At 52.9% G+C, this 115,343-nt stretch carries 91 protein-coding genes and 1 tRNA gene (2 of these 92 running past the window's edge); 47 read left to right on the top strand and 45 right to left on the bottom strand.

Annotated features, from left to right (window positions below):
* From FHI25_RS02225 to FHI25_RS02200, 6 genes are all read right to left on the bottom strand, one after another.
* On the bottom strand, positions 1–336 hold the beginning of the coding sequence (locus FHI25_RS02225; RefSeq protein WP_282597570.1) for an aminotransferase class III-fold pyridoxal phosphate-dependent enzyme. 1,038 nt of this gene lie to the left of the window's left edge; 336 of the gene's 1,374 nt are visible here — the first part of the coding sequence; the start codon lies at positions 334–336; its stop codon lies off the left edge, out of view.
* Positions 337–425: 89 nt separating this feature from the next.
* Positions 426–1,100 (bottom strand): RraA family protein, encoded by a 675-nt coding sequence (locus tag FHI25_RS02220; RefSeq protein WP_210514645.1) that lies wholly within the window; start codon positions 1,098–1,100, stop codon positions 426–428.
* Between the two features lie 14 nt (positions 1,101–1,114).
* Positions 1,115–2,404 carry a TRAP transporter large permease gene (locus FHI25_RS02215; protein ID WP_210514642.1) on the bottom strand — a complete coding sequence of 430 codons (1,290 nt, stop codon included), beginning with the start codon at positions 2,402–2,404 and terminating at the stop codon, positions 1,115–1,117.
* A gap of 5 nt (positions 2,405–2,409) precedes the next feature.
* Entirely contained in the window at positions 2,410–2,976 is a 567-nt protein-coding gene (locus FHI25_RS02210) for a TRAP transporter small permease subunit (RefSeq protein ID WP_210514639.1), read from the bottom strand.
* A gap of 15 nt (positions 2,977–2,991) precedes the next feature.
* A complete protein-coding gene (locus FHI25_RS02205; RefSeq protein ID WP_210514638.1) occupies positions 2,992–3,987 on the bottom strand; it encodes a TRAP transporter substrate-binding protein in 996 nt (331 codons plus the stop codon).
* A gap of 282 nt (positions 3,988–4,269) precedes the next feature.
* Positions 4,270–5,088, bottom strand: a complete 819-nt coding sequence (locus FHI25_RS02200; protein WP_210514635.1) for a carbon-nitrogen hydrolase family protein — start codon at positions 5,086–5,088, stop codon at positions 4,270–4,272.
* 262 nt (positions 5,089–5,350) lie between these two features.
* On the opposite strand from FHI25_RS02200, the gene FHI25_RS02195 reads away from it, so the two are divergent.
* On the top strand, positions 5,351–6,304 hold the full coding sequence (locus FHI25_RS02195) for a LysR family transcriptional regulator (RefSeq protein WP_210514632.1): 954 nt from the start codon (positions 5,351–5,353) through the stop codon (positions 6,302–6,304).
* A gap of 148 nt (positions 6,305–6,452) precedes the next feature.
* Here FHI25_RS02195 and FHI25_RS02190 read toward each other — a convergent pair whose 3' ends face one another.
* Positions 6,453–7,349, bottom strand: coding sequence for a branched-chain amino acid aminotransferase (locus FHI25_RS02190; protein ID WP_064787378.1), 897 nt, complete (start codon positions 7,347–7,349; stop codon positions 6,453–6,455).
* Between the two features lie 113 nt (positions 7,350–7,462).
* Between FHI25_RS02190 and FHI25_RS02185 the strand changes: the two genes are divergently transcribed.
* The 3 genes from FHI25_RS02185 to FHI25_RS02175 all read left to right on the top strand — a co-directional run bounded on the left by FHI25_RS02185 (position 7,463) and on the right by FHI25_RS02175 (position 10,191).
* A complete protein-coding gene (locus tag FHI25_RS02185) occupies positions 7,463–7,978 on the top strand; it encodes a MarR family transcriptional regulator (protein ID WP_008889456.1) in 516 nt (171 codons plus the stop codon).
* A gap of 104 nt (positions 7,979–8,082) precedes the next feature.
* A complete protein-coding gene (locus tag FHI25_RS02180) occupies positions 8,083–8,811 on the top strand; it encodes a response regulator (protein WP_210514629.1) in 729 nt (242 codons plus the stop codon).
* 45 nt (positions 8,812–8,856) lie between these two features.
* The gene (locus FHI25_RS02175; protein WP_231959610.1) at positions 8,857–10,191 is read left to right on the top strand and encodes an ATP-binding protein; all 1,335 of its coding nucleotides are present in this window, start codon (positions 8,857–8,859) and stop codon (positions 10,189–10,191) included.
* Between the two features lie 70 nt (positions 10,192–10,261).
* Here FHI25_RS02175 and FHI25_RS02170 read toward each other — a convergent pair whose 3' ends face one another.
* Complete coding sequence (locus tag FHI25_RS02170) at positions 10,262–10,957, bottom strand: nitroreductase family protein (RefSeq protein ID WP_210514625.1); 696 nt, start codon at positions 10,955–10,957, stop codon at positions 10,262–10,264.
* Between the two features lie 433 nt (positions 10,958–11,390).
* On the opposite strand from FHI25_RS02170, the gene FHI25_RS02165 reads away from it, so the two are divergent.
* From FHI25_RS02165 to FHI25_RS02155, 3 genes are all read left to right on the top strand, one after another.
* Positions 11,391–12,167, top strand: a complete 777-nt coding sequence (locus FHI25_RS02165; protein ID WP_063088712.1) for a ferredoxin--NADP reductase — start codon at positions 11,391–11,393, stop codon at positions 12,165–12,167.
* A gap of 223 nt (positions 12,168–12,390) precedes the next feature.
* Positions 12,391–13,881, top strand: a complete 1,491-nt coding sequence (locus FHI25_RS02160; RefSeq protein WP_210514622.1) for a PAS domain-containing methyl-accepting chemotaxis protein — start codon at positions 12,391–12,393, stop codon at positions 13,879–13,881.
* 225 nt (positions 13,882–14,106) lie between these two features.
* Positions 14,107–15,459 (top strand): PAS domain S-box protein, encoded by a 1,353-nt coding sequence (locus tag FHI25_RS02155; protein ID WP_210514619.1) that lies wholly within the window; start codon positions 14,107–14,109, stop codon positions 15,457–15,459.
* Between the two features lie 74 nt (positions 15,460–15,533).
* On the opposite strand, the gene FHI25_RS02150 is transcribed toward FHI25_RS02155, so the two are convergent.
* The 6 genes from FHI25_RS02150 to FHI25_RS02125 form a co-directional block, all read right to left on the bottom strand.
* Entirely contained in the window at positions 15,534–15,881 is a 348-nt protein-coding gene (locus FHI25_RS02150) for a tRNA-binding protein (RefSeq protein ID WP_210514615.1), read from the bottom strand.
* 190 nt (positions 15,882–16,071) lie between these two features.
* Positions 16,072–16,524, bottom strand: coding sequence for a TIGR01841 family phasin (gene phaP, locus FHI25_RS02145; protein WP_063088716.1), 453 nt, complete (start codon positions 16,522–16,524; stop codon positions 16,072–16,074).
* 197 nt (positions 16,525–16,721) lie between these two features.
* A complete protein-coding gene (locus FHI25_RS02140; RefSeq protein ID WP_210514612.1) occupies positions 16,722–17,438 on the bottom strand; it encodes a TetR family transcriptional regulator in 717 nt (238 codons plus the stop codon).
* Positions 17,439–17,480: 42 nt separating this feature from the next.
* Positions 17,481–18,296, bottom strand: coding sequence for a pyrroline-5-carboxylate reductase (proC, locus tag FHI25_RS02135; RefSeq protein WP_210514610.1), 816 nt, complete (start codon positions 18,294–18,296; stop codon positions 17,481–17,483).
* 233 nt (positions 18,297–18,529) lie between these two features.
* Complete coding sequence (locus FHI25_RS02130; RefSeq protein ID WP_246878860.1) at positions 18,530–19,036, bottom strand: YbjN domain-containing protein; 507 nt, start codon at positions 19,034–19,036, stop codon at positions 18,530–18,532.
* 259 nt (positions 19,037–19,295) lie between these two features.
* Complete coding sequence (locus FHI25_RS02125) at positions 19,296–19,622, bottom strand: accessory factor UbiK family protein (RefSeq protein WP_064787372.1); 327 nt, start codon at positions 19,620–19,622, stop codon at positions 19,296–19,298.
* 210 nt (positions 19,623–19,832) lie between these two features.
* On the opposite strand from FHI25_RS02125, the gene rfaD reads away from it, so the two are divergent.
* From rfaD to FHI25_RS02075, 10 genes are all read left to right on the top strand, one after another.
* Complete coding sequence (gene rfaD / locus FHI25_RS02120; protein ID WP_210514607.1) at positions 19,833–20,819, top strand: ADP-glyceromanno-heptose 6-epimerase; 987 nt, start codon at positions 19,833–19,835, stop codon at positions 20,817–20,819.
* Between the two features lie 114 nt (positions 20,820–20,933).
* Positions 20,934–21,767 (top strand): prolipoprotein diacylglyceryl transferase, encoded by an 834-nt coding sequence (gene lgt / locus FHI25_RS02115; RefSeq protein ID WP_210514604.1) that lies wholly within the window; start codon positions 20,934–20,936, stop codon positions 21,765–21,767.
* 2 nt (positions 21,768–21,769) lie between these two features.
* Complete coding sequence (locus FHI25_RS02110) at positions 21,770–22,897, top strand: class I SAM-dependent methyltransferase (RefSeq protein WP_210514601.1); 1,128 nt, start codon at positions 21,770–21,772, stop codon at positions 22,895–22,897.
* 43 nt (positions 22,898–22,940) lie between these two features.
* Positions 22,941–23,771 (top strand): peptidoglycan editing factor PgeF, encoded by an 831-nt coding sequence (gene pgeF / locus FHI25_RS02105; protein WP_210514598.1) that lies wholly within the window; start codon positions 22,941–22,943, stop codon positions 23,769–23,771.
* A gap of 103 nt (positions 23,772–23,874) precedes the next feature.
* A complete protein-coding gene (locus FHI25_RS02100; RefSeq protein WP_210514595.1) occupies positions 23,875–24,888 on the top strand; it encodes a hypothetical protein in 1,014 nt (337 codons plus the stop codon).
* Between the two features lie 315 nt (positions 24,889–25,203).
* Positions 25,204–26,136: a ribose-phosphate pyrophosphokinase gene (locus FHI25_RS02095; protein WP_063088722.1), complete on the top strand. Its 933-nt coding sequence runs from the start codon at positions 25,204–25,206 to the stop codon at positions 26,134–26,136.
* Positions 26,137–26,259: 123 nt separating this feature from the next.
* Positions 26,260–26,889 carry a 50S ribosomal protein L25/general stress protein Ctc gene (locus tag FHI25_RS02090; RefSeq protein WP_064787368.1) on the top strand — a complete coding sequence of 210 codons (630 nt, stop codon included), beginning with the start codon at positions 26,260–26,262 and terminating at the stop codon, positions 26,887–26,889.
* 15 nt (positions 26,890–26,904) lie between these two features.
* Positions 26,905–27,708 (top strand): aminoacyl-tRNA hydrolase, encoded by an 804-nt coding sequence (gene pth / locus FHI25_RS02085; protein ID WP_210514592.1) that lies wholly within the window; start codon positions 26,905–26,907, stop codon positions 27,706–27,708.
* A gap of 64 nt (positions 27,709–27,772) precedes the next feature.
* A complete protein-coding gene (ychF, locus tag FHI25_RS02080; protein ID WP_063088725.1) occupies positions 27,773–28,876 on the top strand; it encodes a redox-regulated ATPase YchF in 1,104 nt (367 codons plus the stop codon).
* A gap of 143 nt (positions 28,877–29,019) precedes the next feature.
* On the top strand, positions 29,020–29,757 hold the full coding sequence (locus FHI25_RS02075) for a GMP synthase (protein ID WP_210514589.1): 738 nt from the start codon (positions 29,020–29,022) through the stop codon (positions 29,755–29,757).
* A 9-nt stretch (positions 29,758–29,766) separates the two neighbouring features.
* Here FHI25_RS02075 and FHI25_RS02070 read toward each other — a convergent pair whose 3' ends face one another.
* Genes FHI25_RS02070 through FHI25_RS02055 form a run of 4 tightly spaced genes read right to left on the bottom strand, consistent with a single transcriptional unit; the run spans position 29,767 to position 33,303 of the window.
* A complete protein-coding gene (locus FHI25_RS02070; RefSeq protein WP_210514586.1) occupies positions 29,767–30,279 on the bottom strand; it encodes a DUF2478 domain-containing protein in 513 nt (170 codons plus the stop codon).
* Between the two features lie 3 nt (positions 30,280–30,282).
* Positions 30,283–31,323 carry a zinc-dependent alcohol dehydrogenase family protein gene (locus FHI25_RS02065; protein ID WP_210514583.1) on the bottom strand — a complete coding sequence of 347 codons (1,041 nt, stop codon included), beginning with the start codon at positions 31,321–31,323 and terminating at the stop codon, positions 30,283–30,285.
* A gap of 36 nt (positions 31,324–31,359) precedes the next feature.
* Entirely contained in the window at positions 31,360–32,325 is a 966-nt protein-coding gene (locus FHI25_RS02060; protein ID WP_120224358.1) for a rhomboid family intramembrane serine protease, read from the bottom strand.
* A gap of 54 nt (positions 32,326–32,379) precedes the next feature.
* Positions 32,380–33,303, bottom strand: coding sequence for a LysR substrate-binding domain-containing protein (locus FHI25_RS02055; RefSeq protein WP_064787363.1), 924 nt, complete (start codon positions 33,301–33,303; stop codon positions 32,380–32,382).
* Between the two features lie 165 nt (positions 33,304–33,468).
* Between FHI25_RS02055 and FHI25_RS02050 the strand changes: the two genes are divergently transcribed.
* Together FHI25_RS02050 and FHI25_RS02045 are read left to right on the top strand one after the other, a co-directional pair.
* The gene (locus FHI25_RS02050; protein ID WP_008889483.1) at positions 33,469–33,996 is read left to right on the top strand and encodes a peroxiredoxin; all 528 of its coding nucleotides are present in this window, start codon (positions 33,469–33,471) and stop codon (positions 33,994–33,996) included.
* Positions 33,997–34,177: 181 nt separating this feature from the next.
* Positions 34,178–34,714, top strand: coding sequence for a carboxymuconolactone decarboxylase family protein (locus FHI25_RS02045; RefSeq protein WP_008889484.1), 537 nt, complete (start codon positions 34,178–34,180; stop codon positions 34,712–34,714).
* 81 nt (positions 34,715–34,795) lie between these two features.
* On the opposite strand, the gene FHI25_RS02040 is transcribed toward FHI25_RS02045, so the two are convergent.
* The 3 genes from FHI25_RS02040 to FHI25_RS02030 form a co-directional block, all read right to left on the bottom strand.
* A complete protein-coding gene (locus FHI25_RS02040; RefSeq protein ID WP_210514580.1) occupies positions 34,796–36,298 on the bottom strand; it encodes a tripartite tricarboxylate transporter permease in 1,503 nt (500 codons plus the stop codon).
* Positions 36,299–36,308: 10 nt separating this feature from the next.
* The gene (locus FHI25_RS02035; RefSeq protein ID WP_064787359.1) at positions 36,309–36,749 is read right to left on the bottom strand and encodes a tripartite tricarboxylate transporter TctB family protein; all 441 of its coding nucleotides are present in this window, start codon (positions 36,747–36,749) and stop codon (positions 36,309–36,311) included.
* Between the two features lie 78 nt (positions 36,750–36,827).
* Positions 36,828–37,793 carry a tripartite tricarboxylate transporter substrate-binding protein gene (locus FHI25_RS02030; RefSeq protein WP_210514577.1) on the bottom strand — a complete coding sequence of 322 codons (966 nt, stop codon included), beginning with the start codon at positions 37,791–37,793 and terminating at the stop codon, positions 36,828–36,830.
* Positions 37,794–37,977: 184 nt separating this feature from the next.
* Between FHI25_RS02030 and FHI25_RS02025 the strand changes: the two genes are divergently transcribed.
* From FHI25_RS02025 to FHI25_RS02015, 3 genes are read left to right on the top strand one after another with little or no spacing between them, the layout of a single operon-like run.
* Positions 37,978–38,649 (top strand): response regulator transcription factor, encoded by a 672-nt coding sequence (locus tag FHI25_RS02025; protein ID WP_064787357.1) that lies wholly within the window; start codon positions 37,978–37,980, stop codon positions 38,647–38,649.
* A gap of 43 nt (positions 38,650–38,692) precedes the next feature.
* Entirely contained in the window at positions 38,693–40,036 is a 1,344-nt protein-coding gene (locus FHI25_RS02020; RefSeq protein WP_210514573.1) for a sensor histidine kinase, read from the top strand.
* Positions 40,033–41,115, top strand: a complete 1,083-nt coding sequence (locus tag FHI25_RS02015) for an ABC transporter substrate-binding protein (RefSeq protein WP_210514570.1) — start codon at positions 40,033–40,035, stop codon at positions 41,113–41,115. The genes FHI25_RS02020 and FHI25_RS02015 overlap by 4 nt, the downstream gene beginning before the upstream one ends.
* A 38-nt stretch (positions 41,116–41,153) precedes the next feature.
* Here FHI25_RS02015 and FHI25_RS02010 read toward each other — a convergent pair whose 3' ends face one another.
* Positions 41,154–41,960, bottom strand: coding sequence for an alpha/beta hydrolase (locus FHI25_RS02010; RefSeq protein WP_210514566.1), 807 nt, complete (start codon positions 41,958–41,960; stop codon positions 41,154–41,156).
* A 154-nt stretch (positions 41,961–42,114) separates the two neighbouring features.
* On the bottom strand, positions 42,115–43,317 hold the full coding sequence (locus FHI25_RS02005; protein WP_210514563.1) for an aspartate transaminase: 1,203 nt from the start codon (positions 43,315–43,317) through the stop codon (positions 42,115–42,117).
* 327 nt (positions 43,318–43,644) lie between these two features.
* Between FHI25_RS02005 and uvrB the strand changes: the two genes are divergently transcribed.
* Both uvrB and FHI25_RS01995 read left to right on the top strand, forming a co-directional pair.
* A complete protein-coding gene (gene uvrB, locus FHI25_RS02000; protein ID WP_210514560.1) occupies positions 43,645–45,780 on the top strand; it encodes an excinuclease ABC subunit UvrB in 2,136 nt (711 codons plus the stop codon).
* 112 nt (positions 45,781–45,892) lie between these two features.
* The gene (locus tag FHI25_RS01995; RefSeq protein WP_210514556.1) at positions 45,893–46,663 is read left to right on the top strand and encodes a transporter substrate-binding domain-containing protein; all 771 of its coding nucleotides are present in this window, start codon (positions 45,893–45,895) and stop codon (positions 46,661–46,663) included.
* A gap of 75 nt (positions 46,664–46,738) precedes the next feature.
* On the opposite strand, the gene msrP is transcribed toward FHI25_RS01995, so the two are convergent.
* Positions 46,739–47,707 (bottom strand): protein-methionine-sulfoxide reductase catalytic subunit MsrP, encoded by a 969-nt coding sequence (msrP, locus tag FHI25_RS01990; protein ID WP_210514553.1) that lies wholly within the window; start codon positions 47,705–47,707, stop codon positions 46,739–46,741.
* Between the two features lie 225 nt (positions 47,708–47,932).
* Here msrP and FHI25_RS01985 point away from each other — a divergent pair, with 225 nt between their 5' ends.
* From FHI25_RS01985 to FHI25_RS01955, 7 genes are all read left to right on the top strand, one after another.
* Positions 47,933–48,838 carry a LysR family transcriptional regulator gene (locus tag FHI25_RS01985; RefSeq protein ID WP_210514550.1) on the top strand — a complete coding sequence of 302 codons (906 nt, stop codon included), beginning with the start codon at positions 47,933–47,935 and terminating at the stop codon, positions 48,836–48,838.
* A 77-nt stretch (positions 48,839–48,915) separates the two neighbouring features.
* Positions 48,916–49,752 carry a putative hydro-lyase gene (locus FHI25_RS01980; RefSeq protein ID WP_210514547.1) on the top strand — a complete coding sequence of 279 codons (837 nt, stop codon included), beginning with the start codon at positions 48,916–48,918 and terminating at the stop codon, positions 49,750–49,752.
* Between the two features lie 54 nt (positions 49,753–49,806).
* Complete coding sequence (locus FHI25_RS01975; protein WP_210514544.1) at positions 49,807–50,859, top strand: TRAP transporter substrate-binding protein; 1,053 nt, start codon at positions 49,807–49,809, stop codon at positions 50,857–50,859.
* A gap of 28 nt (positions 50,860–50,887) precedes the next feature.
* The gene (locus tag FHI25_RS01970) at positions 50,888–51,436 is read left to right on the top strand and encodes a TRAP transporter small permease (protein ID WP_210514542.1); all 549 of its coding nucleotides are present in this window, start codon (positions 50,888–50,890) and stop codon (positions 51,434–51,436) included.
* The gene (locus FHI25_RS01965) at positions 51,433–52,713 is read left to right on the top strand and encodes a TRAP transporter large permease (protein WP_120224370.1); all 1,281 of its coding nucleotides are present in this window, start codon (positions 51,433–51,435) and stop codon (positions 52,711–52,713) included. The genes FHI25_RS01970 and FHI25_RS01965 overlap by 4 nt, the downstream gene beginning before the upstream one ends.
* A 128-nt stretch (positions 52,714–52,841) precedes the next feature.
* Complete coding sequence (locus tag FHI25_RS01960; protein ID WP_210514539.1) at positions 52,842–53,525, top strand: DUF2848 domain-containing protein; 684 nt, start codon at positions 52,842–52,844, stop codon at positions 53,523–53,525.
* A gap of 46 nt (positions 53,526–53,571) precedes the next feature.
* Positions 53,572–54,846, top strand: coding sequence for an amidase family protein (locus tag FHI25_RS01955; RefSeq protein ID WP_210514536.1), 1,275 nt, complete (start codon positions 53,572–53,574; stop codon positions 54,844–54,846).
* A 50-nt stretch (positions 54,847–54,896) separates the two neighbouring features.
* Here the strand turns inward: FHI25_RS01955 and FHI25_RS01950 are convergent, their stop codons facing one another.
* Both FHI25_RS01950 and FHI25_RS01945 read right to left on the bottom strand, forming a co-directional pair.
* Entirely contained in the window at positions 54,897–55,862 is a 966-nt protein-coding gene (locus FHI25_RS01950; protein WP_210514533.1) for a PDR/VanB family oxidoreductase, read from the bottom strand.
* A gap of 133 nt (positions 55,863–55,995) precedes the next feature.
* Positions 55,996–56,718, bottom strand: a complete 723-nt coding sequence (locus tag FHI25_RS01945) for a GntR family transcriptional regulator (RefSeq protein WP_040822962.1) — start codon at positions 56,716–56,718, stop codon at positions 55,996–55,998.
* Positions 56,719–56,893: 175 nt separating this feature from the next.
* On the opposite strand from FHI25_RS01945, the gene FHI25_RS01940 reads away from it, so the two are divergent.
* Together FHI25_RS01940 and FHI25_RS01935 are read left to right on the top strand one after the other, a co-directional pair.
* A complete protein-coding gene (locus FHI25_RS01940) occupies positions 56,894–57,910 on the top strand; it encodes an aromatic ring-hydroxylating dioxygenase subunit alpha (RefSeq protein ID WP_210514531.1) in 1,017 nt (338 codons plus the stop codon).
* A gap of 152 nt (positions 57,911–58,062) precedes the next feature.
* Complete coding sequence (locus FHI25_RS01935; protein ID WP_210514528.1) at positions 58,063–59,097, top strand: TRAP transporter substrate-binding protein; 1,035 nt, start codon at positions 58,063–58,065, stop codon at positions 59,095–59,097.
* Between the two features lie 148 nt (positions 59,098–59,245).
* Here FHI25_RS01935 and FHI25_RS01930 read toward each other — a convergent pair whose 3' ends face one another.
* The 4 genes from FHI25_RS01930 to trxB form a co-directional block, all read right to left on the bottom strand.
* Positions 59,246–59,716: a Dps family protein gene (locus FHI25_RS01930; RefSeq protein ID WP_210514525.1), complete on the bottom strand. Its 471-nt coding sequence runs from the start codon at positions 59,714–59,716 to the stop codon at positions 59,246–59,248.
* A gap of 887 nt (positions 59,717–60,603) precedes the next feature.
* Positions 60,604–61,992 carry an adenylate/guanylate cyclase domain-containing protein gene (locus FHI25_RS01925; protein ID WP_210514522.1) on the bottom strand — a complete coding sequence of 463 codons (1,389 nt, stop codon included), beginning with the start codon at positions 61,990–61,992 and terminating at the stop codon, positions 60,604–60,606.
* 920 nt (positions 61,993–62,912) lie between these two features.
* The gene (locus FHI25_RS01920; RefSeq protein WP_064787343.1) at positions 62,913–63,845 is read right to left on the bottom strand and encodes a LysR family transcriptional regulator; all 933 of its coding nucleotides are present in this window, start codon (positions 63,843–63,845) and stop codon (positions 62,913–62,915) included.
* Between the two features lie 311 nt (positions 63,846–64,156).
* Positions 64,157–65,107 carry a thioredoxin-disulfide reductase gene (gene trxB, locus FHI25_RS01915; protein WP_210514519.1) on the bottom strand — a complete coding sequence of 317 codons (951 nt, stop codon included), beginning with the start codon at positions 65,105–65,107 and terminating at the stop codon, positions 64,157–64,159.
* Between the two features lie 345 nt (positions 65,108–65,452).
* On the opposite strand from trxB, the gene FHI25_RS01910 reads away from it, so the two are divergent.
* Entirely contained in the window at positions 65,453–65,938 is a 486-nt protein-coding gene (locus tag FHI25_RS01910) for an Lrp/AsnC family transcriptional regulator (RefSeq protein ID WP_008889517.1), read from the top strand.
* A gap of 76 nt (positions 65,939–66,014) precedes the next feature.
* Here the strand turns inward: FHI25_RS01910 and FHI25_RS01905 are convergent, their stop codons facing one another.
* From FHI25_RS01905 to carA, 6 genes are all read right to left on the bottom strand, one after another.
* Complete coding sequence (locus FHI25_RS01905) at positions 66,015–67,784, bottom strand: M48 family metallopeptidase (protein WP_210514516.1); 1,770 nt, start codon at positions 67,782–67,784, stop codon at positions 66,015–66,017.
* Positions 67,781–68,218, bottom strand: coding sequence for a hypothetical protein (locus FHI25_RS01900; RefSeq protein ID WP_210514512.1), 438 nt, complete (start codon positions 68,216–68,218; stop codon positions 67,781–67,783). Before FHI25_RS01900 ends, FHI25_RS01905 begins: the two co-directional genes overlap by 4 nt.
* Positions 68,211–69,722, bottom strand: coding sequence for a CHASE2 domain-containing protein (locus FHI25_RS01895; protein WP_210514510.1), 1,512 nt, complete (start codon positions 69,720–69,722; stop codon positions 68,211–68,213). The genes FHI25_RS01900 and FHI25_RS01895 overlap by 8 nt, the downstream gene beginning before the upstream one ends.
* Positions 69,723–70,003: 281 nt before the next feature.
* Complete coding sequence (gene greA / locus FHI25_RS01890; protein WP_008889520.1) at positions 70,004–70,477, bottom strand: transcription elongation factor GreA; 474 nt, start codon at positions 70,475–70,477, stop codon at positions 70,004–70,006.
* 103 nt (positions 70,478–70,580) lie between these two features.
* Positions 70,581–73,823, bottom strand: a complete 3,243-nt coding sequence (gene carB / locus FHI25_RS01885; protein ID WP_210514508.1) for a carbamoyl-phosphate synthase large subunit — start codon at positions 73,821–73,823, stop codon at positions 70,581–70,583.
* A gap of 96 nt (positions 73,824–73,919) precedes the next feature.
* Complete coding sequence (carA, locus tag FHI25_RS01880) at positions 73,920–75,086, bottom strand: glutamine-hydrolyzing carbamoyl-phosphate synthase small subunit (protein WP_210514506.1); 1,167 nt, start codon at positions 75,084–75,086, stop codon at positions 73,920–73,922.
* A 367-nt stretch (positions 75,087–75,453) separates the two neighbouring features.
* Between carA and FHI25_RS01875 the strand changes: the two genes are divergently transcribed.
* From FHI25_RS01875 to FHI25_RS01830, 10 genes are all read left to right on the top strand, one after another.
* Complete coding sequence (locus tag FHI25_RS01875) at positions 75,454–75,909, top strand: GatB/YqeY domain-containing protein (RefSeq protein WP_008889523.1); 456 nt, start codon at positions 75,454–75,456, stop codon at positions 75,907–75,909.
* A 160-nt stretch (positions 75,910–76,069) separates the two neighbouring features.
* A complete protein-coding gene (dnaG, locus tag FHI25_RS01870; RefSeq protein WP_210514504.1) occupies positions 76,070–77,959 on the top strand; it encodes a DNA primase in 1,890 nt (629 codons plus the stop codon).
* 116 nt (positions 77,960–78,075) lie between these two features.
* Positions 78,076–80,157 (top strand): RNA polymerase sigma factor RpoD, encoded by a 2,082-nt coding sequence (gene rpoD, locus FHI25_RS01865; protein ID WP_210514502.1) that lies wholly within the window; start codon positions 78,076–78,078, stop codon positions 80,155–80,157.
* Positions 80,158–80,263: 106 nt separating this feature from the next.
* Positions 80,264–80,340 (top strand) — tRNA-Ile (locus FHI25_RS01860).
* Between the two features lie 969 nt (positions 80,341–81,309).
* The gene (locus tag FHI25_RS01855) at positions 81,310–81,831 is read left to right on the top strand and encodes a TnsA endonuclease N-terminal domain-containing protein (protein WP_210514500.1); all 522 of its coding nucleotides are present in this window, start codon (positions 81,310–81,312) and stop codon (positions 81,829–81,831) included.
* Complete coding sequence (locus FHI25_RS01850) at positions 81,828–83,918, top strand: Mu transposase C-terminal domain-containing protein (protein ID WP_210514498.1); 2,091 nt, start codon at positions 81,828–81,830, stop codon at positions 83,916–83,918. The genes FHI25_RS01855 and FHI25_RS01850 overlap by 4 nt, the downstream gene beginning before the upstream one ends.
* A complete protein-coding gene (locus FHI25_RS01845) occupies positions 83,875–84,861 on the top strand; it encodes a TniB family NTP-binding protein (protein ID WP_210514496.1) in 987 nt (328 codons plus the stop codon). Before FHI25_RS01850 ends, FHI25_RS01845 begins: the two co-directional genes overlap by 44 nt.
* Positions 84,862–85,384: 523 nt before the next feature.
* Entirely contained in the window at positions 85,385–86,401 is a 1,017-nt protein-coding gene (locus tag FHI25_RS01840; protein WP_246878859.1) for a hypothetical protein, read from the top strand.
* A gap of 174 nt (positions 86,402–86,575) precedes the next feature.
* Complete coding sequence (locus FHI25_RS01835) at positions 86,576–88,054, top strand: Fic family protein (protein WP_210514492.1); 1,479 nt, start codon at positions 86,576–86,578, stop codon at positions 88,052–88,054.
* Positions 88,055–88,714: 660 nt separating this feature from the next.
* Complete coding sequence (locus FHI25_RS01830) at positions 88,715–89,137, top strand: hypothetical protein (protein ID WP_210514490.1); 423 nt, start codon at positions 88,715–88,717, stop codon at positions 89,135–89,137.
* Between the two features lie 112 nt (positions 89,138–89,249).
* Here the strand turns inward: FHI25_RS01830 and FHI25_RS01825 are convergent, their stop codons facing one another.
* From FHI25_RS01825 to FHI25_RS01800, 6 genes are all read right to left on the bottom strand, one after another.
* Positions 89,250–91,214 carry an AAA family ATPase gene (locus FHI25_RS01825; RefSeq protein ID WP_210514488.1) on the bottom strand — a complete coding sequence of 655 codons (1,965 nt, stop codon included), beginning with the start codon at positions 91,212–91,214 and terminating at the stop codon, positions 89,250–89,252.
* Between the two features lie 5 nt (positions 91,215–91,219).
* A complete protein-coding gene (locus FHI25_RS01820) occupies positions 91,220–96,784 on the bottom strand; it encodes a DEAD/DEAH box helicase (RefSeq protein WP_210514486.1) in 5,565 nt (1,854 codons plus the stop codon).
* 29 nt (positions 96,785–96,813) lie between these two features.
* Positions 96,814–97,887, bottom strand: coding sequence for a hypothetical protein (locus tag FHI25_RS01815; RefSeq protein WP_210514483.1), 1,074 nt, complete (start codon positions 97,885–97,887; stop codon positions 96,814–96,816).
* Complete coding sequence (locus FHI25_RS01810; RefSeq protein WP_210514481.1) at positions 97,884–100,742, bottom strand: hypothetical protein; 2,859 nt, start codon at positions 100,740–100,742, stop codon at positions 97,884–97,886. Before FHI25_RS01810 ends, FHI25_RS01815 begins: the two co-directional genes overlap by 4 nt.
* Positions 100,743–100,750: 8 nt before the next feature.
* On the bottom strand, positions 100,751–101,992 hold the full coding sequence (locus FHI25_RS01805) for a Druantia anti-phage system protein DruA (RefSeq protein ID WP_210514479.1): 1,242 nt from the start codon (positions 101,990–101,992) through the stop codon (positions 100,751–100,753).
* Positions 101,993–102,526: 534 nt separating this feature from the next.
* Positions 102,527–103,576, bottom strand: a complete 1,050-nt coding sequence (locus FHI25_RS01800; protein ID WP_210514477.1) for a hypothetical protein — start codon at positions 103,574–103,576, stop codon at positions 102,527–102,529.
* An 840-nt stretch (positions 103,577–104,416) separates the two neighbouring features.
* Here FHI25_RS01800 and FHI25_RS01795 point away from each other — a divergent pair.
* Positions 104,417–109,618, top strand: a complete 5,202-nt coding sequence (locus FHI25_RS01795; RefSeq protein WP_210514475.1) for an ATP-binding protein — start codon at positions 104,417–104,419, stop codon at positions 109,616–109,618.
* A 738-nt stretch (positions 109,619–110,356) separates the two neighbouring features.
* Entirely contained in the window at positions 110,357–111,175 is an 819-nt protein-coding gene (locus FHI25_RS01790) for a DUF418 domain-containing protein (protein ID WP_210514473.1), read from the top strand.
* A gap of 82 nt (positions 111,176–111,257) precedes the next feature.
* Here the strand turns inward: FHI25_RS01790 and FHI25_RS01785 are convergent, their stop codons facing one another.
* Genes FHI25_RS01785 through FHI25_RS01775 form a run of 3 tightly spaced genes read right to left on the bottom strand, consistent with a single transcriptional unit; the run spans position 111,258 to position 114,891 of the window.
* On the bottom strand, positions 111,258–112,454 hold the full coding sequence (locus FHI25_RS01785; protein ID WP_210514471.1) for an aminotransferase class I/II-fold pyridoxal phosphate-dependent enzyme: 1,197 nt from the start codon (positions 112,452–112,454) through the stop codon (positions 111,258–111,260).
* Complete coding sequence (locus FHI25_RS01780) at positions 112,451–113,809, bottom strand: MATE family efflux transporter (RefSeq protein ID WP_210514469.1); 1,359 nt, start codon at positions 113,807–113,809, stop codon at positions 112,451–112,453. The genes FHI25_RS01785 and FHI25_RS01780 overlap by 4 nt, the downstream gene beginning before the upstream one ends.
* Positions 113,809–114,891 (bottom strand): GNAT family N-acetyltransferase, encoded by a 1,083-nt coding sequence (locus tag FHI25_RS01775; RefSeq protein WP_210514468.1) that lies wholly within the window; start codon positions 114,889–114,891, stop codon positions 113,809–113,811. The genes FHI25_RS01780 and FHI25_RS01775 overlap by 1 nt, the downstream gene beginning before the upstream one ends.
* Positions 114,892–115,209: 318 nt before the next feature.
* Between FHI25_RS01775 and FHI25_RS01770 the strand changes: the two genes are divergently transcribed.
* Positions 115,210–115,343, top strand: the beginning of a protein-coding gene (locus FHI25_RS01770; RefSeq protein ID WP_210514465.1) for an amino acid adenylation domain-containing protein. 2,476 nt of this gene lie beyond the right edge of the window; only the first 134 of its 2,610 coding nucleotides appear in the window; it begins with the start codon at positions 115,210–115,212; its stop codon lies off the right edge, out of view.

Here is a 115,343-nt window from a genome sequence, read left to right as displayed (position 1 = left end):
GACACGGCTCATGCCCGGCATCTTCGAAATCAGTCTTTCGGAAAACAACGCCGCCGGAACAGACCCAACCGATTGGGCGAAATAGTTCAGTTTCACCAATTGATCACGGACAGCATCGGCAATGGATTCACGGCCATACCCGACATTGACTGTCCATACGCCGCCAGAAACCGCGTCAAGATACTCACGTCCCGCGGCATCCCAAATGCGCATGCCCTTACCTTCGACAATGATCTTGGGATCATTGGTTTCAAGCGGTTTATGTTGCGTCAGGTGGTGCCATACATGGGCGCGATCAGCCTCGATCACACCCGATAGATCATTTTCGTTCGCCATCAAAACCATCCGCTGACCTCAAAGACAAAAATATACCGGAAATGAACCCGCGCCCCACCATGGCGGCGCGGGTGTTACCTATTGATGCGTCAGGCGATCTTGCTGTTGACCATCTCCGAGGCACCTGAAAGTAGCCCAAGATGGGTACCGGCAGAAACCTTTGCTTCGCTGATACGGCCTTTGTTGGTCTTGTCTTCGCCAATTTCAATGACTTCATCAAGATCGTCGGGCGCGATGAACAGCACACCGCAATCATCTGCAAGAACGGCATAGCCCGGAAGAACCGCAGCCCCGCCAATGCTGACAGGCACGTTGAAACCACCACCGGTATTGTAAAGGCGGGTGGTGACCGGCGATGCACCGCGTGACCACATCGGGAAATCCTGTTCTTCGATTTCGAGGGTGTCGGTGTGTGGGCCGTCAACGCAGCCGCCATCAAGTTTCATCATCGCGGCCATGCGGGTAACCCCGCCGCCCCAGCACGCATATTTGCTGTCGCCCAGGCGATCCACAGCCAGGAAGTAACCCGGCCCGACCTGGCTTAGGCAATGATGAAGAAGGGTCGAATCAAGGCCGGGAGTTGCAAGGGTGCAAACCGTTGATGCAATGGTTTTACCACGCAATACCGGCGAGATCGCAGGGGCAGCGAAGCCATAATGATAAAAGTGCCCGATTGTTGCGGTTTCCAGCTTCGCCAAGCGGTCCAACTTGTCCTGCGGGATTTTCGCGGGCATCGGGTTCATTTTATAGACGAGGTTGCTCATCGTAGCTCCATAAATCAGTTGGTATTCGGGCCAAGCACCAGATCCGGAAGGAACGTGGAGAAACCAGGCACAAAGGTGACGAGAATTAGAACAAGAATCAGTGGGATCAGCAGTGGCAGGATAGCCATGGTGACCTTTTCAATCCGCACGCGCCCGACCTCGGACACGATATAAAGGCCGATACCCATAGGCGGGGTTGCAATGCCGATCAGAAGGCCAAGCTGGATGATGATGCCGAAATGAACGCGATCAATTCCGTAGGCATCAATAACCGGCAACAGGGTCGGCACCAGGATCAGTTTGGCGGGCACACCTTCGACGACACATCCAACGATGATGATGAAGACCAAAAGCAGACCCAGGAAGATGTTCTTGCTTTCGGTCAGCGAGAACATCTGACCAGCAAGTTTTTGCGGTGTTTGGTCAATCGCCAACAGCCATCCCATCGCAATCGAAAACGAGATAATGATCATGATGACAGCAGTCATCGATGCCGTTTCGCGCAGCGCCTGGGCCAGTTTTTTCAATGACAGTTCACGATACCAGAACCCCAAAATCGTGCAGTAAATGCAGGCCAGAACCCCCGCCTCGGTCGCTGTCACGAAACCGAACATGATCGAACCAAGGATGATGCCTGGTGCAACCAGTGCCAGAAAACCATGACGGCCGGTTGAGGCAACTTCACGAACGGTTGCCCGTTTTTGCGATGGGAAATCGGTGAAATGGGACATGATGCGGACGTAAATCATCAAGGACAGCCCGACAACAAGCCCGGGGACAAGCCCGGCAAGGAACATCCGTTCAATTGATTGCTGTGCAAGGAACGCATACAGCACCAAACCGATGGATGGCGGGATAAGGGGGCCAATCACCGACGAGGCCACTGTAATTGCCGCGGCGAAATCGGTTTTATATCCGCTTTCGCGCATGGCCTTGATTTCAATCGCGCCAAGCCCGGCACAGTCGGCAACTGCGGCACCGGAAATGCCGGCAAAGATCATCGAGCTCAGGATGTTGACCTGGGCAAGCCCCCCTCTGAGGTGACCAACCAGGGAATTGGCAAAGGCAAAAATACGTTCCGTAACCCCGGTGACGTTCATCAGGTTGCCAGCCATGATAAAGAACGGAACAGCCGTTAAGGACGCCTTGTTGACCCCCTCAAGCATCTGTTGGGGCAGGATTTGCAACGCGTTGGAAAAATCGGATGTCAAAAAGGTAATGAGTGTTGCTGAACCGATTGAAATAGAGATCGGCACACGCAGAAGGATGAGCACCAAAAAGGAGCCGAACAGGATATATGCCATCTGGCTCAATCCTCCATGTGAATTTCAGGGGCGCGCTCGGGAATGCCCATGATCATCTTGGCAAGATCAACCAGCGCACTAAGAGCGATCAAAGCGGCAGACGCGAAAAGCGGCACATAAAGCGATATGCGGGGAATTTCGTCGAAACCGGGCAAGATGGCCCCCTCGACATAACCGCGTGCACTGGCAATGACTTGCGGCATCAACGCGCACAATGTAACGCACAGCGCGATGGCACAAAGGTTTGCGATTAATCGGGTGCAGATCATTCCCCATTTGCCAAGCAAATGGGCTAGAAACTCAATCTGGACGTCCATCTGACGAACAAAAATCGCGAAAAAGCCAAAGAATGATAGCCATACAAAGAAGACCATTGTCCAAGGCCAGATCCAGGTGGCAGACCAGCCAAAAGGCCGTGCGATAATGGTCGTTGCCGTCAAGCCGAGCATGACGAGCAGACAGGCATTGCTAAGCCACAGGAAAACACCGCCTAACCGCCAGGTCAGACCGTCAATCCGATGGAGAGCGCGCCCGAAGGCGCGGTCGTTGGGCATATCATTGTGTGGGGACATGCGTGTTGGCTTCCGTTACTCGGAACGTGCAGCTTCAACCGCATCAATGAAGCCATCCGGCAGTTCGCCCGTTGATGCCATTTCTGCGTAGAAGCTTTTCATCGACTGAACGAATGGAGCGGTATCAAGTTCGACATAGGTCGCGCCACTGGCAACCATGTCATCGATGCTCTGCTGGGCCACTTCGTTCATGATATCGCGTGAATAGTCGCCAGCCTCGTTATAGGCTTTCAACAAACCGGCTTTGGTTGCCTCATCAAGTGCCTCATAGGCGTCGACATTCATCATGAAGCCGATGGACTGCCAGTATTCATCAGTACGCCCGATATACGGGGCAACTTCGTTAAAACGCATGGACTGAACCAGGGCAATCGGCGAGTTCACTGCCTGAACGATATCTTTCTGGATCGACTGATACACTTCGGTCCAGGGCAGGGTGATTACTTCGGCGCCAAGGTGTTCCCAGCTTGCAATCGCAAGCTTGTTCGGATGCATGCGAAGCTTCAGGCGATCAATATCTTTAAGGCCGTTGACCGGGGTGTTGGAGACGATGACGCGGAACGGGCCGCGCAGAACGCGGGTCGGGCTGCCAAGCGGCGCGACACCTGCGGCATCCTCAACCTTCGCAAACCAGCTCTTGACCAGATCACTGTCCATGAAGCGGGCCCAGTGATCAAAATCATCGAACATGAACGGGGCAGCTGTCCAAACCAGTTCCGGTGCCCATTTTTTCATATAGCCGAAACCTTCGGCATAGATATTGATGATGCCCATCTGAAGCTGTTCAAGAACCGCATCTTCTTTGCCCAACTGTTCATTGGGATAGACTTCGATGGTCAAATTTCCATCGGTATACTTTTCGGTCAGATCAGCAAATTTCTGGAAGACTTTGCCTTCCGGGCTGTCAGCCGGCATTTTTGACGTCATACGCCAACTATCTGCCATCGCGCTGCCGCTGCTCATTGCCAGCGTGATCATCGCTGCGGTCACAAGATTAGAGATTTTTCCCATAACGTGAATTCCCTCTGTGCATTAGGTGATATTGGTTCGAAGGAAGCCCTCCCTGAGGGGCCGAAAACTTTTCTGAGGATACCGAGGTTCCTCATGTTTTTATTGGGATGCCCTGTGTTGCAAACACGGTGCGTGCTTGCGACGAACGGGTGTTTATCAAAGTGCTGTGTTGTGCGTGTCGTGGAGAGCAGGACTGATGGTCTGATCGCGCTCTAAGCGCGGACGATGCTGTCCTGTTGGGGACTGTTACCCATTAGGACAGCACGCCAGGATGACTAAAAATCAGCAGCTCAGGCGACGGTGGTTTGCAACCGGGATCAGGTTCTGCACACGCTGATTTTGCGCTTTATCGAGCGTCGCTGTGATATATCCTTCACCGTCAGACGCTTGTGCGACAAGCATGCCCCACGGGTCTGCGACCAGCGAATGGCCATAACATGCGCGTTTTTCGCCGTTGGTCACCGTCATGCCAGTCTGGCCACAGGCGGCGAAATATGCTGCAGTTTCGATTGCGCGTGCACGTGCCAGAACTTCCCAATGATCCTTGCCGGTTTGCAGGGTAAATGCGGCGGGAAGCACGATCAGGTCACAGCCCTTTTTCTGCAAGGCGATGAACAGTTCGGCAAAACGAATGTCATAACAAATGCCGCAGCCGACAGTGAAACCGTCGACGTCATAGGTCACGACATCTTCACCGGGCATGACGCTATCGGACTCGCGATAGACAAGGCCATCAGGGGTATCAACATCAAACAGGTGGATTTTGCGGTATTCGGCAATTTCCTTGCCGGTACGATCAAAAACAAAGGTCGTGTTAAAAACGCGGTCCTCGCCTTCAATACGTTCCATAACCGAACCAGCATGAACAAATACGCCATGTTCGCGGGCGAAATCCTGTGCGAATTTATACGCAACGCCGCCCTTCTTTTCGGCCATGGTGCGTTTTTCGTCGTTGGTCAGACCGTAAACGTCGAAATATTCCGGCAATACGATCAGATCAGGTTTGTCTGCTGCAACGGCAGCTTCCATGATCTTTTTCGTGCGGGCGAGGTTGGCGGTCCGGTCGGATTGCGGATTGGTTTGGATAAGGCTGATCTTCACTGTGGGGCTTCTCCAGAATGATCATTTTGGTGACGATCTGTATTAGGCGATTGGTGGCGCCAGGGGACAGCATCTGCATTTCATCAGGACCAGTACGCTGCGAGATGGGGTGTGATCGTTAAAGATCGCATTGGTGGTGCGCTCTACAGCTTGGCTCCTGAGGAAAATGATGCAGCGCTACGAAGAGCAGCGCAAAACAAAATTTCTTTTAGGCCTGATAAAGTTTGTTTATGAATATGGTTGGTAATGACAGTGAGGATACATGCTCAACTTTAAGCAGCTAGAGGCACTTTATTGGCTTCGCGAACTTCAAAGTTTTGGCAAGGCGGCCAAGCGTCTTCATGTTACACAGCCAGCCGTATCTGCCCGTATTGCATCCCTTGAAAGTCAGATCGGCCAACAGCTTTTTGAACGGCGACATTCTTCGATCCGTTTGACGCGCATTGGCGAAGAAATTGCCGATCACGCCGAGAAAATCGTCAATGCGCAATACGCGCTGCTCGACAATATTCGCCGCAATGAAAAAAGCGTCCTGCGCATCGGGATGATCAGTCCGGTTTCGTTTACCTGGGGGCACGATTTGCTGGTTCGGCTCAGGGATATGGACACAGAGGTCGCGGTCGAATTCTTTGTCGCCCCGAGTGCGCATCTCGAACGTGAACTGGATGCAGGCTCAATTGATCTGGCATTCGTCACACGCGATAGCAGACAGCCGCCCGGCACTTCGGATCTGGTGTTGTCTTATGATCTTGGGTGGGTTGGGGCACCGGAACTTGTTCGCGATCTGAAACAACCCCTGTCGGCCGCAGAGCTGACCAAACAGGCATTGATCATGTATCCTCAGACCTCACCGCTCTATTCGCCGGTGCATGACATCCTGATCCATCCAAAGGCATCTTATGGCATGCGCCATCAGGCAACGTCTTTGCCGGCCATTATTGAAATGTTGCGATTTGGGTACGGATTTTCCGTCGTATCACTGGCGGTCGTTGAAAAGGAACTTCAGACCGGGCAACTGGTGCAAATCAAAAGCGAGGTCGAATTCAATCCGTTAATTGTCCATTGTCTTTCACAGTCCGGTCATTCCCGGCGACCGGTCAAAGTGGCCATCGAGGCCGCCCGCCAGGCCGCCTATGACTATGTTCAGGCCAAAACCCGGTATATCCGGATCGCGCCGGATGCGACCGTGGGGCGCGACACCGAAATGTCGGGTTAGGCGCAGACGATCCCGATCGAAACTGCTCTAATCCTCATACAATTGATTTTGGGCTGTTGGCGATTTCACGGACAAAGAAAAAGCCCGATCCAAAAGGACCGGGCTTTATTCATCGAAATTGAATAATCGATCTGATTATTCAAAAAAATCATTCGGCGGCAACGGCGGTATTTTCGCCGCGCACCAGCGCCATGTAATCTTCCATCATGGTCTTGCAGACCTGACCCGGGGTGAAGCTATATTGACCGATTTCCGCCACTGGCGTGACCTCGGCCGCAGTACCCGTCAGGAAGCATTCTTCAAAACCTTCCATTTCCTCTGGCATGATCGCGCGCTCGATAACCTCGTAACCGCGCGCCTTGGCAAGGCCAATCACGGTGCGGCGGGTAATGCCGTCAAGGAAGCAATCAGGCTTCGGCGTATGGATCTGACCGTCCTTGATAAAGAACACGTTGGCACCGGTCGCCTCGGCAACCTGACCACGGTAATCCAGCATCAGGGCGTCGGCATAACCTTTGCGTTCTGCCTCGTGCTTGGAAAGCGTGCAGATCATGTAAAGACCGGCAGCCTTGGCATTGGTCGGTGCAGTGTTCGGGGCCGGGCGGGCCCATTTCGACAGATCAAGGCGAATGCCTTTCAGGCGCTCTTCCGGCTTGAAATAGCTTGGCCATTCCCAGCAGGCGATAGCGACATTGATGCGTGTGGTCTGGGCCGAAACGCCCATCATTTCGCTGCCGCGCCAGGCGATACGGCGGATATAGCCATCGGTAATGTCGTTGGCCGCCAGCGTTTCGATGACGGCGTCATCGAGTTCCGCGGCGCTGTAGGGAATTTTCATGTCCAGGATTTCGCCGGACTTGATCAGGCGTTCGCCATGCTCGGCCAGCTTGAAGACCTTGCCGTTATAGGAGCGTTCGCCCTCAAAAACCGCACTCCCGTAATGGACAGCGTGGCTCAGCACATGCAAAGTGCTTTCACGCCATGGTTTAAGTTCGCCATTATACCAGATATAACCATCACGGTTATCAAAGGTCGGAGCTGTCATTTGCCAAATTCCATTTCAAGAACGTTCCTGGACGTAACTTTATGTCCTTATTTGTCTGGTCGGGGTAACATTCATAGATTAATGTGTCAATATAACTGACATAACGGATAAGCATGGCAGATATCTCTACACGCAAGGTCAACCCTCTTTTCCTGAGGGAAGAAGAGCTTAGACAAGGCATTGAATTGCTGTTCTATGCCTACCGTGATTTCACCGAAGTCGCGGACCAGATGCTTGCGCAATATAATTTTGGTCGCGCCCACCATCGGGTCATCTATTTCGTCAGCCGAAACCCCGGTATTACGGTCAGTGACTTGCTGTCGATTCTCAAGATCACCAAGCAGTCCTTGTCGCGCGTGCTGGGTCAATTGGTGCGCGAAGGTTTCATCGAACAAAAGACCGGTGTGCAGGACCGGCGGCAGCGTTTGCTGACCCTGACTGAAAAGGGCGAGGCGCTTGAACGCGAACTGACTGAACAGCAACGAGCCCTGATCGCGGCGGCCTATCGCGAGGCCGGGGCAGAATCCGTCGAGGGGTTCCGCAAGGTCATGATGGGCATGATGGATGAAAAGGACCGCAAACGGTTCGAGGATGATGGCCCCGGGGGCCTGCGCCGCCGTGCCGGGTGAGGCGGGTATCAGATCCGTCATAATTTTGACGTCGTCATGCTTACGCTTTTGAAAGAATTTGCAGCCAAATTGTTCTCCAGCGATCCTGAACCCAGGGAAATCAGATGACCGGTGCTGATCAGCCACATGTTCTTGTGGTCGATGATGATGACCGTTTGCGTGACCTTCTTACCCGCTATCTGGGTGAGAACGGCTTTAACGTATCTGCCGCACGTGACGCTGCGACTGCGCGTGCCAGTCTTGCGGGATTGCAGTTTGATCTGATCGTGCTGGACGTTCTGATGCCCGGCGAAAAGGGCGTTGATCTGGCGCGCAGCCTACGCGAAAGCGGATCAAAGGTTCCGATCCTTCTGCTTACCGCACTGTCGGAGACAGAAGACCGCATCGCCGGTCTCGAAGCCGGGGTGGATGATTATCTGGCCAAACCATTTGAGCCGCGCGAGCTGGTGCTTCGCATTGAGGCAATCCTGCGTCGCTATGGCGAACTGCCTGAACCGGAAAGCCCATCATCGCCAGACCCCGGTGATACCATGGCATGCTTTGGCGCGTTCCGGTTTGATATGACACGCATGATCCTGCAACGTGGGGACGAGCATGTCTATCTGACGACCGCTGAGCAGGCCTTGCTGGTAGCCCTGATCAAACGCCGCGGTCAGACCACATCGCGCGAGCAACTTCAGGACATGATCAGCGGCAATGCCATTGATCCTAGCGCGTCGCGCAGCATTGATGTGCAGGTCACCCGCCTTAGGCGCAAATTCGAAGAAGACCCGAAGCAACCAAGATACTTGCAGACAGTACGTGGTCAGGGCTATGTCCTGTATACGGATTGAGGAACGCAAAATGAGCGACCATGAAAACGGACAGGGATAAGCAGCGTGGGTAGCGAACAGAACGGACGGATCAAGTCATTGATGCCGACGGGGCTTTTGGGCCGGTCGCTTCTGATCCTGATGACGCCGATGCTGCTGTTGCAGATTGTTACGGTGCTGATCTTCTTTGAACGGCACTGGGACACAGTTGCCCGCCAACTGAGCCGGGGGCTTGCCGGTGATGTTGTTTTCGTGATCGACTATCTGGGCCAGTATCCTGATCCGGACCATTACGAGTGGATTCAGAACACGGCACGCGCACGCATGGAGCTCGACCTGTTTTTCGAGCGTGACGCGATCCTTGAGCGCCAGATTACGGAACCGCCGTTTGGATTGGTGTCCGAGGAATTGTATGTCGCGCTGGATGAGCGCCTGCAGCGGCCGTTCTTCTTTGATCTTGACCTTGATGACCGCAAACTTGAAATCCGCGTACAGTTAAAAGACGGGGTGATGTCGATCATCGCCCCGCGCAAGCGCCTGTACAATTCGACCACCTATATCTTCTTTATGTGGATCGCGGGATCGGCGTTGATCCTGTATGGGGTTGCGGTGATCTTCATGCGCAATCAGGTCCGTCCGATCCGACGTCTGGCAAAGGCGGCTGATCAGTTCGGACGCGGGGTTGATGTTGATAACTTCAAGCCCGAAGGAGCGGCCGAGGTGCGTATGGCGGCGACGTCGTTTATGTCGATGCGTGATCGCATCGGACGTCATCTGTCGCAACGAACAGCCTTGCTTGCCGGGGTGTCGCATGATTTGCGCACGCCACTTACCCGCATGAAGCTTGAACTTGCCATGCAGCAAAGTTCGCCCGGTGTTGATGCCCTGAAACAGGATGTCATCGACATGGAGCGTATGGTTGATGCCTATCTGGCATTCGCGCGCGGCGAAGAGGGCGAAAAGGCAGTTCTGACCGATATTGGCAAGCTTTTGACCGATCAGGTTGGCGAGGCATTACGTGACGGGCAGCAGATTGATCTTCATATCGAAGACAGCCTGGAGATGGAGCTGCGCCCGCAATCGATGAAACGTTGTATTGCAAACATCATGTCCAATGCCGGGCGGTATGCGACAAACCTGTCGGTACGTGCCGGCCGTCGGGGGCAGGATTACGAGATTGTCTTTGACGATGATGGTCCCGGCATTCCGGCTGACAAACGTGAAGAGGTGTTCAAGCCGTTTTACCGTCTTGAAGAGTCGCGCAATCAGGCGACCGGCGGGGTTGGCCTTGGCATGACCATCGCACGTGATTCCGCACGTGGTCACGGTGGCGAGGTCCTGCTTGAAGATGCGCCGGGCGGTGGGCTTCGCGTGCGGCTGGTTCTGCCGATCGGGCATTAAGGTCTGAGTATTAAATTGCAAAAGTCCCGCCATTGAACGGCGGGGCTTTTTGTTTGAGCGGTGCGGGTTATCAAAAGAAGGTCGCAATTTCCGAGAGGTCCTTTTTCTCGGTCGCGTGGGCGGGGATGGTGGCATCTGGTGCCGGATAGCCAGTGACCAGCAGGATGTATGGTTTGTTATGATCCGGACGGCCGCAGATATCGGTCAGGAAGCTCATCGGGTTTGGCGTGTGGGTCAGGGTGGCAAGGCCAGCGCGGTGCAGGGCGGCAATCAGGAAGCCCGTGGCGATAGAGACGGATTCCGGCACGTAATAGTTTTTACGAAGTTTGCCATCGGCTGATGTGCTTTTGCGTTCTCCAAAAATGCAGATCAGCCAGGGGGCAGTTTCAAGAAACGGCTTGCTGTCATCTGTGCCTAGTGGTTTGAGGGCAGCGAGCCATTCTTCGCCCGCACGGCCTTCATAAAAAGCGCGTTCTTCTTCCTCTGCCGCCACACGGATTTTGCGTTTCATCGCCGGATCGCCAATCACCGAGAAATGCCACGGCTGATGGTTGGCCCCGTTTGGTGCGGTGCCCGCAGCACGGATGCAGGTTTCAATAATGTCGCGCGGCACCGGGCGGTCAGAGAAATCGCGGACGGTATGGCGGGTTTTGATGGCGTCGTAAAATTCTTGCGCGCGGGTGCGCATTTCTTCCACGGCATATTCGCGATAGTCGGGCAGTGGAATGGGAATGAAATCTGTGGTCAGAGGCTTGTTCGACGACATGAGGCTTCCTGATTGTTTTTGTTTATGGGTAAAGCCTGATCTTATGAAGCGTTGATCTGCGCGACAAGGCCAAACGCCGGCGCACACAGAGACGTGAGAGGCGAACGATTGCCCACCAACATCGCCCGCATTCATTGCGATGTGTCATTGCATGAAGTGGCAGGCGGGCTTATCAAATCGTACAGAGAGCAATTGGCATGAAACCAAATCGTTCCGGGGGCAGGCGGTTCGCAAAATGGTATTTCACACTAAATATACATAAAATTATGTAATTCACACAAAATGACAATAAATTTTGATTGTTTGCTTGCGATATACGCTTGATTGATGTTAAATCGCGGCAACTTGGCATGGAATGCGTGCCGGGATATATACTCCGTGTTTCCCGCCACGGTTCCACACTCAGACAGACGAAACGGATTGATGTAGCGTTATGGCCAGCAATTTAAACGAAGAAACCGTCACCTATGTCCATCACTGGACTGACACTCTCTTCACGTTCAAGACCACCCGTGATCCGGGCTTCCGATTCATCAATGGTCAGTTCGCCATGATCGGCCTCGAAGTTGATGGCAAGCCGCTTTTGCGCGCCTATTCGATGGTCAGTGCGAATTATGATGAAGAACTTGAATTCTTCTCGATCAAGGTGCCGAACGGTCCGCTGACATCACGTTTGCAGCACATCAAGGTTGGCGACAAGATCCTGGTTGGGCGCAAGCCGACCGGTACCCTGATCCATGACAACCTTTTGCCGGGCAAGAACCTGTGGCTGCTGTCGACCGGTACGGGCCTTGCACCGTTCATGAGCGTGATCCGCGATTACGAGACCTATGAGCGCTATGAGAAGGTGATCCTGGTGCATGGTTGCCGCGAAGTCCGCGAACTCGCCTATCAGGAATTCATTCACAGCGAACTGCCGAACAACGAATTCTTCGGCGAAGACGTTCAGAACAAGCTTCTGTATTATCCGACCGTCACCCGCGAAGAGTTCAAGCATCAGGGCCGTATCACCGAACTGATGGAATCGGGCAAGCTTTATGACGACCTTGGTCTGGAAAAGCCGACCCTTGAAAACGACCGTTTCATGCTGTGTGGCAACCCGCAGATGATTGCCGATACCCGCAAGATGCTTCTTGAGTGGGGGGGCAAGGAAGGCAACATGAACGAACCGGGCCACTTCGTCATCGAAAAGGCGTTCGTTGAGAAATAGGCCACCGGCCACATTTCAGTCGAAAGATCAGAGGGCAGCATCCGTTGGGTGCTGCCCTTTTGTTTGGGTGAAATCCGCGATTTATACCGGGTTGTATACGTAGGTATACATACCTCCTCAAATGGGGATGTTTGCTTGTTCGCGAGTTGGGTAGTTTGGGGGCATGAAGCGTCAGGTTTGGAAGCTTGTTAAAAGTCCTGATGCAGTGTGAAAGGAAACTAAGATGGGCTTTTTCAACTTCTTCAAACAATCAGGTTCCCAGACCGCTGCGATGACTCTGGAGGCGCTGGATAAATCGCTTGCGGTTATCGAATTTGATCTGCAGGGAAACGTTTTGCGTGCAAACAAGAACTTTTTGAATGTGATGGGCTATGAACTGTCCGAGATCGTTGGAAAGCATCACGCAATGTTTGTGCCCGAAGAAATTCGCCGTAGTGCTGACTACAATGCCTTTTGGTCTGATTTGGGCAAGGGCGTGTTTAAAAGTGCCGCATTCCCGCGCATTACCAAAACCGGTCAACGGATCTGGATCGAGGCAACTTATAATCCAGTGTGCGACGACAAAGGCAACGTGCTCAAGATCGTGAAGTTTGCCTCGGACATCACCAAACGCCAGGAAACCATGGCCGATTTCGAAGGCAAGGTGAATGCAATTAGCCGTAGTCAAGCCGTCATTGAATTTGATCTGAACGGCAAAATCCTTGATGCGAACGACAATTTCCTCAATGCGATGGGATACGAGCTTTCAGAAATTGTTGGCAAGCATCACCGCATGTTTGTCGATCCATCCTATGCAAGCAGCCATGATTATGCAGAGTTTTGGCGCAATCTGGCTAATGGAAACTTCGTCTCCCGGCAGTTCAAGCGTTTTGCCAAGGGTGGAAAGGAAGTCTGGATCGAGGCATCCTATAACCCGATATTTGACGCCAATGGCGTACCTTACAAGGTGGTGAAATATGCCAGCGACATCACAGAGCAGGTCAAACTCCTGACAGACCTGAAGCAGATGATCGACAGCAACTTTGGCGAAATTGACCAGAGCCTGGGTGAGCTTGAACAGCGTTCAACGGTTGCGCATTCGACCTGTGAAGAAACATCCTCGAATGTGCAAACAGTTGCTGCGGCGGCTGAAGAGCTTGCTGCATCTATTGCCGAGATTTCTCGCAGTATGGCGGAGGCGCGCGCATCAACTGATCAGGTGTTCGAAAAATCCATCGCCGCAGGCGCATCAACTGAAAAAATGAGTGAAGTCGTTACGGCGATGAGCAGCATCATTGATGTCATCCAGGGTATTGCGGGGCAGATCAATTTGCTGGCACTGAACGCGACGATTGAATCCGCCCGTGCTGGTGAAGCGGGCAAAGGCTTTGCGGTTGTCGCCAATGAAGTCAAAAATCTGGCCAATCAGGTTGCCAAGGCCACCGAACAGATTACTGGCGAGATCGAAGGTGTTCAGAACATCGCTGGAGAAGTCGCCGGCGTGCTGGGGTCAATCCGGACTGAAGTTGAAGATGTACTGAACAATGTCACCACGATTTCCTCGGCTGTCGAAGAACAAAGCGCTGTGACCCAGCAGGTTTCAAGCAACATGCAAAGCATGGCAAATTCTGTTGAGCAGTTCGCAAGCAGCGTAAACTTTATCCGCGATGCCTCCTCTATCGTGTCAAGCAGCGTCGGGCGCACCCGAGAGGCAGCATTGGTGCTTGCGCGCTAAGGGTGTCCAGAGCAGAAATCAGACAATTTTGAAGAAAAGAGGCAGGATGCTTTTGCATTCTGCCTCTCTTTGTTTGTGAGTGCATTTCTATGAAGTCCATACCAAAATTTATACGTAGGTATATTCGACCTCCCCAAATGGGGATGTCGTATCAGGCATGGTCAGGCGATAGTCGGCACATCAAATGAACCCGTTTTGCGAAGTTGCGATATGCCGGAGTTGTCCATGAATTCACTGACATCCATAACTGTTGAAACCGCTGATGAGTTCGATGACGTTTTCGGGATGATTGACGCGTCGTTTTCTGTTGCCGAGTTCGATCTGGAAGGCAATGTCATCCGCGTAAATGATAATTTCCTTGCATTGACCGGATATGGCGAAGAAGAGGTTCTGGGCCGTCACCATTCGATGTTTTTGTCGGACGATGTGGTCGAGGCAGCCGAGTACGGTCTGTGCTGGGTTGATTTGCGGGCCGGTAAATCCAAAAGTGTCATTTTGCCATGGATCACCAAGACTGGGGAGCGTAAGTGGGTTGAAGAAACCGTCGGTCCGGTGAAGGATCGCTGCGGCAAGGTAATCCGAATTGTGCGGCTTGGCGTTGATATTACCGAGCGTCATGACAGTTTGGCCGACCTGCAGGGCAAAGTGGACGCGATTGAACATAGCCAGGCGGTCGTAGAGTTTGATATCGCGGGAAACATCCTGACTGCCAATTACAATTTCCTCGTCGCAATGGGTTACAGCCTGTCGGAAGTGGCAGGCAAACATCACAGCATGTTTGTTGATCCCGAATATGCCGCGAGTGCCGAGTACCGTACTTTCTGGCGGTCGCTGGCAAAGGGAAAGAACCGGGCCTGCCAGTTCAAGCGTTTTGGCAAGGACGGTCGCGAGGTCTGGTTTGAAGCAAGCTATAGCCCGGTTTACGGGGCCGACGGGAAAGTGTGCAAGATCGTCAAACTTGCCAGCGATATTACCGAACAGGTCACGTCACTGGCTAATTTGAAATCGACGCTTGAAGTCGGTTTCGACGAAATTGATCAGACCGTTGGCAAGATTGACCAGCGTTACGAGGATATTGCGGCGTCATGGCGTCGGGCACAGGCGCATCTGGAAGTCAGTGCGATGGTCGCCGGACGTCTTGTCAGCAGCGTGGATGAAACAGCCCAACGCATGACCGAGCTGCGATCGGTTGCCGATCACGCATTCGATCATGCAATAGAAAGTGACGGGGCGATTGCATCGATTGAAAAGGCACTTGATGTGTTGCGCGACTGCGCACGCGATGATCCCGCCATTATTGAGCAGATCGAAGTTTTGGAAAAATGCGTCGGTGAAACGGCGCGTGTTTCGACAGCTGTCCGGGGGGATCTAAAGGCGATGCTCAGTCGGGTGGCGGTGGTTTCGCTGGCTGTTTCACAGCAAGCAGAAATCACCCATCAGGTTAGCAGCGAGATGCGCGGCGTACAGACTTCCGTCGAGACATCCCAGAATTTGTTCAAGGACATGATCAAGGCGTCGGAAGACATTCCCCTGATTGTTGGCCGAACGCGTGAAGCATCGGGCATTTTGGCACGCTAACCCTGGCGGGAGCGTGACACGAGCGGGAAAAGGGCGGGTATCGCAATGACGATATCCGTCCTTTTCTTTTGTGGTTAAAACAGGCGCGACCCGTTTGGCACATCCTGATCGGGGCGGATCAGGACAATACCCTTGTCGTCATCCCCGTCCGGAAAACCAAGACAGAGGAATTCTGACATGAAGGGGCCGACCTGCTTTTTGGGGAAATTGACCACACCGGCGACCTGACGGCCGATCAGCTTTTCGGGTGTGTAGTGTTTGGTGATCTGGGCCGATGTTTTCTTTGTCCCGATCTCGGGCCCGAAATCGACCCAGAGCTTCAACGCGGGGCGACGGGCCTCGGGAAATTCCTGTGCGTCGATCACGGTGCCGACCCGAATGTCGACCTTCAGGAAATCATCAAAACTGATTTCGGTGTTCATGGCTGTCTCCTTATTTTGGAGTCAGCTTAGTAAGATCGAATGTTTCTGATAAGCCCAAACCATCAACGCGATATGAATTCCGGAGTTTGAGCAAAAACGCGTGATTGCGGACAGGGGCCACAAAAGAAAAATGGCAGGACCATAATGCCCTGCCATCAAGTAGATTACGGGAATTTAACAGCCAAAGCTGTTATTTCGAAGCTGCGGTCTTTTCGATAGCAGCTTTGAATTCGTCAAGGGATTCGGTAAAGCGAGTCTGCAGAAGAGCAAGCGCTTCTTCCTGAGACTTGGTTACCAGACCTGACAGTTCCTTGGCATTTGCAAGGGCTTCTTCGTAAGCCGTTTTTGCAGCTTCGGTCTGTTTTGCAGCCGAAGCCATCGGGTCGTCAGCAGAAGTAGCAGCGAAATCTTTGCCCTGGGTCTGAACTTTATCCAGCAGCGTTTTGAAGATCTCACTCTGGCGCTGAGCGACAGCCTGGAAACCGTCGAAGGCCACCTTGTTAGCTTTGGTCAGGGCTTCCACGTTTTTACGCTGGAAAGCCATCATTTCGTTCACGTCTACACCCGGAACTTTGAAGTCCGCAGTGTATTTGGTGAAGTCGAGATCAAAGAACGGATTGGTTGCCTTTTTTGCGGCGGTCATGGTTTGCACTCCATTAGTTTGCGACAGATATGCAATGAGGCGCTATTGTGCGCCGCACAAATTCAACTGCAATATGCCGGAATGATCGCCTGTCGTCAAGGATTATTTTGCACTGCACAAAAACTTATAGGTTATTTTTTTGTGTCAAAATCATAACCTTGGGTGTGCATCCAGTTTTTCTGTTTCAGATCAGGGAATTAGGTGTTGGCCGTGGTTGACGTCGTCTGATCTGTTGGTGCATCGGCAGGGTTGTTATCGCTCGGGGACGGTGATTTTTTGATCGAAAAAATGCGGCACCGTTTCCTGATTTTACCACAAATCGATGATGCTTTGCCAAGACCCTTTTCAACCTGACGGTCCCAATTGGCGGCCTTGGACAGTTCCCGATCCAGATAGGCCATGGTCGGGCCAAAATCGGTGCTGTCATCATCAAGCCAGTGTTTGAAGGTCTTGGCGTAAACGGCTGTCAGTCCAGCAACCCGCATGCTGCCATGCAGGCCGGCTGTTTGAAAACCGGCGGCCTCAAGCATCCAGCGCATGGCGCCAAAATGGGTCTTGATTGCGCGCAGCCCGTCGGTCGGGCCAAGGTCACCCCCGGCATTGATGATCGAGCGAAGGGCCGGGCGGTAATCAGACAGGATATCAAACCGCGCCATGATCACCGCAATCAGGCGGTCATGACCGGGTTCGTTGAAATCCTCAGAGTCGATATCGGCCAAAACTTCGCGGTCAACGCGTTTGACAAAGCGACGCAGAAGATCGCCCTTGCTGCTGCAATGGTCGTAGCATTCGGCAACCGAAACGCCAGCTTCGGTGGCGATATCGAGCAGGGTGACATCATGCCAGTCCTTTTCTGCGGCCAGTTTCAGGGCCGCATCGATCAGGAGATTGGGGATATCCTTTTTGGGTGGCATGACGTTCTCCTTGGGTTGAGTGTCTTCGGTCGTAGGCGGGTATTACCCCGCCAGTTCCTTGGACCGATCACGGGCGGCGGCGATCGCACGCGTCATCAAATCGGGCAGGCCGGTTTTCGGATCCATCAGAACATTGAGTGCGGCCGCGGTGGTACCGCCGGGGCTTGTGACATTCTCACGCAGGGTGGCGGCACTTTCTTCGCTGGCATCAAGCAGGAAGCCCGCACCAACCACGGTCTGGCGGGCAAGGATCATCGCCTGATCGGCCGGAAGGCCAGCGGCCTCGCCCGCCTGCGCCATGGCTTCGACCAGATGGAAGATATAGGCAGGCCCGCTACCCGACAGGCCGGTGACGGCATCCATCAGGCTTTCATCCTCGATCCAGGACACCATGCCGACGGCTTCAAGCAGGGTCTGGCACATCTCGCGCTGGGCGATGCTGACATTTTCGGTCGGGCACATCACGGTCATACCACGCGAGACGGCAGCCGGTGTATTGGGCATGGCACGCACGATGCGGGCATGTTTGCCAAGGTGGCTTGTGAAGAAGTCGATGGTTTTGCCTGCGGCGACGGACAAAAAGACCGTTTCGGCGCGCACCAGCGGTTTATAAGCGTCAATCAGATCGGGCAGGACCTGTGGTTTGACGGCAAACAAGACAACCTGCGGAATGAAGTCTTCGCGGATGTGATCAATATCGGGAACGCCATTAATGCCGTATTGCGCTTCGAGCTTTTCAGCCGTTTCGCTCTGTTCAACGATAAAGACGTTCGATGCCTGAAGCCCGCGGGCCAGCCAGCCTTCGAGCATGGCACTGCCCATCTTGCCACAGCCAACCAGCAAAAGACGCGTATTCATAAATTCTGCTCCGCTTTATCCATCGGGTTTGGTTGATCATGCGTTGATCAACACACTTGATGCAATGCCGTAGCGATCTTCTCAAGGTGGGTCAAGTTCGTGCTGAGAGCAAGAGGGCGTGATTGGGGTGTGGTCGGGATCATAGCGAGACAGGCGCAAAAAGCAGTCCTGAAACGACAAAGGACGGCAATGCTGCCGTCCTTTTCAATGCAAGCTTATCAGAGGTTTTCGTATTAAGCCTGACCGGCAGGTTCAAGCATCGCGTGCATTAAGGCTTCGTCCGGGGTTTTCCCCTGGCCAAGGACAAAGTTAAACGCCGGGAAGAAACGTTCGCATTCCGAAAGCGCGATATCGATCAGTTCTTCAAACTGTTCGACCATCGGCGGGACATCGCCGCCAAACAGAAGGGTGTGGCGGAACAGCGGCATGTTTTCTTCAAGCCACAAACCGAAATGCCCGATCCAGAGTTGCTCGTTACATTTGGCAACCAGTTCGTAGATGCGCGGGCGCAGCGGTTCGGGCACGAAGAGATCAAAGCAGCAGGCGATATGAAGCGCCTCGGCATCTTCACGCCAGGTGAAATAGACCAGATAGGTGCACCAGTGGGCCGGAATTTCGACCACAATCTCGTCCGAGCTGCGGCGTTCCAGATGCCACTGGTTGGTGTGGGCGATATCCTCGACCAGGATCAGCGGGTTTTCATCGCCGATGTCGCCGATATCTTCCATTTGGTCGTTCATTAATACCCAGCCTGTTCAAGCATGTGCGAAAGGGCGCGCACTATATGCCGGTGAACGCTTTGTTTCAACCGCTGCTGCGCGCAGGACAGCAATGAATATTCGGATCATTGTCACCCGGCCAGTTTGCCCGGTCTCTTTGCCCGGTCTATCTGATCGACCGTCAAGCGGCCCTGCTTGTGACAGCAAATGTTGGCGCAGGCGCGTAAAACGCCCGCGTCATTTCGCATATATGGGAATTATATGGAGATGGTTGCCCCGATCAGGCGTCTTTTTTTGCCGCCGTTTTGGGGGCAGCTTTGGTCGTGCTGCGTTTGGCGGCCGGTTTCTTGGCCGGCTCAGCTGCGTCAAGGCGCTTTTCAAGATCGGCAATCTTGGCTTCGAGCGCATCAATGCGTTCGGCGGCACGCACGGCAACATCGTGCACGACGTCATATTCCTCGCGGGTGACCAGATCCATGTTGAGCAGAATCTTTTCAAACTGCTGGCGGATCATGGCATCTACTTCGCCTTTGACACCGGTCATGGTGCCCAATGCGGAATTGGTGACACGGGTCAGGTCATCGAGAATGCGGTTGTTGATCTGCATGGTGGTCTCCGGCTTTTTGAATCTGTTGTTGGGCATAATATGGCGCATCATCGGCTCAGGGCAAGCGGCACGTCATGAAGCGGACGTGACGATAGCGTTATTTTGTATGGCTTTTCTTGCTCCAGATCAGGGGCGGTCTTATAAAGTGTCGACAAACGTGATCAGTCGCCTTGGCCCATCGGGGCAGGGCGGCCCCGTCAGGAGAATGCAATGCTTATCGTCACTGGTGGTGCCGGGTTTATCGGTTCCAATATTGTTGCTGCCCTTGAAAAGCGTGGCGAAACCGACATTGTTGTCGTTGATCGCCTGCGCGATGGCATCAAATGGAAAAACATCGCCAAGCGGAACCTGCGTGACATTGTTCATCCCGATGAACTGCCGCATTTCCTTGAAGAGCATGCCGGCAATGTCGAGGCGATTTTCCATATGGGCGCGATTTCCGCGACCACGGAAACCGATGCCGACAAGATTGTTGTCAACAACCTGAAACTGACCGCCTGGCTGTGGGAATGGTGTTCGCGTCATTCATCGCGCCTGATTTATGCATCGTCGGCGGCAACGTACGGCGATGGCAAGCAGGGCTTTGATGACAGCTTTGATGACGCCGATCTGGCGAAACTGGCACCGCTCAATGCCTATGGCTGGTCCAAGCATGCCACCGATCGCCGGTTCCGCCGTATCCTCGATCAGAACGGTTTCCGTCCCAAACAGTGGGCGGGGCTTAAGTTCTTTAACGTCTATGGCCCGAATGAATATCATAAGGGCGGGATGCGATCCGTGGTGTCGCAGCTGTTTGACAAGCTTTCAAACGGTGAAACCGCGACCCTGTTTAAATCGCATCATCCCGATTACGAAGATGGTGGCCAGTTGCGTGATTTCGTCTGGGTCGGTGATGTGGTCGACATCATCATGTGGCTTTATGACAACCCGCAGGTCAGCGATCTTTTCAATATCGGCACCGGCAAGGCGCGCAGTTTCAAGGATCTGGCACTGGCAGTGTTTAGCGCCATGGGCAAGGAGCCTGATATCAAGTTCGTGCCGACGCCGGAATCGATCCGCGACAAGTACCAGTATTTCACCGAAGCCAATATGACCAAGCTGCGTGAAGCGGGGTATGGCAAGGAAATGACATCGCTTGAAGAAGGCGTGCGGTCCTATGTGCAGGATTATCTTGCGACCGAGGATCCGTTCCGCTGAGTGTCGCCGGCATGGTTCGGGGTGGGTTTGCCATGATGCTGCCCAACTCCTTTGCGACCTCAGAACAAACACCTCGCCGATAAACACCCAACCTGCTGATCCGGAGTATTCCAGATGCTGAGTCTTGCCTTTCCGGCGATAGACCCGATTGCGATTTCCATCGGCCCGATTGCCATTCGCTGGTATGCGCTGGCTTATATTGCCGGTCTGCTGCTGGGCTGGAAATATGTGGTCTATTACTGCACCAAAACGCCGAACATCATGAGCAAGCGCGATGTTGATGACTTGCTGTTCTGGGCAACCCTTGGTGTGATCCTTGGCGGGCGGCTGGGCTATATCCTGTTTTACAATCTGGATTACTATCTGGATAACCCGGCCAATATCCTGAAGGTCTGGCAGGGCGGTATGGCGTTCCATGGCGGGTTCATGGGCGTGATCGTTGCGATCATTCTGTTTGCCAGAAAGCGCAATATTTCGATCCTTGCCGTTTTGGACGCCGCAGCCGTTGCCACCCCGATTGGGCTGTTCTTTGGCCGGATTGCCAACTTCATCAATGGCGAGCTTTATGGCCGCACCACCGATGTTGCGTGGGGCTTCGTCTTCCCCAACGGTGGTCCGGAGCCGCGCCATCCAAGCCAGCTTTATGAAGCAGCGCTTGAAGGTCTGATCCTGTTTATTGTGCTGTTTATCCTGTCGCGCAAGGCGTTCGTGCGCCACCGTCCGGGGATCCTTGGCGGGACGTTTGTCGCGGGTTACGGCATTTCGCGGATCATTGTCGAATTCTTCCGCCAGCCCGATGCGCAGCTTGGTTACCTTGCCGGGGGCATCACCATGGGACAGGTTCTGTCGATACCGATGGTGCTGGCCGGGATTGGTTGCATTGTCTATGCGCTGAAATCCAAACCGATTGAAACCCGCATTCACCCCAAAGAAGCCGAAAACGCGTAATTATGAGTTCTGCGACCGACAGCCCGCTTTTGGCCCATATCAAACGCCGGATCAATGTATCGGGACCGATCACCATTGCCGATTTCATGACCGAGGCACTGGCCCATCCCGAGCACGGCTATTACCGCAAGCAGGACCCGTTCGGGCGTGCCGGTGATTTCATCACCGCACCGGAAGTCAGTCAGATGTTTGGCGAGTTGATCGGCCTTTGGGCGGCGGTCACCTGGCAACAGATGGGCAGCCCGCCCAAAATCGATCTGATCGAATTGGGGCCGGGACGCGGAACATTGATGTCGGACGCGTTGCGGGCGGTGCGAAATGTGCCGGGCATTGGCGATGCATTGACCGTGCGGTTTGTCGAAACCAGCCCGGTTTTGCGCACCCATCAACAAACATCGATCATGGCGTACGGCATTCCGGCAACCTGGCATGAAACGTTTGATGATATTCCGACCCGCGCCAACGTTCCGGCGATTGTGATTGGCAACGAGTTCTTTGACGCGCTGCCAATCCGTCAGTTCGAGCGCGGCGAGAGAGGCTGGGCCGAACGTTTGGTCGGGCTTGATGCCAAAACCGGCGAACTGGGATTTGTTCGCGGGGCTGAAACACCGATCACGGATGCGCTGATCCCGGCCACCATGCGCGGGGCCGCGAAAAAGGGTGATATCTTTGAAAGCTGTGCGCCCGCAATTGCCATTGCCGATCAAATCGCACGGCGTCTGAATGAGACGGGCGGCGGGGCGTTGTTTATTGATTACGGCCATCCCGGCAGCGCGTTTGGCGATACGTTCCAGGCACTCAAGGGCCACGAATATCACCCGGTTCTGAGCGATCCGGGCGATGCCGATCTGACCGCGCACGTTGATTTTGCCGCCATCGGGCGGGCGATGAATGAGGCGGGGGCACGCACCGGTGCGGTTCTGACCCAAGGGACGTTTTTGCGGATGCTTGGCATCGAACAGCGGGCCGAGCATTTGAAAACCAGTGCCGATGATGCCCAGAAAACCGCGATTGATCAGGCGTTGTCGCGGTTGATTGATGCCGATCAGATGGGAACGCTTTTTAAAGTTCTGATCGCGTATGGTCGCGATACCACCCCGCCGCCTTGCGTCAGTGGCGTGGCGGGCTAAATTGACCGCAAGCGCAACGCCTTTGGGAACGGAGAAGACCGGCATGACACATCCGATCAGCCAGGTTACCAACGGGATCGAACGCAGCACCAACGGGCTGACCTGGTTTGAAGCCGCAAACCTGTCGGACAAGGATGGATTGCGCCACGGGTTCCTGAGCCGCAAAGGCGGGGTCAGTGATGGTATTCACGGCGGGCTTAATGTCGGTTTCGGATCCGATGACGACAAAGACCGCGTGGCTGAAAATCGCGCCCGTGCCGCATCCGCGTTTGATACCAGCCCGGATCGTCTGACCACGGTTTATCAGGTGCATGGCATTGATGTGGCTGTTCTGGACAAGCCGTTGTCGCGTGACGAGGCGCCCAAGGCCGATGCGATGGTGACGGATCGCCCGAACATCATGCTGGGTATTCTGACTGCCGATTGCACGCCGGTTCTGTTTCATGATCCGGTTGCCGGTGTGATCGGGGCCTGTCATTCCGGCTGGCGCGGATCACATGGCGGTGTATCGGCCAGCACGGTCGATGCAATGGAAAAACTGGGGGCCAAACGCGAAAACATTCATGCGGCTGTTGGGCCCTGCATTGCGCGCAAATCCTATGAAGTTGATGGCACGTTCCGCGATACCATCCTTGCCGGACCGGAAGGCCAGGAAGACCTGTTTGATCCGTCGTCGCGCGATGGGCATTTCATGTTTGATCTGCCGGAATATGTCCGGCGGCGAACGATTGCCACCGGGGTTGCCTCGGTCGAGCTTGTGGCGCGCGATACGTTGGCCGAGGAAGATCTTTTTTACAGTTATCGCCGCACGACGCTTCGCAAGGAGCCCGATTACGGTCGGCAGCTTTCGGCGATCATGTTGACAGAGGCGTAACGTCATGCCGCATTTGATAATGCTGTTTTTCTTTATGATCGTCGCGACCATGGTCGGTTGCGTCATCATGTGATGGCGTAAATCCCGTTTTAGAAGTGCCCCTATGAAGTCTTTCCTGCGTTCTGTAGTTTTGGTTATTGGTCTGGCTGGGTTGCTAGCGGCCTGTGGCGATTTGCCGCGCCCGTTCGAGGGGGCAGGTCGGGCCGGGGATCCGGCATTGCTTGAGCTGCGTGATACCGGCACTGTGCGCGTGGAAAATACCGAAGATCTGCCCGAAGGGGCATCGGCCCATCTGGCGCGTGCGATGGCGCGTGCCCTTCGTCTGCGTGATATTCCGGCCTATAGCGAATCTGATACGGGCGGGGATTACATCCTGCGTCCGAATGTTCAGGCCAGCCTCAGTGATACCGGTGCTGATCTTGATATCACCTGGGTTCTGATGCGCCCGGACGGGCTTGCGATTGATACCACCCGATCCACCGGCGAACTGGTCGCCGATCAGTGGTTTGCCGATCAACCCACCGGGCCCGAGGAAAGCAACCTCGCCATCCCGAAGGAACTGGTTGATAAAGTCCGCGAACTTGAAGGCAAGGCCGAGGACCCGGTGGCGAAAACCTATGAAGGGCTGGTCGCCGAACCCGCCGATCAGATTGCCTTCATGATTACCGGCGATCGGTCTTCGTTGCGGGCAGCGCCGCTTATGAAGGTCGCCCTGATTGATTTTGCCGGTGCGCCGGGCGATGGCAATACAGCCCTGGCACGGTCCGCAGGCGCGTTGTTGAAGGCGCGCGGGATCACGGTCGATAACCGCGAGATGGGTGAAAACAGTGTCATCCTGTCTGCCACCATTGATGTCAGCCCGGTGAAGGAAGAAACCACCACCCCGCTTGATCGTGTATCGATTGAATGGATCATCATGGAAGTTGATGGCACGGAACTGGGCCAGATGAACCAGAACAATGTCGTGCCGCGCGGCCAGCTTGATGAAAGATGGGGGTCGGTGGCGTCCCTTGCCGCCCAGGCGGCGGTTGAAACCCTTGAAGGTGTTCTGGGACAGATCGCAACCAGCAAGAAGCTTCAACTGCGTCCCGATAACAGGACAGCTTTGGCGCGTTGATTGCCGTTGTGATCGGTGATGCCAGAGGCCAATGGGCCGGACATGCATGACTGCCTTGTCGTTATTCGGCATTGGGCCCATTTACAGACTGTTAACGGCTGGTTATAAAGCCGCCGCGATCTGCCGGTATGCAGAAGTGTCAGGATTTGGTCTTTGAGTGTCGTGAAGGCGTCGTTGATTGGTCGGGAAATTCCCAGTTTCCGGGCTATTGGGCGGCAAGGGCAACAAAAGGCTAGGGACGGCTATCTGTTCGGGTCGGAGTCGCAAAAGATTTAGTTATTCGCTTTCCCGGCACCCATTAACCGAGGCCCCGATATGAAGATCCTCGCTGGTAACAGTAACCGCCCGTTGGCTGAGGCAATTGCTGACCATCTTAATCTGCCGCTTACCCGTGCAGATGTTAAGCGTTTCTCTGATGAGGAAATCTGGTGCGAAATACAGGAAAACGTCCGCGGTGAGGACGTTTTTGTCATTCAGAGCACCTCTTATCCCGCAAACGACAACCTGATGGAACTGCTGGTGATGCTTGATGCGCTGCGCCGCGGTTCGGCACGTCGTATCACGGCTGTGATGCCGTATTTCGGCTATGCCCGTCAGGACCGTAAATCGGGCCCCCGTACCCCGATTTCGGCGAAGCTGGTTGCCAACCTGATCACGGTTGCCGGTGCAGACCGCGTTCTGACCATGGATCTCCATGCCGGTCAGATTCAGGGCTTCTTTGATATTCCGCTTGATAACCTGTTTGCATCGCCGGTTCTGACCAGCGACATCCGCAACAAGTTTGACGGCCAGAAACTGGTCATCGTCAGCCCGGACGTTGGCGGTGTGGCCCGTGCGCGTTCGGTTGCAAAACGCCTGGATGCGGAACTTGCCATCATCGACAAACGTCGTCCGCAGGCCGGTGTTTCCGAAGTCATGAACGTCATTGGTGACGTCAAGGACGCGGCATGCATCCTGGTCGATGACATCGTTGATTCCGCTGGCACGCTTTGCAATGCGGCCGGTGCGCTGAAAGAGCGCGGTGCATCGTCGGTTGCGGCCTATGTTTCGCATGGTGTGCTTTCGGGTCCGGCGGTTGAGCGTATTGCCAACTCCCCGATGACCGAAGTTGTCACCAGTGACTCGATCAAGGCATCCGATGCGGTGCGTGATTGTGGAAAAATCAGACAGCTTCCGATCGCACCGCTGATGGCAGAAGCCATCCGCCGCATTTCGGAAGAAAAATCTGTTTCCGTTCTTTTCGATTGAGGGTATAAGGCCCTCGCTGCGGTGGCACCCCTGGAGGCCACCGCACTTGTTTTCGCAGGCTTTCAGCGGTGATTCTCACCAACCTGCGGGGACAAACTACTTTTAGTTCAAGGAGATTTTCCGATGGCAAATTCTGTTATCACTGCGGAAATCCGTGAACGGGCCGGAAAGGGGGCCGCCCGTGCCGTGCGTCGTGCCGGTATGGTCCCTGGTGTTATCTATGGTGCAAAACAGGAAGCTGTTCTGTTCCAGGTTGACCCGCGTCCGCTTTGGAAACTTCTGCATGCGCCGGGCTTCTATTCCCACGTTCTGACCGTTCAGGTTGGCAAAGAGAAATACGAAGTTCTGCCGCGCGACGTTCAGTTCGACAAAGTATCTGACGAAATTCTGCACGTTGACTTCCTGCGCTTCTCCAAAGGCCAGACGATCAACGTTGAAGTTCCGGTTCGCTTCGTAAACGAAGAGAAATCCCCGGGCCTCAAAAAAGGCGGTGTTCTGAACATCGTTCGTCACGACGTCGAAGTTCTTTGCGCACCGTCTGCAATTCCGGAAGAACTGGTCTTTGACCTGACCGGTGTTGAAGTTGGTGACTCGATCCACATTTCGGCGATCAAACTGCCGAAAGGTGTCGAGCTTACGATTACCGATCGTGACTTCACGGTCGCAACCGTTGCTGCGCCGTCTGCTCTGCGTTCGGAAGAGAACGAATCTTCTGACGAAGAAGGCGAAGAAGAAGCAGCGACCGAAGAATAAGATCGAGGTCTTACGATGTTTCTGGTGGTTGGATTGGGAAACCCGGGATCGGGATATGCCGCCAATCGTCACAACATTGGCTTCATGGCGGCGGACGAACTCGTCCGCCGCTATTCTTTTGGTCCCTGGCGCAAAAAGTTCCAGGGCCAGATTTCCGAAGGTGAATTGAACGGCCAAAAGGTTCTGGTTCTGAAACCGGAAACCTTCATGAACCTTTCGGGGCAAAGCGTTGGCGAAGTGCTGCGCTTTTACAAGATTCCGGTCGAAGACGTTATTGTCCTGCATGATGAGCTGGACCTGCCACCGGGCAAGCTGCGCGTCAAACGCGGCGGCGGCCATGGCGGCCATAACGGTTTGAGATCGATTGACGCCCATTGTGGCAAGGAATATCGCCGCGTTCGTTTGGGCATTGGTCATCCGGGGGAAAAATCCCGCGTTCATGGTCATGTGCTTGGGGATTTCTCCAAGGCCGAACAGGATGGCTGGCTGATGGCGCTTCTGGATGCGGTGGCAGCGGAATTCGGACGCCTGACCAAGGGCGATGATGGCGGCTTTATGAGCAAGGTTTCCGCCATTGTTTCACCGCCCAAGCCAAAGGCGCCGAAAAAGGACAAACCGGCCGCCGACAAGCCCGGGGGCGATAAGGGCGACAAGGGCGAGAAAGACAAAGATGCATCAACCGAGCCGCAGGCAGGTGACAGCATCAATGATCTTTCAGGGGCGGCAAAGGTGCGGCTTGAGCGCGCCGATACCCCGGTAAGTAATGCCGCCTCGGCCATGGCCGAAGCGCTTGCCAAGGCATTTGGCAAAAAGAAATAGTCTGGTTTGCACATGCGCAAACCGATCCTGATAAACAGAAATTCAAGTGACGGAGCCCGGAAAGATGGGATTCAAATGCGGTATTGTCGGTCTGCCCAACGTTGGTAAATCGACCCTTTTTAACGCCCTGACCCAGACGGCAGCAGCCGAGGCAGCAAACTTCCCGTTCTGCACGATTGAGCCCAATACCGGTCGTGTCAGCGTCCCGGACGAGCGCCTTGACAAGATCGCGGCGATCGCAAATTCGGCCAACATCATTCCGACCCAGTTGGAATTTGTCGATATTGCCGGTCTGGTCCGTGGTGCGTCGAAGGGCGAGGGCCTTGGCAACCAGTTCCTTGCCAACATTCGTGAAACCGACGCCATCGTTCACGTGCTGCGCTGTTTTGAAGATGATGACATCACCCATGTCGACAACTCGGTCGATCCGGTCCGTGATGCGGAAACCATCGAAACCGAACTGATGCTGGCCGACATGGAGAGCCTGGAAAAACGTATTCCGGGTCTGCAGAAAAAGGCGCGTTCGAACGACAAGGACGCCAAGCTGGCGATGGATCTGATCGAACGCGCGCTTGAAGTGCTGCGTGAAGGCAAACCGGCCCGCGTGGTCGAGATTGACGGCGAAGACGAAGCCAAGGCGTTTCGGATGCTGCAGCTTCTGACCAGCAAACCGATCCTTTATGTTTGCAATGTCGATGAAGACAGTGCGGCGGAAGGCAACGAACTTTCGGCCAAGGTTGCCGCCATGGCCGAAGCACAGGGTGCACGTTCGGTGGTGATTTCTGCGGCCATCGAGGCGGAAGTTGCCCTGCTTGACAGTGCTGAAGACAAGAAAGAGTTCCTTGAAGGTCTTGGTCTTTCGGAAACCGGCCTCGCGCGTATCATCCGCGAAGGCTACAAGCTGCTTAATCTTTTGACCTTCTTTACGGTCGGTCCGAAAGAGGCACGCGCATGGACGGTGTTCAAGGGTGCCACCGCCCCGAACGCAGCCGGTGTCATTCACACCGATTTCGAGCGCGGCTTTATTAAGGCCGAAACCATCGCCTATGACGATTTCATCGAATTTAACGGTGAAGCGGGGGCGCGCGATGCCGGCAAGCTGCGTCAGGAAGGCAAGACCTATATCGTTAAGGATGGCGATATCTTCCACTTCAAATTCAACGTCTAAGCATCCGCTTTTTCGGAAACATTCCAAAGGCCACCGTAAATTGCGCGGTGGCCTTTTGTTTTGGTCGGGCTGTTTTGGTGACGCGGGGCTTGTCAAAACGGCGTGGTGCAGTCTACCTTCGCTAATGCAGCAATGAGGACCGCATGAACGATCTGAGCCCGAAAAACCGCATTCTACTTGTTTTCAACTCTGCCACCGGACAGCCGGGGCGGTTGGGAACGGTGATGCGCCGCTACGGGTTTGAGTTCGATATTCGCCGTCCCGGGGAAGGGGACCCGCTTCCGACTGATCTTGGCAAATATCATCTGGTTGTCGTGTTTGGCGGCCCGATGAGTGCCAATGACGATCATCTGGATAATGTGCGTGCGATCATGAACTGGTTGCCGCATGTGGTGGCCAGTGATGCGATGTATCTTGGCATTTGCCTTGGCGCGCAGATGATGGCGCGCCATCTTGGTGCCGATGTTGTGCCCCATCCCGAAGGCATGACCGAAATCGGTTATTACCCGGTGCAGGCGACAGAAGCCGGCGAGCACCTGTTTCCCGATGAACTGATGGTTTATCACTGGCACAGTGAAGGGTTTGGCATTCCCGACGGGGCGGAATTGATCGCGACCGGCCCGACATTCCCCCATCAGGCCTATCACATTGACGAGCGCATCTGGGGCATTCAGTTCCACCCCGAGGTGGATGATGAAGCCCATGAACGCTGGCTTTCGAATGCGGCCGACAAGACCGACCGCCCGAACGCACAATGCCCCGATACCCAGCGGGCCGGGCGGGCAAAATATGATGCGGCGTTCGGGGCGTGGTTTGAACGCTTTGCCGAGAAGGTTCTGGTCAAGAACCGCATGTCCTGCGATGTCGGGCAGAGCAACTGACGGCTATTCTTAGACAGCCACCGTATCTGCGCGTGCTTCCGACAGCCAGTTTTCGATGGCTTGGGTGTTAAGCGCGAGTGCATCGGCATAGCCGCCATGGAAGGCATCCCACGCATCGCGATATTCATCGCGCACCCCGACCAGAACCGGAATTTCCAGATCCAGCGCGCGTGAAATCACATCACGCAGGCCGCGGCCCTCGGCCTCGCTCCGGCCAAAGCGGGCGATGATCAGGATGTCGGATCCGGCTTCGACATCGCGGGCAAGCTGTGCGGCCAAGGTCGAAAGTGCATCGCCATCCAGCTTGCAGCCCTTGGCCATTTTGCCGCGATTTTTCGTGATAGGCATTTCATCGCCACTGCGCAGATTGCGGACGTGCACCAGGGTTCCGCAATCGGCATCCTTGCGGCGCTTTTGAACGTATCCGGCAACTGACTTGCCGTTTGCCAACATGGTGTCGGCAATCCCGGCCAGAAGATCATCAATCGGGTCTTTGGGCTGAAAGGCAATACCGACCAGCATGGATCAGAACCGATCAATCACAGTGACGCCGGTCGAGGAGAAGCTGTCCATATTCATAAGTGCCGTTGCACCCTCTGCCAGGGTGACGCGATCAGCAATCAGCTTTTGCGGGGCAAGCTTGCCAGACAGGATCATGTCGAGCATCGCGTCATAGCGAAATGCCTGCATGCCGTGGCTGCCGAGAATTTCAAGTTCATGGGCAACAACGCGATCCATCGGCACTTTGGCATGGGCATGGTCACCGGTCATAAGCCCGATCTGAATATGTTTGCCGCGCTTGCGCAAGGATGCGACCGAGTTAAAGCAGGTCACAGCACTTCCCAGTGCATCAACCGACACATGCGCACCACCCCGGGTGATGTCCTTGATCGCGGCCGGGATGTCATCGATTGCGCGGGCATTTAACACCGCGTTGGCGCCGATTTCCTTGGCGAAGTCGAGCTTGGCATCATCAATATCGACCGCGATGACATAGGCACCAGCAGCGGCGGCAATCATAATCGCCGACAGGCCAACACCGCCCGCGCCATGGACGGCGACGATTTGACCAGCAGAAACCTTGCCCTGATCAATCACACCGCGGAAGCTGGTGGCAAAGCGGCAGCCGAGGCTGGCGGCGGTTGCGAAATCCATCTCATCGGGCAGGCGGACAAGGTTCGTATCGGCATAATCAATCGCGACATATTCGGCAAAGCTGCCCCAGCCGGTAAAGCCCGGCTGGAATTGATGATCGCAGACCTGATGATTACCACTATGGCATTCCGGGCAATGACCGCAGCCAGATACGAACGGCACGGTGACACGATCACCTTCCTGCCAGCGTTTGATGTCCTTGCCGACTGCAACGATGGTGCCGGCAAACTCATGGCCCGGCACATGGGGGACCTGAACATCGGAATCATGGCCCATCCAGCCATGCCAGTCACTGCGACACAGGCCGGTGGCCTCTACCTTGATGACCACACCGCCATTTTGCGGGGTCGGGTCGGCGACATTCTGAACCTCGATCGGGCCCTGATATTCGGTGAAGTAGGCTGCGCGCATGACGGTATCCTCCTGGGACGATATTTTTTCTTTGGCCTAAGTATCGTCCTTGTTGCGGTCCGGATGCAAGCGGACAACTTTCGGGACGCCAACCGATGGTTTGGATTTTGGTTTTGGTGACGATTTCGGCTGATAGCGGCCCCATGGGGATGCATCGCGCTCCTCGCCCTCTTTACCCCAAGGGCCACGCTGATCACGGCGCATATTGGCACGTTTGGCTGCGCGCTCTGCCTCGTAGGCGGCCGCCCAGGGCGGGATGTTCGATGTGCTGCCACGCGTTTTACGGCCGGGGCGATAGATGCCAAAGGCCGGTGCGGGGGAACCATCATGCCACAGTGGCACATTGCGGTGCTTGAATAGCGGGATCAGGGCGACGCCTGCGACAAAGCCCGCGATATGGGCAACCCATGCAATGCCCCCGCCAGCACCGCTGCCAAAATTGATCACCTGAGTGATAAACCAAAAGCCCAAGACGACCACGGCCGGGACATAAAAAATAAACACCCAGAAGAACCAGACCAGCACGCGCGCCTTGGGATAGAGCAGGAAATAAGCACCCAGCACCCCGGCCAACGCACCGGATGCCCCGATCATGGGGATTTCCGACTGGGTATCAAGCAACCCGTGCCCAAGGGCAGCGGCAACGCCACAGGCAAGATAAAAGATCAGAAAGCGGAAATGACCCATCGAGTCTTCGACATTGTTTCCGAAGATCCAGAGATAAAGCATATTGCCGCCCAGATGCATCCAGCCGCCATGCATGAACATGGCCGAAAAGATCGACAGGAACCCGAAACCGGCCGGGAAGGGCGAAAAGCCCGGTGGCAGTTCGGCATGACCAAACAGCACGGCCGGGATGGCACCATATTGCAGGTTCACCAGGATGGCTGCGCGCGGATCAAGGGTGACGGTGCCCAGAAACACCACGACATTGATCGCAATGATCGCGTAGGTGACCCATGGCGTGATGGTGGTCGGGTTGTTGTCCTTGATCGGCAGCATTGGCTATGTCTGTTGTCTGTGTCCTAAGTGGTACGGCGGCCAACGGGCTGCCGATCAGGCAACCACGGCCTGATCGCGCGGGGCAAGGCGATCACGCAGGTAGGCTGCAAGCTGGCGATATTCCAGCTTGCGGGCAGAGCTGCGCCGCCAGACCATGCCGATGCGCCGGATCGGCACCGGATTTTCAAACGGAACGATTTTAAGCAGATCCGGCCGACGGGCTTCGACTTCAAGCGACATTTCCGGCAACAGTGTGGCACCGATGCCGGCCCCGACCATCTGAACCAATGTCGACAGGCTGTTGGCCTGGAAATCAGCCGACTTGTTCCAGCCTGCCTTCTGGCAGACTTCCAGTGCCTGATCGCGCAGGCAATGCCCGTCTTCGAGCAGCAGGAGTTTTTCATCCTTGATGTCGCTGATTTCGAGATGCTTTTTGTGCGTTAGCGGATTGTTCGGCGCGCAGGCAAAGACAAAGCGGTCCTCGAACAGCTCGAACTCTTCGAGCCAGTTTTCATCAATCGGCAGAGCGATCAGGGCAAGGTCAAGTTTGCCCGCCATCAGAAGTTCCACCAGCTTGGCGGTCTGGTCTTCGCGCAGAAGCGGCTGCAACTTCGGGAAGCCCGCCTTGAGGGCGGCCATCACATCGGGCAACAGATAGGGGCCGATGGTCGGGATCACACCGATATGGATCGGGCCCGAAAGCGGGTCGGAGGCGGCCTGCGCCATGGTGGTTAATTCATCAACTTCCTGAAGGATATTTCGCGCCCGCGAGACGACCTCTTCACCGAGTGGCGTCATAAGGACCTGACGCTTGTTGCGTTCGACCAGTTGGGCGCCCAGAAGGTTCTCGAGCTCGCTTATCGCAGCCGACAAACTTGGCTGCGTAATGAAGCAAGTCTCTGCAGCGCGGCCAAAATGTCCGGTTTCGGACAGCGCAACAAGGTATTTGAGCTGCTTGATGCTTGGTTGGGCAGCCATAAATTTTTCCTATCAAGAATCCAAGTTTTATCTATTTGTCTTAGGTAATGCATTTCTCTACAAATCGCTAGCAAGCAGTGCATTTTTTGCAACTGCACACAAAAGTTTTTGCGGCCTGTCGGGGGCCGCTCGTTGTTTTTACAAACTGGGTTAGGAGTAACCATAATGCTTACCGTTGGTGATACGCTTCCAGAATTCAATCTTACCGGCGTTTCGGGCAAAACCCCGGACAGCTTCGCACCGGTTACCGACAAGTCCTATGAAGGCAAATGGAAGATCCTGTTCTTCTGGCCGAAAGACTTCACCTTTGTTTGCCCGACCGAAATCGTTGGTTACGGCGAACTGAATGGTGATTTCGAAGACCGTGACGCGGTTCTTCTGGGTTGCTCGACCGACACCGACTTCGTGCACGCTGCATGGCGTACCCACCACGAAGACCTGGGTGACAGCCCGTTCGTATGGCTGGCTGACGAGAAAAAAGAACTCTCGACCGCCCTTGGTGTTCTGGCGAAAGACGCCGGTGTTGCGCTCCGCGCGACCTTCATCATCGACCCGGACAACATCATCCGTCACGTACAGGTCAATGACCTGAACGTTGGTCGTAACCCGCAGGAAGCGCTTCGTATTCTCGACGCCCTGCAGACCGACGAACTTTGCCCGTGCAACTGGAACCAGGGCGACGAAACCCTGTAAGTTCAGTCCGGACCTATTTGCGGGATCGGGTCTTGGCCCGATCCCGCCTTTCAGCCTGTGACTTTTGCCGACTTGCGCAATGTGCGCCCGACCAAGTGCGGCACTGCCACGGCTGATAATCCCCCCATTTGTTATTGAATTACGCGTTTATCGTTTCAGACAGCTTCAGAGGATTTTTTCCATGACGTCGATCGTTGAAATCAAGGACTCCATGCCGGCCTATGCCAAGGACCTTAAGCTGAACCTTTCGAGCATGGCCAACAATCCGGGCATGACCGACCAGCAGGTTTATGGCACCGCCCTTGCGTGTGCCTTTGCATCGCGCAACGCCAAACTGACCAAGGCCGTTGCCGCAGAAGCAAAAGAAAAACTGACGCCTGAGGCGATTGAAGCTGCCAAGGGTGCGGCGGCCATCATGGGCATGAACAACATCTATTACCGGTTCAACCACCTGGTATCGGATGAAGAATACAGCACCATGCCAGCTCGCCTGCGCATGAACATCATCGGCAAGCCGGGCATTGATAAGGCCGACTTCGAACTGTTTTCGATCGCGGTTTCAGCGATCAACGGTTGCGGCATGTGCATCGACAGCCATGACAAGGTGTTGAAGAACGCTGGCGTTAAAAAGGAAACCATCCAGAACGCCATCCGCATCGCATCGGTAATTCATGCGGTTGCCGTCGTGATTGATGCCGAGGATGCATTGGCCGAATAACCGCCAAACATCTGCCATCAAGACAAAAAAAGAGGGTGTCATTACGACGCCCTCTTTCAGTTTGTATCCGGCAAGGACAGTTTATTTGGCTTTGTGCCTGTTGCGCAGACCGACGATGACGGGCAGTGCGACAATCAACACAGCCATCACATACAGACCAATGCTTTCCCAGCTTGAAACCAGGATCGACCAGTCCCCGCGCGAGATCGAAAGTGCACGGCGCAGGTTGTCTTCAAACAGGTGACCCAGCACGAAGCCCAGAATGATCGGGGCCAGCGAGAATTCCAGTTTGCGCAAGACCCAGCCGAAAATCCCGAATGCGATGATCAGGAACAGATCAAACGGGTTACCAACCACGGAATAGACGCCGATGAAGGCCAGAACCGCAATCAGCGGGCTGAGATATTTCTGCGGAATGGTCAGCATTCTGGCAAACAGACCCACCAGCGGCAGGTTGATTACCAAAAGCGCCAGGTTGCCGATATACATCGACGCAATCAGGCCCCAGGCGATTTCCGGGCGCTGTTCAAACATCAGCGGGCCGGGGGTGACGTTAAACAACATCAACGCACCGAGCAGAATAGCCGTCGTACCCGACCCCGGAATACCAAGGGTCAGCATCGGCACCATCGCGCCACCGGCCGCGGCATTGTTGCCAGACTCAGGTGCGGCCAGACCCCGCGGATCGCCGGTACCGAATTTCTTGCGGTCTTCACCGGCCATACGCATTTCGGTGCCATAGGTCACAGCCGAGGCAACAGATGCGCCAACACCGGGCAAGACGCCAATGACAAATCCGATGATCGAGGACCGCAACATGGTCCAGCGGATCTGCATCAGGTCTTTCCAGCTGACAAAGCTTTTGCCGATCGGGAGCAGTTTCAATTTGCCGGAAACCTGTTGTTCAACAAGGTGGATCAACTCCGCCATGCCAAAGAAACCGATCACGACAACAAGGAAGTCAAAGCCGGCAAGGATATCGGGAATGCCGCCAGTATAGCGTGCGACACCGGTATTTGCATCAATGCCGACGGTTGCCAGCATCAAGCCGATAGCCGCCCCCATCAGCGTTTTGACCTGGTTCTTACCAACCAGCGAGGACAGGCTTGCGAAGGCAAAGACCATCAACGCGACATAGTCGGCTGGCGTAAAGGTCAGTGCGAATTTGGCCAGGAACGGACCAAACAGCGACATCAAAATCACGGCAACGGTGCCACCGACAAACGACGCGATAGCCGAGATTGACAGCGCACGTCCGGCTTCGCCACGTTTGGCCATCGGGTTGCCATCAAGCGTTGTCATGACAGCACCCGCATCACCGGGTACATTCAAAAGAATGGACGAGATACGCCCGCCATATTCCGCGCCATAATAGATGCCAGCAAGCAGGATCAGGGCCGATTCAGGTGGAAGGCCCAGGCTATAGGCGATGGGCAGCAGAATGGCGACACCGTTGATCGGACCAATACCGGGCAGCGCACCAATCAGCGTCCCGGCAAAACAGCCGATCAGGACGAGCAACAGGTTCAAAGGCATCAGTGCGACGCCAAAACCGCCGCTTAGGCCACTTAGAACTTCATTCATGGGGATAAACTCACAAAAGCGGTGCCAGCAGACCTTCTGGCAGGTTCAGGCCCAGCAAATAGTCACAAATGCCATATCCGAAGATGCCGGTCGCACATCCAAAGGCGACAGCATGCAGGCGGTTTGCACCCAGCATGACCGACAGCAGGCAGCAAAACAGCGCGGTCGAAATCACAAAACCGAGTGGTTGGTATAGTTCTGCATAGCCTGCGAGCATCACAACCAGCATCAGCAAGCGAAACCAAACACTGCGACCCAGCGCAAACTGGATGTGATCCGGGCGCACAAGGACGTAGAGGCTGCACAGCAGGAAGACAACAGCCAGCACCTGCGGCCATGTTTCAGGTCCAAGCGGGTCATACTGGAAAGGGGCCTTGATAACGAAAAAGGCAACATAGGTATAAATGCCGCCAGCGATCAGGGCGAACAGGGCAAAGAGGCGATCAGCCATCGGAGATCTCCGGCCTAGGGAACGCTAGAAAAACCGAAGGCCCCCCGTTCGGAAACGGGGGACCGACATGTTTGGCGATTACTGGATCAGGCCAGCTTCTTTTGCGATTTCGCGAAGCTTCTTGATGCGTTCCTTGACGTTGTCATCAAGGTCCTTGCCCGCAATGTTGAGCGGCAGCAAGCCTTTGTCTTTCTGGATTTTAGCGAACTCTTCAGTGCCATAGGCTTCTTTGAACGCTGCTACCCATTTGTCATAGGCTTCGTCATCGACGTTTTTACCCATGTAGAAACCACGCATGATGGTCCATTCCGCGTCGTAGCCAAGTTCCTTGGTGGTCGGAATGTCTGCGAACGGCTCGTCGAGGCGTTCCGGAGACATGACAGCGAGAACACGCAGCTCGCCGGTGCCAAGATGTGCGGTCATTTCACCGATATCACCGGTATAGACATCAATGCTGCCGCCCAGGAGGCCGGTCAGGGCATCGCCGCCGCCATCATAGGCGACATAGATCATTTTGCGCGGATCACGATCGACAGACTTAAGAAGCAGCGCTGCTTTCATCCAGTCTTGCGAACCAACGGAACCACCGGCGCCAATTGCCAGGCTGCCTTCGTCTTCCTTGATCTTGTTCATCAGATCATCAAGGGTTTTGTATTCGCTGTCTGCACGGACAATGACCGCACCGAAATCAGCACCAACAGTAGCAAGAAAACGAACGTCGTTTTCAGTCCACTCACCGTATTTGCCGGTCGCAATGTTCAGAAGTGAACCGGACGAGAATGCAACGATGGCATTGGGGTCATCAGTACGGGTGGTGTTGAAAAGGGTGATGGCAACCGCACCAATGCCGCCCGGCATAAAGGTCACCTGCATCGGGTCACCCAACTTGTCACCGACGCCAGCCTGGGCAACACGGCAAGTCAGGTCAAAACCGCCACCCGGTTTAGCCGGGGCAATGCATTCGGGTTTTTCAATGTCTGCGGCATGCGCAGTGCCAAATAGGCAACCGGCCATGACAACGGTAGCTGCGAACAGCTTTTTCATAGTTGTATCCTCCCATTGGATTATTCTTTACGCGCATCAATGTTCGATCCGCATATCTGCTATACGCCACGAGACTGACATTGCCTTGACGGTATGCTGACGGGAGGCTGACTCCTTCCTGACTTGAAGCTGACATCGAGTGTAACAAATTGTAAGAAACCCAAAGCACGCCTAATATCCGGCCATGCGTATTCTTTTGATTGAAGATAATGAAACATTGGCGGAAACGATCATGGATCGTTTGCACGCGGATGGTCATGCCATCGATTGCGAGCATGATGGCGAGCTTGCAAACGATTTGCTGCGTCACAAGCAGTTCGATCTTGTTCTGATGGATGTCAATCTGCCGGGCCGTAGCGGGTTTGAAATTTTACGATCAATGCGCGCCCGCGGGGATGCCACCCCGGTCCTGATCCTGACAGCGCGGTCGGAAATCGATGACCGCTTGATCGGGCTTGATGGCGGTGCAGATGATTACATCGTCAAGCCGGTCGATCTGCGTGAACTTGCGGCACGCTGCCGCGCCCTTATCCGCCGTCGAAGCGGGGCGGCATCCAATGAATTTCGCGCCGGAAACCTTGTGTTTGATCGGGCATCAAAAGTCGCAACGATTGACGGTCGCGATATTGAATTGCGTAACCGCGAAGTGCAACTGCTTGAGATCTTTATCGGCAATCTGCAACGGGTTCTGACCAAGGAAGATCTGGCAGACAAGGTGTATTCGTTTGATGAAGCGCCGAGCATGAATGCGGTCGAGCAGATGGTCACCCGATTGCGCAAGAAATTGTCAGGTGGGCCGATTATCCTCAAGACCATTCGGGGGCTTGGGTATATTGCCCATATTGCGGATGAATAAGACGGCCAGACTTCATTCTTTGCGCCAGCGGCTTTTGACCAGCATGGCGGTTGGATTTGCGATCATTCTTGTCAGTATCGCGGTGGGGATATGGAGTTACGCACGCGATGCCGCGAACCATTCCTATGACAGGCTTTTGAGTGGTGCGGCGTTTGCCATTCTGGAACGTACACTGGTGACGCCAACCGGGCCCAGTGTCGAAATTCCCTATTCGGCACTGGAATTGATCGGTCTGGCCGAAAGCGACCGGGTTTTCTATCGCATTTTTACTGCCAATGGCAAAACCCTTACCGGGTCTGGGAATTTGCCACAGCCCGAGCAATATAAGCCAACCGACCAGCCGGTATTTTTTGATACCCATTACAGCGGTGAAGACGTGCGCTTCCTGCTTCAGGGGCGGTTTCTCGCCGGGGCGGGGTATGGCGATTGGGTGGTTGTTCAGATCGGACAAACCCGAATTGCCAGAGACGCCTTTGCGCGCGAAATGATGATCAATGCGATTGCGTTACTGTTGTTGGTAACGGCCATTGGACTGGGATTTGTCTGGTTTGGGATTAACCGTGCACTTTCGCCCCTGATCGGGATCGAACGCCAGTTGCGGCATCGCGAACCGACCGACTTTTCACCAATCGAGATCACGCCGCCGCGCGAAGTCGCCAGTCTGACACGTTCGATCAATGGTTTGATCCTTCGCCACAAGAAAAGCCTTGATAATGCGCAGGCCTTTATTGCCGATGTCGCGCATCAAACCCGTACATCGCTTGGCGCGTTACAAGGATTGCTTGAAAGTGCTAGTCGCCAGTCGGACGCAGATCAGCAGCAGGCGCGTATCAAGCAGGCCGAAGAACAGGCGCAAAGAACAATTCGTCTGACCAACCAGCTGTTATCGCACGCGATGATCATTCATCGGGCAGACAATACACCACTGGCGCGCAAGGTTCTGATTGATGTGGTGCGCACTGCCTTTGGCGACATCATTCGCGATTATCTTAAATATGATACGGAATTTTCCATCGAAAGTGACCTAGCGCCCGATGATCAGGTGTTTGTAATGCTTGATGAAATTGGCATTCGCGAAGCGTTGCGCAATCTGGTGGATAACGCCATCAAACACGGAAAGGCACCGCATAAGATCGATATCCTGGTGCGCAAATCGGATGAAAAATGTCACCTGATCGTTGATGACAACGGGCCGGGAATTGATGTCGGGAAACACGTATCCGTGCTGGAACGGTTTTCAAGTCTGAGTACCGGTACCGGTCTTGGACTTGCCATCGTTAACGCAGTTGCCGAACGGCATCATGCGGAACTGATATTGGGGCAGTCGCCCGCTGGCGGGTTGCGTGTCGAAATGGTGTTTCCCGTGATCGAAGGGGGGCAAGAATGACGGTATTTTTCGCACACTTTTCGCGCGTTCGCGTGCAGGTCGCGGTTCTGGTTTTGGCGATGCTTTGGGGCGGGCAGGCCCTTGCCCGTGTTCAGGTGCATGTCTGGTCGGCGACTGATACCTCGGCGGTGGAGACCTTTATCAAGGTGTTTGAAACGAAATATCCCGACATTGACGTCGTCTATCGCGAGTTCAATACCAGCGAGCTTTATCAGGTTGTCATGTACAATATTGATAACCCGAAAATGGAAGCCGATGTGATCATCAGTCCGGCGATGGATTTGCAGGTCAAACTGGTCAATGAGGGGCTGGCCTATCGGTTTGAGCCGGAAAACGTCGATGCGATACCTAGTTGGGCCCAGTGGCGCAACGAGCTTTACGGGTTTTCCTTTGAGCCGGCGGCACTTGTTTATAACAAGCAGGCGTTTGCAGGATTGGAGAGCCCGGTTTCACATACCGATCTGTCCAATATGGTGCGTGACAATCCGGAATTGTTCAGTGGAAAGATTGGCACCTATGACATTCGCCAATCGGGGATCGGATATTTCTTTGCCACTCAGGATGCCATTCAGAACAACCAGACATCACGTCTGACCGAAACATTCGGTCGCGCAGGCGCAAAGTTGTTTTGTTGTTCGTCGGAAATTCTCGACCGCGTTGCGACTGGGGAACTCGTACTTGGCTATAACGTGATCGGGTCCTATGCCATGGCCGCGGCACGGGAAAACCCGGATATCGGAGTGTATTTCCTGCGCGATTACACCATTACAATGAGCCGCACGGCCTTTGTACCCAAGACGTCCCGCGCCAAATATCAGGCGCAACTGTTCATCGACTTTTTGCTGTCGCGCGAAGGCCAGCAGGTTCTGGCAAACAATTCGGCACTTATTCCGATCAATCAGAATGTCGAAACGGTGCTTACCCCGCATCTGGAAGACATCCCGGTATTCCGGGTGAAGTTGGGGATCGGCTTGCTGGGCTTTCAGGACGAGCTCAAGAAGAAGAGCTTCCTTGAAGATTGGGAATCTTCGATCTTGTGGAGTGGCGGTACAGCAAGTCCGTCATCCCAGTCCGATTAATCCCAAACGCCGTAATGTGAGGCAAGGCGTTTGATGACTTAGCCTTCAACATATTCGGTAAGGCCAAGATGTTTGAGACTGGCCTTGATCACCTGTTCGGGTTGGTCGAAATGCGGGATGTGGCCGCAATCCTTGATCAGCATTTTGGTCACCGGGCCACCGGTAAGTGCACAGATGGTGTGGACCTGTTCGTCGCTGCCGAATTGGTCGTCATCTCCCTGAATGACCAGAAGCGGGCAGGTGATGTTGGCCAGTTCATCTACCATGTTCCAGTCAAGGAATTCCGGCTGGCGCCAGGTATCGACCCAGGCGCGGAAGACATCATCGGTCTGGGCAAAGTGGTGGCGTTGCAGTTTGGTTTTCCAATCCGTTGTCGCATAGATTTTTGCCGCCTCTGTGATGCCGGCAACCGTGACATCCTCGACAAAAACATGGGCGGCTTCGGAAATTACCGCCGTCACATCGTCCGGGAAGCGTGCAGCGTATTTCAGCGCAATGGTCGCCCCGTCGCTATGACCAAACAGGATCGGCTTGGTGAGGTCTAGTTCGTTGATCAGGCCATGCAGATAGACATCGCTTTCGGTGTTGTGGAAATCAATCGCGCGCGGGATATCGCCAACCGCGTGCGGGTCGGATTTGCCATGGCCGCGCCGTTCATAGACAACCACCGGATGACGGGTCGCGGTCGCCAGCTTGGCCGGGAAATCACGCCACATGCGGATCGTGCCAAGGGCTTCGTGCAGCATCAGGATGGTTGGCGCATCGGGGCGGACGTCGTCCGGGATGATCTGCTGACATGACAAGCTGATACCGTTCACGGTGGCATAGAAATTTTCGATCTTCATGTGAGGGGCAATCTTTGTTGGGGCGTTGTTCGGATGATTTATCGGTAATTTGGTGCGTAATTATTTAATTGTGATCATGACCAAAAAAACAGGGCCCGGCAAGTGCCGGACCCTGTTTGATACGATTTAATCCCGAAAACCGGGACAGCAGACCTTACTTCAGGGCCGCGCACGCACGTTTGATGCGTTTGCAGGCTTCGATCAGGGCATTGTCCGAGGTCGCATAGGAAATGCGGAAATACGGTGCCAAGCCGAATGCCGACCCCTGAACCGCCGCGACGCCTTCTGCCTCAAGCAGGTAGGTGACGAAGTCGGTGTCGGTTTCGATTTTCTTGCCATCCGGGGTGGTTTTGCCAATCGCGCCCGCGCAGGACGGATAGACATAAAACGCGCCTTCCGGGGTTTTGCATGACAGGCCTTCGCATTCGTTGAGCGCTGCAACCACAAGGTCACGACGCTTTTTGAACACTTCAGCACGTTCTGCCAGGAAGTCCTGCGTACCGTTGAGTGCTTCGACCGAAGCCGCCTGGCTGATCGACGAGGTATGGGTGCTCGACTGTGACTGAACCTTGTTGATAGCCTTGATCAGCTCGACCGGACCTGCTGCATAGCCAAGGCGCCAGCCGGTCATGGCATAGGATTTCGACACACCGTTACAGGTCAGCGTGCGGTCCTTCAGCTTCGGCTCGACCTGGGCGATGGTGGTGAATTCGAAACCGTCATAGACAAGGTGCTCATACATGTCGTCAGACATGATGTAGACGTTTTCATGTTTCAGAAGCACGTCGGCAAGCGCACGCAGTTCGGCACGCGAATAGGCCGCACCGGTCGGGTTCGACGGCGAGTTCAGAACAACCCATTTGGTTTTCGGGGTGATCGCGGCTTCAAGTTCGGCGGCGGTGATTTTGAAGTCGTTTTCTTCCTGGCATTCAACAATGACCGGGGTGCCTTCGGCCATCAGCGCCATGTCCGGGTAAGATACCCAGTATGGTGCCGGAATGACGACTTCGTCGCCCGGGTTCAGGGTCGCGAAGAACGCGTTGAACAGGGTCTGCTTGCCACCGCAACCGACGGTGATTTCGTCGATGGTATATTCCAGATCGTTTTCACGTTTGAACTTTTCGACAATCGCCTTGCGAAGCTCCGGCGTGCCGGCGACCGGAGTGTATTTGGTCTTGCCAGCGTCAATCGCCGCTTTGGCGGCTTCTTTGATATTGTCGGGGGTATCGAAATCCGGCTCACCTGCGCCAAGTCCGATCACATCAACACCAGCAGCCTTGAGTTCGGCAGCCTTGGTGGTGACAGCAATGGTGGGAGAGGGTTTGATACGGCTCAAACGGTCGGCAATGAACGCCATTGGTCTGTTTCCCTGGAATTTATGAGAAGTGAAAAGAATCGTGTTCTTTCGGTTCGGACCCTACGCCTGCCTTAATTCCAATTCAAGGCAGTTTGTGGTCGTAAGTGCGCCTTTTACGGGTTCTTTGGGATGATTTTATCCAATTTTGCAGCCTTTCAGAAGTCCGAGCGGAAAGAACTGTTTTGCAAACGTGCCAAAACACCCGTTGTTCCCGGATTTACATCCTGACGTCTCCTGACACTTCCTGACAGGAACTGTCAGGGCGGGGGCTTGCGGTCCGGCGTATCTGACCTATAACTAGGGTTGGAATGAAAAGGGATCTGCCCGATGAATGCGCTACCGGAATTTTTGACCAAACGTCGCCCGCCTGTTGAAGGATCACGGGAATTCAAACTGGTGACCGAATACGAGCCCGCCGGTGATCAGCCGCAAGCGATTGCCGAGCTGATGGCCGGTATTGATGAGGGCGAGCGCGATCAGGTTCTGCTTGGCGTGACCGGGTCGGGCAAGACGTTTACGATGGCAAACATCATCGCCAAGACGCAGCGACCCGCGCTTGTTCTGGCGCCCAACAAAACGCTGGCCGCCCAGCTTTATGCCGAGATGAAGTATTTCTTCCCGGATAATGCGGTCGAGTATTTCGTATCCTATTACGACTATTACCAGCCCGAAGCCTATATCCCGAGATCGGACACCTATATCGAAAAAGACAGCTCGATCAACGAACAGATCGACCGGATGCGCCATGCGGCAACGCGTGCGATCCTCGAGCGCAACGACTGTATCATCGTGGCATCGGTATCGTGCATTTACGGTATCGGGGCGGTGGAAACCTATCTTGAGATGACCCAGCGCATCTCGGTCGGGGACGAGGTTGATCGCAACGATATCATGAAGCGTCTGGTCGAGTTGCAATATACCCGCAATGACGCGGCCTTTTCGCGCGGGACGTTCCGGGTGCGCGGCGATGTTCTGGAAATCTTCCCGGCCCACGCCGAGGACCGGGCATGGCGCGTGTCGATGTTTGGCGACGAGGTCGAGGAACTGGCGGAATTTGATCCGCTGACCGGGCACAAGTTTGCCAGCATGGACTCGGTCACGGTTTATGCAAATTCCCACCACGTCACCCCGCGACCGACGCTGGTGCAGGCAATGGCCGGCATCAAGCAGGAGCTTAAAGACCGTCTGGCGCAGTTCCAGGCCGAGGGCAAGTTGCTAGCTGCCGAGCGGATTGAGCAGCGCACGACCTTTGATCTGGAAATGATGGAAACGGTTGGCCACTGCAAGGGGATTGAAAACTATTCCCGCTGGTTGTCGGGCCGTAATCCGGGGGAGCCGCCGCCGACCCTGTTCGAATATTTGCCGGAAAACGCATTGCTGTTTGTCGATGAAAGCCACGTGGCTGTGCCGCAGATCGGTGGCATGTATCGCGGGGACTATAATCGCAAATTTACCCTGGCCGAGCATGGCTTCCGCCTGCCGAGTTGCGTTGATAACCGGCCGCTGAAATTCGAGGAATGGGAAGCAATGCGCCCGCAAAGCGTGTTTGTTTCCGCAACGCCCGGCAACTGGGAAATGGAACGCACGGGGGGTGTGTTTGCCGAACAGGTCATTCGCCCGACAGGCCTGATTGACCCGGTCTGTATCGTGCGCCCGGTGGAAACCCAGGTTGATGATTTGCTGGGCGAGGCCAAGACATGTGCAGCCAAGGGACAGCGTGTTCTGGTCACAACGCTTACCAAGCGCATGGCAGAGGATTTGACCGAATACCTGCATGAGCATGGCGTACGTGTACGTTATCTGCATTCGGACATTGATACGCTGGAGCGCATCGAGATCATCCGTGATTTGCGGCTTGGCGTGTTTGACGTTTTGGTCGGGATTAACCTTCTGCGCGAAGGCCTTGATATCCCCGAATGTGCGCTGGTCGCGATTTTGGATGCGGATAAGGAAGGTTTCCTGCGTTCCAAGACATCGCTGGTTCAGACGATTGGCCGGGCGGCGCGTAACGTTGAAGGTCGCGTGTTGCTTTATGCAGACAAGATGACCGACAGCCTTGAATACGCGATTGGCGAAACCAACCGCCGGCGTGAAAAGCAGATGGCCTATAACGCGGAACATGGCATCACGCCGGAAACCGTGCGCTCAAGGATCAATGACGTCCTCGAAAGTGTTGCCGAACAGGATTATGTCACGGTTGATACCGGGGTGTCGGGCGACATCATGGTTGGCCATAACCTGCGTGCCCATATCGAAGACCTTGAAAAACGGATGCGCGATGCCGCCGGGAACCTTGAGTTCGAGGAAGCAGCCCGTCTGCGTGACGAGATCAAACGCCTTGAGGATCAGGAACTGGGTCTGGCTGAGGCCGGGCCGATGGCGCGCACCATTGGCACTGTTGGCCCCGGGTCAAAATCGGCCAATAAACCGAAATACAAAGGGCGCCGTCGAAAAGGGGCTTAGAATACTTAGAAAATTACAAATACAGGTTGCATTCGCCGTTGAGAATATTTGTCGTGATCACATATAACAACAGCAACACAGATTGCTGTGTGATCGCTATGGAGAAGGCTTGATGTGGCGTTTGAAAGCCTGGAGTTTGGTCTTCACGGCGTTCCTGCTTGGGGCAGGCTGGTTTGGCAACGAGGTTGCCGCACGTACATTGATCGTCGCGATCAATGATGCCCCGCCTTATCGGATTGTGACCGAAACAACCGATGAGCCGGTCTATAGCGGCATCTATGTTGATGTCGTGCGCGAAGCCGCCCGGCGTGCGGGGATTGATCTTGTTTTTCAGGTGGTGCCGTTCAAACGTGCCCTGCACCTGATGGAGAGCGGGCAGGCGGATTTGATGCTTGGTCCCAATCGCACCGATGATCGTCTGCGATACATGTATTATTTTGGCGCAGCCCTGCCGAGCGAGCCGAAGGTGATTTATACCGGCGCACTGGATGCCAATGTGATCGAGATCGAGGATCTTGAACACAAACTGACCGGGGTCCTGCGCGGGGCCAGTTATGGCTGGCAGTTTAGTGAGGCGCCCAATATCCGGTTTGTCGAAGCGGCGGACTACGAGACGCTATTTCGGATGCTTGATCTTGGGCGGATTGATGCACTGATCGCACCGGAACTTCTTGCGATTGCCCATATCCGCAAGTTCGGACCGTTTCAGATCAAACGATCTGATTTGTTGTTGCAGGGAAAGCCATCTTTCATTGCGCTATCGCGCCAATCGGACTTTTTCACCGATGGCAGCTTTACCGTACTTGAAAAACACCTGATTGATATGCGCCAGGACGGCACCTTTGAAGAAATCTATGGCCGGTACGCCAATACCGATTCGTAACGCGTCCGATCACAAAGAAAAAAGCCGGTGTCGTAAAACACCGGCTTTTGCGTTTGGGCGGAACTGGCGAGCGGGTTACATAAACAGCCGCTCGTTTTCCATGCCCTTGTAGATATCGGCGACATAATCGCCATAGCCGTTATAGATCCGGGTGGGGACGCTTTCGCCGTTATTGAGCAGTCGTTCATAGGCCTGCGACCAGCGCGGATGCGGGACTTCCGGATTGACGTTGGCCCAGAAGCCATATTCATCGGCGTTGATGTCTTCCCAGAAGCTTTTGGGGCGCGTGTCGGTGAAAGTGAAACGCACAATCGATTTGATGTTTTTAAAACCGTATTTCCAAGGTGTGACCAGACGCAGCGGTGCGCCGTTTTGCTTGGGCAGTTCTTCGCCATAAATGCCGGTGGCGATCATGGTCAGTTCATTGGTGGCCTCGGCCATCGTGAGGCCTTCGATATAGGGCCACGGATACCAGAACTGACGCAGGCCCGGCATGGTGTCCTTTTGGCTGGCGGTTTCCATTTCGACATATTTCGCACCTGACAGGGGCTTAGCGAAATCAACCAGTGCCTTCATCGGGAAACCGGACCAGGGCACGGTCATGGCCCAGGCTTCGACACAGCGGAACCGATAGACGCGCTCTTCGAGCGGCATCTTGCGCACAAGTTCTTCGAAATCAATTTCGATCGGTTTTTCAACCAATCCGTCGATCACCACGGTCCAGGGGCGGATGCGCATGGCCTGGGCAGCCTGCGAGATCGATTTGTGCGATCCGAATTCATAGAAGTTGTTATAGGTCAGCGCCTTGGACTTTTCGGTCATTTCGCGTTCGACCGTGTAGGCCGGGTTGCGATCCACCGGATAAAGATCGGCAGTCGATCCCGACCCCTGAGCCAATGCAGAGCCCAGCGGGAGGCTTGATGCTGTCGCGCCGATCGATCCGGTGGCGATCCCCTTAAGGAATTGGCGGCGGTTTTTATAGATCGATTCCGGCGTTGCGTCTCGTTCGGGGATTTCCCACCCCTTTTTGCGGCGTATCAGCATGTCGTCCTCCAATTGCGCGGGTTTTCTAAATGTCCTTTGAAAACCGGCTTTGGGCAAGTCACGGCTCGGTGATCAGCGGGTGAAATGGTGGCTTGCAAGAAGCGGGCTTACAACTGATCTACGTTCGTTGGGTTTAGTTTGATCAATATTGCAATCAATTGATCGTGCAGACTGATCAGATGAAGGGTAATGTGATCGCAAATTGCCACAAAAGGGGAGGGTGACGTGTTTGAGTTCAAGGATATCGAGATTCTGCAAGATATCATCAAGGCGGGTGGTTTCAGGGCTGCGGCGCAAAAATACAATCTGTCGCAATCAGCGATTTCGGCCCGTGTTTCAGGTCTCGAGAAGAAGCTTGGCATGAAGCTTTTTGACCGGTCCAACAGGCAGGTGCGCCTGACAGCAGCAGGGTTACGGTTTATCGAGGAAGCACAGCGTTTGTCGCGTGCCCGTGATCGCATCTGGCAGGAACTGACCCATCCGGGGGAGCTGAGTGGCACAATCCGGATTGGTGTTGCGGAAACCATTGTGCATACGCTGCTGACAGACATGCTCAACAAGCTCAAAGATGACTTTCCCAAAGTTCGTTTTGAGCTGTCGGTTGATACCTCTGGTCAGCTTGGCAGGGCGCTTGACGATGACGAAGTGGATGTCGCGATCATGCTGCGCGAATCCGTTCCAAATGGGGCAGTTGCGGCACCACTAAAACCAGTTGAGCTTGGCTGGTACTGTGCCGAGGACATGGAAATTGACGAAAATTCGCTGTCGCTTAATGAACTGGCAAGTCATGCCATCGTGACTTTTCCGAAGGGAACACCGCCATTTCGTGAAATCGAAAGTATCTTTTCTGCCCCGGATATTTCACAGCCTGCGCTAAACGGTTCGGCCTCACTTTCGACTGTAAAATACCTTGTTGCGGGCGGGTTCGGGATAGGTGTTTTGCCGCGGTTGATGGTCCAGAATTCCGTTTTGGATGAACATATTAAGCCGATCCCGGTGTGTCAGGAAGCATCACTGACGGCACTTCATTTTGTGATCGCATATTTCCCTGAACGAAACAGCGAAATCGGCGCAGCAATTCACGAGGCAGCAAAACTCTTTGATCAAACTGATCTAAAAAAACGATCATAAATTAATTTATTTGATTACTTGACAAGATCAGTTCTGTTTCACAATCTTTGAAAAGAGGCAGTGAATGGGACTGAAAAATGAACGCGTCAAAAAGCGCCACCCTTTCCGATGACACCGCATATGAGTCAGCATCTGCAATGACGCCTTTGGCGTTGCGCACCGCTATTCGACGTGGCGAACATACGGGACCGACAACAGGTTATGCGTCAGGCTATCTTCAGGGGAACCTGGCGATTTTGCCGACCAGCTATGCCGACGAATTTCTGCAGTTTTGTGCCAAGAATTCAAAATCCTGTCCGCTTATCGGCATGTCCGAGCCGGGATCTCCGTTTATCCCGGCCTTGGGCAAAGACCTTGATATCCGGACCGACCTGCCTGGTTACCGCGTTTTTCGCGGCAGTGCCGACTATACGAGCGTGAGCGACCTGACGGACATCTGGCGTGATGATCTTGTCACCTTTGTTCTGGGATGCTCGTTCTCGTTCGAGGCTGCCATCACCCGTGGTGGCGTTCGCCTGCGCCACATGGATGCACGTCGCAATGTGCCGATGTATGTGACCAACATCCAAACGGCGGCGGCCGGGCGTTTTCACGGTCCGCTGGTCGTCTCGATGCGGTCCTTTGCGGCCAGCGACGCCATCCGGGCAATCCTATATTCCGACAGATACAGACTGGCCCACGGTGCACCGGTGCATATCGGTGATCCGGCTCAGATCGGTATCGCGGATATCATGAAACCGGACTTCGGCAATGAACCCGTCATTGAAGAAGGGGACATTCCGGTTTTCTGGGCGTGCGGGGTCACGCCGCAAATGGCGATCCGCAATGTGATGCCGGAATTTGCCATAACCCACGAACCCGGGCTGATGCTGGTGACAGATGTACTTGCCGAGGCCGCGGAATTTTCCCTTTAGACCACCCTTACGCTAAACAACCATAATCGACGTATCAGAGAGGACTTTAAAATCATGAAAAAGATGGTTTCTTCCCTTTTGGCAGTTTCCGCACTTGGTGCGGGATTCGCCGCCACCCCGGCATTTGCCGAGGAGCTTTCCGTTGTCGGTAGCTGGAGCAGCCTGCCGCTTTACAAGCAGTATGAAAGCCCGTTCTGGACCGAAACCCTGCCCGCAGATTCCAATGGCGAGATCACGGTTCAGATGACGACACACGACCAGATGGGGATCGGTGTCGGCGACGTGTTTCGTCTGGTAAATGATGGCGTTTTCGACGTTGCGATGACAGTTGGTGACTATGCCGTTGGTGATGCCCCGGAACTTGAGGGCCTTGACGTACCGCTTGTCGCCAACACTGCCGCCGAAGCCAAAGCCATGGTCGAAGCGGCCCGTCCGATGGTCGATGACATCTTTGCAGAGCGCTTTAACTCCAAGGTTCTTGCTGTTGCACCGTACCCGCCGCAAGTTGTTTTCTGTGCTGGCGAAGTCAATTCCCTTGCCGATCTGAAGGACAAGAAAGTCCGTGGATCGGGTCGTATGACAACAAAATTCCTCGAAGCGCTTGGCGCGGTTGGGGTGAATGTCGCCTTCTCCGAAGTTCCGGGTGCGCTTGAGCGCGGCGTGATTGACTGTGCTGTGACGGGTGCTGGTTCGGGCTATAGCGCCGGCTGGTGGGAAGTTTCTGATCACCTGATGACCATTCCGCTTGGTGGTTGGGACCCTGTTGTTACGGCCATGAACATGGACAAATGGAACAGCCTGTCATCCGACATGCAGAGCTTCATCATGGATGAAGTCAAAACCAAGTTCGAGGCCCCTGCATGGGCATCTGCGGCTGATGCATTGAGCAATGATGTTGCCTGCCTGACCGGCAATGGCGCATGCCCGGCAGGTGATCCGGCCAGCATGACACTTGTTGAGGTTTCGGAAAGTGACCTGGCAAAAGCCAAGGAAATCCTGACCTCCACCGTTCTGCCCGAGTGGGCCGAGCGTGCTGGTAATGACTGGGTTGCACGCTGGAACGATAGCGTCGGCAAGACTGTCGGTGTTACCGTACCGCTTAACTGATTAACAGTGCTTGGCGGAGGCCCGAACAGTGACCGAAAACTTGATTGCGGCCATCCGCCGCGCCAATCGCATCATCGCGTTGTCCGTCGGATTTGTTCTGACGGGCAGCGTGATCCTGATCATCGCGGAAATTCTGCTACGTGAAGCCGGAATTTCTCTGGGCGGTGCCGAAGAAATTTCTGGCTACGTCATGGCCGGTGTTGCCAGTTGGGGGCTTTCCTATGCGCTGACCGAGTTGGCGCATGTCAGAATTGACCTTATCCGGCTCCGTTTGCAGGAACGCGGAAAGGCATTCCTTGATTTGTTGGCAATTGTCACCCTTGCTGCGGTGGCAACGATTGTCGCCGTCCAGTGTTGGCCGGTTCTTTCAAAAACCATTGAACGCGGATCGACCGCGAACACGCCGCTTGAAACGCCGCTTTGGATACCTCAGTTGGTCTGGTTTTCCGGTTGGCTGTGGTTTGCGCTGTGTTCCTGTGCGTTGGTGATCCTTACTCTGGTGTTGCTGATGCGCCGTAACTTTGACACGGCCGACTCTTTGGTTGGTGCCCGGTCCGAGCTGGAGCTTGAATCATGATTACAGCAGTTACGGTTTCGCTGTTGGGGCTTCTGGCCTTGTCCATTCCGGTCGGTATTGTGCTTTTCCTTCTCGGTATCGGTGTCGATCAGTTTTTCACGCCCTTTCCGCTGTTGCGCGGTTTGGGACAGGTGGTCTGGTCTTCTTCAAATTCCTCGACCCTGATTGCCATACCGTTCTTTGTTTTGCTCGGTGAGGTGCTTGTGCGCGGTGGTATTGCCGCCAAGACCTATGAAGCACTCGATAAGTGGTTCTCATGGCTGCCCGGTGGGTTGGTCCATGCCAATATCGGCACGGCGACAATGTTTTCGGCGACTTCGGGGTCGTCTGTTGCCACGGCTGCGACGGTTGCGACTGTGGCAATGCCGCAGGCCGACAAGTTGGGCTATGACCCGAAACTGTTTTCCGGCGCCATTGCCGCAGGCGGCACGCTTGGGATCATGATCCCGCCATCGATCAACTTGATTGTCTATGGGTTCCTGACCGAAACATCGATCCCGCGTTTGTTCCTTGCGGGACTGGTGCCGGGGCTGGTGATGGCTGTTGCCTTCATGCTTGTGACCGCGGCGATTTGCAAGGTGAAGCCAAGTCTTGGCGGACAAAGCCGTTCGTTTAGCTGGGCGGAGCGGTTTGGTGGCTTAAGGCATCTTGTGCCGATCTTCCTGCTGTTCTTTGTTGTGATCGGGTCAATCTATGCCGGATGGGCGACACCAACAGAATCAGCAGCCGTCGGTGTTGCCATCGCCATGATCATCGCCGCCTTTAACAAAGGTGTATCGAACGAGATGATCAAGATGTGCCTGCTGGGGACAGTTCGGATCACGGCGATGATCATGCTGGTGATCATCGGGGCCTACTTCCTGAACTTCACCCTGACCGCAGCAGGCATGGGTCGGGAGCTCAAGGAACTTCTGGTCGGACTTAATCTTAGTCCAATGGGGACGTTGCTTGTTGTTATTTTGCTCTACATCGTGCTGGGCTTCTTTATTGAAACCTTGTCGCTGATGGTTGCGACCATTCCGATCATTGTGCCGATCATGACAGCGATGGGCTTTGACAAGGTCTGGTTTGGAATCCTTTTGATCGTCTTGATCGAAATGGCTTTGATCACCCCGCCTGTCGGATTGAACCTCTATGTCGTGCAGGGTGCCCGAAAATCAGGTCAACTGTCCGAGGTCATGCTGGGGGCTGTTCCCTATGTTCTTGTGATGTTGGCGATGATCGTCGGTCTGATCTTCTTGCCGGAAATCGCACTTTTCCTGCCTGACTATCTCTGAGGCGCAATAGGCCAGGAAGCCTCCCTTAGCACAATTGACGAATGGACCAGTGTCATCTGGTCCAAGCGCCCCCTCTATGTCTGAGACCCAGTGTCCAACACATCATTCCAAAAAGATCGGAACCAGAAATGCAGATGAACTTTACCCTGGCAGGGACCGAAATCACCTTTGATATCGACCATTGCACTGTTGCAGGATGGACGGGCAGGGATGCTGCGGCGATCCAGCACCATATCGACGAGCTTGCCGCGATCGGTGTTAAACCGCCGTCAAGCGTGCCGCTTTATTATCGGACCGCCTCAGGGATGGTAACCCAGCAGGCCTGTATCGAGGTTGTCGGAAAGGGAACATCGGGCGAAGTCGAGCCGTTCCTGATTGCTTGTGACGGCGAACTTTACCTTGGCCTTGCGTCCGATCATACGGATCGCGAGCTTGAAGCCCACTCGGTCGCGCTGTCCAAGCAGATTTGCGAAAAGCCCGTTGCCTCTGAAATCTGGCGCTTTGACGAGGTCAAAGACCATATCGAGCAGATTGAAATGCGGTCCTGGGTTCAGGAACAGGATGGCGATGACTGGGTGCTTTATCAGGAAGGAACGATTGCTTCGATCCGCCCGTTAAGTGATCTGATCGAAGGATCGCAATTGATGGGGAATGCTGCCAACGGCACGGCATCTGTCATGCTGTGCGGTACACTTGGCGCAAAGGGCGGGGTTCGCCCGGCACGCCGTTTCAAAATGGCGTTGCATGATCCAGTACTTGATCGCACGATCACGCACGCCTATGAAATTAGGGAACTGCCAGAAATCGCATAAGCAATTTCATTGTCAGAACAACATCATAACAGGATGAGGCACCGCCATGGGCGTGATGGTTGACAAGGCCAGACAAGCAATCGACAAGGTCAATCAACTTGGCGAGCTTAAGGACAAGATCTTTACCGAGTTTGATTCTGAGCGGATTTTAAAGGCTGCTGCCGAGGCGGAGCAATATTGCGCGCAAAATCCCGGTGCTCCGCTTGCAGGGATGCTGGTATCGGTCAAGGATCTGTATGACGAGGCGGGCATTGCCACCACGGCGGCATCCGAACTTTTGAAGGGGCGCGCACCAGCCGAGGCCGACAGCGAATGCGTGCGTCGCATCAAGGCTGCCGGGGCCATTCCGTTTGGCCGAACGACGCTCAGCGAGTTTGCCTATTCCGGTGTCGGGCTTAATCCGCATTACGGCACGCCGGGCAATATCTTTGACGCAGAGGGCATTCCGGGTGGCTCGACATCGGGCGGTGGTTTGACCGTGGCACACGGGATTGTTGATCTGGCGCTTGGCACGGATACGGGTGGCTCGATCCGTATTCCATCCGCGATCAACGGGCTTTATGGCATCAAGCCAAGCCGCCTTTCGGTGCCGGGGGCGGGTGTTCATCCGTTGGCTAAAAGTTTTGATACGCCGGGGCCGTTGGCGGGCGATCTTGAAACCGCCATTCGTGCGTTCGAAGTCCTAACCGACATCACCGTGACACCGCCAGAAGACGCGGCAAAATCGCTTCGCATTGGCGTGCCGATGAACGCGTTTGTCGATGGGCTCGATGACCGGGTGAAGGCAGACTTTGCGATGATCTGTGCAAAGCTGAAAAAGGCGGGGCATGAGCTGATCGAGATTGATTTTGCTTTCATCGCCAGGAACGCGATCCTCAATAAGATGCTGGTGTCGTTCGAAGCGCACCGGATCTATGCCAAGGATTTCGCAAAGCTTGAAACCGTGGGTGATCCGCGCGTTTTGTCGCGGATGAAGTTTGCCGATACGCTTTCAAGTGATGAGGTGATCGACGCCTATGCCAAGCGGACCGATATCGTGTCGATGTTCGGGGCGGCGATGGCGGAAGTGGATGTGATGATCGCGCCGACCTTGCCGCGCATGGCGCCCAAGATTGCCGAGGTCGAAGCCGACTTTGATAACCTGAATGCGCTGATGCTGCGCAATACCGGTTACCTGAACCTGGTCGATGCCTGCGCGATGTCGATGCCGGTTCAGATCAAAGGCGAGGTTGCACCAGCAGCCCTTATGATCGGGGCGCCACATGGGCATGATCAGGCGATCCTGGCAGCAGCCCGGTTGATTGATCCGCTGTTTGGCTGAAAAAGGTGACTGAACAAGAAAACGGCCCGGAAGTTCCGGGCCGCTTTTGTTTAGAGATCGAGCGTCAGGCGACCGCTACTTTGCATGCGGGAGACGCAAATGCACATCTGATCGTTCTGGGCTTTTTGGCTGTCGCTGAGATAGGCGTCGCGATGCGACAAATCACCGTCATGCGAAATCACAACCGATGTACAGATCCCGCAATTGCCCTTTTTGCAGTCGTAAAGCGGATCGATGCCTTCATCGATCAGGACATCCAGAACTGATTTGCCAACCGGCACTTCGAATGTCTGGCCGCTTTGCGCCAGATGAACTTCGAAACTGGTGTCATCAAGCTGTGCGGCAGGTGTGGTGAAGCGTTCATAATGAACATTCTCTGACGCCCAGCGATTGCGGCGTGCGGTATCAAGCACGGCATCAATCAGCCCGCCCGGGCCGCAGACATAGATGTGTTTGCCTGCCTCCGCCGTGCCAAGGATGCTGGCAAGCGGCATGCTCCGTTTTGCGTCGCCACCGTCGAAATAAAGCGCGCAACGCCCGTTAGCGGCATCAAGCACCTCGGTCATCAGGGCCATGTCGGCGTGGTTGCGGCAGGCATAGTGCAGGACGAAATCCTTGCCGGCCTGTTGTAGGGCGGTCGCCATCGCAAGGATCGGGGTGATGCCAATGCCGCCGGCAATCAGGATGGTTTTGGCCGCACTCTCAACAAGCGGGAAGTCGTTTTGCGGCAGGTCGATTTCAAGGACATCACCGGTTTTGACCTTTTGATGCATATACATGGACCCGCCTTCGCCGCCTTCTTCGCGCAGTACGGCGATCCGATAGAGATCAGGCTCCCCCGGATTGATGATCGAATAGGACCGTTTAACAGACTGGCCGGCTGTGTCGGTGACGGTGAGTTTGATATGCGCACCTGGTTCGGCGGGCGGCAGGCTTGTGCCGTTGGCGGCGACAAGATCAAAACCGCGTATGCGGTCGGTCAGGTCATGGACCTGTTGAACGGTAACTTCAGGCATGGCGATTTTCCTTCCCAGGCCCCCGGATTTTCTCCGGGTGTGTTTGTCTGTGGGCTTGACTGGATCCAGATTAGATCAATTGGATCCAATTTTGTCAAACCTGATGGGATCGGAAAATGCGGGTCGGTATGGATTATGCGGTATCTTCGCGTTCGATGACGGTGAAGTTGTCGGGCATATCCTGTGTCGGACCAAGGATTTGCGTATAGCGCAATGCCGCATTGGCATGTTCACGCATCAGGGCTTCGGCGCGCGCCCCCTGGCCGTTGTCGATGGCATCGAAAATGATGTGATGCTGCATGTGGCTGAAATTGAATCGGCGGAATTCCCCGGTCATGTCATCGCGGTTGAAGGCGATGGACGATACGGATGCAAATGGCAGGTGATCATTGCGTGACAGCGCATCTTCGATGGCGATGTTGCGGCTGGCTTCGATGATGGTGTTGTGAAAGCGCATGTTGAAATCGTGATAGATTTCCATGTCCTCATCGGTCAGGAAACCCTTGGAAAACAAGGCATCACCCGTGGAAAGGCATTCAATCAGGTGGCTGCGGGCCGGAAGGGAAATACCGCGTTCGCTGGCAAGGCGGGCGGCAAGTCCTTCGAGTACACCGCGCACTTCGATGGCGTCGGCAATTTCGGTCGGGGTGATGGCGCGCACGGTGTAGCCGCGACGATCCCCTTTGCGCAGCAGGCCTTCCTGTTCGAGTGTCCGAAAGGCAATCCGGACCGGTGTGCGCGATACGCCAAGCCGTTCAGCAATCGGGATTTCTGCAACCCGTTCGCCCGGTGGAAGTTCCCCGTTGGCGATCATTTTCCGCAAGGTGATCAGGACGCGCTGGCCGTGTTTACTCATGCCGGTTTCCGTTTTTGTGAGTGCCGGGCGATCATAGTTCAGATCGAATTGTTTAAAAAGCATCTTGCCAAATTGGATCCAATTTGATTACGCTTAGAGGCATAACAAGAAATCTTGGTGGTAAAAATTCCACCTGCAAGCAACCTTGATTGGCCTTGCGCCAAGGGAGAGAAACATGTTCCTGCGTAACTTCTGGTACGTCGCAGGCTGGGATGGCGAAATTGGTCGCACCCCCGTCGCGCGCACGATCTGCAATGAAAATGTCGTTTTGTATCGCCGTGCCGACCGGTCATTGGTCGCGCTTGAAGACAGCTGCCCGCATCGTCTTCTGCCGCTAAGCCAGGGCTATGTCGAAGGCGACCGTCTGGTGTGTGGCTATCACGGATTGGAATTTGATGGTGACGGCGCATGCGTGCATATGCCCAACCAGCAAAGCATCCACCCGGAAGCCTGTGTTCGCGCCTATCCGGTGGTCGAGAAAGACCGCTTTGTCTGGGTCTGGATCGGCGACAAGGAAAAGGCTGACGAGGCACTGGTGCCGGAAATTCCGCATGCATCCGAAGAAGGCTGGGTCTTTGACGGCGGGACGTATGATGTGAAATGCGGGTATGAGCTTTTGGTCGATAACCTGATGGATCTGAGCCACGAGACCTATGTGCATCCATCCAGCATCGGTCAGCTTGAAATCACCGAGAGCCTGCCGCAGACACGGTCCGATGACGAAAGCGTCACGGTCGAGCGCTGGATGGAAAATATCGTGCCGCCGCCGTTCTGGGCCAATAACCTGAAATCCAAGGAAGTCTGCGATCGCTGGCAGATCTGCACCTTTACCTTGCCATCCAATGTGATGATTGATGTCGGCGTTGCGCTTGCCGGGACCGGTGCGCAACAAGGTGATCGGTCCAAGGGTGTAACCGGCATTGTCGTGAACTGCATGACGCCGGAAACAGAAACCACGTGCCGCTATTACTGGGGCATGGTGCGCAACTTTGACATCGATGATAACGGGCTGACCCAAAACATCAAAGATGCGCAGGCCAAGGTGTTCTATGAGGATCTTGAAGTTGTCGAAGGCCAACAGGCCAACATGCTGCGTCATCCGGAACGCAAGCTTTTGAATTTCAATATTGATGTGGGCGGTGTGCGTGCACGGCGTCTGATTGATCGGGCACTTGCTGCTGCGGCGGAATAACCAACGCATAAAAAGACAAAGCCGGATCCGAACCGGTCAAAGAACGCTACCAAAAGAGAGAGACGCTCAGTGCTGTGAAACACCGCGCCAAAACCGTGCCAAGCGGGCGGGAGTGCTGAGCGCATTTTCAGGGAAAACGTCTGAGGTTGAAAATGTTTAAACGCCTGTTTGTATCGGCAGCAGTTGCTGCTGGCTGTTTGGCAAGCGCGCTTTCTGCGCAGGCTGAACCGGAATTTACCTTCGTTTTGGAACATGTGCTGGGGCCAAAGGCTACGGCACAGGCCAAATTCCTTGAGCCATGGGCCAAGCGGATCGAGGAACAATCGGACGGTCGCATCAAGATCGAGATTTACCCGGCGATGGCGCTTGGTGGCAAACCGACCGAGCTTTACAGCCATATTCGCGATGGTGCGGTTGATCTGGGGTGGAGTGCGCTTGGTTATACGCCGGGTGTCTATCCGCGCAGTGAAGTGTTCGAGCTGCCGTTTGTTCATACCGGCAGTGCGGCCATCACCAACATGGCCATTCAGGATATCTATGAAGAGCACCTGTCGCAGGACTTTGATGATATCAAGCCGTTGCTGATCCATGTCCATACCGGGCAGGCAATTTTCACCACCGAGAAAAAGATCGAAAGCCTTGCCGATGTCGAAGGCATGAAACTGCGCGCACCGTCGCGTACCGGTGCCTGGATGCTGGAAAGCTGGGGGGCACAGCCGGTCAGCATGCCGGTGCCAGATTTGCCGCAGGCCTTGTCGCTTGGTGTCGTGGATGGTGCGTTGATCCCGCACGAGGTCGCCATTCCGTTCAAGATCCCGGATATGACCCAGTATGCCATCGAGGGTGATCAGGGTGTCCGGTTCGGCACGCTGGTCTTCATGTTCGCGATGAACAAGGATCGCTATGAAGCCCTGCCAGATGATCTGAAAAAGGTCATCGATGATAACTCCGGCCAGAACATTGCGCGCGAAATTGGCGAGGCATGGGATGCGATTGAACCCCGCGGTGAAGAGATTTTCGCCAAATCGGGTGAGTTGGTGACGCTTTCAGCCGATGAAACCGCAAAGTTTGCCGCAAAGGCCGATGAAGTGATTGATCGCTGGATCGCGGAAATGAATGACAAGGGCGTCGATGGTGCCGCCATTGTCGCGGCTGCACGTGCGGCGATTGCCAAAAACAGCCAGTAAGAAGCTTTCAGCCCGCTGACCGGGTTGCTCCTTTCCTGGTCACAGGCATCGTGCGTCGCAGGGGTGTGGTGTTCTTGTGACGCACATATATAAAAACGGCCCGGAATGTTCCGGGCCGTTTTGCGTTGGGGACGCGAAAAGTTGGTGCTTAGCCTTCAAGCAGGGAACGCAGCATCCAGGCGGTTTTTTCATGGACCTGAATGCGGGCGGTCAGAAGGTCTGCGGTGGCATCATCATCCGAGCTATCGCAAATCGGATAGAGCGAACGCGCGGTCTTGATCACGGTTTCATGGCCTTCGACCAGTTGCGCAATCATGTCCTTGGCGGCAGGCACACTTTTTTCTTCCTTGATCGCGGTCAGTTCGCTGTAGGCTGAGAAGCTGGCCGGGGCATAGGCGCCCAGCGAACGGATGCGTTCGGCGACTTCGTCAATTGCGGTTGCCAGTTCGGTGTACTGTTCTTCAAACATGGTGTGCAGGGTCTGGAACATCGGACCCGTCACGTTCCAGTGGAAATTGTGCGTTTTCAAATATAGCGCATAGCTGTCGGCCAGAACGCGGCCAAGTCCGTCGGCGATAGCGGTGCGGTTGGATTCATTGATGCCGATATCGATCTGCATGTTTATCTCCTTTCGCCGCTTTCAATCCAAGCGGGCTTTGTGCTTTTTCGTATTGAAGGCAGTATGAATGACAGCTGTTAATTACACCAATTGATTGTCTAACTGTTTGCGATAGGGCAATTCTATTACTGGAAGTGGGGTTATTTTTTAGGGGGCCTCAACGTGGTTTTCAGGCGCTTGACATCATCCAAACCCGATGAAAACCCGGCTATCTGCCTGTTTCCTTGATCTAGAAAAAAGTCGATATGGCGCTTTTGGGCCCTGTGGGCGACAGTTGAATCCAATGAAATCAACAGGTTGAGTTTCAGATGCCTTTATTGGAACACAATTCGCCCTGAAATGGCCCAATGTGACCTGTTTTCCCGCCTTGATTTCCGGGCATATTCACAACTGTCAGTCGAGGACGTGGTCAGCAGTCTCTGTCCCCCCTCACGATACTGGCCCAGATGGTTTCAGGTTGTTCCCCCACCTGAAATACCCCGGCTGACTTGGTCTCCCCAAGACCATGAATGACCCCGAATAGATTGGGGCGGGTTTTATCCCGCCCCACTTTTTTGTCCGGATGGCGGGGCAGCAAGATCACCCCACATAAGCGCCGCCGCAATTGCCCTAATTTGCCTCCAAATGGTCATCAGACACCGTATTTTGAGCCGCATTTCGAAGGCATATTCCTAACTGTCGGATGCGAAAACTTCGATGCCGTGCCCCTCCCTCACGGCGCATCGAGGCCCGGAACAGACGCCCTTATCCCCCAAGGCGTCATGCACCCCACGGGCAAGGCAGCGCATCTGACAGGTCTCCCCAAGACCATCTGTCCCCAAAGCCCGGGCGAGCTTACAGCTCCCCGGGCTTTTAATTTGTCCGGGACGCGCCGTTGGTCACGATTTTCAGGCGCGCGATACCGTTTGGTGGTCTGTGTCTTGTGCCGGGGTGTGACCGGTGATTTTGATTGGTGAGAGCGAGAAGATCTTTGTCGGGTTTTCCCGGCCACGCACCGTGACATCGCCGCGCGGCGTCCATGCCGGAATATCGTCGTGGTTGCCACAGGCACGCACTGTATCCTCTGTTGCAAGGATATAGGTGCTGAACTCCTTGTTCAGTGCCTCAAGCCGCGAGGCGATATTGACGTTATCACCATGCACCGTAAAGGTCAGGCGGCTTTCGGAGCCGACAGCACCCAGAACAATTTCACCTGAATTGATCCCGCAGCGGGTTTTCAACTGCCCGCCATGAGAATAAATGCGCCGGTTGGCGAGTTCCTGAATGGCAAGGGCGGTGCGCACGGCGTTGAGCGCGTGATCGGTATCAGGGGTCACGGCATTAAAGGTGATCAGCATTGCATCACCTTCAAACTGGGTGATCACACCGCCAAAATGCGAAATCAAGGCATTGGTCTCAGTGAAATATTCATTGAGCATGGTGGCCAGTTCTTTTGGCGCGAGTTTTTCGGCGATTGATGAAAAACCTTCGATGTCGGTAAACATTACCGTCGCGTTGACGGCCTCGCCGTCGCCCGGTCGGATCTGTTGTTCGGCATGGGTGATGCGATTGGCAATTTCGGGTGACACAAAGCGCGACAGATCGCGGGCGGCAATTTCATCCGTGACAGCCCGAATAAACGATCTTTTGGCTCGCATCACGGCGACCGTTAGAACAGCCGTAACCAGCAAAATGGCAATTATCTTGTCAATTTCAGCCCCGATCAGGATCGAGTTTGAGGTCAGGTAGGTCACATAATCACGCGTGATCATGCTTTTGCCGCCCTCCGACCAGATGACATAGCCAGTCAGGATGATCCAGCCTGTCGCCGCTGTCCCGCCAGCTATCAGGATATAGCGCGGATCAAAGCGCAGGCTACGCAGGGCAATGAAGATGAAGACATAGAGCACGGTCGGTGCTTTGAGATAAAAGCTGGCCGGTTGCATGTACTGGATATGGAAGCTCCAGATCAGGACCATCAGAAGCCCGATATCGGCGATGACTGAAACAGTCAGAAACCAGGTCGAGAGTTTGTTGCGATAGGTCAGGGCAAGGCGTTTGAGGGTAAACAGATAATAAAGCCCAAGCGCCCAGGGTACGGGGTGGATGCCATCGGACATTGCGGTCTTGGGGGAGATGGCATAGAGACTTGCAAAAATCGTCACCAGCAACAGCTGTACCCAGCCGATCAGCTTTTCGCTTTCATATTGTTGTTTTTCGATCGCGCTCTGAACGCGCTCTGGGAGATGACTGTTGGCATTCTTGCCAAACAGGAAGGCGCTCAGCGTGCTTTTCATGGAGCCGATGTCCCGATCATGCAGATGGGTGTCCTTATTGGACACATTGAATGACCATAGTGAAACCAAGGGCGGCGCTTGCCAAGTCGAGATCGGGTGACGGCTGATCACAGCTGCGTGCGAGCAGGCGTAATGGGGAGAAGGCGAGGAAGCCGATAAAGCAAAAAAAAAAGCCGGGCAACAAATGTGCCCGGCAAGTTTATCAGGGAGGCTTCACGTCTGGGAGACGTAGGACCCTTCGCAGGGCCCTGGGTAAGCCGGACAGGGCGTCCGGCTAAAGACCGACATAATCGGTCAGGGAGAAAACTCTGTACCGCGGTGCGGAGTGTTCCGCTGCGGTTCGAGGGAGAAGATAGCGTTTTTGACGATAATGACCACTGCCAAATTGCTTTTTCAGCCATGCATTTTCTGCATAAATATATGGGGACGTTCAGAATGACATCAAGTTATTGATATTTATATGTTTTCATGAGGGTGTTTCGCCGGTTTTCTGGCTAGATCACTGTTTGCGGCGATAATTCATTGTGCAGCAGCACAAAAAAAAGCCGGTAGCGGGGGAGCTACCGGCAAGATCAACAGGGAGGCTTACGTCTGGGAGACGTAGGGAAACTCTTGAAGATTCCAAGCCGGATATCGTTCCGGCGGACGGATCGTCCAAAGATCAGGAAGCCGGAGCAAGCTCGCTTTGTGCGTATGCTCACAACTTATGATATGAATATAAGTGATCCTTGGGTGGGCCAAAAATAGAATGACTACAAGTCAACCATGCGTCAGGCGCATGACAATAAAATGTCAGCAATTTTAAGACATTATGGCACGACTGATATTTGATGTGCCCGATATAGGCAAAACACTCCATAAACGCCAACAGCCCTGCTGGGCCGGGCTGTTGCAGAATCGGATAAACGATGTCTCGGATTCTATTTCTCGGTCGTGGCACTTGCGCTGGCGGCTGCTGCGGCCTTTGCCTTGACCTTTGAAATTTCCTCGATCAGGAAGTCACGGAATACGGCGATGCGCTTGGAATGGCGCAGTTCTTCCGGATAGACGAAATAGGCATCGAAGCTTGGCCCTTCGAGTTCCGGCAGGATGCGGACCAGATTGCTATTGGAGGGCAACAGGTAATCCGGCAGGGCAGAAATGCCAAGGCCGGACTCGGTGGCGCGGAAGATGCCATAGATATTGTTGAGCTTCAGAATCGGGCGCATGTCCGGTTTGAACTGCTGTGCGGTTGCCATCATCCAGTTGACGTTGGAAACCGGCGGTCGGGCATCCGCACCATAGATGATCAGACGGTGATCCTTGAGTTCTTCAGGAGTCTTGGGCATGCCGTGTTGCTTGATATATTCCGGCGATGCAAACACGTGATAGCGCAGCGTCATCAACTGGCGCTGGACAAGATCGGCCTGACGGGGCGGCTGCATGCGGATGGCAACATCGGCCTCGCGCATGGCAAGGTCGAGTTCCTCGTCATTGAGCACCAGCGACAGTTCGATTTCCGGATACCGTTCAAGGAACTCGTTGATGCGCGGTGTTAGCCAGGTCGAACCGAAGGCCACCGTTGTCGTGACCTTGAGCGGACCGCTTGGCCGTTCCTTTGATTCGCGAATGCGCGCCTCTGCCATCGAAAGCTTGGCAAAAACATCATGTGCTGTGCGATACAGCAACTCGCCCTGTTCTGTCAGGATCAGGCCACGCGCATGGCGATGGAAAAGCGGGACTTTCACGCTTTCTTCGAGTGCGCTGATCTGTCGGCTGACGGCCGACTGGCTCAGATTAAGGTTTTCCCCTGCGTGGGTGAAGCTCCCGGCTTCGGCAACAGCGTGAAAAACACGCAGCTTGTCCCAGTCCATAGACCTGCTCCTAGATGTGCCAGCGCACGGTCGATGCGCAGGACCCCTGATAATTGTTCTCTTCTTTTATGGCCAATTTGGTTTCCACACTATTAAGTGCATCACAAGCTTTGACCAAGTGCATGATTATTCAATCAATATGAGGCCTGTGACATTTTCTGCAAGAAGACATTTTCCTGCAAAGTCCATGGCGGGGTGCGGTTTTCGACGCAATGTCAGTCAATTGGCCGGATCGCGGCCGTTTGAAACGATTAAAAAAGGGGACGCCAGATGCGTCCCCTTTGGTCTTTAGGCTCATTTACGCCAGAAGATCAGGCTTCGTGCTCTGCGATGAATTTTTCTGCCTCAAGGGCGGCCATGCAGCCCATACCAGCAGCAGTCACCGCCTGACGGTAGATTTTGTCGGTAACGTCGCCTGCGGCAAAGACCCCTTCGATATTGGTCACCGTGCTGCCCGGCTTGACGAGGATATAGTTCTCGTCATCCATGTTGACCTGGCCTTTGAAAACAGCCGTTGCTGGATCATGGCCGATGGCAACAAAGAAACCGTCGGCCTGGATATCAAGCAGCGCACCGGTTTTGACATTACGTACGCGCACACCTTCAACACCGTCCATCGGGCCATCGCCACCGAGAATGTCTTCGACAACGCTGTCCCAGACAACCTCGATCTTTTCATGCTTGAGCAAACGGTCCTGGAGCATTTTTTCTGCTCGCAGTTCGTCGCGACGATGGATCAGTGTCACCTTGGAGCAGATACCGGCAAGATAAAGGGCTTCTTCAACCGCGGTGTTGCCACCACCGACAACTGTGACCGGCTTGTTGCGATAGAAGAAACCATCACAAGTCGCGCAGGCCGAAACGCCACGGCCGTTGAACTTCTCTTCGCCCGGAAGGCCAAGCCAGCGTGCCTGTGCCCCGGTCGAAATGATGACCGTATCTGCGATATAGGTGTCGCCGGAGTCGCCTTTGCAGACGAACGGACGTTTGGAGAAATCGACTTCGGTGATCAGGTCATGCACCATTTTGGTGCCGACATGCTCGGCCTGTGCCTTCATCTGGTCCATCAGCCAAGGACCCTGAATGACATCAGCGAAGCCCGGATAGTTTTCGACATCAGTTGTGATCATCAACTGGCCACCCGGCTGAAGACCCATCACCATCATAGGTTCAAGGTTCGCGCGCGCGGCATAGATCGCTGCGGTGTACCCGGCAGGGCCGGAGCCAATGATGAGGACTTTGGTCTGATGTTCCTGGGCCATGTTCTTTGTATACGTCCGAGATGAGTAAAAACAGAGATCGAACATATTGGCAGTCCGGGCAAGACGCAACCGCTTCACGCAAAGTTTGAGCAGCTTGTTTCGCGTTTTTTAAATGGTGAAATTTTACGTTTGAAACAGGTAGTTTCATTGTGGCGTCGAAGCGTCTCGGAATGGTCGTGCAGGATGGCGGAAATTTGCGCCAAAAAGCAGATTTTTCAGCGTTTTCAGTTACGGCATCCAAGCACAAGATTGCATTCTGATGCGGATTATATTATTGCCAGCAACTTGCCTCGCTGTAATATTGTTTCAATCGGGGTAAGTTTCGCGCACAGAATCGAGGAATAAATGCAACGGGTCAAACTCGACAAGATCGACCGCAGAATTTTGCGCGATCTGCAGGAAGATGGCCGCATGACCAATGTGGAACTTGCACGCCGTGCAGGTATTTCAGCGCCCCCCTGTTTGCGTCGTGTGCGCGCACTCGAGGAAACCGGTTTCATTCAGGGCTATCATGCCGATGTGGATGCGCAGGCGCTGGGCTACAACGTGACTGTGTTTGCAATGGTCGGGCTTGCCAGCCAGGCAGAACATGATCTGCGTGCGTTTGAAGCCCGTGCGGCCGCTTGGCCAGAAGTCCGCGAATGCCACATGGTGGCCGGTGAAATGGACTTTCTTCTGAAAATCGTCTCGCACAGCTGGGATGAATATCAGAAATTCCTGACCACCGAACTGACAGTTGCCGAGAACGTCAATCACGTTAAATCGGCACTTTCGATTCGCACCGCGAAAAACATGCCCGGTGTGCCGATCGATATTGAGGTCGAAGACTGATTTCCGTTTGGGATAGTTTGTGTTTGTCATTTTGATACAGAAGCAGGGGAGATCTTTTGACCTCCCCTGTTTTGCATCAGGACTGGCTTTGTATGTCGGTAGAAGTCGAGTATTCCTGTGCGGTAGCCTCGGCCTTTGAATTGGCTTCTAATGATTTCTCTGGTGATGTGATCGGCCTTGCGGCTTCCTCGCACAGAGCTGAGATGTAAACACTAATGTTCAAGTCTTGGCACTGTTTCAAACTGTCGAGGGTTTCGGTTGCGCGGCCTGCGCGGGCCAGAAGCGAAATTCGTTCTGGGAAGTAAATGCCAGCAGTGATTTGTTCAGGAAATTTGAGCAAAGCATCATGCCATGTTTGAAGGGCATTATCCCACTGGCCCTGCTCAGCATATTCATCCCGCAAAAGTTTGAATATCTCTATCCCTGCTTGGGGGTCTTTGCGGGCAAGCTCCAGATTTAGCAATGCCTTGGCATCTTGTCCTTGCTCTTTGCGGGCAAGATATAGAATGCGTCGGGCAACCGGATCAGTGTCTTCGCGACCATCGAGCGACTTGAGTGCAAGTTCTTGTGCTTCGTCTAACTCACCGCGTTCGGCGAGAATGCGAGCACGTTCGCCATACACCGACTTTTTAATGGCCGAGAAACCTGGACCTTCCCAAACAACTCTTTGCAAGGATTCAGTATCTGCCGCAGGTGGGAAATCACCATCCAGATATTCACGTTGAATATAGAGTTTTGTCTCCAGAAGGCGTTCGGCAGCTGGCGCATGGTCGTCGCCTATTCCATCCAGCATTCTAGAAAGATCCTTGCCGACATTTGACAAACCGACATTCAGAACATCCGAAAGATTGGTATATTCGCCCAGCTGCTTCTTGCTTTTTTCGATTTCTTGTTCGCGAGCAATCTTCTCGGCTTGGACACGCTGATGCTCACTATCAAGGCGCTCCAATACGGTCGTCATTCTTTCCCAGTCATATCCCGCGCGATATAGTAAATCGACGGCGAGAAGATCAGCCTCATCCTCTTGATGGCGCTTCCATCCCGGATACAGGATGCTGTTGTTAATGCGATACATCCCAAACCCGGAAACCATCAGAGCCTTTGCCGCATTTTGGGTCGCGGGGCTGTCTGAGTTCCCCCCGAGCCATCCGGCAGCAAACTGAGTGGCGACAATGAATGATTTGTCTTCGATCGACTGTTGGTCGTCGGCGTTATGATGTTGAAAGAGGGCATGGGCAAGTTCATGTGCAACAACCGCTGCGACTTCATCTTCGTCATCAGCATTAAGTAGAACAGATGTGTTGAGCCGTAGAATGCCATTGGGGCTCATGGAGGCTCGGTAATTGTCGCTTCTGATGATTGCGACGGAAATCTCGGGCTTTTCATAGGGCCATTCTTCAAGCAGGCGGGAAACGATTGAATAAACGTAGGATGTAAGTGCCTGGGCACCTTCGCCACTCAATTCTTGAATGCTGTTAAATTGGAGTTCGCGAAGTTCCAGATCACGTGCAGACAATTCTTTCAGCGCTTCTGCGCGTTCTGTTTCCGTCCGATTTTTGACATTAAAGCCTATTTCCTGACCGTCTTGTTCGACGTTGAACTGGTCTAGAAGTGTTGTGAATGGGCTAACTTCGACGGGTTTGGTGACTCGGTTTTCTGCTGTTTCAATCAGTTTTCCATCAAAGGTATTGTAGGTTCCACCGGAGACCTGTGCCTGTATGGCCTTCATTGTCTGGCAACCCGAAAGTGCGGTTGCAGCAATCATTGCAGCGATGATGAACCTAGATCCGCTTGGAGCCATTGGTCCCTGCACAAAGCGCTTGAGATTGACGGGAAGTTGCATCATTTGATCCCCCGTCCCGAGTGGCTTTTTTCGTCAGCTGCGCGGCCGGTTTTAGCTTCGAGGATGGAAATGTTGGTCGGGGCAAGATCAGCACTCTGATTGACCTGCACAGACATTGACCTGACCCAAAAGTTGTCCTCAATTTTATAGAGCTTTCCTCCCCGTGCAGTCTCAAGCACATCGACGGGAAGCGGTAATGTATCGATCTGCTTTTGTCCTACGGCCTTGGCATTGTCGTTATAAACAGTGATTTTCCCATCCGTAGAAATGTAGTTGATAATTTGCAGTTGGGCTTGATCTTCTGCACGGGCTGGAGGAACTGAAATGATTACTGTTGCCAGATAAAAGATGCACATCATTGTCCACAAAAACTTCTGAGACATTGTGGGACCCTCCAAACTGATTTTATTTCTGACGGTTAAAAAGACGCTACTCATGAATATATCCATCGGCGTTGGGACGTTGCATGGTTGTACTGTAGCAAAATGCGATATATGCCCAACCAAGCCCGATCAGGCCTATCCAATTGATCGGTGACCATCGAAGAATGAAGAAGGTCGCTGCGATCAGAGCGAAGAAGAAAACAACGCAGCCCAGAGCCATCAGCGCAAACCTGACATAGCTTCGCTTGGAGCCCGGCTTTAAATTACTGCTAGCGATGACGTTGCTTGCCAGCCGCCAGCGGAGCAATGTCAGAACAAGCAGCCCGGCGATTTCAATCGCATCAGTTCCGTCAGCTTCCCAGAACAAAACGGGGGCGGCATGTTGCATATCCGATCCGAGTACAAGTGCATTATCGAGTGCCATTGCGTGTGCCATGACGCCGGGAATTGTTCCCTGAACCGGGGAGATGACTGTGTCACGCACTCCAGCAACATCGAGTCCAATCAAGACCACCTTATTGTTCAGGAAGTCTTCCAGAATCTTACGAGAAGCATTTGCTTGTTCTGCTTTGTCAGCCGTTGCTACATGGCTTGCCTGTTGTGCTCGCACGATCAGGTCAAAGGCCGACATGTGCGGATGGTAAATACAATTCTTGGAGATATCGGGACGTAGTCGTTCGGAGAACGCACCAATAAAATAGCTGGCACTGCGCAGCAGTTTTTCAATGAACTTGTCAGAGGGGGGGACGCAATCGCTGCCTTCGCCATCGAAGCTTGCCGGATAAAGTCGTTGATTTATCGGTGCGGTGGCTTCACCCCACCTGATCGAGATCGCTTCTGGAATTGTTTTGGTAATCTGCTGTACGTTGCTGAGCGTTGCGTCCGGACACGGTCCGTCTAACTCGCTTCCGTTGCTATCCAAGCTGCAGACTGCCTTGAGAAGCTCAGCAGCTGGTGAGAGCAAGGTACGACCGTTGCACATAGTGTACATCGGGTAATCGTTTCCATATCCAGAAAACCTGAAAAATGGCAGATCGGTTACTGCATCGCCGATCTGCGGCAGAACGCTGATGCTTTCGGAGAAGCATTCGTCGGTTCCTGCGTGTATCGACGCTGCACCCATTGCAAAGACGGGTGTATCCTTGAAGTCACGAATAGCACGGATGTTATCGGCGAAGAATTCCAAGTCGTCTTCTTGCCCGCGCGGATCAAGAAAAAGCAGGTCAAAGAAAACTGCCTTTGGCGCATAAGTCGCAACAGATGACAGCAATGTGTCATACTGATCAAATGATGGAGGCCAATCGAAAAACTCGGTGTCGAGTGATGCGTCATCAATCAGAATGACTGCGATGTTGTCACGCGCAGTATCAGGGTAGAAAGGTGAGGTTACCTGATAAAAGACATCTTTGGACCGCTCATCAGTGGAATTTGAAAAGCCGAATGGGTCCACGAACATGATCGCGATCAGGATCAGTAGATCCGGCATTGATCGAAACAGTGCGTAGAAGGGTCGTAGCGGCTCTGAAAGGTGCCGTTTCAACGCAGCAATAATAAACAAATGTAGGCCCCGATTTTGTTCACAAAGTGTGAACAGTCTCCCCCGACTTCTCTTCAGAGATGAGTTCTGCTTGAGAAATCTTATCTTAGGGCTACATTAATTAGATCAAAGTGCAATTTAAAGAAAAATTGAATGAAAGTGTTTCAATTTTTGTGTGTGTTTGTGGGGGCTACTTATCGGGCTTGCCTCGTCGAGGTGTCGCCGTTGCATTGCGGGTAATCAGGCATAAAAAAACGGCCCGCGGTTCAAGCGGGCCGTTTTGAGCAATCTGATATTCCCTGTTACGAGAAATCGACCTTCAAAATCTCATAGCTTTTGGTGCCGCCGGGCACGGTGACTTCGACAGAGTCACCGACCGACTTGCCAATCAGTGCACGGCCGATTGGCGACGTGGTCGAGATACGACCAGCGTTGATGTCGGCTTCGATCGGGCCAACCACCTGATAGGTGGTTTCCTCGTCGGTGTCTTCGTCAACGAGCTGAACCTTGGCGCCGAATTTCACGACATCGCCCGCAAGGGATTTGATGTCGATAACTTCGGAGCGGCTGAGCACATCTTCGAGCTCGGCAATACGACCTTCGCAGAAACTTTGGCGTTCGCGTGCGGCATGGTATTCGGCATTTTCCGAAAGATCGCCATGCTCACGGGCATCCGCGATGGCCTTGATGATTTCAAGGCGTTCGACGGACTTGCGATGCTTCAGTTCTTCTTCGAGACGCTGATGCCCCTGGGGGGTCATTGGTACTTTTTCCATCGCGCTCACAGCCTATTCTTATTAGCGGTCGATACTACAAAATCAACCGCCCGGCATCCCGCCGGGCGGTCTGAATTCTTCCGTCAGGTTCAGATTAAGAACCTTAGTACTTGTCCCCAAGATATTCCTGAACGGGACGGACTTCAAGTGCGCCGCGTTTCAGGTTGTCGATGGCGCGCAGGGTAGCGCGGGCACCGGCGACAGTGGTGTAGTACGGGATGTCATCGGTAAGCGCAGTACGGCGGATCGAGAAACTGTCGACCACGGCCTGCTTGCTTTCGGTGGTGTTGAACACCAGCTTGATATCGCCGTTCTTCATCATGTCCACGATATGGGGACGTCCTTCCTGTACCTTATTGACCGGGGTGACGTCTAGCCCTTCTTTTTCAAGAGCTTCTGCAGTGCCATGGGTCGCAACGATGCCAAAGCCAAGTGCAATGGCGTCGCGCGCCAGTTGAACAGCGGCCGGTTTGTCATAGTTTTTGACCGAGATGAAGATCTTGCCTTCAAGCGGAAGCGTATGGCCCGCAGCCATCTGTGCCTTGGCAAAGGCGCGGCCGAAATCGGTGTCCAGACCCATGACTTCGCCAGTCGAACGCATTTCCGGGCCAAGCAAGGTATCAACGCCCGGGAAGCGGTTGAACGGAAGGACAGCTTCCTTGACCGCGATATGCTTGAACGGACCATGATCAATTTCAAAGTCGCCGAGCTTTTCGCCCGCCATGATGCGTGCACCGATCTTGGCAATCGGGTTGCCGGTTGCCTTGGCGACGAATGGTACCGTACGCGAAGCACGCGGGTTCACTTCGATCAGATAGATGATGTCATCCTTGATCGCGAACTGAACGTTCATCAAGCCGATCACATCAAGTGCCTTGGCGAGCTGAACAGTTTGTTCCTTAAGGCGTTCGATCATCGCTTCATCAAGCGAGTAGGGCGGCAGGGAGCAGGCCGAATCACCGGAATGGATACCGGCTTCTTCGATGTGCTGCATGATGCCCGCAACAAAGACGTTCTCGCCGTCGGACACTGCGTCAGCATCAATCTCGATCGCGTCCTGCAGGAAGCTGTCGATCAGAACCGGGCTTTTGCCCGATACCTGAACCGCTTCGTGCATGTAGCGCAGAAGGTCTTCGGTGGTGTGAACGATTTCCATCGCGCGGCCACCCAGAACGTAGCTTGGGCGGATGACGATCGGGTAACCGATGCCTTCGGCGATTTTGACGGCTTCGTCGACAGAGCGGGCAATGCCGTTTGCCGGCTGACGCAGGCCAAGCTTGTTGATCAGGGCCTGGAACCGGTCGCGGTCTTCGGCGAGATCAATGCTGTCCGGGCTGGTGCCGAGGATCGGAACGCCTGCCTTTTCAAGGGCCGCGGAAAGTTTCAACGGGGTCTGGCCGCCATACTGCACAATCACGCCAAGCAGTTCGCCGTTGCTTTGTTCAAGCTGGCAAAGCTCGATCACGTCTTCGGCGGTCAGCGGTTCGAAATACAGACGATCCGAGGTGTCATAGTCGGTTGAAACCGTTTCCGGGTTGCAGTTGACCATAATGGCTTCGATGCCGGCTTCGCGCAGCGCATAGGCTGCGTGAACGCAGCAGTAGTCAAATTCGATACCCTGACCGATACGGTTCGGACCACCACCAAGAATGATGACTTTCTTGCGATCCGTGACTTCTGCCTCGTTTTCCGGCTCAACGAAACCATCGCCTTCATACATGGAATACATGTACGAGGTGCGCGACGGGAATTCGGCCGCACAGGTATCAATGCGCTTGTAAACCGGGCGCAGGCCAAGGGCCTGACGATCCGCGCGAACAGCGTCTTCGTCCTTGCCAGCCAGTTCGGCAAGACGGGCGTCCGAGAAGCCGAGCTTTTTGAGGCGGAGCAATTCCTGCTTGTCGGTCGGGATGCCGTTTGCGCGAACTTTTTCTTCCTCTGCGACCAGCATTTCAATCTGCTTGAGGTACCACGGATCAAACTTGGTCGCACCCTGAATTTCCTTAAGCGTCAGGCCATGACGGAAAGCCTGGGCCGCATACAGGATACGGAACGGGATCGGCTGGGTCAGCTTGGCGCGGATAGCGGCCTTGTCGGGCGCACCTTCGATTTTGACTTCATTCAGGCCGGTAAGCCCGGTCTCCATCGACCGCAGACCTTTCTGCAGGCTTTCGGCAAAGCAGCCACCGATGGACATCGCTTCGCCGACCGACTTCATGGCAGTCCCCAGAAGCGGCTTGGCGCCCGGGAACTTTTCAAAGGTGAAGCGCGGGATCTTGGTGACGACATAGTCGATGGTCGGCTCGAACGAGGCCGGGGTGACACCGGTGATATCGTTATCAAGCTCATCGAGGGTATACCCAACCGCAAGCTTGGCTGCGATCTTGGCAATCGGGAAGCCGGTTGCCTTGGATGCCAGTGCGGAAGAACGCGACACACGCGGGTTCATTTCAATCACGATCAGGCGACCGTCATCCGGGTTGACCGCGAACTGAACGTTCGAGCCGCCGGTATCCACACCGATCTCGCGAAGTACCGCCAGCGAGGCGTCGCGCATGATCTGATATTCTTTATCGGTCAGGGTGAGCGCCGGGGCGACAGTGATTGAGTCGCCGGTATGGATGCCCATCGGATCGACGTTTTCGATCGAGCAGATGATGATGCAGTTATCCGCATTGTCGCGGACGACTTCCATTTCATACTCTTTCCAGCCGAGAATGGATTCTTCGATCAGCACTTCGTGGGTCGGCGATATCGCCAGACCATTGCGTACGATCTGTTCGAACTCTTCACGGTTATAGGCAATACCGCCGCCTTCACCGCCAAGGGTGAAGCTTGGACGGATGATCGCCGGAAGGCCGGTAACTTCGAGTGCCTTGACCGCATCTTCGAAGGTGCGAACCATGGCTGAGCGCGCGCTTTCAAGGCCGATCTTGTCCATGGCTTCGCGGAACAGCTGGCGGTCTTCGGCCTTTTCGATGACGTGCTTTTTCGCACCGATCATCTCAACACCGTATTTTTCAAGCGTGCCGTCGTTAAATAGGGCAAGTGCGGTGTTCAGGGCCGTCTGACCCCCCATGGTCGGCAGGATGGCGTCCGGGCGTTCCTTTTCGATGATCTTGGCGACCATGGCCGGTTTGATCGGCTCGATATAGGTGGCATCGGCCAGGTTCGGATCGGTCATGATGGTCGCCGGGTTCGAGTTGACCAGAATGACGCGGTAACCTTCTTCCTTAAGGGCCTTACAGGCCTGGGCACCGGAATAGTCAAACTCGCAAGCCTGGCCAATAACAATCGGGCCGGCACCGATGATGAGGATTGATTTGATATCTGTACGTTTCGGCATGTCGTTTTCCGCTTTTCGCAAGGGCAGGCGCTATGGCTGCACCGCCTCGTTTAAGTCCGTTAATCGCGTAATCTCGGGCGTGTCCTGATCAGGGGATCAGGCTTTGGCGTCCTCGATCAGGCCAACGAAACGTTTGAACAGGTAGTGGCTGTCATGCGGCCCCGGCGATGCTTCGGGGTGGTACTGAACAGCGAAGACCGGCTTGTCTTTCAGGCGCAGACCGGCAAGGGATCCATCAAACAGCGAGAAGTGCGTTGCTTCGACGTTGTCAGGCAGGCTGTCCTTGTCGACGACAAAGCCATGGTTTTGGGATGTGATTTCAACAACACCCGTGGTCGTGTCCTTGACCGGGTGGTTCGCACCACGATGGCCGACATCCATCTTCATGGTTTTCGCACCCAGGGCGAGCGCCATCATCTGATGACCCAGGCAAATCCCGAATACAGGCTTGCCGCTTTCGATCAGGGTTTTGATTGTCGGAACCGCATATTCACCGGTGGCGGCCGGATCGCCCGGGCCGTTGGACAGGAAGATGCCATCCGGGTTCATCGCAAGGATTTCATCGGCCGAGGTGGTGGCCGGAACAACCGAGACCTTGCAATCAAGGCTTGCCAGGTTGCGCAGGATGTTGCGCTTTACGCCGTAATCGATGGCAACGACATGGTGCTTGGCATTGCCAACCTTGCCGTATCCGCCTTCGCGGGTCCAAAGGGCTTCGTCCCAGTCGTAACCGGTGGTGCAGCTGTTGTCCTTGGCAAGGTCCATGCCTTCGAGGCCCGGCCATTCGTTGGCCTTGGCGATCAGGGCTTCGATATCAAAACTGCCATCTTCGCTGTGGCAGATCACACCGTTTGGCGCGCCTTCGGTCCGGATGCGTTTGGTCAGGCGCCGGGTATCTACACCGGCGATCCCGATCCGGCCATGTTCAGCAAGCCAGTCGTTGAAATGTTTCTGGGCGCGGTAGTTTGACGGCTCGGTAATGTCCTGGCGCAGGATGCAGCCAAGGGCGACCGGTTTGGCGTTTTCGATATCTTCGTCGTTGGTGCCGACATTGCCGATATGGGGGAAGGTAAAGGTGATCATCTGACCGGCATAGGAAGGGTCGGTCATGATTTCCTGATAGCCCGTGATCGACGTGTTGAAGCAGACTTCACCAACGACCTCTCCTCGGGCCCCGACGCCGCGTCCCCAAAAAACTGAACCATCTGCGAGAACCAGAACGGCAGAAGCACCAGGGGGCGGGGTGTGCGTGGGCGCTGACATTGGCAAATGTCCTTTCGATCTTTCCACGGTGAAACACGGATTCTTTTTATATATAATAATTCTGCGCAGGCCGACAAAAACGGCTGCTGTTAACCTGCATACCGGCCATGCAGACGTGCCAAGTGGTTTCCAGCAAGGTATGCCGACAGCGCAAAAGCGTCAGCAAGGTATGCGAAAAGCGGGGCAAAGCGTGATCCCGGCAGGCAAATTGGCGGATGTCTACGGGAGTCGCCATGGCATGTCAAGGACGCATCTAAACTTTTATTTTTGCAATAAAATCAATAACTTATGTGTTAACGTTTTCTTTGCGTCAAATGCCGTTTTGCGGTATGTTCGCTCCTTTCTTCCACAGAATCAGAGATGAGCCATGCTGCGATCGCAGCTTAACGACGCTTTGAAAAAGGCCGTCCTTGCCAAGGATGCCTGCTCCGTAACCACCGTGCGCCTTATTCTGGCGGCACTGAAAGAACGCGATATCGCCGCACGGAGCGACGGCAACACCGATGGCATTTCAGATGATGAAATCATCAATCTGCTTCAGGCGATGGTAAAACAGCGCCGAGAAAGCATTGAAATGTACACCAAGGGCAATCGCCCGGAACTGGCAGAACAGGAAGCCTCCGAGATCGAGGTCATCGAAAAGTTCCTGCCGGCCCAACTGTCCGACGAAGAAATCGAAGACGCCGTGCGTGGCACTGTTTCGGAAATCGGTGCGACCTGCCTTAAGGATATGGGCCGCACCATGGCAGCCCTTCGCGAAAAATACAGCGGCACGATGGATTTCGGCAAAGCCGGTGGTGTCGCCAAAAAACTGTTGGGTTAATCGCAACAGGACTATGTCATTTGAAAGCCGGGCGTGTAAAATCGTCCGGCTTTCGTCGTCCCGGGACCGGACAATAATCACATCAATCAGGTCAACCGGGGCAGGGACCAATCAACAGAGTTGCAGCACACTGCTGTGACATTACGGGAACGGGGCACACATGAGCTTTCCCCAGTCGTTTCTAGACGACCTGCGGGCGCGGGTGGGACTGGCGGATGTCGTCGGTACATCGGTGAAGCTGATCAAACGCGGCCGGGAATATTCCGGGCTGTGCCCGTTCCATTCTGAAAAATCCCCGTCCTTTACGGTCAATGAGCAAAAGGGTTTCTATCACTGCTTTGGTTGTGGGGCGCATGGCGATGTCATCAGCTTTGTGATGAATACCCGTGGCCTGACCTTTATCGAGGCGGTCGAGGTGCTGGCCAATCAGGTCGGCATGGAAGTCCCCAAGCAATCCCGCGAAGCCCAGGAACGCGAACAGAAAGCCAAAACCCTTTACGAGGTCATGGAGGCAGCCTGTGCGTTTTTCGAACGCATGTTGCGCATGCCCGAAGGCAAGGAGGGGCTTGATTACTTCCATCAGCGCGGGCTCGATGACAAGACGATATCCGACTTCCGGCTGGGCTATGCCCCGGACAGTCGCGGGGCGCTGAAGGCAGCGCTCAAGCGCGAAGATATCGATGAAAAACTGATGATCGAGGCCGGGCTTCTGATCGAGCCTGAAGATGGCAAGCGGCAAAGCTATGACCGCTTTCGGGGGCGGGTCATGTTCCCGATCCTGGATCGCCGTGGACGGGTGGTGGCCTTTGGCGGGCGCGTCATGGGTGATGGCAAGCCGAAATACCTCAACAGCCCGGATACGCCGCTGTTTCACAAGGGGCGTTTGCTTTATGGCCTTCCACAGGCACGTGAAGCATCGCAACAGGATGCGCCGATTATTGTTACCGAGGGCTATATGGATGTGATTGCCCTGCACCGTGCGGGCTTTCGCGGGGCGGTGGCACCACTTGGAACCGCGGTGACCGAAGAACAGATTGGCGAACTTTGGAAAATGACCAACGAGCCGATCCTGTGTCTGGATGGCGATGTTGCCGGTAAGCGCGCAGCGGTGCGTGCCGCAGAACGCGCACTGCCGATTTTGCGCCCGGGCAAGTCATTGCTGTTTTCGATCCTGCCCGAGGGTGAAGACCCAGACAGCCTGATGGCAGCCCCGGATGGCTTTAACAGTTTTCGCAAGATCATCGAACATGCCGTGCCGTTGGCCGAGCTTGTCTGGCGCATGGATGCGGGCACGCACAAGATTGACACCCCGGAACGTCGTGCTGCGCTCGAGGCGACGATAAATCAACGCATCTCCGTGATTGCTGATGAAGCGGTGCGGTCGCAATACAATTCGTTTTTCCGCGACCGTATCTGGAAGCTGTTCAAGGGGGATCGGGGCGGAAAGCCCGCAAACCGGTCGGGAAATTCGGGCAATTTCCAAAATAAAAAATCCGGATGGGGTGGCAAACGCGGAAAAAATGACCATTTCTGGGGTCCGGCCGGTAAAGCGGTTCCGGGCATGTCGCGACCACCCATGCAAAAGAAGCGTGACCTGCAAGACTCCATTCTTTTGCTGACATTGATCAACCATCCTGCCTTGCATGATGAGATTGGTGAACAGCTGGGAATCTATAGTTGTGCAGACTCCGCGCTTGACAATCTTCGTCGGGCCGTCTTAAAGCTGCTTGACGATGATCCTGGACTTGATTGCGAAACGATCAAGGCCCAATTGGAGCGCGACGGGCTGTCAGAGACAGTTTTGCGGGTGGTTAGTGCCGATGTTATAGCGCACGCTGCTTTCGCCAAGCCCGAAACGCCGCTCGAACGGGCCCTGACGGGTTGGAAACAGGTTTTTTCCATGGCTGTAAGCTCCCTGGAGGACGAAGAGGCAAAATACGCCGTCCGACAGTTGGCAGCAGATACCAGCGAGGAGGAATGGGAAAGATTTTCTCACAGACGAGAGGATCTGGCCCGACGCCGGGAGAAAGTGTTTAAGCTCGACGACTGATCATTGATCACGTGTGTGGTCTGGATCAGCGATCGGGCTATTTGTGATTTGCGCTGAAAGACACGGCGCTTGGGACAACAACGGTACGAACGTACCCAGCGGGAAACGGGGAATAGATGTCGTCTAAGACTTCGAACGCTGAAGAGAAAAAGAACTCTTCTGAAAACGCAGACGGACCTCTTCTCGATACATATAAGTCGGCCATAAAAAAGCTCATTGCCAAGGGCAAGGAGAAGGGCCACATCTCGGTCGATGAGTTGAACGCGGCCCTGCCATCCGAGCATTTCTCTTCGGAGCAGATCGAAGACGTGATGAGCAATCTCAACGAGATGGGCATCAATGTCATCGATGGCGATGAAGCCGACGACAATGACGACAACGACGATTCCGATGCTGATCCGCGTGGCAACATCTCCGAAGATGATGTTGGCCGGACCGATGATCCGGTGCGCATGTATCTGCGCGAAATGGGCAGTGTTGAACTGCTGTCGCGCGAAGGCGAAATCGCCATTGCCAAACGTATCGAAGCCGGTCGCGACATGATGATTGGCGGGATTTGCGAAAGCCCGCTGACCATTCGTGCGATTGTGAACTGGCATGACCAGCTTCAGGCTGGCGAACTTTTGCTGCGTGACGTCATTGACCTTGAAACCACCTATGGCGGTGGCCCGGAAGCGGAAATTGCCGCGGCCGAAGGTGAAGACGAAGAAGATACCGACGTCGATGCAGAGGCAGATGTCGAAAGCTTCGAGTCAGCCAATGACGACGATGACGAAGAAGCCGAGACCGAAACCCCGGCCGGCCTCACCGATGAGGCCGAGGAAGACGAGGACGAAGAGGACGACGAGTCTGAAAAGTCCGAGGATGAAGAGGGTGAGGCCAGGGCTGACGGCGACGATGATGACGACGATGACGAGAACGAACAGGTCAACGTTTCGCTTTCCAAAATGGAAGAGGAACTGACCGAGCAGGTTCTCGAGAAGTTCGAACTGATCGCCAAGACCTACGAGAAATTGCACAAGGCGCAGGAACAGCGTCTGGTGGCAATGAACAAGGGCGAGGCCGTTCCGGCCGCGACCGAAAAGCGCTATAACAAGCTCAAGAACGAGATGGTTGACCTGATGGAAGATGTTCACCTGAACAACTTCCGTATTGAGGAACTTCTCGATCACCTGACCGGTTTGAACAACCGTCTCCTCGGCCTTGAAGGCAAGCTTCTGCGCTTTGCCGACCGTTGCAAGATCAAACGCCCCGATTTCATCAAACAGTATCAGGGCCATGAACTTGACCCGAACTGGATGGAACGTGTTGGCGGTTTGCCGGGCAAGGGCTGGAAAACCTTTGTTGAACGCTATTCCGAAGAAATCGCCAACCTGCGCGAAGGCATTGGTGGTGTTTCGGCCGAGGTCGGTTTGCCGGTTGGCGAATTCCGCCGCGTTTACGGCGTGGTCAACAAGGGCGAACGCGAAGCCGGTCGTGCGAAAAAGGAAATGATCGAGGCCAACCTGCGTCTCGTGATCTCGATCGCCAAGAAATACACCAACCGTGGTCTTCAGTTCCTTGACCTGATTCAGGAAGGCAACATTGGCCTGATGAAGGCGGTGGACAAATTCGAGTACCGCCGTGGGTACAAGTTCTCGACCTATGCGACCTGGTGGATCCGTCAGGCGATCACGCGTTCGATCGCCGATCAGGCGCGCACCATCCGTATTCCGGTTCACATGATAGAGACCATCAACAAGCTGGTCCGTACCTCGCGCCAGATGTTGCATGAAATCGGCCGTGAGCCGACCCCGGAAGAGCTGGCAGAAAAACTCCAGATGCCGCTTGAGAAGGTCCGCAAGGTTCTGAAAATTGCCAAGGAGCCGATCTCGCTCGAAACCCCGATCGGGGACGAGGAAGACAGCCATCTTGGCGATTTCATCGAAGACAAGAACGCCGTTCAGCCGCTTGATGCTGCGATCCAGGCCAACCTGCGTGAAACCACCACGCGCGTTCTGGCATCGCTCACCCCGCGTGAAGAACGTGTTCTGCGTATGCGTTTCGGGATCGGCATGAACACCGACCACACCCTCGAAGAGGTTGGTCAGCAGTTCTCCGTGACCCGTGAACGTATCCGTCAGATCGAAGCAAAAGCGCTGCGCAAGCTTAAGCATCCGTCGCGCTCGCGCAAACTGCGTTCATTCCTCGATTATTAAGAAATTACGCGACGTTCGGGCTTGACCTTGGCCGGAAAATCGCTAGTTTTCGGGACCGCACCGGATCACCGGTGCGGTCTTTTCTTTACCCGGACATTTGTCTTGGGGGCCCGTAGCTCAATTGGTTAGAGCCGACCGCTCATAACGGTCTGGTTGGGGGTTCAAGTCCCTCCGGGCCTACCATTTTTGTTGTCGAGTGCCACAAAAGTTGAAATTTTCGCCAGAGAAGATGAAATTCTCGCCGGAAATGATGAAACTGGCACTCGACAATGCCCTTTGGGGGCAAAATAGCCTTCTATAGGTGAGGCTACATTTCCGTAATCATAATTCATATCTCTGTTGGTCGAATTGCTCGTCAGATTCTTATTAGCCGCTTCCCTTGCATTTCTGTAGGTGAATATTCGGTCCCGATCTGATGACGTCTAGGGACAAATTCTGCCTTTTTCGGGAGAAGGTTTCTTCGAGTCCCTACCGATTCCCAAACCTCTGAAAATTTTGATGCCGAAATAATTGTCCTAGGCAAAATTTTTTTGATCTCAATATCGGAGCGTCTGAGAGAACGTTCTGGCTTTTTGTCGCGCTATATTCTGAATCTTGAATAGGAGGCTGATACGACTATTACAATGTATCAACCTCTCGAAATTGACGATGAACACTGCAATTTCCCATCCTGTCTTTTCGCAAAATGCAAAAAGACATTGTATCGCTACCTTCTCAAAAAAATACCAGTTCACGCATAAAAAACGCCCATCGAACCGGCTCAGAAAATTGTGAGTGGTGTGGGTAAGGTCGTATGGAAATGAGGGGGGCTTGACCTTTAAGTGGTCAGTCGGAAACATTCTTTCCAACGAAAACAACTCATGAGGCCCAAAACGCAAAAACCGCCCCAGAATGTCTGAGACGGTTGGTTACGTCGCTAAAGCGATAAGATGTGAGAAGTCTCTCCTTTAGCACGTTCCCTACGCTCAGGCAAGCACTGCGTGTCAAGCACGCCACAGGACTACTTTGCCTAAATTCAGCGATGAGGAGAATGATATGCATAAGCCAGGACGGAGGGTAGTAACCCCCAGTAAAGGCCGCGTCGTAGGCCGTTTCTTTAGCAGCAGGAACAGGCGTTCAGTTCCATGGGAATCTCAGCTCGAACGGGATTGCATGAGAATTTTGGATGTCCTGCCCGAGGTGGAAGCGTACTGGTCGCAGCCGGGCGGGTTCATCTACGAGTTTGCTGGGAAACAGCGGATTTACTACCCGGATATCGAGGTCAAAACTCGCACGGGACGTAAATTCATCGAGGTCAAGCCAAACGACAAACTATTGAAAGGTGACACATTCGATAGGTTTGAAGTCATCCGGCTGGTGCTTCAGGGTGAGGGATATTCTTTCGAAGTGTGGACAGAAGATCAAATTCGCCCAGAGCCGTTGGTCTCAAACGTTGATCTCCTGCAACCTTATCGTCTGCTAGGTGGAACAATATATTCCACCATTTCGATCGCACGTGCCTTCGGCGGAAGAAAACGCATATCAATCGGCGAACTTGCGCGGCAAATAAGTGCGGATAATGCATTTGAGGCCGTACTGCCTTACATCGCGGAAGGCAAGCTGTGTGTCGATCTCAACAAGCCTATAACCGCGGATAGCCTTGTATGGTTTTACGACGGGGAGATCGAACAATGACAATGATCCATATTCCCGTGAACTCTCGAGTTCGTTTAGACGAGGCAGTTTATAAAGTCACCTGCCACACCGAAACCGGTGAACTGAACCTCACATGTTGTCAAACAGGTAAGCCTCTTCTGATCTCCACGCGCGAACTGGTGGAAAAAATCATCGACGGTGAAGCGTCAATAGAGCAGCAAGTTCCTGAAACGATGCTCAAGTTAAAAGGTCAAATTGAAAAACGGTTTGATGCTTTTAATGAGAGGGACAAGGCAGTTGCGCGCGAACGGCTAAGTTATGTTAAAAAAGTCGATGAGCATCTTGCCGAAAGCAACTTAACAACCGCCATAAATGACGTGATCCAGAGCGCAGTGACGGGCGGGATTTCCATGCCGCCAAGTTTCACAGCAATTTGGAGATGGTATGATGCCTGGATCAAAGGTGGGCGGAACATCACGGCTCTTCTTCCACGGCACCATGTGAAGGGGCGACGACCGACATGTCTGTGCAACCGGTCGTTTGAAATACTTCAGGAAGTTATCGAGGATCACTACCTCATCCGAACCCCGAAGACGAAACTCGATGTTTTCAAGCTGTTTAAAGGCCGGTTGGTAAAAGAAAACAAACTTCACCCAGAAGCTGGGCGTATGCATGTACCCTCGGCGCGAAGCATCTACCGTTTTCTTGCAGGGCTCAATCCCTATGAAGTGATGGCAGCCCAGAAAGGACGAAAAGAAGCTGACAAGGTTTTTGCCGCTGTCGGAACTGGCGTCGGTGCGAGATTTCCTTTGCACATTGTGCAAGTGGATCATCACTTGATGGACATCATCCTGAGGCTTCAGTCAGGGCGGGTTATTGGAAGGCCTTGGTTAACAGTCGCTTTGGACCTTTACAGTCGAATGCCTGTTGGGTTCTACATTAGCTTTGAAGCGCCGAGCTATGTTTCTGTCATGCATTGCTTGAAGCATGCAATCCTTCCCAAAGAGCAATATCTCGAACAAGTATTGTCGCAAGTCAAAGCCCAACCAGGTACCATGATGGACTCTAAATTCTCATCAGAGTGGCCGTGTTTTGGTTTGATGGACACTTTGGTTCTCGACAATGGTCTGGAGTTCCACTCGCAAGATTTGCAGGACAGTTGCAGTCAGCTAGGTGTTTCACTGGAATATAATCCGGCTCGAACACCTCATTATAAGGGCGCAGTTGAACGCTTCTTCGGAACGTTAAACACGAAGCTGATCCATGCCTTGCCCGGCACAACATTTTCCAATCCAGAACAAAGAGGTGACTATCCGTCTGAGGATGCCGCCTGTTTAACAATTGAGGATTTGGAGTTCCTGCTGACGAAATTCATCGTCGATGATTATGCGGTTACAGTTCATTCGACGCTGGATCAGTTTCCGCTGGAGAAATGGCAGGACGGCGTGCAGAAGCATCCGGTTCGTTTCATCTCCGATCAGCAAGACCTGTCTGTATTGCTGTTCAAGGTTAAGCTAAAAAAGCTGACCCGAGCCGGTATCAAGATCATGGGATTGAGCTATCAGTCGGATGCCGTGCAGTTGCTTCGGCAGCGTCTGATGAAAAATGGATCAGGGAAGAATGTAAACCCGAACGTTCGCGTCAAATTTGATCCCGAGGACTTGTCGACGATCTTTGTCGAGGACCCTCATGCGAAGGTTTTCCTCCCAGTCACATGCATTTACGAGACATATGCGTCGCAACTATCGATTTGGCGTCATCGCATTATTCGCAAAGCGATGCTTAAGCAAAAGCTCGACCTGAGAAAATCCTCGGAAGATGAATTTCTCGAAGTGCGGCAGTCATTGTTCGAAGTGGCTGAAGATCTCATTAAAAGTCGCCAAAAAAGGAAACGCAAGGCGGCCAACCGTGTCAGCAGCGAGGAAAGGAAAGCCGGCAACAATAATGGTCCGCTGCCTGCTTCGGACGCGGCTGCTGAAGATGATAATGACGATGTCATGCCAGATACCGAATTCACTTCACCATTTCAGTCGCCTGAAGAACTTGACGAGGAATTGAAACGACGGGGATGGAGGTCTTCTCGTGCGGGAAGGCAAAACCGTGATGGGGGCGAAGCTGATGCATGAGTTCGAGAAACTTCTTACCGAAGAGCAGGCTATTAAACTTGCAGCATTTCGGGATCGCAGGATTGCACATGATGCCTTTCAGGATGCGCTGACCAAAATTGCGAATTTCCATCAAACAGGACGTCATGCTGCCCGGCCAGGAATTCTGACAATGGTAGGTGAAACAGGAGCTGGTAAGACCTCCATCATTGAGGATTACTGCAATCTTCACAACGAGAGCGGCCAATTCAAGAAGGTACTGTTCGTTATTGTACCTGAGAGTTGTACGATCAAGAACCTTGCAGCGAGCATACTCATGGCTCTAGGAGACCTGTCGAGTGTGAAAGGCACCCGGCAGGACATGGAGCTTCGGATCAAAGACTACGTTGATCGCACGGGTGTCGAGATGCTGATCTTTGATGAGTTTCAGCATCTGACCAACCGCGGGAGTGCAAAACGACAGTACGATGCGGCAGACTGGTTAAAAACTCAGGTAGAGATATTGCGCAAACCGATCGTGTTTGCGGGGCTGCCTGAAGTTCATAACATTTTCGCACTGAACCCACAGCTTGAGACGAGAAGAAACGGCAAGATCGGCATTGTGCCCTTTGATCTTGATACGGACGAAAACCGCAGATCCGTCTTCCTATTCTTTCATATGCTGAACAAGCACTTGCCACTCCCAAGGCCTGAATTGTCCGCTTTGAATGATCCGAGCGCGATCAAATATGTGGTCGACGAGAATAAAGGACTTCTCGGTCACATGATGAAAGCTGTCTATCGTGCGACCGAGAAAGCAGTGATTGAGGGAGATGAGACACTCCGGTTTCGCCATCTACAAGATGCTGTGCAGGAATTGGGACCTGTGACCTTCGAGGTTGGGCAAGCAACGATCCGTCCTGGGAAAAAGAAGAAACCAAGGGACAAAGATGGAGGAAAGGCCAATATCTATGACCTCCTCTAGATCCCTCCTTTTTAAATCGCCCCCGATCCAAAACGAGAGTCTGGTCGGCTATCTGATCAGAATAGCCGAACTGAACCGGTATCCACGCATGTCTTGGATCGGAAACTTGGCCGGGGTTAATCTCACGGAAGAAACCTTGTCCAAGATGAGTAACCGTCTCGGGCGCTTAGCTAAAGTTGTTGGCGCTTCGGATGCGGAGATGAAGTCCCTCTGCTACTACGTAAGTGCGAAGGGAAACAATCTACACGTTATCCTGTCGATGGGAGAAATTATCCCCAAACAATACCTTTATTGGCCAAGTCAACGTGTCTGTTTTTCATGCTTGCGCGAAAAAGGCTTCGTTTCGGGTTTGTGGGATCTGAAAGCCGTTACGCACTGTCCGGAACATGGTGAATTGTTGCGTGACGCCTGTCCTGCTTGCAAGGAGCCCGTAACTTTCAACAGGGGGCGCATAGCCCCCTGTCTACCCGGGTGTCAGTATAGAGGTCACGGAAGTGAGTGCTCGGACTCAGTCAGAGCACTCATGCAACTCATCTCTAACAAGTTCCTTGGTACCAAATTCGATTTGACCGAGTTTGGTTTCCCGAAACAGATTGTGGATGGCGATCTTTATATGCTCCTGCAGACGATATCCTTCTTGGCGATGCGCTCTTGGCGTGGAGAAGGTGATATCGACCATGGATGGTTGGAAGCAAGACCTGAAAACATGATTGAAAAGATGGATCATGCTTCCGGCGCATTGGTTAATTGGCCCTCCGGGTATTTCAAATTCCTCGATGATATATGTGCGGGTAAAGGTGCGCCGAATGGTGCAATTGTGATGCACTGGATGTTCGGTGGTTTTTACAAAAGCCTGGTTTCACAGCAAAAGGAGTTGGGGTTCCTGTTTGACGGGCTTCAGGATTACATGAACCGTCGACTGAATGATCGCATTTTGACAGGCAGAGGGTGTCCTTCTGTACTTAAGAAGCGTGATCGACGGATTTATGTGCCGGGCTTTATTGCTCGAAAGCAATTGGGCGTTGGTCGCCAGGAATTCAAACGCCTTGTCGACCGGCATTACCTTCAGAGCAAACCCTTCGACACCAGCTATGGTAAGATGATCTGCGTGCATCGTGACAGTGTGCGGGAATATGGCGAAACCAGATCGCGTTTTGTCGGAAGAAAGGAGCTTTCAGAAGAGCTCGGTCTGTCCCTTCACTCGCTCTACAGTCTGAGTGCCGCGAGCATTCTTAATCCATTTCATTCGCCCGAAAAGGACGGCTGGCCAAAGTGGTGGTATGACAGGCAAGCCGTCGATGACTGGTTGGATGGTTTGCGAGAAAACGCCAAGCGACCGGCTACAGGTAAAAGAACGATCCAGTTATCTAGAGCTGTCGCCAAGTACAATCATATGGGCCTGACCTATAGCAAATTATTCAATGCCATAAATCACGGGGCTCTGAGATTATATCGTCGGCGATTGGATACTGAAAATCTGCTGGATTATTATTCCTTGGACGAGGCTCAACTGAGTAAGTGGTACCTCGCTCGCGGCTAGATATGTGGCATCGGTTTTCACATAGCAAGCATTCGCTAGTTGGAAATATCTGAGCTTTGAATAGCTTTTTTTGACGATCCTTATTCGTCTATTTGTCAATAAATCCATATCTTATTGTTGAGTTTGTCCAAAAAATGCTTGGGCTATTCATGCTTATTGGCGGAATTGTTGTATATGCAGTCGTTAAAAAATCTGCCTGAACTTTTCACGACATCACCATCGTCGCGGCAGATTATTTCCTATGCACTAAAGACGAACAGAGTGAGATGGCTGGCGCGCGGGCTATATACCAAGGATATAGATACACCGCTCAAGGACTATGTGCGCCGTCACCTTTGGGAAATCGTCTCAAAGCTATACTCAGAACCTGTTCTTGACGGGCGTACAGCCCTTCAGAATGGGCCAGCCAATGATGGGTGCATATTTCTCGTCACCTCAACTGGCCAGAATACTGTTCTGCCTGGTTTGACCATTTATGTTCGCCGTGGGCATGCGCCGCTCTCAGACGACACCAGAACCAGAAACGGCGTATGTATCCCGAGCCCGGCACGCGCCCTGATCGAAAATATGGTTCCGTCCCGTGCCTCTTCGCGGCATGTCGCGCGAACATATAACCAGTATGAACTCGAGGCGTATCTAGAAGCCTATTTGGAGCGGTATGGGGAAGACGGCCTAAGCCGGTTGCGCGGTCAGGTATCTGCGGTCGCACAGCAGTTGGGAATGACACAGGAAGCTGAAAAGCTTGATCAACTCATTGGTGCCCTGCTCGGTGTAAATAATGTTCTCCCAGAAGCAGGCAGACGAACAAACAGGGGCGAATCCCGGATTGATGCCGATCGTGTGGTTCTGTTTGAAAAGCTTTTTACGGCACTGCACGAGTTCATCCCCTCAGATCGCCCAGTCTCTGCCATAAACCCAGCCAAAAATGAGTTGAGTGCTTTCTATGAGGCTTACTTTTCTAATTTCATTGAGGGAATTAAGTTCGACGTAGAGGAGGCGCGGGACATCATCTTTACAAACAAGATTCCCGAGGGGCGCTTAGAGGATGCTAAGGGCCTTTTCGGGACGTGGCAGGTGGTTTCCGGTGCGGCACACATGTCTTCGCCCCCTACGAGCTTTGACGCCTTTATTCGCCAATTAAGAACAGATCACGCTAGCGTCATGCAGGGGCATTCAGGCAAGAACCCTGGTGTGTTCAAGGCCAAAGCCAACATGGCAGGAGACTATGTATTTGTGTCTCCCGAAAAGGTGACGGGCACCTTGGAAGAGGGATTTGCCATGCTTGATGAGCTTAAGGGTGGATTTAGGCGTGGCGTGTTTGCCATGTTCCTGATCAGTGAGGTGCATCCCTTCGATGATGGCAATGGACGGATGGCACGCATTGCCATGAACAGAGAAATGTCGGCTGACAATCAGTCGAGAGCTATAATCCCCCCAGTATTTCGAGATACATATTTTGCTGGTTTGAGAAGTATGTCCCGAATGGGAAATGCAACGGCCTTGATCCGTGTGCTTGATTTTGCTCAGCTTTGGACATCTGAGGTGCTGTGGCAGGATTGGGCTGAAACGCGCAGCATTCTTGAGGCATGTAATGCGTTTCTGGAGCCGGAAGAGGCGAATGAGCACTATCTGCGCCTTGAGCGTCCGCGATAGGTTCGTCGTGTGCCGTAGGCCGGATGCGGGCTCAATTCAAACTAGGGAGTGCAGTAAAGTCAGGTTCGGTTGACTAGATGATTTCTCGTCCTACAGCAGGAGATGCTTCCAGCCATTCACTGTGTGCGTTTGCTTGCGCAAGTGCTTCTGGGTTTGTAGCGGCCAGAAGGTCGTCCAGCGAGTAACAAGGTGTGTTTCCCTGACGAAGTAGGAGTACGCCATCTTGCACTGACGCAAAAAGGGTCTGTCCCTCTTTAAGGTTCAGCCTGGAAACCAGATCATTTGGCAATGTGAGAGCGAATTCACCATCTCGCTTTGAAATTTTACAGGGATACATTTTGGGGTCTCACTGCTCAAACGTTCACGCCAGAACGGGTCAGATAGTCGGAGATGCTTTTGGGTTTTAAGCGTTCGGTCAATAGAGCCACGTTGGCTGAAGGCTTCAACGGTTTGCCTCAAATTCATGCTGGATGAAAATGGCTGAAGCTCAACCTTGTGAAGAGATGATAGCATTTCCGGTGCTTGATGACCAATTTTCATGCGCAAAGAGATGCGAGCTTCGTGCGGCACGCAAGCAGGGTTTTGTGGTAAAGTGGAGCCTGTCAGGAAAGCTTGCTGTTCCAAATTGAAGTATGGTCAGCGACGGAGAGTATGAGGATCATGTCAACTTCTTCGGACAAGACGAAACTGCGCGATGCTATTGATGCAGCGAGAGAACGGGGACGCAAACTGTCCGCCGAGATACTTACCGGTGAGGAAATGAAGACCTCTGAGGAGTTTGCTGCGCTGCTAGGAGTTTCTGTCGCAACTGTGAACGGTAAGCGACGTCGCGGGGAGTTGTTGGGTATCAATGGTGCAGTGAAAGGATATCGTTTTCCTATCTGGCAGCTCAACAAAGACGGAAAACCATACGGGATACTTAACGAACTGCATGCTCGTTTGGGCAAGCCTTGGGCAGTTTATCGATTTCTGAAAATGTCGCATGGCGAACTGGATGGGTTGACCGGCCTGCAGGCGCTACAACGCAATACGGATGAAGAGGTTCTTTGGGTTGTAGAGAGCTTTTTGCGGGATTTTAGTTAATCCGGTAGTTAACTATTTTATCGGTGGCTGTGACGATCTTATAAAGATTCCATAGGTTCTCAGAATATCAAGCCCTTAGTTCTGAGGAAACCAGTCAAGAATGTTGAGTTGACTAAATCTTGAGCCATTCAATGAAATCAGTTCGCTGGTTGTAAATGCCTCTAAGTGCATCTTTTACAACTGAAGGTCGGTTGGTTACATTTACTACGATAGTGTCCATTGCACGAGTTAGAGGAATCATCAACCATTGTGCTGCGTAGTTTGCCGCAAGTTCTTCCCTTGTCTCGAAGAGTCCTCCAGGGTCCTCAGACAAAGCTAACCATTGTTCGCGTTTGTAATCATATAAATCGTCGATGGCGTAATTGATTACTGCCCAGCCTTCAAGTCCACGACAAGAGTCATACTGTACGATCCTCAGAGCATCACGTTCTGTTGGATAGAATTCACGGACGTCGATTGATGAGGCGTCCCAGACCGCTCCTCCATTCTGTTGAATTGTATGTCCGGGAATTGAGTATGCATGTTCATCTTCGTGGACTACTAATGACGGCGGAACGCATGCAAGCAGGTCTACAGGATAGTTTCCGAGCTTTGAGGCCTGTTCCATTGTCTGATTTAGCAATGCAGTGCGAGTGGCCATATCGCCCTCGACAATGATTACGCGGCCCCCATTGGCATCTGGGTTGGGCTCTAAGTCCCAGTTTTGAAGGCCGAAAGATTTTGCGCAATCTTGTACAAAGTGCGCTAGGTTTGCCTTCATCCGAAGGCATCTACGTAAACGACGAGGCCTCAACTGCTCTCGTGCAAGTCCTGATGACCAATCGGCTACAGATGCTCTTACGTACTGATCCACACCGTCCGCAACAACAATATGTTCAGGTGGATACACAGCTCGCAGAATTTCAATTTCGTTTGTTGGCCAATCTTGTCCTTCATCAATAAAGATTAGCTCCCATGAGAATTCCTCCGTATTCTTTTCTAGGAGGTTCGCCAGATCCTGAGAGGAAAGGGCGCCGCTGCGAATGTAGTTAAGAAGAGTATCTTTATGTTCTTCATATCGTGTCAAAAAATCATCGTAAGTCGTAATGATACCCAATTCATGCATTAGACGTCCAATGAATGCATGAACTGTGTCTATTCTAATTCCACCTTTCCCGATTTGATGTGGTACACCGAGTAATGCCATTGTGCGCCTCATGTCTGCGACAAGAGCTTTATTGTAGGTTAGCACAAGTGATCGCATCCGGTTGCTGTCATATGCACGATAGGCCATCTGAAGAAGGAGGACTGTCTTCCCAACTCCTCCCCTCCCACGGAATACGATTTGTTTGCGCATCAGGTCATCAAGCCAAGCTTCCGGCAATGCTGCCTTCACGATGCGATCCATTCTTCTTCGGTCGAGTGGTGTGGGCTCCATAGTTTGAAGCAAAGTGCTTTCTTGGGAAAAAATTGAGTTGAAGACTTCTTCCGACCCGAAGCTAAGGGTAACGTTACGGTTATTGTTCACCGGAGAAGACACTTGGCCCAGAACGTTTAGGATGCGTTCGAAGCTTGTATCGATTCCAAAGCAGTTGTGTGGTCGCTTAGGGAGATCAACCTCGGCTAGCCCGGAAAAGAAAATCAGATCTTGGAGATAGATTTTCGGCACTCCGTTCCGTGCAAGGTACCTTTTGAGTTCGAATACCTGCTGCCGGGCCTTCTCGGTCACGCACTCCCAGCCTCTGGGATACCTTACCGAAGCAACCTTGTCGTCGAACCTAACACCGGTCGCATCGTGTGATTTGGCCTCAATGACAAGGGCGAAGTTGCGCACCGAAGCGCGCCGCGGAACGAAAGGCTCGCCCTCGCGCGGATAGAATTTGAACTCAATGTCGAACTGGCGTGGCTCGGAGAACTGGCCCACCACAAAAAGGTCGATATCTTCGATCGGATGTCCGTAGAGCTTAAGGCCAACGAAAATCTTCACATGATCTTGGGGGTGCTGGCTGAGGTCGGGCCAGACGGCAAGCAGTTGCTTGCGCAAATGCTGTGCTGCCTCGTATTCCTTCCCTTCGCCGACGCCAACTAGTTCTATCATCTATTTCAACCGGTAATCTGCTGGTATATGGTGCGCGTTGCCGTTGGAAGGTTCCCCCGTATGACGAGTTCATTCTCGACAATCACCTGGTACTCAGTGCCGCTGTCGCGAAATTCAGCTATCGCTGGATCAGCGGGATGACCTGTCGTCAATGGCCCCGAAAGCGCAATGACGAATTTCCGCCCTTTGCACTCAGCGAGAATTGGAGCAGTTACTGACTTTCCATTCCCATAGGAGATTTTTGGCTCAGCCTCGAATGTCGCCAGCCCCTCGTCGCGCCGGAGGAGATCGTTCAACAACAAGGCTGTAGATCGCTTGAGGCGTTCAGCATTGAATCCCGGATTCTGTCCTGTCAGCAGATACTCCAGCAGTTCAGCGCCTACATGCCTGTCGAGCAGGCGATGTTCGAATTTGTTCTTGAAGCTCCGCAAACAGCGGTAGCACGAAGCGTCACAGTCCTCGGGGCAGGTTTTCAGCAACTGGAGTGCGTGCTGGAACAACTCAAGTCCGCGATCTGCAAACTGACTCGCAAAGCCCGCGCCGCCAGGAAGCGTATCATAGAGAAAGATCTCTGCTTCCAGCCCGCTTTTGCCCGCAGGAGTGAGCGCAGGTCGATACTCGGCCATCAACTCGCCAGGCTCTATCTCCAGTATCTGGCATGCCGCCTTGGCAAGTGCTTCGCTGACAGTTCGTAGCGCGACATCTGTTGAATAGTGCCCCGGCTTCAGCTTGAGCGGTGCGGCGACGCGCATTGAGAACAACGCGATGTCAGTGATGAAATCGGTCCCAAGCACCAAGTGGCGTGTCGGTCCAATTCCATCACACATGAGTTTGTCATCATCATCCGGATAAGGCTTACGGTGGGGCGCCGCCAGAATCGGCGAAGGGGTGTTGCTCGCTTCTATTCGTCCGCATTTGATACAGTAGTTGTATCCTTCTTGCTTCGGACCCGTATTCGACACCAGGAGGTGCCGCCGGGTTTTTAGGCTACGGATGCGCTCATTGGCTTCGGACCAACCGTCATCGTCTCCAGGCGTGTCCATCGTCAATTTCGCTCGGGTGGCGTAACTGGTTTCCGGAATTTCGTCGGGAGACGTCATCTCCTCAACACCCACCGGGTGCGCAAATCCCGGTGGCCGCATCCAGTAGCGAGCGGGTCCAAACGTGTTTTCGCTACCGCATGCTTCGCAATCAGTCGTCTCATTTCGGACCATTTCACCCGCTTCGAACGTCTTGGCGAAACCACACTCGCTGCATTCCATATAGAGACGCTTGCTCTCCCAAGCATGGAAGCGGTCGTCCTTCATCACCGAATATATGGCCCCCGAGGTGTAGCACTTACCCGAGATCCAGACCTGTTTGTCCGGCGCATACTGGGAAAGCGCTATCGGCAAGCCCTGTGACGGAGCGAACTTCATGATGTGGCGATGACGGGACGATCGGTCGCGATCGAACACATGGAAGGTCGCAACGTCCGTAGGAAAGGCGTATCGCGGTAACTTCCCGCAATAAAGGAGGCGGTCCAGCATCTTGCCGGGGTTGGAAGCCTGCTGAGGATGTTCTTCTCCTTCCTCGGCCGCTTCTTCATCACCGTCAGTATCGTCGACATCTTCATCCTCAGTCTCATCCTCTTCACCGGGACCAGGGGCGATGGCCTTGTCCACAGCTTGAAGGCAATCACTGAGGAACTCACCGAGGAGAAGGGCCCGATCGTCTTCGGATAGCTGTTCAGGAATCCACCCGGCTATCCGGGAACGCAACGCCTCCTCGCTAGCGGCGAGCCATGCGGCGAAGTCGTCTCGATTTAAGAGTGAATCCGCCTTCCGAAAGCCGGATACGCTTCCGAGAACCGAAAACAGGTCGTGTGGTTGGTTCGGGTCGATAATGGGAAGACGATCTTGGTGATAGTTCTGAAGGAGGAACGCACGGATGTGACGGCGCACGATCTCAATGTTGTCCAATGTCAATTTCGGGTCGACGACATCTCCCCGGATCATCTCATCTGGCTGGGAGAAATAGTGCTCATCATGGCTGTCTGCGCTCCCAAACGCGACGACTGTGGCCACAGCATTGCCGCGGCGGCCTGCGCGGCCTGCCCGCTGCTGATAGTTGGCGCGTCCGGGTGGCATATTCCGCAGGGCCACGCCGGACAAGGCTCCGAGGTCGATACCGACTTCCATAGTCGTCGTGCTGGACAAAATGTCGATTGCGGTGGAACGGCCTCCAAGACCGCTCCCACTCAGCGCGATATCCTGGAACAAGAGCTCATTTTCTTCTGCCTTGGAGAACACGTCTTCGTTTTGCGGTGCGTTGAGTTGGGCAGTGTGTTCAGCGGCAATGAGAGCCATCGGCTGTCGCGGCGGGTCCTCAAGTGCCTGCGTAACCGGTTTGCGATAAAAACCTTTGCGCGCAAGAAAGACCGGGTCGGCTTCTGGATCAAGGGCGGAGACGGTATTACTTCCGCAGTCAAGGCAATTTTCAATGCCCGGGATAGGACGATGGACCGACTTGCAACTCGAGCAATGCAACCAGGCACCTTCAAACTGGAGCGAGAGCTCGCTGCCGTTCAGGCAACGATACCCACTTTCCACTGATTGCGTGAACCACTTGAATAGTTCAGGCGACCAGCTATCCCAAAAGACCTTCCTGGCGGCCTTATCGTCTATGACGGATTCAATCGCCCTGATCTTGGCTTTCGGGTTTCGCGGCTTGACACGAAATCCTTCTGATGGCGGGCGATTAATCCAAGTTCCCGGCATTTGGGCAAGCCTGAAGCCGTTGTTGTTCCAACATCGCAGCCAGTAGCGCGCAAGCGCCAGCTTGGCCTCATCGGTTTCAGCGACTCCCGATATCGGCGGTAAGCCCAAGATCTTTTTTGTGTGAGATTCGCTTTCTTTCAACGTTGCCAGCGCTAGGGATTCCATCCCCCAAAACCTATCAGTCAATGTCGTCAGCATACTGCTCAGCAGCGATTCCGGTGGGTGGTGTTGCCGAATTTTCAGCAGCAGGCTCAACAAGGTTGTCGGATCATCCAGGTCATCTTGGCGAACTGCCTCGTCTACAACTTCTTCTGCATCAAAGTTTTCCCCGCCCCGCATTTCGGGACGCAGGCGCACGTTCAACCGTTTGGATGCGAGCAACACACCAAAATATAGATCGTCTAGATTCAGGTGCGGACGAATTGCATCCTGTTCCTTGAGCCAGTTGAAGCCACTGATGATCAGGGGGCGGAGAGAATCTCGCTCGGAATACATCTGCAGGTTTGGTGCGAGACGAGCTGCCACTTGTCGGGAGTCAGAGAAGGTGAGCACTTTGCGGCCGCGCAGAGGAGCAAATGGTGTCGCTTCCTGTGGCCCTGGAGGCTGAATTTGGATTTGTCGGGCGAGTAACGCCTGAAAGGGCTGGTCACCCTTGGTTTGATGGTCCTGCACATAGCTTCGCCCAAATCGCGCGGTCTTGCCGCAAACCGCACACGGAGTGAACTGGCCGCGCGACTCGAAGCTGTTGTCGTTCTCATTCTCGTCGTCGGCGGTATCGTTGAGTCGATCCTGACGGATGAAGACCGTTCGCATGCGCGGTCCGGGTGTGAGCGGATTCAGTTGCCCTGTTTCCAGATCGTAGTCGGCCGGTTCGGCGCCATCGTCGTGCGCAGGGTGCTCGAGAAGCAAGTCGATAGGTAGCAACGGGCTTGTCTCTCCACTCGCCATGCGCAACTGGGATCCCGGCTCGGACCAGAGAGCACGCGGTGAATCGACGTCGTCGGTATAGGCGCGAGCGTAAGCAGTTCCGCAATTGCGGCAGGTGAACAACTCAAGGACCCGGGCACCACAACCGCATTCTTCCGATGGCTGCGAGTACATCTTTCCGCAGATGCCATCACGTTGATCCTCGGAGAGCTCGCTGCAGTCGGGGTCCATACAGACCCAAAGACCGGGAAGGCCTCTAAAGAAGTTGTGTATGCGGCATGGTAGAAGTCCGGGCAAGTTTGGCTCCGGCCTCGCCACACTGCCGAGAGCCATGAGGGCAGTGACGGCTTCCTCGACCATTTTGGGTGGAACACCACCCGCAAACAGAAAAGTGCCGAGTTCGGCGATAGGCCGGGCTTCCTCCATCGTCGCATTGATCAGGGCACACATTGGAGGGAAGGATTTCAACGCATCGAAGAGCCCGCGTTCTGTCGATTTCGCCCCCTTGATGCCTCGGTAGTCGAGCAACGGCGTAATAAATGCCAGCTTGGAATCCTCAGAATCCGCATCGTAGAATGCATTCAGATCAATCCCGGATAAGGCTTCGGCGTCCTCCAACGTTCCCTTCCCGGCACCTTCCTTGAGATCGAGTGTGCCTTCGATTGGGACGAAGGTATCAGCCGGGACGCCGGAGAGCTGCGATCCAAACGCCGGGGCATAGTCGGCATCTTTGAAACTCGCTGTCGCGCAGATAACCCGGAACCGGTCTTCCGGGATACCGATCCGGTCCCGCAACCGTCTTAGCAGCAATCCCACTTCTGCGCCGGCGGCGCCGCGATAGAGGTGGGCCTCGTCGAGCACTATCAGAAAGGTCTCGTTCGGGTTGTCAGCAAGCCACTCACGTGTCCTGTCAAAGATTGCTCTCTCAATCGGCCGCATGAGCATGTATTCGAGCATCGAGTAGTTCGTGACGAGCAGGTCAGGCGGCGCGGCATGGACTTCGTGTCGCGTCAGAAGTTCGGAGTCATCAGGTAGCGTAACCGCCCTGACGAATTCTCCCGTCTTCCGGTCTTGCCAGGCGCTGCCCTTTTCCCCGAACCAAGCTTCAAGATCGGGTTTTGCGGGCCATTTGCCGCGATCCTTCAAGGCGGTCAGCAGTTCAACAGCTTGTGCTTTCTCTTCAGCATCGTCGCTGTCCGCACGCTTGAGCACGTTGACGTAGAAGCTGTCGAAGGATTGTAGCCGCGACGAATCCTTCTTCGACGTGCGAATGCCCGCATACGGTGTTCGGCTTGTATATCGGGCAAATCGAGGTGGGCGGCCACACCACTCCTTGAAGGACCTGACAAGGCGCGGGTCGCCCAGCAAGGCACGAAGTCGCCCCAACTGGTCGTTTACGAGCGCATTCATCGGATACATTATCAGCGCCCGCATCGCGGGCTGCTCAGCGAAAACACTGGGACGTGTTTGCGCTTCCTGCGCAAACTTACCCAGGATTGGAAGAAGGAAAGATTCGGTCTTTCCGGAACCAGTCCCGGTCATAATGACCAAGTTTTTTCCGTCGATTAAATTGTGACGAAGTGACTCCGCCTGATGCTTGTATGGAGGATCGTAGATCAACCGCGGAAGGCCCTCGCTCGGAGAACTCAATCGTGAAAAGAGCGTCTGCGCGGCAGGCGGTAGTCCGACCATCGAGCCGAATGTATCGCCCGTTTGGTATTTAGGTGTCGATTCGAGATAAGGGACACGATGAATGACACCGTCACGTTCAAGAAGGTGTTGCCGCTGCGCAATCAATGACGGAGCGCTAATATGGTACGTGGCCTCGATATAGTCACTCAGTGAGCCACGAAGGCTATCGATCGTATCTTTTATCGTCTGCATTCTCTGGCCCCCCCCTGGGTTACTTAATTTTATATTCTTGCCAGCCACAAGTTCTCCACGAGATTTTTTTCTTCGTCTTCAACTTCCCCCGGAAGCATTTCATATGCAAACAGGCTGTTTTTGCCCGGTCTTTCTTGGCCAAACATTATTAGTCGTCGATGCACCCAAAGGGGCAATGGCGAGAAGAAGTCAAAACGGACAGTGCCATTGGCAATGCTTCGTTTGTATTTTTGGGGTTGCCCCTTAGTGTAGTCAATCGCCATTTGAAGGTACCATGCGGCATCACATCCACGCCAGCGATAGTGTTTTGGGGGGAGATCAATTATTCGCTGTAGGTTGCCGTTGGATAATTCTACAAAGCTCCAAAGTGGTGCTCCGAATTCTTGTGGCCTTCTCGCTATGTAAGTTCCTGTATGATCATGTGGGGTACACCATCGGCCTCTGTAGTAAGTGACCTCGCGAGAATGGTCGAGTATTTCAAGGCCAGATATCGGGCCGCACGCACTCTGTGCTTCCAGTTGTTTTTTAAACCAATCTACTAATTTTTCTGGATTCTGTGGTGTGGGGGATTTTAACCACACCGTCTCAGGCAACGGATTTAGTCCCAGAGCAGTCAACTGTTTGGCTAAATCTTCTCCTGATTTGGGAAGGATGTAACGTGAAGTACCAGAGTAAGTCACCCGTTGGTCGAGGTGTTCTGGCAATAGATTATATTGGTCGGGGGCGATACCGATGAGATAGGCGGTTCCGTTGTGGCGAATTGCAAAAGATGGTGGCGCTGCAAATACCCATGTTCCTTTGATTTCAGGATCTTCGGTTGCAACTTCAGATAATTCCAATAGATCGCCTGCGATGAGCATGGTTTCGATTAAATTCTCTAACCGATCAGCAAGTGTGCTGGGATCTGCAGTATGTAATGATGCAAGGCTATCCGTAAGCGCATGCTTAAGTGCGGTTTTTGAGCATGGACAAAATATACCCGCTGCACGGCGTAAAAGGCCGGCCAATAAAATGTCATCGAGTTCGTCCCGTTCGTCTCTTAGACCAAGTGACGCTCGACAGTAGGCTAAAACCTCATCTGCAGTAAGTTGGTTGATCGTCACTCCCACCTCGGCAGTAGTTCTGGATATCGATCGTCGGTGCAGGCGTGGCTTAGTGCAACAAACCTAGCGCCTCGAAGTAAAAGCGGTTTCTCCATCAGACGTTTGAGAAGAACTGGTAGTTTGTCTCGATAAAGGAGTGGCACTTCGTGTGGTCGACTAGCGATGTCGACTGCTAGTGTACAAAGAGTTTGGTCGGAGCAAACTCCATATCGAGCGGACAATTCGATGTACCAGTTTGTGATGGCCTTTCTTCTTGAAGTTATATTCTTGGCATCGCGACGCAACACGGCGGGAAAGCCACCTCTGTGCTCAAGCATTGATTGTAGCTGATCGAACCCTGTTTCCCGGTCAACATTTCTCATGAAGGCGGCTTCTGCCCGTCCCCAACTTCGTCCGGCGAGTGCACCGTAGAGGCGAGTTGTCAAGCCAGTCATAACCTGAGCCCGCCGCGTGTTTGCCAGGAAACCGGCTAGCCGTGCGGACCGCCAGAAATTCAATATTCTCATGTGCTTAATGATGGATTTAGGGCTATTGGAAATACGGTCATAAACTGGTTGAACACCCAGCCCCCCTAAGCCGCTGCTGGAGAGCCCTGTACTGATGACAACCAAGTCTCGGAACTTGCCGTGTTGGGAGAAAAATAGTCCTCCAGGAGGCGCAACGACAAAACCCCTGACCGCGCTTGCAGGATCAATGCACGTGATTTTGTTTGGTGTTTCCATGCTTAGAAAACAGCATTTTGGCTCTGTTCTTTCTTGACCTGTATCGTCGACAAGCCTGAGATTTATAGCATCACAGTGATTGCGCAAAACCCAGTGGACTGGCAGCAAATCGTGATCAAATCGGGTTATGAACCGTCCGAGTTCTTGTCCCTCAATAATAAGGTAGCCGGAAGCGGCTTCTAGATATCTCCACTCAGCATTTTCCCGCCTTAGGAACTCTAGAAATCGCTTCTTCCAAATTTCCGGGAAAATAGGCAAATCCATGGTGGGGCATACTTGGGCCCTGTAGATTTCATCGCCTTTGGCATTTTCGAGGCTTACATAAGGTGTAACCTGACGACCTTCGGGACCGAAAACCGTCAGATCTAACTCATTCTCCCAGAACACATCTAAAGTAGCGTCATGAGGGTTGCGTGTGACTATAAGACCTACATGGGATGTAGTCCCAGTTATCCACGGCTCAGGTTCTCGCACTCTTAGTTCCAGATAGCCTTCATGTGTGGAAGGAACGCCTATGCTATCAATAGTCGCGGCGCTACGATGAGCCTGGACTGTGAGGAGATGTGTTCCCTCGGTTAGTTTTGGTAACTGAATGAAAGTTGGCTCTCCTGGACGAGGAGCCTGAAAGATTGAAGTTGAACTATGGTCAAGTGTGACAAGGTAGGAGTCAACTTGATGATCGGAAGCGATACCGAAACATGGCTTCTCAATTGTCAACCATTCGCTCTGTCCTTCTCCATCCCAGTGCCTAGCGGAGAGGCCTGCAGGCCAGATATGGATGGTCCTGGCTAGCTCTAGATTCAATGCTTGTAACCACTGTATCTGCTCAGGGGTAACTTCGGAAGGTAACGAAAATCTGATGGCGAAGATGTCGCCGCAGTCAATGGTACAATTGATTGCGCATTCTGGTAGGTCTTCAAACTTGTTTTGTGATGTAAGAATGTAATCATAGCCGGGGCGCACTAGGTGGCTGGCAATTTCGCGGGCAATACCGTCACGGCCTATGCGAAAGAGCCAAATTGGCCCGGGGCTCATTCGACATTGACTAGAAAGGAGATAATCAACGGCTTTGTTAGAGGACTCAAAGTTGATCAGCGGTTTACTTGGGTCGGGCCATACTTTGAGAGCAGCACGGCGATTGCCAGATAGAATCCAATCAGATGGTCGTCTGACATTATCACCATTTAACCGTGAACGAGTTTGTCGAAGAAATTGGCGGATGTCTGGGTTAAGCGCAGCAACTCCCCTAAAATTGGGGATGTCCATAATAAGAGTCCAGTGCCCGCCGCCAGAGTATCGCAAGCGCAAATCGGGACGAATATCAGGTCCTTTTGCATGCTGAATTCGGTCTGCGGAAGGTCCGTATTTGTTCGGGAACTGTGGAATTTGGCCTTGACCAATACCTTTAAATCGATCAGCCACGACGCGACTTGTCTCTCTTAGCCAGTCACGTGCATCTCGCATTTTTTCAAGGTCTGTAACTATTCGCGTAAGAGTCGTGGGCAGAAGTGGAGCTTGTCCTTGGATAGACTTTTCGTGAAGCAAAGCAAGAACAATGCGACCAACCAGTTCTTCTTGTTGGAGAAATTGCTCGAAACGTGTCGACGTATGATACGCGTTGTTGGCGACTAGTCTTCCTAGTGCAACTGGCTCAATCGTAGCGAGGTTGGCGAACTTAAATCTTAAATCGTATAACGTTCGCGCAAACTGCTGTTGTAAATAGCGTGGTAACACAGCATGGGTTATCGGCCAGGCGATAATCCTAAAATGTGATGCCCACAGACCGGAGGGAATTACTCCGTTATACCTTGACTGAAATTTTGAAAACCAAGTCGAAACTCGATATCGATCATTATAGTTCCATCCTGGTGTAGCTTCTTCGAAAGATTTCCAATATTCCCCGCCTTCGTAAGTATAGCCTTTTTCAGCGGCATAAATTGTCCACAATAGCCAGTGCGGTGCTAGTCGAAGGCCGTTATTTAACCGTGAATGAAGTTGTTTCGCAATTTCTTCTAAATCATCATCGGATAGGCCATGTTCTAAAGCAAAGATAGGAAAGCTAGAATTTGCCCGATGCTCAGCAAGCGACCTGAAGTGCCGTTCCATCTTCTCCTGCCACTGATCGAGAACCATGACCATCCTTAACTAGATTTTCCAATCAGATTATCCTCGGGAGGAAAACTTTCTATCTGGCTTGGTTGGCTACTCAATATTCGTGTTTTTTTGCCGAAAAGATTCACGAGGTCACTGGAAGTCCAGTTTTGGTAGGCTGGCATACGTATGGCACGTGGCAGTATCCAACGTTCCAGTGCCAATTCCGAAACCTCCTTCGCAGATAACAACCTTGTCAGGTCCGGGCGCCCTTTCCCAGTGTTTAGAATTTTAACTGTATTTGATGCGAGTTCGCATATAAATACCTCGCGTTGAATTCCATGCCTTAACAAATCTTCTTTAAACCCAAGTGCTGATAGCGCTGCTCGGGTAGTTCGTAGTCGCCAGTTTGGCCCTTGCCCGAATTGATGTTGATCAGCATACGTATGATCAATGTCGCGTAGATAGTCGCGCAGTTCTACAAACAGTTGGTCGGGTATGTGAAAATGTCCCCATCCGCCAGTATAGCCAATGGATCTCAAGTATTGCACGCTGCCCAGTCTTAGTCGGTTATAAACCGATGATCGCCCCATAGAAGAAGAAGTCGTGATTGCGAGTAATCTTGCCTTCTTTTCTTTGTTTGATATTATTCCGGTCGTATCGCCGTACCTACTGAAAAAGTCGTCATATATGTCTCGGCTACGGAGCAAACATGCTATAAGTTTACCGCCGAGTAGCATATTATATGGGGGTAGTGCGCCTAGAACGTAGGCGTCCATTAAGTTAACTAGTCGAGCACTCCTATCTTTCCCTGTCCAGCCAATAAACTTGTCTCTTACACCGAGATTGAAAACAGGGTCACCAATGGCGATTAAGCCCATTAGCTTACCGTTGCTCTCATCCCAAACTAGATAGCGCAAACGTCTACCGAAGCCGTTTGATACTGGCACGGACCATGTCATAGAGGCAAAGCGGAACAAATCTCCTTGAAATGTCCCTGCCGAAACACGTTCAAGAACCGGCGATATTCTAGTAGGGTCAACATCGCTTCCGGAGGCAAAATACGATAGCAATTTCTCGCTTTTTGCGCGCATAAATTCTTGGTTTTTATTGAGCTTTTCTTCTCTCTGCACTCGGTGCAGAGAGCGAACTACTTCCTTCCCGTTCCCAGTTATTTGTAAGATACCATCATCAGATTTTGTGAAGCCGAGCTCCCTTAGGTGTGAGCGAAGTTTTCTTTTGATATTGGCTTCACGGGAAGCAATGCTGACAACATTATCCTTTTCTTGCATTCTTAGTCTTTCTCGCAGCGGAGTTGATTCGTTATTCAATGGCCTATTCATAGAGACACGTTACACCCTGCAAGAGAAAGATGATAGGAGGTACAACTCTCGTGAGCATGGTGGTTGCTGCCTAACACCTATTTTCAGTTCTCACGGTGGTGTCGTGTTCTGTGTTATTCTATATTGAGGCTGATGTTTCCGGCGTAGACAAATTATGTGGATGAAAGATGTTTTAAAACACTGTTTTAAGCGTCTGAAAATCACCATTGGACAGTAGGAGCTGAGATATGTCTCAAGTAGTCGAGTTCCGCAATGATTCTGGTTTGGACTTCAAGGATATCACCAGTGAGTTATGGCGAGAGTATACGTTTGGCGACGGTCAGACGGTAAGAATAAATGAGCCCTTAAGGCTATATGTGAGTGACAACGGACATCGTGTGCTGGATGGAGAAGGGGTTTCTCATTATGTCCCATTTGGCTGGATACATCTTAAATGGCAAGCAAAAGACGGGTACCCTCACTTCGTTCTATAGTTTGTCGGGCTTAGTCCTTCTCTTTTAAGAGTGTGGCAATGCTTACTAGTAGCCCACCTATCGCAGCGGCAATAAATACTGGAATGTTATTATCAGGGTTGCTGTAGCTGCGGACAATGAATGGAGCGGCAAAGCTAACAGTAATCGTAAAAGTATAAATGGCTACCAGTTTCCAAGAGGGTTTAATTTTAAATTTGAGTAGAAAATCTTCCCAGATTACTTCTCCAGTACTGTTTATCGTGCGCCGGAACGATAAGTATGAAGTCGAGCCGAACATGGACCGTTTGGTCCTAAATCTATAATCTTTTAGGTCATATCTCGTGTTTAATACGCGTTTGTCACCATTCACTGCGACCAGTTTCTCGTTGTCAGAGGAAACTTGGAGAGCATACTCTGGGAAATCCTTCTTTGGATGAAATTGGTAAACTTTCAAATCGAATGTGCTTGCTGGATCAAGTTTAAAGCATAAATCTCCTTCATCTTCAGAGGTGGAAACTTTTTCATTATTTTTTAAGTTTGTAAAACTATCGAATCGGTAGAACGGGAGATCTTCTTTTGAGTTTGGTGTCTCATAATAAAAATTAATCAGATTTTCCCAGTCAATTAATTCACTGGAAGTGGTGATGATTTCTTGGATGTTGTCATCGGTAGAAATCCAGTATTTTCCATGTAGATCTCCGTCCTTATAATCAGGAAGATCCGGTAGTTGATTTCGAATAATAGTGTTTAGGCTTGCCAAATTTTCGAATTTACAAAAGTCTTCTAGACTCAATACGATGCTCACTGTCGAGCCGTGCTCTCGAACTTCAACAATTCTCGCAAACCTGACTGGCAATATGGAGGGTGTGACATTTTTCGTCGCTTGATCTAAGTAGCACAGCATGGCGCGTTGCTTAGACAATTGCTTGCTGTTGGAGATATTTGTTAGAACCTGCTCAGAGATCCATTTTTTTGCATAGCGAAATTGGTGTCGTGTGCCGTTCGGTTTAGCGAAAAGGTCAATTAGGTCTTGGGAATAGCCGCTGCGACTGTTCGAAGAAAGAAAAACGTTTAGAGTCACGTTGACCTCCAAATTTGTAGCGGCGACTTTGTCGACCTTGAACTAGCTATGTTACCCTCAACCTTGCCGTGTCTACGACTTCAACGCAACGTTTATCAGTATATTTGATTTATCGTAAAACAGATTATCCTTGCTCAGTTTGTGCGTCGAGGTGGCGTGGCTGAATGGTTTTTCAGCTTAAGGTGTGGCGGACCATGACTTGGTTGCTGTTTTGTATCGTGCGTGAGCCTTAAATTTTCAAAATACGATTATCGAGACTGGTTTAATTCTGAGATTTAATATCGGTTAACCTCAGTGGGAAAAATGTCGCCTTTTCTGTCATTTCAGCTAATTTTTGTCAGCTTATGTGGCAAGCCGTGGCAACTTTTCTGGCAATCAGAAATCCCAAGTTGTTGATTTCGCTGTATGTCGAATGTCAGCTTTTGTGGCACCTGACATCCCTGCAAGTTTAGTTAGAAATTAAAGCCGCAAGCTGAGTATTCTGGTGTAGGCCCTCTTTCGTGGTCATACATGCATTCTTCGTCACCAGTAAAATGCCATTTGCCAACGGTTCGGTGATGGGATGAGTGTGTCCCAGTCTTAGCCCTTCAATATGCGACGCAAATATTCAATATGCGACGCAAATACGTGCTCAGATCTTCGCTAGGTGAATGGACGCAAGAGTGTCACCATTCTTTGTTTGTACCATCAGAAAAGCGAGACCGTGAAACGGGCTTGGTTCACGACAGCCCTACCCGGAAGGGGCTCAAAATTAAGGTGTTCACTCACAGAGCAATTGGTGCTGCGGGATTAAAAATGATATGACTCGCCCTATAGTTTAAGAATACGAAAGGAAGCCATATGGCCAGCCCTATATCAACAGGTGGCGGTGGCATACATTTCGAGAGTCGAGTTGCGGCCTATTATTTTGCCAGTCTTCTTTACGGCGGAGCCGTTCTCGGGCACTTACCCGGAAGCTCAGTTTCAGCCGTTAAATGCCAACGCAAAAGTGACAAAAACCCAATTGACGATGTGAAAGTATATTGCGACCTCCCAAATGGCTCCGGTCGCCTAGACTTGCAGGTAAAGCGAACACTCAATTTCGGTGACAATGCACTATTTCGTGAAGTGATTAGCGATTGTTGGGACACATTTTCTGCCAACAGGGAAAATAGTGAAATCCGGTTTGGCGCGGCGATAGGAACTATTGAAAAAAATGTAGAAATTGATGGCCGAAAGGTTCTGAGTTGGGCTCGTCATAGTGATAGCGAGCAGGACTTTTTTGAACGAATTACGACGCCGAATTCTGCTAGCGACGGTATGAGGGCATTTCTGGAATGCATTCGATCTGTGATAGAAACAGCGAGTGAGGTTCGACCAACGGATAACGATTTGTGGTGTTTCCTCCGTCGCTTTGTCGTCTTGTACTTCGATTTCGAATCTGGGGAGAGCTCGCACAGCCTAGTAGAAATCTCTGATCGCTTGAGATATTGCCTATCACCGGATAAAGCAGAGCAATCTCCAGCGCTCTGGGATGCACTGATTACTCTGGCTGACGAGGCAAAGCCTACCGCAGGCTCTCATAACCGCGAGACTCTAATTCAGAGTTTGGCAGGGCGTTTCCAACTAGTTGGACAAGGGGCAATCGCTGCAGATTTCAAACGAGTTCATGATTTCTCACAACGCGCTCTTGGTGACATACAACTTGATATTCTTGGTTCATTTGTCCCGAGAGATGATCTGCATGAAAGTGTGACCGAAGAACTAGCAGAGCACAGTGTAGTTGAAATAGTCGGAGAGGCGGGCTCAGGAAAATCTGCTTTAGCAAGGTCTTATATCGAAAGTGAACTGCCAGATAGCATAGTTCTGGCACTTTCATCACGCCGTCTTCCTTCCAATGATCCCGGTTGGGAAGGGTTTGCAAGATACCTTGGAGTAAACTCTCCTATAACTGCAATTGTTGCTGAAATCTCCTCAGCCAAAGTTCCTGTTTTGCTGATAGACGGAGCCGAGAGAATTGGAGCGCCGGGCACCTGGGCTACAATAAACGATATTCTTAAGGCAATCACTGATAGCCCGTCGGCCGCTCGGTGGAAAGTTCTTATTACCAGTCGCAAAAACAACCTGAAGCACCGCCAGCAGATTAATTTTCAGCAACTGGGGATGGTTCTTGGCCGTACTGAGGTGGAGAATTTTTCCGATAGTGAGCTTGATAGCTTAGCCACACATTTTCCGCAACTTGATCCTCTTCTTAGCAAAGAATCTCGTGCGAGAACCGTGGCAAAGCGCCCCTATCTTTTGAAGCGCCTAGCAGAGAGTGGTTTATCACTAGGTAAGGGAACTGTGACAGTTTCAGAAGTCGATCTTATGCTTGATTTCTGGAAGATGACCTCAGATGACGAAGGTGATCCCATGGCCGCGATGTACACGCGCCAGGAAGCGCTTCTATTATTAGGAAGCCGCCGCCTCGCAAATCTTGATGGCCCCATCAGCTCATTAGAAGTCAATCCAAATGCCCTTGCAGATCTAGAAAAAGATGACGTAATCCGTCACGATCCAGACCTAAGACAAGTTCTTTTTGCTCACGACATTATTGAAGACTGGACTCTTTGTTTAACACTACAGCACGATAAGAGGGAAATCCCACAAACACTAATTGAAACCGGCGAACCCTTGAGGCTATTGGACGCAGTCCAACTTCTTGGGCAATGGAAAATTGAGCGATATTCAGATCATGAAGAGTGGGGAAAACTACTTAACGCAGTAAGCTCCAGCGAACTCCAACCACGCTGGAGGCGTGCAGTATTATCTTCTCCCTTACTCTCGACCAGAGCCCCCAGTCTGCTGATTAAGTCCAAGCCCATACTTTTGGATAGCTCTCAGGTATTGTTAAATGAATTGATGAGTGCATTGCGGACGATAGAGGTTGATCCAAATCCTCGTTATCTGAATTTTCCATTGCTGCCCGGATACAGTGAAGCGGATATAATTAAAGTATCGCAGTCCCACGCATTGCCACGAATCAGAAGCTGGCAGCCATTTGTAAACTGGTATCTGCCTTTCTTAGAAGATTTACCGAGCAGTCTTGTTAAAGAGACTTCACTACTTCTGGAAACAATAGCAATTGGGTACGATAAAGTGCCAACTTGGATGGCTGAGAAAGTTGCCATCTGGGCCGACAAGCATTTAAAAAATTTAAGTTACGGAAGTAATTTTGATTCTGGTTATTCGAAAGTACGAACGTATTTACAAGATATTGGCGTCGGGCGAGATGAGAAATTTAGAGACCGCCTACTCTCTATCCTACTTAGGTGCGCTGATGGTGCGCCAGAAATCGTTTCCGATCACCTTCAATGGATTTCTGAACAAGATAGGGGCTCTGGTGCCGAATACATAATTGAGAATTCAAACCTTATTGCGCGAGCAATTCCGAAGGAGACTGTGGACTTCCTTCTGAGCGCGCTAATTTCCCCACCCTCTGATGAGGATGACGTTTTTGGCTTTGGAAGTTTATTTACAGACTTCAATGAGCTCGGAATAGAAGAAGACCGTCTTTTCTTCAGCCCTTCGCATCTACGTCCACCGTTTCTAGTCTTGTTATACAATAACGAGACTGAGGGCCTAAGGCTTATTCGTGGCTTGTGCAATGCTGCTATGGATAAATGGCTTGAGATATTAAAGACAGAACGGTCCGCAACACCGCTTCCGTTGGTTTTGGAGTTTGAATGGGGAAAACAGGAGTTTTGGGGGCACTTTAGAGAGTATACGTGGAACCGAGGAATGGGGCCCGGGCCATATACTGTCATGTCAGCATTGATGGCACTCGAAATGTGGATGGAACATGAGATTGATAATGAACGGGACCCCAATGAATTATTCCGCAAGGTTCTCCATGAAAATTATTGTGTTGGTGCCGTTGGTGCCTGTTGCGCGATCTTACTAAAGTCCCCGGAAAAATGCCTAAAAGCATCACTGCCTTTTCTGACAAATGCGAAGCTATGGGACTGGGACATCCATCGATGCGTGCAAGATGGGCGCAACAATTCTAATATTATTGGCGGGTTTCGTGATTTTGCTTTTCGAGATGCTGTTGCGAAGCGCAATGCCAGCCCTCATCGCCAGTTGGAAATCCGAAACCTTATTCCTCAGATATTATTGCAGGGTACTCCAGAGCTAAAAGCTCAACTATTTGAAAAAGTTTCTTCGCTACAGAGTGAGGCTCTGGACTTAGAATTTGAACAGGATTCAGAGAATCCTGAGGTCGTAGCTAACGCTAAAGAGCGTGTAGATCGAATGGTCGCAATGTGCGACCCGCAAAACTACCAGTTAACAGACAATGTTGACGGAGAAAGCTTTACCTTTGAGTACATTCCTCCTTCATCACTTGCTCCAGACGAAGAGTTCCTCAAGCGACACAAAGAGTTCAACGAAGCTACAAGTCTCGCGATATGGGCTGAGCAGTCTTTGGAAGAAGGGAAAGTTAAAGACAGATGGTCATTACCAGATGCAATAGAAGTTGCACAAAAATATAAATTAGAAATTGATTTTTCTTCTGGACTGCCACCTGTGGAAGAATTAGCCCAGCGAGCAAAAATGGGAGCGGTAGCTGGGACTGCTGCACTGATTTTGCAAAATGCGGACTACGACACCAATGAGTTTGAATGGGCAAAATCCATTATTCTTGAAGCTTCCAGAACACCACTGGAAAACGATGGAATTACTTTCCCAGATTCTTTTGTCAGTTTTCACCCTGTCGTTATGGCTGCCTACGGCTTCCTCTCTCTTGTACGTAGAGGAAATAGCACCAAGGAGGATAGAGATATCCTCCTATGCCTAAGCTTGCATCCACTTAATGCCGTCAAAAATATTATATTTTCGAATCTCAAAAACATTTGGGAGCAGGAAGCTGAGTTTTGTTGGGAAATACTAGTTCTTGGCACCCGATTGTGCGCAATACCTGAGAGCATCTTTATGACAAGCTCTGGCAGCTACGGGTTTCAGGTTTCGGCAGAACGGCTCGAATGGACGGAGTCAGAACTGCAAAAATCAATTACAGCTTTGGACAATGGCGAAAATGGCGAGATGCCGAGAATTTTGAAACCTTGGAAGTCTATTAACAGCCCTATGTCCGATCCAACCTCTCAAGAGTTTTATGCACGTTCAGAATACAGGCTTTTGTGGGACCAGCTTCCAACAATTCTATTTTCACAACCGATTGATCTCATCTTTGAAGAACAAGAACATCGTTCTCAGGTTGTGCAATTACTAAACGACCTAATTGGATGGACTGAAATGCGGATTGCTCCCCCATGGGACAACGGGCACCATGGTAACACTCCGTATAAGTGGACAAACTCTTTCATGCAGTGGTGTGGAGTACTCCTTCCACATCTAAACGAGCATGAGCGTCAAGAGCTTGTTTTGTCGCCCGTCAGAAGACTTCTTCACAGGCAAGAAGGCGAAAAACTGCTCGACGATCTGTTGCTGTCGTATGTTAGAAACCACATAGCAATAGACAACGTCATTTCTTCAAATGTTCAAACGTGCTGGGACGAGTTGTTCGATCTGGTTCTATCATATCCGGGTATTGAATGGCATAAATCCCGCGATTTTGTTTCATCTGGTTTTGGCGAGTGCGTTGTCATTTCAATTTTTTCTTTTGGCCAACCACTCGTTCCAACGCCATGGGAAAATGCAGAAAAATTCTTAGAGCATATACAAAGGTGGGTCGATAATTTTGGTCATACACCTGCATTCTTCAGCTTCTTGGTCACATTCGTTTTAGGACCGGGAAAAGCATTTTGCTCTGGTCCGGCTCCAACGTGGATATCGAATGCAGTAATACGTAATCACGATAACGATGAGTTTTGGAAAAATGCAGCAAACGGAGAAAGCGCTTGCGATTTTTTCACCATGCTAATTAACGAATATTCTTTAGACGTAAAGAAAGACAGAACCTTGTTTGATAGCTTGGTCCGTGCATCAGACATCCTGTTGACGAAAAATGTACGAGCAGCAGCCAATCTCCAACAACGGCTTTCTGTTTTAGAACGAAATCCGTAAAGACCTCAACAAGCAGGGGGTGCACAAGAGGCGCGGTATTACCGCGCACATCTTGCATTTCACGAAGTGAGACGTATCAACTGAAGTCAGAAATTGTCAGCTTACGTATCAATCCATGTCAACTTGTCTGGCAGTCGGAAATTCTAAGTAATTGATTTCGCTACATACCGAATGTCAGGTTCTGTGGCACGTGGCAATTTTTCCCGAAAATTTATGCCGCCTGAGACCGACGCATATATGCGTCGGTGCCGCCAATGGTTTGTCATAATTCGGGGATATGGGACTTGCGGTCGAGCATGCATAAGCAGAGCAGAAGTCGCCCTTACCCCCTGAATTAAATCAGTTGCCAAACGTCTTTCCACTAAGAGTTCTAATCAAGAGGAAAGACGGAAGATGTTTCTGCAACGTGAGTCATCAATTGACGCCCTTCGCGCGTTCGCCTTGTTCGGGATACTTGTGGTCAATTTGCCCTTCTTTGCGATTACTTTTGGGTTTGCTGGCGGGGCATGGCAGGACGGGGAGCCGCTTTGGCTGAATGTGCTTGCCGCGAGCGTGATCCAGGGATTGTTTGAAAGCAAATTCATTCTGATTTTCTCTGCCCTGTTCGGGTTTGCCGCGTTACAGCAATTCAAACGATATGGGGCCGGTTTTTATGTGCGGCGGCTTTGTTTGCTGGCACTGTTCGGCGTTGTGAATCTGGTATTCCTTTTCGAAGCAGACATTTTGTTGCCCTATGCCGTGATCGGGCTGCTTTTGTTGATCGTTCGGCAAATGTCTGTTCGCGGACTTATGGTTTGTGGTGTTGCTCTTTGGGCAATGGCTGTACTTGGAAATGCGCTTTTTGGGGTGAACCTGACAGTGAACCCATCGCCTTATGTCGCGCCAGAGATACCAGTTTCGGTGGTTCTGGCGACCGGGAGTTTTGCCGATGTAGTGGCGGTGCGTCTTGAGAGTTGGGCCAGTTTCCAGCTTTATTGTCTTTGGAGCAACTACCTGCTTGTTGCTGCTGCCATGGTTTCAGGACTAGCTGCCGCGCGGTTTTGTGATGAAAACGGCTTTGATGCTCTTGTTGCCAAATTACGCACCATTGCGGTGTTTGCCGCCTTTCCGGGAATTGTTGGCAGCCTTTTTTATGGGGCGCTTGCATCGCTGCCCGCAGCATTTGAGCCAGAGCGCTTCTTTATGATGACATTGGTTTTGCGCCCGCTGTTTGCGGTGCCATTGTCCATCGTTCTTGTTGCATATGGTCTTGTCGCTTTTCGCGCAACGGCTTGCAGCAGTTTGGTTGCATTCATTGCGCCTGCTGGCCGCATGTCATTGACGATCTATTTGGGAATGTCATTGGCTATGGGGTTGGTGTTCTTTGGTTACGGTGCCGGTATACACAATCAGGTTCGTTTGGCTGATTGTTTGTGGATTTCAGTTGTGATGTATCTGGGGTGCATCGTTTTTGCCAAGCTTTGGTTCCGCTTCGCATCACGCGGACCGCTTGAATTGATTTTGGCGGTTCTCACAAGGCCGAACTCCCGGCAAGGAGTTGTGTCGGTTAGCAGTTAAGCTACAATAGTCGGAAATGCAAAAGGGCGCCAGTTTGGCGCCCTTTACCTTTCCTGTTCAGAGGATTGGCCTAAGCCGTGGCTTAACTGGTTGTCCCAGCATCGATTGCCTGTTCCAAATCTGCCAGAAGGTCAGACGGGTTTTCCAGCCCGCAGTAGATGCGCACAAGTTGCCGGTCCAACTGGAAATGACGAAACGCACTGATTTCATATTTCTGGTGAAGTACCGCAGCAGCGGGAACGATCAGGCTCTCGGGACCACCCCAACTTACGCCTAACCTGAATGTTCGAAGGGCGTTGCTGAAATTTCGAATGTCGACCGTCTCATCGAGAATGATGGAAAACAGGCTCGAATGGCCATGCAATGTGCATTTCCCAGCATGGTTGCTGAACCCGGTATAGAGCACTTGGGAGACCTTTGGGTGCTTGAGCAAGCTTGTGGCCAAATACTCACCGGTTTGAGCGTGTCGTTGCATGCGCAGCTCAAGTGTGTCGAGGCCACGTAGCAAAAGCCATGCTTCAAACGGACCAAGTTTCCCACCGAGATAAGGGAAGGTTGAACCATTGATTTTGTTGATTAGGTCCTTTCGTCCGGTGACGACGCCGGCAACAGTGTCGCTGTGACCAGACAGGAATTTCGACGCGGCATGGATGACAAGATCGATACCGTGATCGGCCGGGCGCTGAAAAACCGGTGTTGCCCAAGAGTTGTCGATAACGGTGATAACATTTTGCTCTTTCGCTGCTTGGCCCAGTTTTTCAAGGTCCTGGAGCTCAAATGTCAGAGATGTCGGGCTTTCAAGGAACAAAAGTTTTGCACCTGAAATGACGTCAATTACAGCATCTGTCTTGGTGCCATCGACATAGTCGATGGCTACGCCCATTGGTCTGAGCATGGTTTCAAAAAGCCGATATGCATCCGAATAGACATTGTGAACGGTAACGATCCGGTCTCCCGGTTCGACAAGTGCCATGACGGTTGCACTGATTGCCCCCATCCCGCTTGCAAAGGCACGGGATGCTTCGGTGTTTTCCAATCTTGCAATTTCCCGTTCGAATGCCATTACGGTGGGATTGTCACCACGAGCATAGATGGGACCGTCAGGATTTCCGGCATAGGCATTTGCCATGTCGTCAAAGTCACGGAATGCAAATAGCGACGTTTGATAAATTGGTTGGGAAACCGCCCGGAAGTGGCGCTCGTAGTTGGGATCAAATGCATCGTGATGCCGGGATCCGTGGTCCTGCAGCGAGAGTGGCTTTGAAGGTAGCTCGTTCATGATGAAAGCTCCTTGATCAAGAGTGTTTTGCGATCAGAAAACGTCAAAGAAACGGCAATGAGTGCAGTCAGTCCGGCCGCAAGCGCAGGTGCCATGACAATTCCGTCCAAGCCAAATGCCATGGGTAAAAATAGCGCCAGTGGTAATTGAATGTAGCCCTGTGGTGCCATGCTGACGATGGCAGCGCACCGCGCATTATGAGCAGCCTGAAAGCGCGATACCATCGGTTGATAGATGCCAACGAACGCGACTTGTATGGCAAGGATATCGAGCAAATGCGCCCCAAAGGTGATCAATTCCGCTTTGCTGACAAAGGCGGCAATCAACCAATCCCCGAACAGGAAGGCAATAACTGCGCAGGTAATCGAGAAGCCTGCGCAATAGAGAAGGATGCCCTTAAACACGGCCTCAAACCGTGCCTGATTACCTGCACCTGCTGCGTAGCTCAGGATGGGTTGTGAACCCAGACAAAAGCCGATGATCGGAAGAATGGCAAGAAGCACGATACGCAACGAGATGGCCAATCCTGCCAGTTCTTCTTCGTTGCCATGTCTGGTGGCTGCCTGCATCAGAGCGGCAAAGCATATTGATGCCAGAATAGTGGTTGTACTGGCTGGAATGCCGAGCTTGCCAAACGGTACTAGAGCTTTGCGCCAAGAAAGCGCGTGAAGAGCTCCGACATCGGGATGTATTCGTCCAAGGCGCTTTTTGAAGTAATAGACATACGCACAAAGGGCCGCGATCTGTGAGATGATCGTTGCCCACGCCGCCCCTGCAACCCCCAATTCGAATCCAAAGATAAGTATCGGGTCAAGTACCATGTTCAGACCAAACGACCCGAGCAAGGTGTACATCGAAAATCGGCTGTTACCTTCACCGATTGCAATGAAATCGCAGACGATCTGCAACAGTACCAGCACAGAGCAGGCCCCAAGAATTCGCATGTATATGGAAGCTTCGGTGAAAACCTCGTTGCGCGCACCGAGCAGATGCAGAATTGGTCCGTGGAATAATGTGATCAGGATGGCAACGCTAACGCCAAAGCCAATGGCCAAAGCCAAGGTAAGGGATGCGCTTCTTGCTGCATCATGGACATTGTCCCTGCCAAGTGCACGACCGATTTCGGTTGAGGCTGTTAGGCCCAATCCGTGCCCGATTGCACCGACCAGCATGAAGCAGGGAATGGATAAAGTTACCCCCGCCATGGCACTAAGCGCATATTGGGAAACAAAGAAGGCATCGACGACCTGATTGATGGCATTGATCGAAAGCCCCGCCACAGATGGCAGGGCCAGTCGCAGGATCAATCGCATAATCGCCGGATCATTCAGGTCCGGAAGAGCACGCTTTCGCATCAGGAAGCATCCTCATCGTGGACAAAGTCCGGAACATACAGTCGATCATCAAAAAAGCGTTCGCGCAGCAACATAACAAGAAGTGACGTCTTGTGTGGGAAACGAACCTGTTTAATGCCGGCAAAGCCTGAACGCAGAAGGTTGCGGATTTGCTGATTGTGGCCTGCATCAGGTTCACCGACAATGCGTTGCGTTCTTGGGTCATCAAGGAACATGTAATGCATCAGAGACGGAAGCCATGCGGTCAGATATTCCTTTCCGCGAAATGCTTCTTCGCCAATGGCAACATGCCAGCCGCGGTCAAAGTCATCTGCATCATAATGTTCGCCAAGGCGATCTTCTTGTGCCCAGTAGAGCTCGAAATACCCGAATGGGGTGTCGTTGAAATACCCGATCAGCGGCTCGGTTCTGGGATCATCCAGTCGGCTTTGGATGAAGGCTTCGTGCTTTTCCTCTGAGCCGGACTCTTCCCAAAAGACGTCGACGCGCGGGTCGTTCATCCATTTATGGAAGCACCCGAGATGACGACGAATATCCGCGCGTTCAAACCGGATAGTTTTGTCGATCCAAGGGATGTAACGCGCATAAAGTGTGTGCGAGGCACTTGGGCGACGGACTGGATGACGGCGTCCGTTGGTTGACGTGTAACGCAAAGGGAAAGGGTCGCGTTCGGGATGTGCCAACCAGTTCAGCGTTAGTTGATAGAGATTGCGTGAACTGACAACAATGCTGTCACCTGAATGAGAAATCAGACCGTTGCGAAACATGTTCGCTGTCCATTCCGGATCCAATTGCGGGGGAAGTTTGATTTCAGATCGAGAAGGATGAGCAATCAGAAGTGCTTCGCCCAGCGCAGCCAAACCTTTGGCATCTAGAACGTTAAGCGTCAGGCTTGCAACATCATCAAGTACGATCTGGTCCGGTGAGAGGGTGAAATAGAAGTCATGATTTTCACTTTCCCCACAAAGCTGAATATGTCCGTCCTCGATGGACGAGTGCCAGTTTCCGGCGTTCTGAAAGTGAGGAACTTCCAGTTTCTGGGATGAGTTTTGAGTTGGTGCTTCTAATGCAATGACATTCATATTCAGATCTCCTGATGTCTAAGTTTCCAACCCGATTGGGTTCGTTAAGTCTCTGTAGTCCGGACGGATGAGAGGATTGGAAGTTCAGGTGCATTTTTTCGATTCGAGATGCAGAAACTTCTGAACTTGGCAGGTGACGGTTCGTCTTTGGTGCAAATGCTTGAAACTTGCTTTGCCAATGTGGAGACGACCATGAATGGTTCTCAGGCGGTAAATGCCGCGTCCTTAAACCCATCAAACGAACCGAGTTCGCAACCCGGTTTTCATTCAATTTCAGAAGATGTTGTTGGTTTGCCATGGGCGGTGGAACCCTGGCGGATGAAAGGATATCCGCACCAAGTCATTGACCGTTTTTGCGACGATGATCCCGACCGCCCGGCCATCCTGACAACAGATGAGGTTTGGTCGCGAAAGCGCCTGAAACAAACGTCAGATGCGATTGCCTGCGCTCT

Origin of the sequence: Thalassospira sp. ER-Se-21-Dark (assembly GCF_017922435.1) — a bacterium.
Lineage (GTDB): Bacteria > Pseudomonadota > Alphaproteobacteria > Rhodospirillales > Thalassospiraceae > Thalassospira.
Note: the sequence above shows the minus strand (reverse complement) of the source record. Positions and strands in the feature narration are given on the sequence as shown.

Coding starts and splice junctions, on each gene's coding strand:
- FHI25_RS02185 (WP_008889456.1), top strand. CDS start 7,463: ATGGCAGATATCTCTACACGCAAGGTCAACCCTCTTTTCCTGAGGGAA.
- FHI25_RS02015 (WP_210514570.1), top strand. CDS start 40,033: ATGACGGTATTTTTCGCACACTTTTCGCGCGTTCGCGTGCAGGTCGCG.
- FHI25_RS01780 (WP_210514469.1), bottom strand. CDS start 113,809: ATGCGAAAGCGTGCTCTTCCGGACCTGAATGATCCGGCGATTATGCGA.
- FHI25_RS01875 (WP_008889523.1), top strand. CDS start 75,454: ATGCTGCGATCGCAGCTTAACGACGCTTTGAAAAAGGCCGTCCTTGCC.
- FHI25_RS02110 (WP_210514601.1), top strand. CDS start 21,770: ATGAGTTCTGCGACCGACAGCCCGCTTTTGGCCCATATCAAACGCCGG.
- FHI25_RS02010 (WP_210514566.1), bottom strand. CDS start 41,960: ATGAAGATCGAAAATTTCTATGCCACCGTGAACGGTATCAGCTTGTCA.
- FHI25_RS02060 (WP_120224358.1), bottom strand. CDS start 32,325: ATGCTGCCGATCAAGGACAACAACCCGACCACCATCACGCCATGGGTC.
- FHI25_RS02205 (WP_210514638.1), bottom strand. CDS start 3,987: ATGGGAAAAATCTCTAATCTTGTGACCGCAGCGATGATCACGCTGGCA.
- FHI25_RS01935 (WP_210514528.1), top strand. CDS start 58,063: ATGTTTAAACGCCTGTTTGTATCGGCAGCAGTTGCTGCTGGCTGTTTG.
- carA (WP_210514506.1), bottom strand. CDS start 75,086: ATGTCAGCGCCCACGCACACCCCGCCCCCTGGTGCTTCTGCCGTTCTG.
- pth (WP_210514592.1), top strand. CDS start 26,905: ATGTTTCTGGTGGTTGGATTGGGAAACCCGGGATCGGGATATGCCGCC.
- FHI25_RS01830 (WP_210514490.1), top strand. CDS start 88,715: ATGTCAACTTCTTCGGACAAGACGAAACTGCGCGATGCTATTGATGCA.
- lgt (WP_210514604.1), top strand. CDS start 20,934: ATGCTGAGTCTTGCCTTTCCGGCGATAGACCCGATTGCGATTTCCATC.
- FHI25_RS02130 (WP_246878860.1), bottom strand. CDS start 19,036: ATGAACGACCAAATGGAAGATATCGGCGACATCGGCGATGAAAACCCG.
- FHI25_RS01995 (WP_210514556.1), top strand. CDS start 45,893: ATGTGGCGTTTGAAAGCCTGGAGTTTGGTCTTCACGGCGTTCCTGCTT.
- FHI25_RS01945 (WP_040822962.1), bottom strand. CDS start 56,718: ATGAGTAAACACGGCCAGCGCGTCCTGATCACCTTGCGGAAAATGATC.
- FHI25_RS01980 (WP_210514547.1), top strand. CDS start 48,916: ATGAACGCGTCAAAAAGCGCCACCCTTTCCGATGACACCGCATATGAG.
- FHI25_RS02090 (WP_064787368.1), top strand. CDS start 26,260: ATGGCAAATTCTGTTATCACTGCGGAAATCCGTGAACGGGCCGGAAAG.
- FHI25_RS01960 (WP_210514539.1), top strand. CDS start 52,842: ATGCAGATGAACTTTACCCTGGCAGGGACCGAAATCACCTTTGATATC.
- FHI25_RS01965 (WP_120224370.1), top strand. CDS start 51,433: ATGATTACAGCAGTTACGGTTTCGCTGTTGGGGCTTCTGGCCTTGTCC.
- proC (WP_210514610.1), bottom strand. CDS start 18,296: ATGAATACGCGTCTTTTGCTGGTTGGCTGTGGCAAGATGGGCAGTGCC.
- FHI25_RS01820 (WP_210514486.1), bottom strand. CDS start 96,784: ATGCAGACGATAAAAGATACGATCGATAGCCTTCGTGGCTCACTGAGT.
- FHI25_RS01925 (WP_210514522.1), bottom strand. CDS start 61,992: ATGAAAAGCACGCTGAGCGCCTTCCTGTTTGGCAAGAATGCCAACAGT.
- FHI25_RS01905 (WP_210514516.1), bottom strand. CDS start 67,784: ATGATGCAACTTCCCGTCAATCTCAAGCGCTTTGTGCAGGGACCAATG.
- FHI25_RS02040 (WP_210514580.1), bottom strand. CDS start 36,298: ATGAATGAAGTTCTAAGTGGCCTAAGCGGCGGTTTTGGCGTCGCACTG.
- FHI25_RS02035 (WP_064787359.1), bottom strand. CDS start 36,749: ATGGCTGATCGCCTCTTTGCCCTGTTCGCCCTGATCGCTGGCGGCATT.
- FHI25_RS02065 (WP_210514583.1), bottom strand. CDS start 31,323: ATGCGCGCAGCCTACTTCACCGAATATCAGGGCCCGATCGAGGTTCAG.
- uvrB (WP_210514560.1), top strand. CDS start 43,645: ATGAATGCGCTACCGGAATTTTTGACCAAACGTCGCCCGCCTGTTGAA.
- FHI25_RS02160 (WP_210514622.1), top strand. CDS start 12,391: ATGGGCTTTTTCAACTTCTTCAAACAATCAGGTTCCCAGACCGCTGCG.
- FHI25_RS01920 (WP_064787343.1), bottom strand. CDS start 63,845: ATGGACTGGGACAAGCTGCGTGTTTTTCACGCTGTTGCCGAAGCCGGG.
- FHI25_RS02045 (WP_008889484.1), top strand. CDS start 34,178: ATGACGTCGATCGTTGAAATCAAGGACTCCATGCCGGCCTATGCCAAG.
- FHI25_RS01795 (WP_210514475.1), top strand. CDS start 104,417: ATGGCCAGCCCTATATCAACAGGTGGCGGTGGCATACATTTCGAGAGT.
- FHI25_RS02050 (WP_008889483.1), top strand. CDS start 33,469: ATGCTTACCGTTGGTGATACGCTTCCAGAATTCAATCTTACCGGCGTT.
- FHI25_RS02005 (WP_210514563.1), bottom strand. CDS start 43,317: ATGGCGTTCATTGCCGACCGTTTGAGCCGTATCAAACCCTCTCCCACC.
- FHI25_RS01850 (WP_210514498.1), top strand. CDS start 81,828: ATGACAATGATCCATATTCCCGTGAACTCTCGAGTTCGTTTAGACGAG.
- greA (WP_008889520.1), bottom strand. CDS start 70,477: ATGGAAAAAGTACCAATGACCCCCCAGGGGCATCAGCGTCTCGAAGAA.
- FHI25_RS02165 (WP_063088712.1), top strand. CDS start 11,391: ATGGCCAGCAATTTAAACGAAGAAACCGTCACCTATGTCCATCACTGG.
- FHI25_RS02030 (WP_210514577.1), bottom strand. CDS start 37,793: ATGAAAAAGCTGTTCGCAGCTACCGTTGTCATGGCCGGTTGCCTATTT.
- FHI25_RS02070 (WP_210514586.1), bottom strand. CDS start 30,279: ATGCTGGTCGGTATTGCCTTTCAGCCCAAAGACCCGATTGATGATCTT.
- FHI25_RS02180 (WP_210514629.1), top strand. CDS start 8,083: ATGACCGGTGCTGATCAGCCACATGTTCTTGTGGTCGATGATGATGAC.
- rpoD (WP_210514502.1), top strand. CDS start 78,076: ATGTCGTCTAAGACTTCGAACGCTGAAGAGAAAAAGAACTCTTCTGAA.
- FHI25_RS02170 (WP_210514625.1), bottom strand. CDS start 10,957: ATGTCGTCGAACAAGCCTCTGACCACAGATTTCATTCCCATTCCACTG.
- FHI25_RS01975 (WP_210514544.1), top strand. CDS start 49,807: ATGAAAAAGATGGTTTCTTCCCTTTTGGCAGTTTCCGCACTTGGTGCG.
- FHI25_RS01855 (WP_210514500.1), top strand. CDS start 81,310: ATGAGAATTTTGGATGTCCTGCCCGAGGTGGAAGCGTACTGGTCGCAG.
- FHI25_RS02155 (WP_210514619.1), top strand. CDS start 14,107: ATGAATTCACTGACATCCATAACTGTTGAAACCGCTGATGAGTTCGAT.
- FHI25_RS02195 (WP_210514632.1), top strand. CDS start 5,351: ATGCTCAACTTTAAGCAGCTAGAGGCACTTTATTGGCTTCGCGAACTT.
- FHI25_RS01840 (WP_246878859.1), top strand. CDS start 85,385: ATGCAACTCATCTCTAACAAGTTCCTTGGTACCAAATTCGATTTGACC.
- FHI25_RS02100 (WP_210514595.1), top strand. CDS start 23,875: ATGAAGTCTTTCCTGCGTTCTGTAGTTTTGGTTATTGGTCTGGCTGGG.
- FHI25_RS02190 (WP_064787378.1), bottom strand. CDS start 7,349: ATGACAGCTCCGACCTTTGATAACCGTGATGGTTATATCTGGTATAAT.
- FHI25_RS02025 (WP_064787357.1), top strand. CDS start 37,978: ATGCGTATTCTTTTGATTGAAGATAATGAAACATTGGCGGAAACGATC.
- FHI25_RS01910 (WP_008889517.1), top strand. CDS start 65,453: ATGCAACGGGTCAAACTCGACAAGATCGACCGCAGAATTTTGCGCGAT.
- FHI25_RS02125 (WP_064787372.1), bottom strand. CDS start 19,622: ATGCAGATCAACAACCGCATTCTCGATGACCTGACCCGTGTCACCAAT.
- FHI25_RS01835 (WP_210514492.1), top strand. CDS start 86,576: ATGCAGTCGTTAAAAAATCTGCCTGAACTTTTCACGACATCACCATCG.
- FHI25_RS01950 (WP_210514533.1), bottom strand. CDS start 55,862: ATGCCTGAAGTTACCGTTCAACAGGTCCATGACCTGACCGACCGCATA.
- rfaD (WP_210514607.1), top strand. CDS start 19,833: ATGCTTATCGTCACTGGTGGTGCCGGGTTTATCGGTTCCAATATTGTT.
- FHI25_RS01825 (WP_210514488.1), bottom strand. CDS start 91,214: ATGATAGAACTAGTTGGCGTCGGCGAAGGGAAGGAATACGAGGCAGCA.
- FHI25_RS02055 (WP_064787363.1), bottom strand. CDS start 33,303: ATGGCTGCCCAACCAAGCATCAAGCAGCTCAAATACCTTGTTGCGCTG.
- FHI25_RS02210 (WP_210514639.1), bottom strand. CDS start 2,976: ATGTCCCCACACAATGATATGCCCAACGACCGCGCCTTCGGGCGCGCT.
- ychF (WP_063088725.1), top strand. CDS start 27,773: ATGGGATTCAAATGCGGTATTGTCGGTCTGCCCAACGTTGGTAAATCG.
- msrP (WP_210514553.1), bottom strand. CDS start 47,707: ATGCTGATACGCCGCAAAAAGGGGTGGGAAATCCCCGAACGAGACGCA.
- dnaG (WP_210514504.1), top strand. CDS start 76,070: ATGAGCTTTCCCCAGTCGTTTCTAGACGACCTGCGGGCGCGGGTGGGA.
- FHI25_RS01810 (WP_210514481.1), bottom strand. CDS start 100,742: ATGGTTCTCGATCAGTGGCAGGAGAAGATGGAACGGCACTTCAGGTCG.
- FHI25_RS01955 (WP_210514536.1), top strand. CDS start 53,572: ATGGGCGTGATGGTTGACAAGGCCAGACAAGCAATCGACAAGGTCAAT.
- FHI25_RS02095 (WP_063088722.1), top strand. CDS start 25,204: ATGAAGATCCTCGCTGGTAACAGTAACCGCCCGTTGGCTGAGGCAATT.
- FHI25_RS02150 (WP_210514615.1), bottom strand. CDS start 15,881: ATGAACACCGAAATCAGTTTTGATGATTTCCTGAAGGTCGACATTCGG.
- FHI25_RS01805 (WP_210514479.1), bottom strand. CDS start 101,992: ATGCAAGAAAAGGATAATGTTGTCAGCATTGCTTCCCGTGAAGCCAAT.
- FHI25_RS02020 (WP_210514573.1), top strand. CDS start 38,693: ATGGCGGTTGGATTTGCGATCATTCTTGTCAGTATCGCGGTGGGGATA.
- FHI25_RS01900 (WP_210514512.1), bottom strand. CDS start 68,218: ATGAGTAGCGTCTTTTTAACCGTCAGAAATAAAATCAGTTTGGAGGGT.
- FHI25_RS01940 (WP_210514531.1), top strand. CDS start 56,894: ATGTTCCTGCGTAACTTCTGGTACGTCGCAGGCTGGGATGGCGAAATT.
- trxB (WP_210514519.1), bottom strand. CDS start 65,107: ATGGCCCAGGAACATCAGACCAAAGTCCTCATCATTGGCTCCGGCCCT.
- FHI25_RS02075 (WP_210514589.1), top strand. CDS start 29,020: ATGAACGATCTGAGCCCGAAAAACCGCATTCTACTTGTTTTCAACTCT.
- carB (WP_210514508.1), bottom strand. CDS start 73,823: ATGCCGAAACGTACAGATATCAAATCAATCCTCATCATCGGTGCCGGC.
- pgeF (WP_210514598.1), top strand. CDS start 22,941: ATGACACATCCGATCAGCCAGGTTACCAACGGGATCGAACGCAGCACC.
- FHI25_RS01930 (WP_210514525.1), bottom strand. CDS start 59,716: ATGCAGATCGATATCGGCATCAATGAATCCAACCGCACCGCTATCGCC.
- FHI25_RS02140 (WP_210514612.1), bottom strand. CDS start 17,438: ATGCCACCCAAAAAGGATATCCCCAATCTCCTGATCGATGCGGCCCTG.
- FHI25_RS01785 (WP_210514471.1), bottom strand. CDS start 112,454: ATGAACGAGCTACCTTCAAAGCCACTCTCGCTGCAGGACCACGGATCC.
- FHI25_RS01775 (WP_210514468.1), bottom strand. CDS start 114,891: ATGAATGTCATTGCATTAGAAGCACCAACTCAAAACTCATCCCAGAAA.
- FHI25_RS02220 (WP_210514645.1), bottom strand. CDS start 1,100: ATGAGCAACCTCGTCTATAAAATGAACCCGATGCCCGCGAAAATCCCG.
- FHI25_RS02215 (WP_210514642.1), bottom strand. CDS start 2,404: ATGGCATATATCCTGTTCGGCTCCTTTTTGGTGCTCATCCTTCTGCGT.
- phaP (WP_063088716.1), bottom strand. CDS start 16,524: ATGACCGCCGCAAAAAAGGCAACCAATCCGTTCTTTGATCTCGACTTC.